The organism is Arthrobacter sp. 18067, assembly GCF_902706295.1.
Taxonomy (GTDB): Bacteria; Actinomycetota; Actinomycetes; order Actinomycetales; family Micrococcaceae; genus Arthrobacter.
In genome coordinates this window covers 57,672-153,575 of sequence record NZ_CACSJJ010000014.1, presented here as the reverse complement: position 1 = coordinate 153,575, position 95,904 = coordinate 57,672, and the positions used below count along the sequence as shown (strand labels likewise).

The window sequence follows — 95,904 nt, the reverse complement described above, 5'->3', positions numbered from 1 at the left end:
ACTCATGGGAAGGTCCGCGGAGCCCGATACGTTGCCTCATGGGAAAAGGTCCGGGAAGTGTGGTTGGCGGACATCCTTGAAGGATGGGTCTGACTATGAGTCAACGCAAGGCTGTCACGGTGGTCAAAGCGAGGGCTTATGCCCGGGGGACGCGTTCTGAGAAGACTCGGATTCTGAGCGAGTTGGTAGAGCTCACTGGATGGAACCGGAATTACGCGCGCAGGGCGTTGCGGCTGGCATTTGAACTATGGCCGGTGCGGGCCCGGTCTGCACCGTTGCCGGTGTATGGTCCGCGGGTTGTTGCGGCGTTGGTTTGTGTATTGGGCGGTGTTGCGTCCCCCGCCGGCAAGCGGCTTGCGTCGATGCTGCCGGTGCTGGTGCCTTTGCTTCGACGGGACGGGGAGCTGGTTTTGACCGATGAGGAGGCTGCGCTGTTGATGCGGATGAGCGCGGCTACCATTGACCGGCGGCTGGCCCCGGAGCGGTCGAGGCTGGTTGTGCGGGGCCGGTCCCATACCAAGCCGGTTCGTTGTTGAAGTCCCCAATACCGGTTAGGACCTGGGCGGACTGGATGATGCGGTGCCCGGGTTCGTGGAGATTGATCTGGTCGTCCACGAAGGCGGGGTCGCGTCAGGGCAGTTTTGTTTCACTCTGACCGTGACCGACATCGCCACCGGGTGGACAGTGAACCGGTCAGTGCCGAAAAAGGCCCAAAAATGGGTTCTGCTGGCACTGGAGCATGCCTTGGACCGGTTTCCGTTCCCGATCCTGGGGATTGATTCGGACAACGCATCGGAGTTCATCAACGAACATCTCTTCGCGTACTGCCGCGCCCACCAGATCACGTCCACCGCTCCTGGCCCGGAAATAAGAACGACGGCGCTTATGTGGAACAGAAGAACTGGACCAGGGTGCGTGACTCGTGGGCTACTACCGTTACGACACCGCCTCGGAACCGGACAAACTCAATGCCATCTGGGAACTCGACGGTCTCTTTACGAACTATTTACTGCCCCCAGCAGAAGCTGATTTCCAAGACCCGCCATGGCGCGAAAGTATGCAAGAAACACGATCCGCGCTCACCCCGCATCAACGGACGATTCGGCGTCCGCAGATCCAGAAACGACCCGTGATCGCCATGAATGCTCAGTTCAAACTCCTCAAAACCCGCAGCGATGTCCCGGCAAATCCTGGCACTCACCAGCGAACTGGAAACTCTCGCCTAGGCCAAAGCGGCGCCACGAGAATACAAAATCAACACCTGGTTCAACAACAGCCCCAGCCGGACCCTTTCACCTGAGGCAACGAATCACTCTTCCAGGACCTATTGACGTGAGGCAAGAGGGGGTGGGGGAGTGGTCAAGGAAGCTGACCACGTCGATTGTGCACAGCGGAGATGTCGCGGGTACGCCATCTCACGGCTGCATGCACGAGGTCGAGCTCGATGCTTGACGAGTTCTCCGCGGCATGGGATTCCTGTTCGCAGCAAGCAATGCCAGTGGTCTCGAGGTTGCGTTTCGGCAGCGGGAATTTCACCCGGATTCGTCGTTTTTGCCGATGCTGCGCACTACTCAGGAGCAGAACTGAGGGGCGGCGACCTACTATCCGGAATGACTGTCCTCTGACTCAGGGAGGGATGCCAGCTGACCATTGCAGGCACGAGTCGTCGCGGCGCTATACGCTTGACAAGGCGCAGAGACAAATGATAAACGGCACCATGGATCGACGTAAACGTGTGAGATTTGATGTAATGTTTCAATGAAGAATACGAGGGTGGAACAATGATAACGGACCAGCTTATAAATGCCGGCAACGATGCCGACTTTGAGATAGTGATCGGCATTGTTGCCCCCATAGGCACAGACTTGGATGGGCTTTTCCCCCACCTTGAGAGCCAGTTACGTCAATTTGGCTACTCGAGCACCATGATTCGCATGAGTGAACTCCTGAAGGATGGCAACTCTGCCGTCGAGAACCTCCGCTTATCCGCGGAAAGCTGTTATGCCGAAACACTTATGGATGCCGGTGATCGATTGCGTGGGCACTATGAGAGTGGCGATGCTCTTGCGGCACTTTCGATTGCCAGAATATCGTCCCTCCGAAGAATTCAAGGCAAGAATTTAGACCAGAGCTCAAGACATGCGTGGATCCTTCGAACGCTTAAGCATGAGGAGGAAGTGAAACTTCTAAGGCATGTTTATGGTGGCCGTTTCGTGTTGGTTGGTGCACACCAGGATGAAGAGTCACGAGCCGAAAAGCTTCGAAACGACCTTTCCGACGAGCTTCCGGGATTGAAGGATATCGGCGCTATCGCCTCCAAGCTATTAGCTCGGGACCAATATGACGGAGAGGATGAATTCGGGCAACAAGTTAGAGTGACCTTTTCTAAAGCCGACTACTTTCTCAACCTCAATGGCAATGTTGAGCGTGAGCTAGAGCGCCTCACGGGACTTCTATTCGGAAAATCTTTTCTTACGCCTACTCGCGACGAACAGGCCATTTTTCATGCCTACGCTACAGCCTTCCGGTCGTCCGATCCAGGACGCCAAGTTGGGGCCACGATTACCACTCCAGAAGGCGATGTTCTTGTCACGGGAACCAACGAGGTTCCCAAGGCCGGCGGTGGCAACTATTGGACTGATGATGCCAACGACCGTAGAGACTTCAAAGTCGGGTTCGATTACAACAAGCGGATGAGCATTCGTGCGGTCAAAGAATTCATAGCATTTCTAGCAGTTAATGATCTTTTGTCGAAGGACATGCTTGAACTGAACCTAGATGCACAGTACAAGAGAATCATGAGCGTCGATAAGACTGGCATGAAGCAACTGCGTCTCACTTCACTCATCGAGTTTGGTAGGGTCGCCCACGCCGAGATGTCGGCAATAACCCAGGCGGCTCGATCAACGATCTCTATACAAGGGGCAACTTTATATACAACCACTTTCCCATGCCATATGTGTATGCGCCTCATAATTGCGAGCGGAATTGCACGAGTTGTATACATCGATCCTTATCCAAAATCTTTGGCGATGGACATGTACCGTGATTCGCTCAGTCAATCCGGCAAGATGGAAGTTACCCCGTTTTGGGGAGCATCGTGGTCTGCGTTTCCGCACCTATTCAGCTCAATCAATCGGGATAGGCGGGACGATGGTTCGTTCGCCCTAGGCCATGGGAAGCGGATTCGAATGCGATTAGCGGGACACGATCCATTGGCGGGGGCACGCGAACGCGAGAGGGACGTAAGCTTGAGCATCGGTACCTCGATACATCTATCGCCCGTTGCTGACCTTGATTGGCTACGGCAAGAAGTGCAGATGGCCAGAGCTGTAGTCGGTAGGTCAATCTACGTCCACCGGAGGTCCCGTTGGAGCGGTTCTCGCCATGCACCCCGGAGACATGCTCGTCCCTGATCTGCGGTTTTCGTGGCCATGGCTCTAACTGTTCGTTCAGTAAGCGCGGACCAGTAACGTGTTCAGAAAGTGGATTTATGTGTCTCAGACGTCCATTGGGTCCGCGCCAGTCCACATCGCTCGAATCGTGCATCAGGGGCAATGGCTATGACAACTGACGTCAGTGGTCTATATTCGAACATATGTTCGAATGCTGAGGAGGCGAACAACTATGGCAAGCAACTCCAATATTGAGTGGACAGAGTCAACCTGGAATCCGGTCACCGGGTGCGACAAGGTAGCAGCCGGGTGTGACAACTGCTATGCCTTGACGCTTTCCAAGCGATTGAAGGCTATGGGGGCTGCGAAATACCAAAATGACGGAAGCCCGGCTACCTCGGGCCCCGGATTCGGCGTCACTTTGCATCGTGCTGCTTTGGATCAACCGCGGAAGTGGAAGACGCCGCGCGTTGTTTTTGTTAACTCAATGAGTGATCTCTTCCATGCTAAGGTGCCTGTTTCGTACGTCCAAGACATCTTTGACGTCATCGCGGATACGCCTCAACACACCTACCAGGCGCTGACCAAACGTGCGCACCGCATGTCTCGCATAGCGGACAAGCTCAATTGGCCGGCAAACCTGTGGATGGGTGTCACCGTGGAGAATCAAGCCGCGGTTGGGAGAATCGACCAGCTTCGTGATACGCCAGCTAAGGTTCGATTCCTCTCCTGCGAGCCGTTGCTGGAATCCCTTCCCGCACTGGATCTCGAAGGCATCCACTGGCTTATTGCGGGAGGGGAATCTGGGCCCGTTCGTAGGCCCATGAACGAGGAATGGGCGCGGAGTCTACGGGATCAGTGCGTTGAGCAAGACGTTGCCTTTTTCTTCAAGCAATGGGGTGGTCGAACGCCAAAAGCCAACGGTCGTGTTCTAGACGGGCGAACGTGGGATGAGATGCCGCCAAGGGGGGATTACGTCATGGCATCTTAGTTAAATTGCACCAAAGTTCCCGGAGGGTAAGTGTTACGAGTTCTTTGATTCGGGCTGCTTATCTGGTTTCTGCGCTGCATTTCGGCCAAGGTCTTTCTCTTAACGTGGCTTTTGCAGTAAGGAGTATAGACTACGACGTACTCTTCAATATCTTCAATCGAGAGGCATTGCCCCCGAAATACAGAGGCGAGTTCGTGCTGTAAGGGGCTAGTGTCCACCTCCGGCTCGAAGAGGACGGTCTGACCGTGGAGCAGATCGGAGAACTTGTAGCCTCCACTCGGATCGACTTTCCACATCGCTTCTTTCATTACCGACAGGCCCTTCACGCTTCTGGTGCAGAAGAAAAGATAGTTTCCTGTCTTTCCCCGTCGATTAACCATTTGGAAGCTTTGCACATACGGGAAGCCGCAAAAATCGGTTAGCTGTCTCTCGTAGAGTTCGCGCAAGAATTCGCCTCTTCGAGGATCTCCCGAAGGGGGAGCGTGTTTAAACTCATCAGTTCCGAAGAGTTGTTCGAAATGTTCATCTACGTTACCTGCCGTAGAGAATCTGAGAACACTATTGAAGTCGAAATAGATGAACAATTCACATTTGTCGAATGCGAGCAGGTCTCTGATCAACGCCATAGGAACATCTTTGTAACCAAAGGGATCAAGGAAGGCAAATGTCGGCGCTAGGTTTTTTCCCCTCAAACTTCCCAGCAGATCCTCGGCCAGAATGCTGAAGTTATTTTGCGACGTCACTACTTTAATGTTATTTGGAAGCTGGAGATCATTCTCTACGTCAGCTACTACGGATTCCAATGATGCAAATCTCTTTGGGTGATGTTCGTTGAATATAAATAGAAATTCACAATGGCTCATATTCATGAGATGAGAATGATTAAGTAGAGTCTCTAGTGCGAGCCGCGGCGAGCCTGGCTCGCCAGTGTTGTATACGCCAGGCCCGGCAAATCCGTCCAGAAATACGATGCGTCCCCTATACCGAGAGAGCACGGGAAACCATGCATTCAGGTACCTGACCAGCAGGTCGTGCTTCGCTTTCGTGTGGGGCTCCAAATCCCACAGAGTAGTGTTGCTAACCAAAATCTGCCACCGCCCCAAACTTGTTTTGATGTATGTAGGAATCCTAGAGCCTATTCCCAAGCTTCCGCGCAATGACAAGCCGTAATGGAGATGAACTTCCTCCCGACAGCCCATCCGGTCCCAAGACTTGGATGCAGGAGAATTCTGGGCAAGGCCTGGAGCGGGACCCGTCGGGTACATGTGCTCCTGGCATTTTGGCGTGACCGTCAGAGCGGCTGAGTGAAAACTAGGACCAGAACTGGGCCATCGAGAGCGTCTGGATGAACATCGTAGATAAAAATGCTGATCGGGCACCGGTCTATCTGCTAACTCGCCGCCGGCGTTCCTTTGCCCGGATGTGACGTGCTAGTCAGTCATTTGCTGGCTTGGTGGGGTGGTGGGTGTGGAGGCGTCCGTTTGACTTGCTTGCCGGACGCGGGTCGACAGAAAGGGCTGTCGACTTTCCTTGGAAGCTATCTGTGCTGCGGTATTCGTAACGCCATCGACCGACATCCCCGCCCGAAAGCGGTGAGGTGGAAGAGATTGCCGATTAGTGACGGGAATGTCAAAAGGGTCGTGTGATGCAGGCCAGTGTCATCCTCACGCCAGCTATGCTGAGGAACGCCGGTGGGACGGCAGGAGCGTGGCGGCGAGGACCATCTCCACTGCTCGCGGAAGGACAAGCGAATGGCTCGGCCGACAGTTCAGGACGTCGCCAAAACGGCGGGTGTATCCGTTGGCACGGTGTCGCGCGTCTTGAACGGGAGCCCGGCTGTCAGCGAGGCGGCCAAGGAGAAGGTCAACGCCGCAATCCGGGAGCTCAGCTACCGTCCTCTTGCTTCAGCAAGAGACCTCCGAAGAGACCGCACAATGCGCGTCCTCGCCTTGGCCAAGAACCTGGACTCGCTGGTGATCAGCGAAGTCTTCCGAGGTGTCGGCGACGCTGCTGCGGACTCGGGCTACGTTAGCCTCATCGCAGCGACCGACGGGGACCTGGATCGTGAACAGCAGCTCGTGGACATGCTGCGGAACGGTTCCGTGGACGGACTCGTGATCTTTTCACCAACCATGCCGGACGACGACGTAAACACCGTTGCCGAGCAAATGAGCGTCGTCCAGGTCTGTGAGATTGTCGATGCCGAGGCGGCATTCGGGGTGTCGATTGATGACCGTCAGGCCGCCTACGACATCACCAAACACCTGATCGACACGGGAGCCAAGAAGCTGGCCATGCTCGCGCACAGGGGTGCCCGCTCAGGCCGGCTGCGCGAGGAAGGCTTCCGCCAGGCACTCGCGGAAGAAGGCTTGAGCGAGCACCAGATCCTGTTCGGTGAAGGCAACTTCGGCTTCCATTCGGGTCGCGCCCTCGCGAAGAAACTCCTCAAAGCAAAACACTTTCCTGACGCTGTCTTCTGCGGGACTGACGTCGTCGCAGCCGGCTGCGTCCGCGAGCTCACCGATGCCGGGCTGAGAGTTCCCCAAGACGTCGCCGTAGCCGGTTTCGACGACTCGGCTCAGGCGGAAATGTGCGTCCCGGAGCTGACCACAGTCCGCCAACCAGCCTACGAAATGGGCCGACTCGCTTTCGCTGAACTACTGGAGCGGATGACCGTCGAGGGCTCACATCGCAAGGGTAGAACCTTCCTCCCGCACGAAATCGTCATACGAGACTCCACCAGATAAAGAGGGTTGACAGCCTTCAGTGGTCCCTGTCACACTACTTTGGAATCGATTCCACGGCCGCGAGGCCGATTCTTTAGAACACATTTGGAATCGATTCCATGGATCACAAGAACCATCGGCAAAGAAGCCACCCTCAGCACGCGGGACAGCCCAAACGCGCACTGAACGTCACCCACTCACAGCCACCAAAGGAGCCACCTGTGGACTTGAACCGACCTGCTCTACCGCTCCAGAACAAAGCCAGAAGCCGCACAGCCCTAGCGGCGACAGCCATAGCAGCAGCCCTCCTCCTCAGTGCGTGCGGCGGGGGAGCAGCACCCCAAGGTGCCGAGCAAGCAGCAGCTGCCGATCCGGCGTCGGGCGCTAATGCCAGCGGTGCCGTGAACATCTGCGGCGTCAAGGACGCGAGCGGCATCTACAAGGGCACGGCAGAGGCGTTCACGAAGGCGAACGGCAAGGTCACGGCCAAGTACACCGAGATCGGTGCCACCACGGATGAAGCCCGCACGCAGATCGTGCAGCGGCTCGAGGGCAAGTCCACCGAGTGCGACCTCTTCGTCACAGACGTCATCTGGACCTCCGAGTTCGCCTCCCAGGGCTGGCTGCTGGACCAGACCAAGCTGGTGGAAGCCAACAAGGACCGGCTCATTCCCTCCACTGTGGAAACCACAAAGTACCAGGACAAGTACTGGGGCTCGCCGTTCTTCACCAACGCCGGTTTGATCTACTACCAGAAGGACAAGGTAGCCAAGCCCGAGACCTGGCAGCAGCTCTACGCAGAAGCCGCCAAAGCTCCCGGCAACGGGTACGTCTACCAGGGCAAACAGTACGAGGGCCTCACGGTGAACTTCCTCGAAATGCTCTACAGCGCAGGCGGCGAAGTGCTCAACGACCAGGGCGACGTCACCATCGACTCCAAGGAAACCCGCGACGTCCTCAACTTCATGAGCGACGGCCTCAAGAACGGCTCAGCCGACCGCGCCGTCCTCACTTACAACGAAGACCCGGCCCGCCTCGCCTACGAGTCCGGCGACTTCGGTTACCAGCGCAACTGGCCGCACGTGTACCGGCTGTTGAACGCGACACAGCTGGCGTCAAGCTTCGCGGTCGCGCCGCTGCCCGCATGGGAAGGCGGCAAGGCCTCCGGCGTGCTCGGCGGCTGGAACCTCGCAATCTCTGCCCACTCCACCAACCAAGCCGGAGCTGTCGCGTTCATCGACTACGCCACCAGCCCGGAGTGGCAGAAGCACGTGGCCATGGACTACTCCCAGGCACCCGTGAACGAAGCTGCCTACTCCGATCCGGCGGTGCTGCAGAAGATGCCGTTCGCCACGGAACTCCTCGCCTCGGTGAAGGGTGCCAAGCCGCGTCCGATCTCCCCGGTGTACCCGCAGATCAGCCAGGCGATCTACAAGAACGTCTACGCCGTCCTCTCCGGCACTGCCTCCACCGAGGAAGCCGTGAAGAAGATGGCTGACGAAATTACCACCGCCAAGGCGAGCTTCTAGTCATGGCCATCAAAACAATCCCGCCAAGCCGCGGCCCAGTAAAAACAAGCGGCCGCGACCGCGCCGAACGCAAGCTCGCGTTCCGCATGACCGCCCCGTCTCTGGTCATCATGGCACTGGTCGCCGCGGTCCCCATCGGCTACGCGATCTGGCTTTCGCTGAACCAGTACAGCGTTCGGACTGCAGGTCTGTCCCGTTTCGTCGGTCTGGAAAACTACGTCACCGCACTAGCCAGCCGAGAGTGGTGGGCAGCTTTCGGCCAGACCTTCCTCTTCGCGGGCCTCTCCGTCAGCCTGGAACTCATCCTCGGCACGGCCATGGCGCTCCTGCTCAACCTCGCGTTCAAGGGCCGCGCCGTCCTGCGCACCGTGGTTCTGTTGCCGTACGCCATCATCACCGTGGTCAGTGCCATCACCTGGCAAACGATGTTCCAGCCCAACATGGGCCTGGTCACCAACGTCCTCTCCACGCTGGGACTGCCGGGCGGCGACGTTGTCTGGCTCGGTGAGCACGGCTACGCGATGGCGGTAATCGTCATGGCCGACGTCTGGAAGACCACCCCGTTCGCAGCACTCATCATCCTGGCCGGCCTGCAGGTCATCTCCGCCGAAACCTACGAGGCCGCGGAACTCGACGGCGCCAGCAAATGGCAGACCTTCGTCAACATCACACTGCCGCTCCTCCGCCCGGCAATCGTCCTCGCCGCGATCTTCCGCACCATGGATGCCCTCCGCGTCTTCGACCTGCCGTTCGTCCTCACCCGCGGCGCCAACGGCACCGAATCCATGTCCATGCTCGCTTACACGCAGCTGCGCGAAAACCGGCTGGTGGGCGAAGGCTCGGCTCTGTCCATCCTGACCTTCCTCACCGTCATGGTGGTCTCGGTCATCTACGTCCGCTTCGCCGGCGGCAACATCCGCGACGTCGCGAAGGAGGAACAATGAGCACACTGATTGCAGAACGCCCGACGGCGGAACTCGCCTCGCGTCCCAAGGCGCCGAAGCGTCGGTTGCGTGGGGAATCGAAACTGCATCCCCTGGTGTGGGTGTTCGTAGTGGCCGTCATGGCTTTCTCGCTCATCCCGTTCTACTGGCTGGTCAACACCTCCCTTAAGAAGGGCGCGAGTCTGTCCCAAGGCGAGCTCTTCCCGAGCCAGCCGACCCTCGAGAACTATCTGGTGGTCTTCCAGAACCCCGAGTTCCTCCTGGCATTGCGCAATTCGGTGATTATCGCCGTCGTAACTACAACGGTGGCGCTGGTCTTCGCGTCCTTTGCCGCCTACGCACTGGCCCGGCTGAAGATGCGCCGCAAGGCGATGATCCTGACGCTGATCCTCTCCGTGACCACGTTTCCGGCCATCGCCATCGCGGCTCCGATGTTCTCCATCTGGCGCGAGATCGGGCTATACGACACCTTGCTCGGCCTCATCATCCCGAAGCTGACGTTCGCATTGCCGCTGGCGATCTACACGCTGACGTCGTTCTTCAAGGAGATTCCGCGTGAGCTGGAGGAATCCGCGTACATGGATGGCGCCACACCGTTTGTCGCCTTCCGCAAGGTCATCCTGCCGCTGGCGGTCCCCGGTCTGGCGACCACGGCGATCCTGGTGTTCATCTCGGTCTGGAACGAATTCCTCCTGGCCGTCACGCTGACCACCTCGCCGGAATCCCGGCCCGTCCCGGTGGCAATTGCGTTCTTCAGCGGAACCAGCGAGTTCGACCAACCCCTCGGCACCATCAGCGCCGCGTCGGTGATCATCACCGTGCCACTCGTGATCCTGGTGCTCGTATGCCAGAAGCGCATCGTTTCCGGCATGACAGCCGGCGCGGTCAAGGGCTAACCCCACTTTCAGCCATCCAAAGTAACCACAGAAAGAACAGGAACAACGTGAGCATTCAGCAGCAGGCCCCGTCCACAACCCTCAAGGTGGGAGTTGTGGGCATCGGTTGGGCCGGCCAGCAGCACCTCAAGGCGTACAGCAATATCGACGGCGTCGAAATTGTCGCCGTCGCGGGCATGGAAGCTGACCTTCTTGCCCAGCTGAAGGAGGAATACAGCATTCCGCACGCCTTCGCCCGCTGGGAAGACATGATCGAACTCGAAGGTCTCGACGCCGTCAGCGTCGCCGTGCCGACGTTCCTGCACGCGCCCATCGCCATTGCTTCGCTCGGGCGGGGACTGCATGTGCTGAGCGAAAAGCCGTTGGCGCGCAACGCCGTCGAAGGTCAACAGATGGTGGACGCCGCCCGCAAGGCCAGCCGCGTCTTGGACGTCGCGTTCAACCACCGCCGTCGCGGCGACATCCAGGCACTCAAGGAAGTGATCGACGCCGGCACCCTGGGTCGCCCGTACTACGCCAAGGCATCCTGGCTCCGCCGCCAAGGCATTCCGATGCTGGGCAGCTGGTTCACCAACCCGGAACTCGCCGGCGGTGGTCCGTTGGCCGACATCGGCGTGCACGTCCTGGACTACTCGCTGCACCTCCTGGGCGAGCCCAAGGTGCTGGCCGTCTCGGCGTCGACCCATTCCGAACTCGGCCCGCGCGGCCTGGGCGGCAACGCCCGCTACACGGCGTCGAACTCCAGCCACAAGTTTGAAGTGGAAGACTTCGCCTCTGCGTTCATCCGGTTGGAAGGCGGGGGGACCCTGATCCTGGAAGCGGGATGGGCCACTTACCGCGACGAGCGGGACCTGATGGACTTTACCGTTTACGGGACTGACGGCGGAGCGGACTTGCGCTCGGTCGGCGCCTCCGAGAACCCGGTAGCGGACGTCCACGTCTTCACGGAGAAGGACGGCGAAAACGCCGACTTCGAGGTAGTGGCCGAACCCGGCCGAGCCCACCAGGCCGTCGTAGACGACTTCGTTGCCGCTGTGCGCGGCGGCGAGACCGTGTGGGGAAGCCACGACGGGTCCCTTGCCCTCAGCCGGGCCCTGGTGCTCGATGCCTGCTACAAATCCGCCCTCGAACAACGTGAAGTGGTGCTCTGAAATGTCTGATGCGAAATTGAAGATTGTTGTCTGGAACGAGGCCGTCCATGAGGCCCGCAACGAGCCCGCAACTATCGGTGAGATGTACCCGGAAGGGATCCACGGCGCCATCGCCGCCGGACTCCGCGGCTTCTACCCGGACTCCGAAATCACGACGGCGACACTCGCCGATCCCGAGCACGGACTTTCTGAAGAGGTGCTGGAGCAGACCGACGTGCTGCTGTGGTGGGGGCATATCGCCCATGGGGAGGTCGCCGATGAGGTGGTGGAGCGCGTACAGCGCCACGTGCTCGGCGGCATGGGCTTGGTGGTGCTGCACTCCGGGCACTTCGCCAAGATCTTCACTCGACTGTTGGGGACCACGTGCTCGCTTAAGTGGCGCAACGAGGGCGAACGCGAGCTCGTGTGGACGGTCAAGCCTTCGCACCCAATCGCGGCAGGCGTTGAGAGCCCGATCGTCATTCCCCAGCAGGAAATGTACGGCGAACTGTTCGACATTCCGGAACCCGATGACCTGATCTTCATCAGCTCGTTCACCGGGGGAGAGGTGTTTCGCTCCGGTGTGACGTTCTCCCGCGGCAAGGGCCGGATCTTCTACTTCAGCCCCGGAGACCAGGAATACCCGGTGTATCACCAGCCGCAGATCCAGAAGGTCATCGCCAACGGGGTCGGTTGGGTTGCTCAGCCGGGTGTCTTCCGGGAGGCTCCCGAGGTCTCCAACCCGGCCCGGGGCTGGTTCGAGGCGTAAGACAATGAACACTCCTCTTCCTAGTGGCCGTCCGCTGGGTGTGGCCGCCATCGGTTACGCCTTCATGGGGAAGGCCCACTCGAACGCGTGGCGGAATGTGGCCAGTTTCTTCGACGTTCCGGCCTTCGAGCAGAAAGTGCTCGTTGGTCGGGACGTCTCCGCTGTGGCCGAAGCTGCAGCCAAGTATGGATGGGCCGAATCGGCTACCGACTGGCGTTCCGTGATCTTGCGGGATGACATCGACATTGTTGATATCTGCGCGCCGGGCTGGATGCATGCGGAGATCGCTCTGGAAGCTCTGGCCGCCGGGAAGCATGTGCTTGTGGAGAAGCCGCTCGCCAACACTCTGGAAGAAGCTGAGCTGATGGCTGACGCGGCTGCCTCGGCACGGGTCCGGGGCGTGCAATCGATGATCGGATTCAACTACCGGCGAGTGCCAGCTCTGGCATTGGCCCGGCAACTGATTGCCGAAGGCCGTCTCGGAACTGTGAGGCACATCCGTGCCGCTTACCTGCAGGACTGGCTCACAGATGCTGAAGCTCCCATGAGCTGGCGGTTGCGCAAGGAAACCGCCGGCTCCGGAGCGCTGGGCGACATCGCCTCCCACGCCATCGACCAGGTCCAGCACCTCACGGGCCAAACTGTCACTGAAGTGACGGGGACCTTGCGGACTTTTGTTGCCGAGCGCCCCGGTGCAGCTGGGCTGGAGAAGGTGACAGTCGACGACGCCGCGTGGGCCACCTTGGGAATGACCGGAAACATCAGCGCCTCGGTGGAGGCGTCGCGGGTGGCCACCGGTCAGAAGAACTCTTTGAAGATAGAGATCTACGGGTCTTTGGGGTCGCTGACTTTTGATCTTGAGAACCTGAATGAACTCGGGTTTCTGGACGCTACGCTTCCGGTGCGGGAGCAGGGCTTCCGACGCATCCTGGTCAATGAGCCCGAGCACCCCTACGCTGCAGCATGGTGGCCGCAGGGTCACGTCATCGGCTGGGAACACACCTTCACGCACCAGGTCCGCGACTTCCTGCTTGCCGTTCGCGACGGAAGCCAGCCGTCGCCGTCGTTCGACGATGGGCTCCAGATCCAGCGGGTGCTGGCCGCCGTCGAAGAGTCGGCGCGGAACAGGAGCACGGTGACGGAGGTTCCAGCCATCACCACCGGAGATGAAGATCTCGAGGTCGTGGGCGCGAAGTAGTTGGCCTCTTTTGCCGTTGAAGTGTGGGGTGCTTCAGACTCCCGCTTTGACCAGTAGTGCATCCAAAGTCATGAAGAACAGCGCGCGGTGATCTGCCGCCGTCGGGTCCGTCAAATACTGAAGAGTTGCTCCGTCGTAGATCATCAGGAAAGCCCGTACGAGCGCCGGAATGCCGATGAGGCACTGGTCGCCGTTGCTTTCCGCTGCGGAGGAGAAAATGTCCCCCAGTTCCACTTCGTAGGCTGGATAGATTTTCGCGGCCAGCGGGCTGACGGGAGCATTCCGAGTTGCCCACAAAATGAGTTCGATCTCAGCAATGAGACTGGCCGGCTCCTCTTCGAGTGCCCGCCAGTACCCTTCGGCTACTTGTTCCACTGCTTTGCGAAGGCCTAAGTGGACAGGGACTTCACCGGAAAAACTGCTGAGATTCTTCAGCCATGCCTCGGCGGCTGCCTCCATGAGCTCGTCCTTACCGCTGAAGCAATAGTTGGCCGTAGCCAAAGGAGCATTGGCTTCTTTGGCGATAGCCCGCATGGTCACCGACTGGACACCCTCACGCCTCATGAGTTCCACAGTTGCCGCTATCAGCTGTTCTTTTCGATCTTTTGCGGAAACCCGCATTGCTCACTCCCCAGTCTCACGATTCGGCCCCGCTGGGACCCGTCTTAAGACTATTGCTTGGAGAGCGCAAAGATTGCACTTCTGTTGTGAACGGTTGACCTGAACGTTCTTTGGACGCGGCGGGCCGCCGCCTGGTAGCCAAGGCGGCGGCCTGCAAGGGCGAGTCTGTTGCGTTCCTATTAGCCACGTGGCTTGACTACATGGCGGTTACGGTTTCGCTGAGATCGTCAGGTGACACGTTGCCCAGTTCCTGGGAGGGGCCGTTCAGGTACCGGTCCATCGAGTCATCCATGGCGTTCAGCCACCGGGTGTGGTGTTTCGTCGCCATTGTGCCGGTGACCACCGAGCGGTGGAGCATATCGCGGTAGCCCAGGATGTCGTCGTGCTTGTGGTGCATCCAGTCCTTGAACAACTGGCAGACAGCAGCCAAGTCGAACGGCGGGTAGTCGGTGGCCTCTATGAGTTCCCGCAGGTAGTCCGTCTGGAAATCCGCTTCTGCATCGTGGTCCGGGAGTGCGGACTGGCGCTGGAGCCACTGCTGGATGTCAGCCTCGCGCTCGGCGAAGGACGGCAGGTTGATCTTCCCGGTCATGACGTCGCGGGCAAACCAGGCCTGAGCATCGAACATATTGAACGTGTAGTACTGGTCCTGGGCGCCCAGGTAGAACAGATTCGTGTTCTGCTGCCAGACCACTCCTTTGTACAGGCCACCTGGATACAGCACGTTCGGCGACTTCAACGACAGCCCGCTGGGCAGGAACGGATACTTGTGTTGGTATCCGGTGCAAAGAACGACGGCGTCAAAGTCGTCGTGCGTGCCATCGCTGAAATATGCGGTGCGGCCGTCGAAGTGAGTGACGAGCGGACGCTCCACCGTGGTCTCTGGCCAGTGGTAGCCCATCGGCGCAGAACGGTAGCTGAGCGTGATGGACGCGGCGCCCATTTTGTGGGCCTGCATGCCGATGTCCTCGGCGGAATAGCTGCTGCCGATCATGAGCAGCTTCTTTCCGTAGAATCGCTCGGCGCCCCGGAAATCGTGGGCGTGCAGAACCTCGCCTGGGAAAGTCTTGATTCCCTTGAATTCGGGGACGGCGGGGACGGAGAAGTGACCCGTGGCAACCACCAACTTGTCGAAAACGTGGGTCTCAGTGAGGTTCGTCTTGAGATCTTCAACCGTCAGCGTGAATTCCTGCGTGGCCTCGTTGTAGCTCGTGTGACGGGCAACGCTATTGAACCTGACGTACTTGCGGACGTCGGACTTTTCTACGCGTCCCTTGATGTAGTCGAAGAGCACCTCACGGGGCGGGAAGGAGGAAATCGGGCGGCCGAAGTGCTCGTCGAAGGAGTAATCCGAGAACTCCAGGCACTCCTTGGGCCCATTGGACCACAGGTGGCGATACATGCTGGAATGCACTGGCTCACCGCGATCGTCCAGACCAATGCGCCAACTGTTGTTCCATTGTCCTCCCCAGTCGTCCCGTTTCTCGAAACACATGATTTCGGGGATGGCGGCGCCTTTTTGACGTGCTGATTCAAAGGCGCGCAGTTGTGCCAGGCCGCTGGGTCCGGCACCTATGATTCCGACTCTCAATGCCATGGTGTTCTCCTGTAGTTGCTCTAGGCTGCGAAATTGCGATCGCCGACGAAGAACCCCAAGGCATATTCAGGGGTCTCGAACTTGACGGTGGTTCCCTTGGGGAAGAACAGCACGTCGCGTTCCTTCGCGTGGGTGGTTTCTCCGGTGGACTGGTCCGTGAGGATGAATTCGCCCTTGACCACGACCTTCATCTCGTCGTAGGTGTACGTGTACACCAGGGGCTCCGATGCTTTGAGCTCAAAGAATCCCGCACACATGACTGAGCCGGCAGGGTTGTGGAGGGAATCACCGATGGCAGCGACGGATCCCGGCTCGTTCATCGAAGGCAGGCCGATATAACCGCCCTCCACTTTATGAATGGATCCGGCCGTGCTGAGCGTTCCTACGAGGGTGGTTTCCATGATTTCTCCTTGTTAGTGGGAATGAATTGTGGAATTACGGTATTTACGGCATGGCGAAAAGCCGAAGATCAATGAGATGCCCTGTAGGGCTCAAGGGAATTGCGGCCAGACCGACATTGCCTCGGTTCCAGAATGATTACGAAAGGCCGGCGCAGCTCCCGTGCCGTGATGTCAGTCACGAGAGCTCACACCAAAAAGGTGACATGAACAAGCGTGCAAGTCAACCGTTCATGTGATTATTTTTTCGATTTCCGATCATGGCTGTAATGCCACAAACAGTTCGTGATGAACCATTGACTTGAACGGTCGTTCGTGTCAAAGTTGGCACCGCCGTGACCTACGTCACCGCATCGCGATCCGGTCTGGATTCGACGAATCATCCCGCAGCAGACGGCGGGCCTAGAAAGGGTGAAATATCCATGTCAACTGCCGCTTCATCTCAGCCTCTGACGTCCGCAACGGTGGAAAAGATCGACCTCTGGCCGGCGACGGCCATGAAGCCCATGAAAGCTGAATGGCAGCGATTGCGCTGCAGGTTCATCAACGCTGATCCCGTCGGGAGCTGGGATGAATTCATCTTGTCTGAATGGGAGTTGACGTCCTGTGGCTGGGAAGACTTCCATCCGCACACTGAAACGAACTTCGTCCTGGAAGGCGAGCTGCACGTCGAAAGCGAAGGCAAGACGGTCATTCTGAAGCCAGGCGACTCGGCGCGCGTGAACCGCGGTCAACTAGGCCGATACTGGGCCCCCGTCTACGCGCGAATGCTCACCGTCTACGGCCCCAACCCTCATGGAGTGGATTCGCACTCCTTCCGCTATTTCGAACTCTGAGTAGGCCGCGGCCCTCGCCGCTCCGTGCCTCAGCTCGCCTCCAAGAATTTTGCGCCAGGCGAACTCCTGCCCTCTTGGGCCTAATCCCGGTAGCTGATTCCCGGGAATCCATCCCGTCTTTGGACTGAGATGTCCCGGGTTTCATCGCTATTCACAGGAGAATTTAATGAGTGAAAACAGTTTGCCCCTTGCGAACGATCTAAAAAGATCGATTGATTGGAAGCAGGGTTTATCCATTTCGCTGGGGGTGCCACTGCTGATACTTCCTTCTTTGGGATACATTCCAATGTACTTATCTGCTGCAGCCATAGTTGTCTGGGGTTTGTCCGTCATTCAAGGCTTCATGCAAAACGCTGCTTACGCCGAAATGGCGACCACTTTTCCCAAGGCTTCAGGGCTTCCCGGTTATGCGCAGCACATATTCCGGACCGAAAACTACAAGGGTAAGTACGACAAGGGCAAGCTGATCGGCGGATTCAGCGCCTGGAGCTACTGGTTCGCCTGGAACCCGGTGCTGGCAATCTTCTCCATCTTGGTTGGAGGTTACCTGCATGGGCTGTTCCCGGTGCTGGCGGCGACGTTCACCTCATATCAGCTCTCGTTGATTTCAGGTCTGGTGATATTCACGGGCCTGTTCGTGGTCAACTGGTTTGGCCTGAAGGACGGCGCAATCTTGGGTTACGTGCTGGCGGCGGTTTCCTTGCTACCACTCGTCATCCTGTCTGTGGCACCTTTTGCCACCGGACACGTTGACTTGGCGAACATCACCAGTAATTGGCTGCCGGCCGACTGGGCTTGGGATATGCACCACATTCTGATCCTCTTTGGCATCTTCGCCATCGCGCAGTGGAGTGCCTGTGGCTGGGAAACGGCCGCGATCTACGGCCCCGAGTACAAGAATCCGGCCAAAGATGTGCCCAAGGCACTGTTTGCCTGCGGCATTATCTGCTTCTTCTCTTACGTTCTGGTCCAGACTGCCGTGATCGGAGTCCTGGGCGTTGACGGTGTAGCGGCCGAACCTATCTCACCTTTGATTCCAGTAGCCCAGGCTGTCTTCGGCAATGCCGGCTCCGTCATCACTATCATCATGCTGATCGCTGCCATGGTCCTGATCATCCAGACGGCTTATCTCGGTTCTTCCCGCGCCATGCATTCAATGTCGGCGGAAGGCAATCTCCCCAAGGTCTTCGGCAAGACGAACCGCCACGGCACCCCGTTCATCGCCTTGCTCGTCACTGCAGCGTTCAACATGGTCCTTATCTCGATGGGATCCATGGCGGCAATTCTTGCGGCGGCTGCTATCGGGTATACCTGCGCCAACGGCATCAGCCTGTTCGCCTATGTCAAAGCCGTAAAGCACCCAAATCTTGCCAGTCTCGAACGGCCCTTCAAAGCACCCAGGGGCTGGAAGCATGTCGCCATGCTTTTCGGCCTCTTCAACCTCCCGCTGTGCTTGGTTGGTGTGGTGTACCTCAACAGCCTGGAGATCGGGTGGACCTCAACATGGTTGGGCTTCATTGTCTTGGCCCTTTACATCCCCATCTGGTTCTACTCCCAGGGCGAATCCAGGCGCTCGAAGCGTCGCCGGGCCAGCACTTATTCTTCAGATCACGATCCCAACAGTGATGCCGCTGACCTGGACAAGCTTCCAACGATGACGTGATCCCACAACTGGTCGCCTGCCGGGCGTGGTAGTGGGACGTGGCCCCGGCCTTCGAGCGGAAGCTCGCGGGGGTCGGGGCCGGCATCCGTAGTTAGCTCGGGTCGCGGTCACTCAAGACCGGATAACACGGCACCACTTCCGGGAGACCCTCCCCAAAAGTCCAACGATCAAAGTGTGGATATCCCCGGTGAATAGTTACCCATGCCCACCCGCCTCCAACCCCGCACCCACAGCCGCGACAAACGCGTCCGTCTCCGCTGACCTACGGCTCTTCAACCACAATGCCGATGTTCGCCACGCCAACGGATCACCAACCAACGGCCGCCAGACAATCCCCGAGGGCAACGGCGTCCACGGCTCCTCGTTGAAGTGCACCCCGCGGCCGGCCATGATCAGCCCGTGGGTGAAGTGCTGGTTCCGCGCATGAACAATCGCTGCAGGCAAGTACCCGGCATCCCGGCACGTGTGCAGGAATGAGTCGTACAACGTAGGGGCCATGTGCCGCGGGAAGATGATCAACGGATTCCCGGCCAGGTCACCCAGCGGCACAGCATCTAATAAAGCCAACGGATGCGAAGCATTCAGAACCACGCCAAGAGCCCGCGAATACAAAGCCCCTGACTCGAAACCCACGCTGCTTAAAGGGTGACGCACCACCGCAACGTCCAGTTCGCCGTCGCGCAGTCGCTCAACCTGCTCCACGGTGGTGAGCTCGTGCAAATTCAGCAGGACATCAGGGGCAAGTGAGCTAAACGAAGACGCCATCGTGGACAGGGCAACAGGATTCGTGTCTGGTGGTACCGCCACCTGCAGGATGCCCGACGCGCCAGGCCGGATCCGCCGCATCGACTCCTGCGCCATGGCCACGTGATCCAGCACCCCACGCGCATGCTCCAGCAGCAAGGCCCCGGCTTCCGACAGCTCCACACCTGTGCGCCGCCGATGAAAAAGCAGCACCCCGAGCTCTTTCTCCAAGTCCTTGATCCGCTGCGACAGCGGCGGCTGGGCCATGTGCAAACGCTGCGCAGCACGGCCGAAATGAAGCTCCTCGGAGAGCACCACGAAGTACTTGAGATGGTGAAGGTCCATCGGCGCACCATATCAGTTTGGTATCAAGCCGAGTAGATATTGATGTTAGACGCGTCACATTCCCCGATGGTCAGATGGGACTCAAGAAGCCCCACCGAACCAAAGGAAACCCCCAATGTCCCAGGATGTCCTCTTCGAACAGACCGGCCCCACGGCCATCATCACCCTCAACCGCCCGGACAAGCTCAACGCCTGGACCGAGGCCATGCGCAGCGAACTCATCGACTACCTGGAAGGCCTCAAAGGCAACGACGAAGTCCGCACCGTCATCCTCACCGGCAGCGGTCGCGCGTTCTGCGCCGGGCAGGACCTGGCCGAGACTGCGTCCATGAACCCCGAGGATCACGAGTCCGCGGAAGCTTGGATCGACGGTTTCGACCGCCTCTACCGCGCCGTCCGCAACCTCGACCAGATCACCATCGCGGCCGTCAACGGCGTCGCCGCCGGCTCCGGGTTCCAGTACTCACTGCTCGCGGACCTCCGCGTCGGCGACTCCAAAGTCCGGATGGGCCAGCCCGAAGTCCTCTCCGGCATCCCCAGCATCACCGGCATCTGGGCCATGTGGAGCATCCTGGGCAAGTCCAAGACCTCCCAGTTCGTCCTCACCGGCGAGCTGGTGGACGCTGCGGAGGCTCAGCGTCTCGGCCTCCTTAACTACTTGGCGGACGACGGCGGCGTGCTGGCTTACGCCAAGGACCTCGCCGCCCGCTTGAGCCTCCTTCCCCCGGGGGCCGTCCGCTTGACCAAGAACCGCCTGCGCAGCCTGGAAGACGACGACCTCAGCGACGCCATGGCAGAGGCCAAGCGCGTGCACCGCGAGGCCTACGGCACCGGCGAGCCGCAGCGCGAAATGGCCCGATTCCTCGCCGGCCGCCGCTAAGCCGCGAAGCACCAGCAGTAGGAGGCAAACCATGACAACCACAGCAACCCAAGACCGCTACACCGAACTGCGGAACAGCCACCGCTGGGAGGTACCGGAGCTCTACAACATGGCCGTCGACGTTGCCGACCGGCACCCAAGGGACAAGCGCGCACTCATCCTGGAGTCCGCCGTCGAGGGCCAACGCGAAGTGAGCTGGGGCGAAATCCAGGACCGTTCCCGTCAGATCGCCGCCACCCTCCAAAAAGCCGGCATCAAGAAGGGCGACCGCGTCGCCGTCCTGCTGCCCCAGCGCTCCGACACCCCGGCTGCGTATCTCGGTGTGCTGCGGACCGGCGCCATCCTGGTCACGATGTCCCTGCTCTGGGCCGCGGAGCCGATCCGGTTCCGGCTGGAGGACAGTGGCGCGTCGGTGATCATCGCTGAGGAGTCTGCGAAGCACCTCTTCGGGGACTACCAAGGCGCCTTCATCGACATCGACAGCCCGGTCATCAAAGAGGCGCCCACGGAGTTCATGGACGTCGAAACCAAGGCCGACGACCCCGCCCTCATCTTCTACACCTCGGGCACTACCGGTCGGGCGAAGGGAATCGTCCACGCCCACCGGACCCTGCTCGGCCACAACGAGTTCGAGTACTGCCACCAGATCGGCGACGGCGACGTCTTCTACGGTGCAGGGGACTGGGCGTGGTCGCTGGCCAAGCTCATGGGCCCGCTCCGCCTCGGCGCAACGCACTTGGTTTTCCGGCCCAGCGGCGGCTTCGACCCCGCAGCCCTGCTGGACAGCATGAGCCGCCACCGCGTCACCAGCGCCCTCGTCAACCCGACGTTCCTGCGGAAGATGCGCGAAGACGTGCCCGACGCCGGTGCTCGCTTCCCGCTGTCCCTGCGGACGGTTTGTTCGTCCAATGAGCCGCTGACGCCGGACCTGATCACGTGGTTCGAAGCGCAGTACGGGCTGACCCTGCTGGACTACTACGGTTCCACCGAGTCCTACCCGCTGCTGGGCAACTACCCCGATGTGCCAGTGAAGCCGGGGTCCATGGGACGTCCACTTCCTGGATGGGAAGTCCGGTTGTTGGACGAGAGCGAACACGAAGTAGCCGCGGGCGAGACCGGCGAGGTCTGCCTCCGCGCACGATCCAACCCCCAATTTCCCTTGGGATACTGGAACATGCCGGAGGCGTCCGCCACCGCATTCGGGGGCGGCTGGTACCACACCAAGGACCAGGCCTACGCGGACGAAGACGGCTATTTCTGGTTCCTGGGGAGGACCGACGATGTCATCAAAACGTCCGGCTACCGCGTTGGACCCTATGAGCTGGAGGCAGTCATTCGCGAGCTCGATCCTGTGCGGGACGTGTCCGTCACCGGCGTACCCGACGAGCTCCGCGGCCAGTCCATCAAGGCCTGGATCGAACTGATGCCCGGTCACGCTGGGGGAGCGGACCTGAGCGAAGCCATCGTGGCGCACGTGAAGGAGAACTTTTCCCGCTTCGCGTACCCGCGATTCATTGAATACGTCTCCGCGTTGCCGAAGTCGGCCACCGGCAAAGTCCAGCGGGCCCAGCTCCGCGAACTTCCACACGTTGTAGCCTCTCCCCGCCTCGAAGGACAACAATCATGAATACGATGACCGAGAAAGTCGCAGAAACTGAGTCTTCCCCCCGGCGCAGCCTGAAGCGCGTCGCCGCGGCAGCCGCCGTCGGAAACTTCGTCGAATGGTTCGACTCCGCGGCTTATGCGGTCATGTCCGTCACCATCGCAAAGCTCTTCTTCCCCGATTATTCGACGACGGCGTCACTTCTGGCCGTGTGGGCGATCTTCGCCGGCGGCTTCATCGCCAGGCCGCTCGGGGCAGCTTTCTTTGGACGGTACGGTGACCGGATTGGGCGCAACAAGATGCTCGGCCTGTGCGTGCTGATTATGAGCGCGGCGACGTTCTGCATCGGTATCCTGCCGACGTTTGCGGTGATCGGCGTGTGGGCTCCGATTCTGTTGTTCGTGTTCCGCGCCGTGCAGGGCTTCACCACCGGCGGTGAGTACACGGGATCTTCGGCGTTCATCGTTGAATACGCACCGGAAGGTAAGCGGGCAACGTACGCCAGCATTATCCCGGCCACTGTCGGGCTGGCTTCGGTGGCAGGTGCGCTGCTGGGTGTGGCGATCACTTCTACGTTGAGCCCTGCTGACTTGCAGGCTTGGGGCTGGCGGATTCCGTTCCTGCTCGCGGCACCACTGGGACTCATTGGCCTGTATATCCGTTCGAGGGTTGATGACACTCCGGTGTTCCGCGGTCTGGAGAAGACCGGCGAAGTGGCAAAGCGGCCTTTGGGCGATGCGATCCGGATGTGTTCGCGCCAGATCTTCACTCTCTTCGGCTACAGCATCACCAACGCCATTGCGTACTACCTGATGAGCAGTTACATGATCGCCTACATGACCTCGAGCCTTGGCTATTCCTCAGCCGAATCCATGATCACGAGTGTGATCACGATGCTGGTGTACACGGCGGTTTGCCCGTTGGCAGCTCGTGCCAGTGACCGGTACGGCCGTAAACGGATGCTGTTGGTGGCCTGTGTTGGCTTCGTGGTCATGACCATTCCGGCGTTCTCCATCATGCCGCTGGGTCTCGGATTCGCGATCCTGGGAACGAGCGTTCTGGGTGCTTTGGTAGCTGTGATCGGAACGTCCAACGTACCGGCTCTGGTGGAGATGTTCCCGTCCTCGGTCCGGGCGTCCGGCTCTGCGATTGGGTACACCCTGGCCTACGTGCTGTTCGGTGGAACCGCTCCGTTCGTGGCCACCGGTCTGGTTGCAGGCTTTGGTTCACCGTTGGCCCCGGCCTTCTACCTGATGGGCATGGCGCTGGTATCCGCGGTTGTTGTGGTCCTGTTCTTCCGGGAGACGAAGGACCTGTCGCTGTCGCGGACCACGGTTCTGTAGGTACCTGGTCTGTAGGTACCTGGGTTCAGAGGCCCCGGCCGCTCAGTCAGTTGACTGGATGGCCGGGGCTTTGGGCTTTAGCCCTCCGGACTAGGCTTCGCCGGGGGTGACTTAGGCGGTCCCTCCTCGCCCAGGATCAACCGACGTCCTCATTCGTCGAGTGCCCCAGCACAACCCGTCCAAAGCTGAGCCCTAAGTCATGCTCTTGGAAGCGCCCGAAGCACCACCTAGGGAACCTCCATGTACCACCTAGGTGCCATGAATTGACCCCTAATTTCGGTCCATTCAGCACCTAGTTCCTCCTTTCCACCCTGTGGCTTCCCAGCACGCCCATAGTGTCCTTCCCAGAACGCGACGCCGGAACATATCTCCGGTGCCGCTCCTGAGGAGGAGCACAACTAATGGGGGTTGGGTCATTGAAGCTGAGTCAGCAACAGAGCATTGCCGCCGCTGTGGATCAGTGGGTCACGGGCATCCCGGGACGGGTCCCGGGCCATGTCGTCTTCGTCGAGAATCCCGAGCACACTGACTACGCAAAGTCCTTGGCTGGCGAGGATTCCGCCATCCTGGTCCTCAACGGTGACCACGGAGACCCGGACATCGTTCCGGTGTCAGGAACCTATGACGTTGCAGGAGAAGAACTCCTTGTGGACGGCACACTCGCCCTGGAGATCCAGGACTACGTAGCCATCCCGTTCGTAAATCTGGTGGGCGTAACGGTCGTCAGAATCGCCACAGCAGATGACTGGCAGGCCTTCTTTGACGATGCCGACGAAGCACTCCGATCAGGCCATTTCGTCAGGCAGCTTACTGAGGTCAATGCGGTGCTGGCTGAGCGCGCGCTGCTGAGTGGTACCCGGCGCGACAACCTGCTGTTGGCGAGACTCCACATCAGGTGGGACGGGTCCGTGATGAGCGGCCCTTATGGAACGAAGATCGGCAGAGTGGGCGACTCCCTGGCCGACCTGCGTGTCAGGGCCATCGCGTTGCGGCCCGAATCTGCCGTAGCAGGGGTCTACTATCCGTGGGATATTCAGGACTCCTTGGCAGCCAAACCATGGATACCGAGGTATTTGGCGGCATTGGAAGCGTGCAAGTTCATTCCGAGGGATGAACGCGGCACCACGAAGATCGTTGGCTTCGGTGTCAGCCTCTATGGATCAGCCCTCCATGACGGACCGCCGTCACCAAACGTTCCCTTCATCCTGACAAAGGGCAGTGAACATACCGTGCTGGACACCAGCACGGGACGTCTGTTCAAAGTGGGGCCGGACGCTGCGGCGATCATCGAAGCCGTCTCCAACCTGAAAGACATCAAAGTCGTCGCCAGGGTAGTGGCCCCCGCCATCAAGGTTTCGGCCGGCGCAGCCGAGGGAGCCGTGAGAGCGGTCGTGACACATTTTGAGCAGCTCGGCATCGACATCCTCGGAGCACGCTGATGACCGTAGTGCCTGTCCTTCCAACCCCCAGGACTCAGCTTCCACTTTGGGTACCGCTCGTCACCCAGCATGACTTCGACGTCGATAGCTACACAGCCGTAAGCGCCCACGGGGTGCACGTGACCTTTGCGGACGGCAAGCGGAGAATCTGCGCGAAAAGCGGACTCTGGAACGCCAACCTCGGCTACGGAAACCAACACATAGCAGAAGCCATCGCCCACGAACTGGAAACGGCCTCCTACCTCCCGCTGTTCCGCTCGTCCCATCGCAGGGCCATCGAAGCAGCAAGTGCCCTTCTCACGCTGCCGGCGCATGACTTCCAGCGAGTGGTCTTCTCGACGTCGGGAGGTGCCGCCAACGACGCGGTCATGAAGCTTGCCAGGCACTTCTTTGCCCTCAACGGGAACCCGGAGCGGAAACTCGTCGTCGGATTGAGGGGCAGCTACCACGGACTCACTTACGGTAGTCAGGCACTCAGCGGCGACGATCTGGGCCAAGCCGTCTATGGCGTGGATCGACGAAATATCCGCCACGTTGCCTTCGATGACCAAGGGCTGGAACTAGCCCAACTCATGCAACGGGAGGGGCATCGGGTTGCAGCGGTGATCATCGAGCCGGTGCTGGGTTCGGGCGCGGACGCAGTCCCGGAGGACTTCATCGCCAGTGTCCAACGACACCGCGCAGACCAGCGCTTCCTGATGATCGCCGACGAGGTTGCCACCGGCTTCGGCCGTGTGGCCGGCTGGTTTGCGTCGGACGCGTGGACTGAAGCTCCGGACGTTATCGTCACCTCCAAAGGCCTGACCAATGGCACCAGCGCGTGTGCCGCCCTTCTGATCGCGCAGCGGGTGACGGAAGCCTTCGATAAACACGAGTCCATCTTTGTTCACGGAGAAACCCAAGCTGGAACTCCGGCAACCTGCGCAGCCATCCTCGGCACCATCGACGAGATGAAGAGGCTGGACCACAACAGGCTGAACAAACAGGTGGCCGCCGGCCTCGACAACCTCGTGGAAGAGCTCCAAGGTGCTCCAGGAATCGGTAATTCAGCAGGTCGGGGCTGCATGCGGGGCGTCCAGCTCAGAACCAGAAACGGCATGCCACTCACCGCAAATGGGGTCCTGGCAGTCGTCAGGCATATCCATGAAGCCGGGGCGATCGTTCAACCAGGGCCCGGCCGGATACAACTCCTCCCCGCGCTCACTTACACCGAGGAGAACTTCGTGGAACTCCACGCGGCGATCCGAATTGGCCTCGCCACCGCCGAACGCGACGGGGTTTTCTCATGATCGCCGACCACATCTGGAGGACTCGCTGCATCATTCTCGACGTGGGAACGGCACCCAGGTATATCGGCGGGCTCACCCGCGGGCGCGCTGGACTGGTGGTGGACGACGCCCTGACAGCACACCGGGACAGGATGTTGGCAGGCGACCTCAAAGGAACGCCGGTTCTGGAGTTGAGGTCCGGGCCGGTCACTGTCGAAACCCTGCGGAAAGTGGGCAGCTTCATCCGGGAAAACGGCCTGCAGACGGTCGCGGGACTCGGCGGCGGTTCGATCCTGGATGCAGTGAAACTGGCCGCACTCTTCACGGCGGACCCAAATCTCGCCGTCTTCGCAGAGCGCCATGCCAAACGCTCCGGCCTCATGGTGTTGCCCCCGGTGGCGAACCTCAAGGAACGTCCGAAGACGATTCTGATGCCGTCCACTGTGGGAACCGGCGCTGAAGTCAGCGCAGTAGCGTGCCTGGACACCGCCGTCGGACGCCGCCTGATCGTCTCGCGGCACCTGACCGGCGATGCAGCGATGCTCGACGCCGGACACCTCGCCACCCTGCCCAGGCACTTGGTTTTCGAGGGGCTGCTGGAGGCGTTCCTGAGGGTTGCCGGCACCATGATTGGCAGCCATCACAGCATCTTCGACGACGACGGACACGCACTGATCCAACGGATGGTGCGGGTTGGCCAACAGGTCTCCCGAAAAGACTCTCCCGAACTACGGCTGACGGCCGCGCGCCTCAGTATGGAAACACATACAGGGTGGGCCCTGATGGGTCGCAACCCCTACGGAGCGAAGCACTGGTACCTCGCAAACGAGCTTGCCTACGTGACCGGAACGCGCAAAATGACGGCAACGGCGTCGGTGATTGGCCCCATTTGGGAGGAAGTCGGGAAGGGCGCAGCGGAGTGGGGAGATTCCAAACGACTCCTACAACTGTGGACCGCTGTGACTGCAGTGGACGCGTCTCTTGACCCCAACCCGGCCCATGGCATCAACGAGCTGATGTGGCGGTGGGGCATCGCCGGGCTGCAAACGCTCAGCGAGGAATCGGTGGTGCGGACCACGGACGCCACCCTTCGGAACTGGGGCGGAGGGCTTCCGATGCTGCGGGGCATCGACGCGATGCAGATTCAGTACGTCCTCAACGCAGCCACGGCAGGACAAACAACCTTGCCATGCCCAACGGGCCAATTACGAGGTGCAAGGGAGAGGAGGTGAGCACATGAACAGCATCACAGCACTCAAGGCCCTGGACCTCAACATCCAGGAGCTGGAAGCCATGGACGTTCCGGACGACTGGGACGAACGAATCAAGGGCATCACGGCAGGACTTGCGTTGGTAGGTATCGCCGTAGCCATCACTTGATCGTCCCGCTCGTCACGCCATAGCAAGCACCGAAGGGAGGTGAAAGCGCATGAAAAATCAGCTCAACATCTCCATCCAGGAGATCGAGTCGATGGATACCCCGGACTTCAACAACTGGTTCATCGGTGTGTCCCAAGGAGTTGCGATCGGCCTGATCGCCGTCAGCATCACCTAAGCCCGGAGCTCAGCCCCACATCCAGAGACGCAAGAAAGGAGGAGCCAATGATCGCAACCTCGAACCTTCAGCTGACCATCGAAGAGCTGGAGAACCTCGACACCCCGGACGATACACCGTGGTACATCCGCGTTGGTGACGTCATCATCATCGCCGGCGTCGTCGTCGGCCTCGCCGCCACCTAAGCCAGTGCACGCGGGTGGTGCCATGTTCCGCCACCACCCGCGTGTAACCCCGTCCTCCATCCAAACTCCGGGAGAACACGAGCTGATGAACACCGCACCAGACAAGACCGCTGACGCCATCCTGCGGGTCCTGGGACATGTCGATCCGCCTGAGGATCTGTACAGTACCTCCGGCTCCCGCCTCTATGACCGGATCACCGCCAACGACCTCACCGAACTTCCCGAAATCCTCGCGGCAGCGCGCAAGACCTCGGGGCCCATCCTGGAACTTGCCGCCGGATCCGGCCGGATCACGCGTCCGCTCCTTGCCCTTGGGCGTCCGCTGACCGCCGTCGATTCTTCACCTGAAATGCTCACGATGCTGAAAGAGAAAGCAAACACGCGGGCCTTCAATCCCCGCGACGTCCACGTTGAATTGGTCGAGTCGGACATGTCCCACTTTGAGGTCGACGGCGGGTACGGTTGCGCGGTTCTCGGTGCCAGTTCCATTACGCTTCTTGATCCAGCAGGCAGGCGCCAACTGTTCCGCAGGGTTCGTGACTGCTTAACGCCGGACGGACGCTTCCTGCTGACGGTCCTGAACGCTGACAGCCACCATGCGTCAGAGAACAGCGACGGCGGCACTACCGTTTCTGCGCTGGGGGACGACTCGTTCCTGATCAGCTCGGAAAGCCGGGACGCCGTCAACGGAGCACGGCACGTGACTATGATCCACGTCAGCTTCAACGTCGAAGGGACCTACCGATCCTTCGCATATGCCAGCGACATCGCTTTTGTGAGCAACAGCCTCATCGAGGAAGAGATCATCGCCGAAGGCCTCACCATCCTTGAACGCCGGCCGGTCCGGATAACGTCGCCAAGCCACGGTTTGAATGACGTGGAGCTGTGGGTGTGCAGCAAATGAGCATCGATCCTGTGCAGACGCTCGATCCTTCCCTGGGGCTGGTGACGGAATCATCCCTCTACGCGCCGAACGAGGTTGGGCTGTGGCGAACAATGGGGTTGTTGGCCAGTGGCGCGCAACCCGGTGCACGGCTCTCGACCGCTGTGGGAGCCTTCGACTTGTCAAGACGGTCGTCCCTGACAAGGGGTGCGGGAGAAGCTGTTGAACGCTTCGCATTGGCTCCAGTGCCGGCGGATTCGCCACACTTGCTTGCCGAAGCTGGCAGTGACCAGCAGCGGATCGACTTTGTCACCGCGGGACTGGGCCGCCCGTCAGCCCTCGCCCATGACTTCCCTTGGTACCGTGCTACTGATCTGGTGACCGGGACGCACACACAGGTGCCAGCACCCTTGGTGGACTACGACCCCGGATGCGGGGAGTGGAACCCATGGGATGCGTTCTTCGATCCCTCACCCAACGGTGCGGCTTCCGGACCCTCCGAGAGCTTCGCCCAGGCCTCTGCCATCGCCGAGGTAATGGAACGGGATGCTTTCCTCGCTGCTTGGCGACAACGGATTCCACTGCACAGTTTCGACGCGGAGAGCATGCCCGTAGCAGTGCGTCAGCAGCCTGAATCCCGGGCCCTCAGCCTGCTCCTCCTCACGGCGCGGGCGGCCGGTGTACAGCCCACGCTTGCCTTCATTCCGACCCCGGGCAGTCCGCTGCTGACTGCCGTGTGCGCCATTGTGGAGGAATCCGGGTCCGCTCGCTTTGGCGCGGTCGGACTCAAAGCTGCCGCAGACCCCGTGGCTGCCTTGCGGGGAACGCTCCAGGAGGGACTGCAAATCCGCGAGCTTTTCCTCTCGCGAAAGCAGACTGCCCGTCCGGACTCAATGGGGACGGATATGGCGGTTACGGATTTGGCGGTGACCGACGATGAATCGCGCGCGGACTTCTGGACCACTCCACCGGCAATCGCTGAGTTGCGCCAGTGGGTTCGATCCTTCGAGCCCTCAACTTTCCCCAGCCTCCAACCGGCACCGGATGCCCATGCCCTGGCGAAATACTTGGCCAAACGCGATATCGGCTCCCATTGGGTGAGCCTCACGCACAGGCTTCCGGTGGCGATTCAAGAGCTTGGCTGGGTGGCTGGCAAGGCAATCTGTCCTGGCGCAATTCCCTTGACCATGGACGAAACCAAGGGGCTGTTCGTGATGCCGGGCTGTTCTTCGATACCGCATCCACTGATATGACCACATCACGAAGACCGAAGTCTGGAGAAGGTCGGATGGCTGTTGAGTGGCCGGTTCAGCTGGCGCCGTCTGCCTCCATCGACGAGCCGTTGCAGGAAGGTGGGCCGTGGATAGTCGCCGTGAATGGTGTGCCGAAGGCGCGGGTCTCTGCCGACGTCGCCGATGTCCTTAGGGCGGTGGACGGCGAGAGGAAGCCAGCCCAAGTCGCCGAACTCCTGGGGCCAATCTGGACCCCTGCCGATGTGGCGGGGATTGTGCGGCAGTTGGCGCACACCGGAATTTTCGACGGCGGCGCGCGGCCGGCCGGGACTCGACGGGTCCAGTTCAGGGCGCCGCTGACAGCGCAATTCACCCTCTTCAATCCGGCTGCATTGCTGCAAGCCGTCCGTCCGGCAGTCGCAGCGATGATGCGGCCTGGTGGAGCCGTCGCCGCCCTTTTGCTCCTTCTCGGTGGGGCGGTGGGTGCGTTCTTCGCTGGGCCCAGCATGTTCCGCGTCCTCGCAACCCCGCTTCCGTTGGAGGCCTATCTCTACGTGGTGGTAGCGATGTTCGCGTCCACACTCCTGCACGAATTGGGGCATGGGATGGCGCTCACCTACTTTGGTGGCACACCGCGGCGCATCGGAATCATGCTGTTCTACCTGTCGCCCGCCTTCTTCTGCGACGTGACCGATGGGTGGCGGCTGAGCTCCCGGAAGCAACGGGTACTCGTGGCGCTCGCCGGGCCTTTGGTGCACGTCGCTTTGGGGAGTGTTGCCATGACGGTTCAGGTGCTTCTTCCAGAGTCACCCGTGAAGGATGCCGCGGTCCTCTACGGTCTCATTTGCTACGCCGTGGCCGTTCTTAACCTGTTCCCGTTCATCAAGTTGGATGGCTACGTCGCCTTGATGTCCGCAGTGGATATACCGCATCTTCGCAGGAAGTCGCTCCGGGCATTGGAGGAGGTGGTCGGCTCCCGCGTTCTCGGTTCACAACGTCCCGTGCAGCGCCAGGGTTTCCTGCCGTGGTTCGGACTCGCGAGCTTCGTCTCGGGAATTGTCTTCATGCTGATCGGCTACCAAAGGCTCGTTCCCATTTTTCTGCAGCTTGGCTATGCAGGTCACCTTATTGTTTTTGCGGTCCTGTGCGTCCTTGCCCTGTTGGCACTGAAGAGCGTCATTCAGTTCTTCCGGATGGCGTCCAAGAACGGAAGCCCTCTCTGGAGGCGGATCCTTGCAGTGCTGCTTGGGGCAGGGGCCGTGGCAGCCCTGACCTGGATCGTCCCCGTAAGGCCGGTGACCGTGGCTGGATACACCTATGCAAACGGTGAGTTGCGGGTCGTGACACCCGTCCAAGACCCGCACCAGTCTTTGCTGCCCGGCGATCAAGTCACTTTGCAGTCGCAGGGAATGATCATTCACGAAAACCTGGGGCAGGCCACTATTGGTGACCGGTCGCCGTCGAATTCCATGGCACCGCTGGACACCATCGCCCCGATTGCGCTGGCGGGCGACACCCTGCCGGTTCTGGCCTACGGTGGCGAACTGGAATCAGGGACGAACCTCTCCTCTGCCGGACGTGCTGAGGTCACCAGTCAACGGCAGACGAGCCTGGGGGAGTGGTTGTGGGATTCGGCGATGAACTCACCACTGTGGCTGGCCCAATCCACTGGCTCCACGAAAGGGCACCCATGACTATTCCCGCGAGCTTCAAATCATTCAGCAAGAAAAGAGGCAAGAGGTTCGCCGTCGAGGGGTTGACGTTCGATGTTCCCCCTGGGCGTGTGGTGGGCCTGATCGGTCCCAACGGGGCAGGAAAAAGTACTGCGCTCGCGGGGCTGACCGGCTTGTTGGCTGCAACGACCGGAAGCGCCACCGTCTTCGGCAGTGACTACCGCTCACTGCGGTGCCCGGCAACCATAGCCGGCGTGAACCTGGACGGCATGGACGTCGAGCCGGGACTGACCGGACGCCGGCACCTGCAGATCTGCCAACTGGCCGCCGGGGCTGCCCCGGAGAACGTGGACCGCGTTCTTGAACAGGTGGATCTCGCGAACGAAGGGAACAAGAAGGTCCGGGACTACTCATTGGGAATGCGGCAACGGTTGGGGATTGCGTCTGCCCTGGTCGGCGACCCCCGGTTGCTTGTCCTCGATGAACCCGCAAATGGGCTGGACCCGGAGGGAGCCAAGTGGCTTCGGCGATTCCTGAGGGACTTCGCAGCTTCCGGTGGGAGTGCTTTGGTTTCCAGTCATCAGCTCATGGAGCTGGAACAGGTAGCGGACGAAGTTGTCATTCTCAAGCAGAGGACACTGTTCCGCGGAACCCTCAAGGAGGCGAAGGCCCTTGGTGGCGGGAGCCTGGAATCTGCGTATTTCAAGATTCTGGCGGGTGCCCGTTGAACGCGAATGCCACTGCTGCCTTGGTGGGTGGGCTCCGTTCAGAACTCATCAGATACTTCAGCGGGTACTCGATTGTGGGCATCCTGGCGTTCAGTGCGTTGGTTCCCTGGTTCGTTGCCAACTTCCTCGGTTGGCCGGACAACGCTGAAGACCTATCGGCGGCAGACAACATCCAGGCGTTTTGGGCGCTCGCCACAAGCATCGCTGCCGTGGCTACGTTTGCCGGGAGCTATCTGGTGACACGCGAGACCTACTACGGGACTCTTCGCCGCAGCGTGGTGATCTCCGGATTGCAACAAATGGTGGCGTCCAAATACCTGGCAGCGCTGGTGGTCGGCCTCGCCACGGCGCTTATGGGAGTAACGATCTGGGGCGGGAGCGTTGCATTCTCGCTGCCACCCGAGGTGCGGGCAGACCTTCTGACTCCCGAGGCATGGAGCGCCATGCCTGGCGTTGTGATGGCATCCGGGATGGGCGCCCTCTGGGGTTGTTCGCTGGGCTGGATCATCCGTCACTACTACGCGACGACGATACTCACCATGCTCCTCCCGCTCGCATTCGAGCTGCCTCTTCTTGCAAACAACTCCGAGGTGGCCCGATGGCTGCCGTCAGGTGCCTTGGCGGGTATCGCTTCCCTGCCGTTCGAGGGATTGCTGGAACCCATGCCGGCGTTCTTTGTGTCCGTTGGGTGGCTGATCGCAGCGGGAGCCGGGGCCGGGTTAGCCATCAAATTAAAGGAGCTGTAGGTGGCTAACGTCGTGCCCGCCCTGATATCCGACCTCCAGCGGCCTTGGCTATGGAAAGGGTCAGTCGTGGGGGCACTTCTGGTGTTGGGAATTCTGGGCCTCCTCATTGCCGCCGCGGTCCTTGACCCCGGGGCACCGACGCAGGGCCTTGACCTGCTTCTCCTGGAACCAGCACTTTCCCTTGTGCTCACGGCTGGGGCGCTGGTGGGTTCTTTCTCCTTCACGTCGGACTACCGGGATGGGTGCCTCAACCGCCGTGTACTGCTTTTCCAACGAGGACCAGCGTTCACTGCACGGGCAGCCGCTACCGCTGTGTCAGCCCTCCTGGGCGGAGCGACCATAGGCTTGGTGTTTGGGATTTCCGGGATATTACTCGACGACGGATGGCAGCCCAGTCTTGCCGCAATACTCGCATTTGCGGGGGCAGACTGCATGGGATCGCTATGGGGCTTCGCCATCGGTTCCCTCATTCGCAACCACCTGGTGAGTCTCTTCGCGGTGCCTCTCAGTTTGATTCTCCCGGAATTCATATCCGGGCCCCTGGGGGAGACCAAACGGTTTGTCTTTCCGGTCTTGGTCACCGAGTGGGCAGGCCAACTGGCAATCCACATACCAGCCCGCATCACTTTTTTCGAAGCCGCGACGTGGCTTGTAATAGTCACAGCGGTTGCCTTCGGGGTGTTCCTGAAGCGGGATCTGGTGTGACAAATCATCAACTCCAATTAAGGAATTCATCATGAAAAGCAGCCCGTTGGTTTGGCTCCTTTTGGCCCTGGTGCTCGCCGCCTATGCAGTGTCCATTTTCATCTCAAATACAGCTCACACCTGGTGGTCCACCGTTTCCGGAATCATCATCGCGGCTGCATCGTTGGTCATGGTGTGGAGATACAGCCGGGAGCTCAAGAACAACCGCCCATCTTGAGCAGTTCGGACGAACTGTGGCGAAAACTCTGGAGCACGCGCGCCTACAAAGGCTTTGTCACCGTCAACCGGGACACGTACTTGGAGGCGGATGGCTCGGTCACTGAATGGGAAGTCATAGCCGGTCCGGACTCGGCCGCAATGCTCGCCTTCACGGAGGGCGGCGCGGACGTGGTTCTTTTTGAACAGTTTCGAGTTGGTCCAGGAAGGACATTGCTGGAACTTCCCGGCGGCTATGTGAACGATGGTGAAACCGCTGAAAATGCAGCTCACCGTGAGTTGGCAGAAGAGACCGGCTACCACTCGGCGTCCGTCTATTACGCAGGATCCGAATGGTGGTCAGCCAACTCTTCCAAGCGAAAACATTTGGTTATTGCAGCAGAAGCCCGCCTCGGAGGCGACCCGTCATGGGACCCCTCCGAAGCGGGCTTCGTGCGTCTCCTTCCGAGTGACGAACTGCTCGATTTCCTGCTCAGTGGCGAACTGACGGACGCCGGGCTCGCGTGTCGTGGCCTGATGAAATTTGCCGTCAGTGACCAAGAAGATGCGGCTCTGGAGAAGCTCCAAGCAACTGTTCGCGGGCTGTTGCCTGGTTACTGAGACGCCTACTTGCCAGGTTTGCCCGGTTTCACCACCATCGCTGAACCGCCGCCTCGACGAACCGGTTCGGCGGCCGCGGTCATCTTGCCGTCCCTGCCGAATTCGATGGCCGTTGCCGCCCCAATCTCTGCAGCCGAGGTGAAGGCGTCACCTGCCGGAACCAGCTTGTGCCCCAATGACGTCAGGGCAGGACCGTACTTATCGATGAAGGCCGGCTCGGAGCTGACAGTTTCACCATTTCGGGGTGCAGCCCTTGGCGCAGCGAGCGCTTCGGAGACTGTCATACCCAAATCGACGCGGTTAAGGATTGTCTGCAGCACGGTAGTGATAATGGTCGAACCACCGGGGGAGCCGAGGGCCAGGAAAGGATTGCCGTCCTTCAAAATGATGGTCGGCGACATAGAGGAACGCGGCCGCTTACCAGGCTGGATCCGGTTGGGGTCTGTCTCGTTGTAAACGGTGCTGAAGTCAGTCAACTCGTTATTCAGCAGGAAGCCACGACCAGGAACAACAATCCCCGAACCGCCGGTCTGCTCGATCGTCAGCGTGTACTCCACCACGTTGCCCCACTTGTCGGCGACCGTCAGGTTCGTCGTGGAGATGTTTTCTGTATCCGTCTCATTGGCGAGTGGCGCCACGGCAGCCGGGCACGCGCCGTCGTACGCTTGTACGTTGCCGGGGTCGACCGGCTTCTCAGCTGCCGCCGTCGGATCGATTTCGCAGGAGCGTTCCTTGGCAAAGACGTCGCTCAGCAGGGTTTTAGTGGGGACATTCACGAAAGCAGGATCGCCAACGTAGGCGCCGCGGTCCGCGAAGGCGAGGGAACTGGCCTCGAAGTAGTGATGCAGGGCGTCGACTGGCTTCATGTCCTTGAGTTCGTAGTTTTCCAGGATGTTCAGGGACTCACCCACCGTGGTGCCGCCGCTGCTGGAAGGCGCCATTCCGTAGACGTCGTAACCGCGGTATTCCACCTTGGTGGCGTCCTGGTCCAGCGCTTTGTATTTGGCCAAGTCCTGCGTGGTCATGAAGCCGACCGGGACGGGAAGTTTGGTTGCCGCAGTTTTCGGCGGGGCCTGGACGGTCTTGGCGATCTCTTCCGCGAGCCGGCCGCCGTAGAAGGCGTCGGTGCCTTCCTTTGCGAGCAGCCGGTACGTCGCCGCGAGGTCGTGGTTCTTGAAGACGCTTCCGACGGCGGGAGCGTCACCACCGGGAAGAAACAGATCCTTCGTGGAGGTAAACGCACCGAAGCGAAGCTTATTGTCCAGTGTCTGTTGACGGAAGGTCTCGTCCACCACGAAGCCGCGGTTGGCCACCTTGATGGCCGGCTTCAGGGCTTCGCCGAGGTCCAGAGTGCCCCAGCGCTCCAGTGCACGTTCCCACGTTGCAGGTGTGCCTGGGACTCCGACGGACACGCCGCTGGTGACGAGTTCAGGCGTGAAGTTGTACGGCTTCTTGGTGGCCGGGTCAATGAATGCGTCAGTTGGCATGCCCGCCGGAGCGGTTTCACGGCCGTCAATGGTGCCGACTTGTTTGGTCTTCGCGTCGTAGAAGACGAAGTATCCGCCGCCCCCGATGCCTGCGCTGTAGGGTTCGGTAACGCCCAAGGTTGCGGCGGCGGCGACGGCTGCGTCGGCGGCATTGCCACCCCTCTTCAATACTTCGATTGCGGCTGCGGAAGCTTCCGGATCCACGGTGCTGACAGCGCCGCCGTAGCCTGTGGCCGTGGCTTTCTTCTCAGTTTCGCGTGAATCTGCGAAGGCCGGACTGGCCATTGCGCCGCTTGTCACGGTTAGTGCCAAGGCTGCCGTGACAGCAGCCAGTTGACGTCTCACATGTGTCATGGTGTCTCCCAGAGTTGGTCCAGACGGTGATGTGGGTGGACGGTCCGGTCACCCTACCCCGGGGTTTTGCACGGGACAACGGTTGAAATTTGAAGGACGGCGGGTCAGAAGGGAATCAGTGAGCGTCCACATGACGGCGGGAGACCTACCGGGGCCGCGTAGGATCGACGCATGGGGACCAAAGGCAGGACCAAGACATTTGCTGTTCTAGCAGGGTTGTTGGTGGCAGCGTTTTCGCTTTTCGCTGCACTATGGGTGAACGGAAATATTCCGTGGCCTGCGGCCATAGCCACTTCGTTTATTCTCGGCATGGCAACGTTTCTAGCAACCATCAAAGGCAATGCCAGAAAACCCAGTTAGCGGACCGTATTGCTGATGCTGGGGGCCAATCGGGTGCCCGGTGAAGAATCGTCCTGCGGCGCACTTAACGTCTGGTTTCCGCGATCCCCGGCTTGCCCGATTAGTAGCTACTGCGCATGTACCGTTGAGCAATGACGATCAACTTTGAGGTGCGTCGTGCCGAGCCTGCAGACGCGCCAAGCATGGCGAGAGTTCACGTGGATACTTGGCGCGAAACCTACCGGGGGTTGATGAGCGATGCGGTGTTGGATGATCCAGCACTCCTGGAATGGCGCGAGAAATTCTGGACCGCAGCGCTGACTGATTCTCGCTATGAAAAGAACAGCGTCGCCGTCGCTTCGCATGAAGAAACCGTGATCGGCATCGCGATGTCAGGCCCCATTCCTGACTCCGCTGAAGAGCCCCAGCAGTTGTACGTCCTTTACGCATATACCGCTTTCCACGGTTCAGGGGTGGGCGAAGCCCTGCTCAATGCCGTCATCGACCCTGCCGCGCCCGCTTCGCTCTGGGTGGCGGACCCTAATCCGCGCGCCCCATCGTTCTATCGGAAGAACGGATTCATCGCCGACGGGGCGGAGAAGATTGAAGACGACGTGAGGGACGTTCGAATGGTCCGCAGCCGCCAAGCCCGCTAACCCGTTGCTTCGGAGCTCCTGCGCGCAGTGATTGCACGCGATCCGACACCAACCAGTCCGATAGCCAGCGCCACCAGTATGGTGGGCAAAGCCCCTCCGTCAGGACCGAGGGTAGCTGCGAGGATCTGCCGGCTCATCAGCAGCATTTCCTGGACGTCGCCGGCCAGCACCCGGGTTCCCAAGACGTACTGCACCGATATGAACAGGGCCGGAATCACCCACAGGAACGCAAGGTTGAGAATCCATGCCGCCACTCGGCGGACGGGCCGGAGCCCACACCAAGCCAAAGCGCAACCGACCAGGACCGCAGGCACCCACCGGGCGATGGTCGGCACAGCAGTGGGTACGTCGATGTACCCCATGATGCCCACAACCCACTCCACGGCCCACGACGTGAGCGGAACCGCCATGAGACCGAAGCCGATGGTGGCCTTGACCGTTGACCTGGAAGCGATCAGCACCAGTGCGACGAGCGCTGCAACCATGGAGCCAATGACGCCGGCCAACAGCCCACCGAAGTAGAGGCCGGACATGCTGCCGGGTGCCAGACCCTCGTGGAGTATCCAGAACGATTGCACGGTGGCGATGAGCTGGACAGTGAAAACCCCTCCGACGGCGCACCAGGTGACGAGTCGACGGCGGTTGGGTGACCATATGCGAATGGAGAGCCCGGCCACTGCGCCGCCCACACTGAGGAGCGCGACGATGGTTGTCAGTTCGTACTGGCTAAGGGGCAGCAAGGCGAGGGGCATCTGGTCCGGCCAGACCTGCGTCGCCCATAGGTTCTGCAAGGGCAGTCTGGCCCCAGTGATCCACCAAGGGACCAGACCAAGAGCTCCGGCAAGGAGGCCAATCAGCCAACCCCGGGCGGCCTCGCGGCCTGGAGTTGGCGGGGTCCGATAGGCCGGTTCGGTTTGTTCCGTTGCTTGTTCACGATGGCTCACGGAAGCTCCTCGGGGTGAGTCAGGAGTTGAGTCGCCCACACTAATAGAGCAGGCCAATCCCCAATACTACACCGAATGGATTAATTGCCTGCGGAAATATCGCTTGTTTGGCGGGGCGGAGCTGCGCGTTCCTCGTCGCCTATGTAGTCAAACAACCAGCCGCAGCGGCCTGTGCCCCAGCTGCACCGTGATTTCCTGCCCCCACGTCGCCGTCAGCCGGTCGTCCTCCATGCCGTCGCCGAACACCACCAGCTGATCGGACGCCACGGTAATCCGCAGGACCTCGCCGGCTTCGAGAACGCCTTCGGTCAACGAGGCGCCGGTGACGGGTGAGGGCCACGCCTCGCGGACGAACCACGCGAGCCGCGGATCGGCGGGTGCTGGCAAGGCGCGCCCGCCGCGTTCCAGTGCGATTGAGGCGCACCATCCGGTGGCGCCGGTGCCGGTGGAAACGATAAGGCCCGACGACGACTGCCGCTCCGACTGCCCGCCGGGCTGGGTGAAACTCGGCGCAGTGATGGAGTACTTCGCCGACTGATGTGAGGCGTGCCCGACGAATACTTCGTTGAGTGCCGAAAGCAGCTGACCGTCGTCGAGGGTTGCTGTCACGGTGGTGAGGTCCTGGCAGCGCAGCCGCGCAACGTCTCCAGTCGCCAGAAGGGCTGCGGCCGCCGCTGGGGTGTGCCGGACCAGGACGCCGGGGTTGGCGCCGGGCTCGGGGTCGATGCCGATCACGGGCTGCCCGTTCAGGTACTTGGCAACATTCGCCACCAGGCCGTCCTGTCCTACGACAGCGATGATGTCCTCGGCCGTGAGCAGGAAGCGGCTCAGGTCCGCGCGTTCCACTTCCGCTGTGCGGCAATCGGACGGCACGGCCGCCCGAATAATTGCGAGGGCGGCGGTGAGGCGATCGTGTCTGTCCTGCACGTCCTGGATGCTGCGGCCGCGGGTGCGGAGGAAGAACTCCGCTTGGCCGCGGGTGGCGTGCCGGTCCAGGAGTTCCTGAAGTTCGGTCCGCCGGTGGACGATGACGATGCGCGGGGTTGCCATGACGGAACCTTACTTGGTGTCTTCAGTTGTGGCGGGTTCCTTGAACAGCCCGGCCAGTGCTCCGCTGAGCAGGTCCGGGGTGATGGTCAGGTTCCCGATGTTCGGCAGGCTGCCGGCAGCATCCTTGAGCGCCAAGGCCAACAGGGTGGCCTGCTCCATGCCACGGTAGACCTCCATGGTGGCGGCCTCGCGGGCCGCGGCGGCTTCACCCACCAAGCGGATCTGGTTCGCCTCGGCGGCTGCGCCGATACCCTTCCGTTCGGCTGAACCCTGTGCCTCGATGAGTCCTGCTGCAGCCTTCTCTTCGGCTGCGCGGCGGGCGTTCGCGCCCTCCTGGGCTACCAGGTTCTCGCGGCGTACAGCCAGTTCGATCTGGCTCGCCATCTCGTTCTCGGAGATAGTGCGTTCACGTTCGACGGCGACCGCCCGCCTTTCGTATACAGCGCGGTCCGCTTCGGCTTGGAGCTGCTCACGGACCGGAGTCTGCAGCGCACGTTCGACGTCTGACTCGGGCCGTACTGCGAGGACCTGCACGCCGAGGATTTCGATGCCTGTGGACTGGAGCCTTGCATCAGCTCGGAGTGCATCCGTGAGAACCAAGCGGAGCTGGCTGACGCCGCGTTCGAGTGCCTCGGCGAGTGTGGTGGTGGCGATCTGGTCGATCGCGTGGCTCTGGCACAGCTGGCCGATGATGGTGGACACTTGCTCGCGTCCGGTTGCCGGTGCCTTGCCCGCGGCCTGGAGGCCAAAATCCAGGCGGGTGGATACAGCGACGGGGTCGATGAAGCGGTAGGTCACATTGGCCTGAACGCTGACGTCCTGGTGGTCGCGGGTGATGGCGTGGAAGAGCGTGGGCAGTTCCTGGTCGTCCACGGGAACCTCGCTCAGTACGGAGTTTGCGGGGCGGAAGAAGAACGCCTGGCCCACTCCTTGGTGCTTCACTGCGCCCTTCTGCAGGTGCACGACGTAGCCAGTGGGGCTGCCGAGGAAGTGGCTGATCCAGGGGTAGCGCTTGATGGTGGCCATGATGATCGCTCTCTTTCGTTTAGTTATCGTCGGTTTGACGATAACTAAACCGTAGACGGAAGTGCGCATTATTGTCAACATGACGATAAGTGCCTACGATTGATGCATGCCTGAATCCCATCCGGCGCCCGAGCGCTTCCCGGTGACCGTCGACGTCGTCGCCTTGACCGTGCGCAGAGGGGAGCTAAATGTCCTTCTCATCACCCGACTTATCGAGCCTTTTCGCGGCAAACTCGCGCTCCCTGGCGGCTTCGTCCTCGCGGGCGAGGAGTTGCTCGAAGCGGCTGCCAGGGAGCTGGCGGAAGAGACCGGCGTCGGACACCTGCCTGGCCACCTTGAGCAGTTGGGAAGTTACGGCCCGAAGGGACGCGACCCCCGCGGCGACGTCCTGACTGTCGCGCATTTGCTGCTCGCGCCGGATTTTCCGGTGTTGGCCGCTGGCAGCGATGCCGAGCACGCTGCGTGGTATCCGGTTGCTGAGGTTCCAGAGTTGGCCTTCGACCACGCGCTAATCCTCGATGACGCCCTGGAGCGGGCCAAGTCGAAGCTCGAATATTCGCCATTGGGCGCAGCCTTCTGTGGCGATGAATTCACCATCGCCCAACTCCGCTCCGTCTACGAGGCTGTGTGGGGGACCCGCTTGGACCCGCGCAATTTCCACCGCAAAGCGACTGGAACTCCCGGCTTCCTCGAGGAAACCGGGACAATGACAACGGGCGACGCCGGCCGCCCGGCTGCGCTGTTCAGGCTCGCCCCCGCTGCACGTATGACGGCGGGCCAACCCACCCGCGCGGTGCTGAACCCACCGCTGATGCGCCCGCGGGAGTAGCCTTGCCGGCTGGCCCAACTGGGTGACAGCAAACGCTCCATTGAGGGCTCAGTGGGCCGTTATCTGTTCCTCAGTTTGCTGGTCACAATGCGCCCACCAATGCCCGGATGCGTGACAGAAAGTGCTCGCGCAATTCAGGGTCAGGGGCAAAGGAGTTGAATACGCCTGCAAGCATCACGGCTGCGTCCAGGTTGAACACGGGCGAGGACGCGCCCCCGTTGTCGATGCTTCCGCCGGCATCGGTGTAGCCCTTCAGGAAGGTTGAGTAGTCGAGGCCGTTTTCCCTGATGGCGGAGTACTCCTCGATGCGGGCAATTTCCAGTTCCGGAGGTGCGAAAAGGGCGTTGCTCCAGTCGAAGAGCGAAAGAGGCTGCCCGTTGTGGACCCTGACATTTTGGCGTCGGAGATCCATATGGGTGAGGCATGGCTCGCCGGCGCTGCTTTCCAGTGTCGCCCGCAGCGCCGTCGAAGAAGGCAGATTTGGGAGCGAATGCTGTTTCCGAAGTTCCGTGTATCGTTCGTTGACGCGCTGAGTGATCCGGCCCGCGAGTGCCTTTCCGTCCTGGGCGACCAGCCTGAAATCAGGACAGGGGGCGCTGTGCATTGCAGCAATGACCGAGCCGAGGGCGGCTGAGTCCAGTTCTGAACCGTCGTCGTCGACGACTTCCAAAATCAGGATTGGGAAACCGTCCTGGATCACCAGATCAGTGGCGGCGGCGCCAGGTATACCGTTGCTCGAAGCCCAGCGCGCCAACGCCATTTCCTGACGTTGAAGTGTCTCGGCCAACACGCCCCGATTATTGGCAGTGTTGAATTCGACAGAACGTGGAATTCGGTAGCCCTCCCGGCGGTTTCCGACAGTGGCTTCGTAGAAGAGGAACTCCGTCCCTGCCCCGGCCAACACAACCGAAGTGGCACCACGGCGGGCCGCAAGCGTAGAGGCGATCTCCGCCGTCGTTCTGTCAGTGGACAGGGTCAAAGCCGCCCTAGCCACGGTTGGAATCGGCCTCTGAAGCACCCAGCTGCATGCGCCTGCGGCTACGTCGCGAGCGGATCAATTCGTCGATGCCGACAACCATCGCGGCCACAGCGAAGCCGATGAGCAATGAATAGATGAATCCCACCGGCCGCATGAGAAGCAGGTACGTTCCGAATCCTGAGATGAAGATCAGAAGAGCCCTGCGGTTCTTGACACCCATTAGTTTGCCCCCAATATCGCGACTCAATGCCATGGTCGGCATGGGGGCGAGCCTACCCCGCGAGTGGGATCATGCAAGTCACGCGATGGCCGGTTCCTTGCTGGCCGTGATCACTCGGTTCAATTGGGTCAGCACGTCGCCGGGCGTGCCATTGGCGTCAACCACAACAAAGTCATCGAACTCGGGGAGCGAACGGTATGCCGCACGGAATGCCTGCAGGTCTGCCAATGATTCCTTGTCCGTTCCACGTGCCATGACGCGATCATGGGCAATCTGCGGATCAACATCGAAATGGACCATGAGGTCCGGCGCGGGAAGCTTCTCCAGCAGCCAGGGAATCAACCGCCCGCGACCCAATCCGCTGGCCTGCCGCAGCGCTAGCTGGCAGTGGAGATGCCGGTCCATCACCACCAGTCCGTCGAAATTCCGGGCACGGGCATGACTTACCAGCACGGTGGCCAGACGGACACCGGTCTCTATGAAATCCGCAACCCTGGGCGGCAGACGCCAGCCAAAATGATCGCTCAGGATCGAGAGCCGTTTGCGGGCAGCATGGTTGCTGAGCAGCAGGGCGCCCTGCCCTTCAGCTCGAGCCGATTCGACCAAGGCGCGGGCCGCCGTCGTTTTTCCTGAACCGTCAATTCCCGTCAGAACAATGAGCATGAGGCCTCCCCTCGTCACTATTACAACGCGGCGACTGCCCGGATTGTGCCGGTATGAGGTGCAGGTCACGTTTCCCGGCGAGGCGAACTCCCCAATAATCTCAACAAATAAGGACCGAAAGTGTCCGCATGAAGGAGAAGACTGGATTCATGACAACTTCGGAGATTCGACCTTTCCGTATCGCTATCCCGCAGTCCGAAATCGACGGTTTGCGTCGTCGCCTGACCGAGGCCCGCTACCCGGATCCGCTTCCGGAGTCCGCCTACAACTGGCCCTCACCGGTAGGCGCAGAATGGTCCCGCGGCGTCCCTGATCTTTGGCTGCGCGAGTTGGTTGATTACTGGCGCGATGGTTTCGACTGGCGGGTCATGGAGGAGCGAATTAACGACATACCGCATTTCATGACCGAAGTAGATGGACAACCCATCCACTTCGCGCATGTCCGCTCAAGCAACCGGGATGCCACACCGTTGATCCTCGTTCACGGTTGGCCCGGCTCGTTCCTCGAGTTCCTCCACCTCATTGGTCCGCTGACGGAACCGCAGAACCACGGCGGTGATGTGAAGGACGCCTTCCACGTAGTGATCCCGTCGATCCCAGGCTTTGCCTTCTCCAGCCCGTTGGCCGATGCGGGCTGGGACGATACACGCATTGCAACAGCCTTCGCCGAAGTCATGGCGAGGCTCGGCTACGAGCAGTTCGGCACGCAGGGTGGTGATGCAGGGGCCGGCATCGGCCCGGAAATCGCCCGGGAGGCTCCGGGCCGGGTGATCGGCGTCCACGTCAACGGCACAACGGGACCTTTGCCGGCCCTCCCGCTCAGTGACGATGAACTAGCCGTATTGACGCCCAGGGAACGGCAGGCGATAGGTGATATCCAGCAGTTCATGTGGCAGCAGTTCGGGTACATTTCCGTCCAGTCCACCCGGCCCGGCCTCATCGGCACCATTCTCAGCGACAGCCCCGTGGCCCAACTGGCTTGGATCATGGATAAGTTCCAAGCGTGGACCTGGCCCATCGAAAAGGATGTTCTGCAGATCCTGGACCGGGATGTTCTCCTGGCCAACGTGTCGCTCTACTGGTTTACCCGGACGGCAGGATCTGCCGCGCTGACTGGCTACGCACAGGGCAGCGGTTGGGGTACTTCCAAAGAGCGCACGGCCGTTCCCACGGCTGTCATCAACTTTGCCCATGACTATGCCATCCGCAGCTACGTAGAGAAGGAGAACACCGTGGTCCGCTGGAATGATGTGGACCGGGGAGGCCACTTTGCGGCCCTCGAAGAACCGGAGCTGCTGACCGAGGATATCCGTGCCTTCTTCCGCGGGTTACGTTGACCGCGGGTTACGTTGGCTCAGTCCACAGGCCGCCACGTGAACCGGGGCTGTTCGCGATTCAGGAACGCGCTGATGCCGATCTCCATGTCCGGACTGTCCGGCATGGCGGCCCATGCTTCGGCCCATTCCTGATCGAGGTCCGACTGATCAGTGTCCGTCGCGTCAACCAGCCGCTTCATCGAATGCATGGAGAACCGCGATCGGCTCCGCAGCGAACTGACAAGCGCTGCGCTTTTTTCCTCAAACGACCCGGAAGGTACGACGTCGGCCACCAGGCCAAGTGCCCGGGCCTCGGTTGCGCTGAACGTCCGTCCAGTGAGCAGGATGTACTTTGCGTTGGCGTGGCCCACCAGCCGGACAAGACGTTCCATGCCGGGCCGCGGGTAGATGATTCCGATCTTGGCCGGAGTTAGTCCAATCACGGCGCGCTCATTGGCGATGATGAAGTCACAGGCTGCAGCAATCTGCCAGCCGCCGCCCATACAGGCGCCGTCCACCAACGCCACCGTCGGCTTGGAAAGGGAGGAAATGGCGGCATCGGCGCGACTGAGGTGGTCGATCGACGATCCGTCCGGCTGCTGGTCCACCAGTACCGAAGCAAGCTCGCTGATGGCTGCCCCCGCGCAGAACGTGTCGCCGGCACCACGCAGCACAATGACGGCAACGTCGGGGTCGGCGTCCAGGCGCGGCATCAATTGCTGGAATTCCAAGCACATGGCCCGGGTCAGGGCGTTGCGTTGGGCGAGGTTGCAGATTTCCACAGTGGCCACGCCGTCAGCGATTGAAACGGAGATGCGGCCCGCCCGGGAAGCCTCGGTGCGGGCAGTGCTGGCTGGGGAGATGACAGTCATCGCTGAGCTCCAATTGTTTCCGAGACCTGGGCAGAAGCTGGCCCGCACACAACGCGACCCTCCCGCTCAAGCCGGGTGACGTCGTCGTGCGTCATTCCGCGTTCCAGCAGAACCTCCGCGGTGTGCTCGCCCAACAGGGGCGGCGGTGAGAGGATTTCGCTGGCCTCGCCGTCCAGGCTGAGTGGCCCGCGAAGGAGGGGGAGGGGGGATCCGTCACGCCGCTGGCGCTGCTGCACGAGCCCCAATGCGGCAACCTGCTCCGACGCCAGGGCCTGCGTGTAGTCGTAGATGGGGCCGCAGGGGATGCCGGCCTGGCTGATCAGCGGAACCCACTCGGTTGCGGGCTTCGAAGAAAGTGCTGTCTCAATAAGCTCCGTCAGCTGATCCCTGTTGGCCGAGCGGTCCGCTCCGGTGACGAAACGGGGATCATCTACGGCCGAGGCAATGCCAAGAAGCCCGCAAAAGGCCCGCCATTGCTTGTCGCTGCCCACAGCGATGTTGATGGATTCCGTGGCCGTAGCGAACATGCCGTAGGGCGAGATGACGGGGTGGTTGTTGCCCTGAGGCGTGGGTGCTTCGCCGAGGCTGAGTGCCTTCTGCCCTTGGAAAGCGGAGAGGTTCAGGGCGGTCTCCAGCAAGGAGGTGGACACGCGGCTGGGTCGTTCGCCGTTCCGGGCTCCCAGGAGCGCTGAAACGATGCCGAACGCACAGATCATCCCGGAGGTGATGTCCACGATTGGCACGCCCACACGGTAGGCCGAGCCCGGCCCGGGGCCCGTCACCGACATCAGCCCGGACATGCCCTGGATGACCTGGTCCAGTCCGGCGTCGTCCTTGAGGGGGCCGGTGTTGCCGAAACCTGTGACGGATCCAAGCACGAGGCCCGGGTTGAGCTCTTCCAGCCGTGAAGCTGTGAACCCCATCTTGTCCAACGTACCGGGCTTGAAGTTCTCCACCAGGACGTCGGCGTCGGCGATCAATCCGGAGAGGATGTCGCGGCCCTCTTCCGAATAGAAGTCCAAGCACACGGACACTTTGTTGCGGTTGACGGAGTCGAAATAGAGGCTGTGACCGTCCTGGAACGGAGGCCATTGGCGGGCTGTATCACCCCCGTTGACGCTTTCAACTTTGATGATCCTGGCGCCCATATCGGCGAGGAGGGCTGTGCAATAGGGGCCTGCGAGGGCTCGGCTGAGGTCGATCACGGTGATTCCGCGGAGTGGTTTGAGCATGGTGGGCACCTTTCGTGCGGTGGAAAACTCGCGCTGCTGGCTTCGGTTCACTAGATGAACCGTTGGTTCATTTTGGGAAGTCGCCTGTAATGTAGGGCACTGGGAGTAGTCGGTCAAGCGGGAGGGTGCATGAGTACGCAGAGCGTTGTCACGGCCATCAGGGTGCTGGAGGCCGTCTCGGACAACCAGCCCGCGGGTCTGTCTGAGCTCAGCCGGGAGGTTGATGTGCCCAAGGCAACGGTGCTCCGAATGCTCAGGACGCTGGCCGAATTGGGCTGGGTGGCGCAGTCCGAAGTCCAGGCCAGCAAATGGGTTTTGACCAACCACGCATTCGCCGTTGCCAGCCGGGGGAGCAGCGGCTCGGTTATCCGCGATGCCGCCATGGGCCCGCTGAATGCACTGCAGCTGGACACCACCGAGACGGTGCACTTGGCCGTGCCGGACCGCGGCTACATGCTCATCATCGAACGGCTCGACACCCCGCACGTCCTGAGGGCCTTCCTCCCGCTGGGATCGAGGCTGCCCATGCATGCTTCCTCTACGGGCATGGCCTACTTGTCGGCTGCTGATGAGGCCTTCGTGAACGAATATCTTGCTGGACCCCTTGAAGCGTTGACGCCACAAACAGTTGTGGATCCCCCGCAGCTTCGCGCGATGATCACGGACACCCGGGCCCGCGGGTACTCCATCAACGAGCAAGGGCTCAGTACGGGCATCACCTCGATCGGCGTCCCGCTACTGGGTCCGGGCGGAGTTGCGGCGGGATCCATCTCCATCTCGGGTCCCTCAAGCCGGATTGTTCCGGCCAAGTACCAGGAATACGGAGAGGCTGCTGCCGGAACTGCCCGTGAGATCAGCCGGGCCCTGGGAGCCTTCTCGACCAAGGGATACTAAGTTTCCTGACCAAAATACTTTGCCGCGACCCAAAGGGTGCTTATCATGAGGCTGTGAACGTGCTCCGCCCGGGCAATGGTTCCGTTTGAGCCTTTTTCCGGGTGGGTACTTAAGCGATATGGAGACGTAATTCTCCGATCGGTGCCCGTTGGCATGGGTGGCGCTCCATTAGTGGAGTACCAGCGGACGCCTTCCTGAATAGACAACAGTTATTGAAGGGATGCGTAGCTCAATGAACACACTCTTAATAATCGCGGGTGTTATCGCGATCATCTTGCTTCTGGTCGGCGGTCTCAACCAGGCGCTCAGCTTCTTGCTTTGGGTAGGAATCATCCTGCTTGTGCTGGCCGTGCTGGGCTGGGTTCTGGGCCGCGGGCGGTCTCGCGTATGACAACTGATCCAAGTGAAGTTGCCGGTTTTGACCAGGTTCGCGACGGAACCACGACCCCGGGACATCCCATTCCACGGGACCCGGCAGTTGCTCAGTCGGGCGGCCAGGTTTCTGTAGGTGATGCTTCGTCGGAAAGTCCGGACGACGCCGTCGATGCTGGACCCAGCGAGTCAGCCAACCCGCCTGGGCCGGCGGAAGAAAAGGACGAAAAGACTGCGGACGGCCGTGGTCTGACAACCGAAACCAGTCCCACGGATTGATCGGGCAAAGTGTGGTCGCGGACGGGAAGCAACCCGGTCCGCGGCCACACTTCTTTGTTTGCTGGAGCTTTTGTCAGTATGCTTACTAATAGCTGGGGGTTGTCGGTTCAGCGATTGGGGTAGTGATGCGCGTTGGTTCAATCATTGGGTTGCTTGTGGTCGCGTGGCTCGTCATTGGAGCCGTGGCGGCTGGTCAGCGGGGTTACTTTGGCACCCCGCCGGCGCAATGCTCGCAGTTCGCGACAATCGCCTTGAATATCGTTGCGGGCCCCTTGAATTACACGGGGCTCGATCCCCAAGGTGGCTGTGAAATTCCACAGCCGTCATGACTTGGGCGCGAGGCTGCACCTTATCTCGTTTATCCAAATATTGCTAAGATTACTGATTAATTTCGTTGAAGCATGGACACGCCGCCAGCTGCACTTATAGGTTCGAAGAGATCCATAAACACGTTCACCGCTGAGGAAAGGACAGGTCGCATGGACAAGCAAAATGCCGCACCGGAAGAGGAAGTAGGAGGCTACGGCACTCCTACGGCCGAGCAGGAAGCAGGCGGAGGACAGGCGCAGCCCCGTGTGGAGGAGGACCTCACCGAAGCCGGTTTGAGCCAGGACAGCTCCGACGGCGAGACGTACTCCACGGGCGCTCCCAACCTCAGCCATCTGGATCCGGAAAACTCAGACAGCGCTGGCGAGCCCGGGGCCGGCCGATTCGGCGGGATAGACGAGCAGTCGCACGCCGAGCAATCCTTGCAGCCCGACGGCAATGACGACTCGCTGCCGGACGGCAGTGGAAACGACCTTCCCCAGGAAGAGTCACCCAACGACGATGACGAAGAAAGTTTCGACGCCGGCTAAGAGCTTTGGCTGGCGCGCTAAGACTGGCGCGCCACTGGTTAAGCAGCCAGCTGGCTGGCGCGCCGCCCCGCAGTACTGCATGAGCACCCGAGACACGATCGAAGGAGCGAAATCATGGCTACGGTCAACAAATCAATCGAAGTAGATGTACCCGTATCTGTCGCCTACAACCAATGGACGCAATTCGAGGCCTTTCCCGAGTTTATGAACGGGGTGGAGGCAGTGGAACAGATCGATGAGACGGCCCTCCACTTCTCCACCAATGTGGGCGGTGTGAAGCGCGAATACAACGCCCAGATCATCGAGCAGGTTCCGGACACGCTGGTGAGTTGGGCAAGCGTTGACGGCCCTCGCAACGGTGGCACCGTCCGTTTCGAACCCCTCCAGCCAACCCGCACACGGGTTGACGTGGAGATCGTCTGGGAGCCGGAAGGCCTGGCGGAGAAGGCCGGATCAGCCCTTGGCGTGGACAGCATGCGGGTAGGTGCCGATCTGGACAAATTCAAGAAATTCATCGAAGCGCAGGGGCATGAATCCGGCGCTTGGCGCGGCACTGTGTCCGGAGGCGACGTTGATGACACCGGAGAGTCCACCCGTCCCCGCTCCGTCGATATCTAGCTTGACTCCATCGACATCTAGCGCAGCGCTTCGTCCTGACTCAAACTGGACATAGCACCACGAGATAGGTCCGACGAGGGCCGGCCACATCACGGGCCGGCCCTCCGCCTTACCCGGAAGGGAGTCCTGACAGCCATGGCAACGTCCAGCAACGTGGAAGCCGAGCGGAAATTCGACGCCGAGGAGTCCACTCCGTTGCCAGCACTGGAGAAGATCAGCGGCATCGGAAAGGTTGGCGACCCCGCAAGTCACAGCCTGGAAGCCATCTATTTTGATACGCGCCACTTGTCCCTCGCTGCCCGCGGAATTACGCTCCGACGCAGGACTGGCGGCCTGGATGCCGGCTGGCACCTCAAATTACCCCTCACCCCCGGGAAACGGACCGAGATCCATGCACCCTTGGGCAGTGCCGAGACTGTCCCTGTGGAAATCATGGACCGCGTGCTCGCCTACACCCGCGGGCATGCGGTGGCGGCTATCGCCACTCTCAGTACCGAGCGAACAAGTTATGCTCTGTATGGCAGCGCTGGCGAACGAGTAGCCGAATTCGTGGACGACCACGTCCGTGCGCACGTTGCGATCGGTGAACCCCGGGAGCTGGCGTGGCGTGAGTGGGAAGTCGAACTGGCCGCCCACGACGGAAACGTGGACGACGCCGTGCTGGAGACCTTGGCCGGAAAGCTCTCAGACGCGGGAGCCAAGCCCAGTGAGCGAACGTCCAAGCTTGCCACTGCGTTGGGTGAATCGTGGCCCGCGGCCAACGCATCCGGCCGGGAAATGCCGGGCGGCAAGAGCGCAGCAGTTGTCCCTGTCCTCGATTACCTCGCAACACAAGTGGCCGAGCTACTCCTTCAGGACGCCCATGTGAGGTTGGGCCGGGACGACTCGGTTCATCAGATGCGGTCAATAATCCGCCGCATCAGGTCCGTGCTGCACACGTACCGCAAGCTTTTCGACGCGGTGGCAGCCGCGAACCTCCAGACGGGCTTGAAATCGTTGGCCAAGACCCTGGGCCGGTCCCGGGACACCGAAGTCCTGCACGAACGCCTCAGGAACGATCTTGATGAACTGCCCGGAAAGCTGGTCCTCGGCCCACTGCACGATGAACTCGATCAGCGCATGGCAGTCAGGGCGGACACGGCTATGTCGGCCGTCAGGAAGCGGTTGAACAGCCCCCGCTATTTCCGGCTGCTGGACGAGTTGGAAGACCTCCTCGACGCCCCGCCGTTGACACGCAAGGCAACTAAGAAGGCCACGAAGACCACGGCGAAGCTCGTCAACAAAGCGGCCAAACGGCTGGGCGAACGCCACGACGCAGCGGTACGTGCCGCCGTCGGGCCCCAACGCGACTCGGCGTTTCACGAAGTCCGCAAAGCCGCCAAGAAGCTGCGCTTTGCTGCCGAGGCCGCGCAGAGTGTTCATGGAAAGAGGGCCGCCCGGTTGGGGGAGGCTGCCCACAAGGTCCAGTCGATCCTGGGCGAGCACCAGGACAGTGTGATGGCCCGTGCTGAACTGCTGAGGCTGGGCACGGCGTCGGATGTTGGCAACAGTGCCTTCACCTTCGGACTGCTGCACGCCATGGAACGCAATGCCGCCGATGCTACGGAGCAGGACTACTTGCAGAACGGCGGAAAGGCGCGGAAGCTGCGGCTCAAGAAGTGACAGGCCCGACGCCGTAACAACCGTGCGTCGGGCCCATCAGTGTGGAGCGGCTACTTCTTGAGGAAGCCCAGCAGGGCGTCGTTGATCTCGGTGCCGTGCGTCCAGAGCAGGCCGTGCGGCGCGCCCTCGATTTCCAAGTACTCGGCGCCGGGCAGCGCATCCTTGAAACGCCGTCCGGTGACATCGATGGGCAGGATGTTGTCAGCCGTGCCGTGGACGATCAAGGCCGGCACATCGATCTTGGGGATGTCGGCCCGGAAGTCCGTGAGCCATGTTGGCTGGGCGGCCACCGACGCGAACGCGCCGGATTTGCTGGCGAGATTCCAGCTGGCGTCCACAGCTTCCTGACTGAGGCGTTCCGTGCCCAGGAAGGTGTCGCTGTTATAGAAGTTCTTGAAGAATTCGGTGAAGAAGGCGTAGCGGTCTGCCTTGACTGCCGAGGCAAGGCCGTCGAACACGTCCTGCGGCACTCCGTCCGGGTTGTCATCGGTCTTCAAGAGGAACGGTTCCAGCGAGCCGAGGAAGACTGCCTTGGCAACGCGGGCCGAGCCGTAGGTGCTGATGTAGCGCGCAACTTCGCCGGTGCCCATGGAGAAGCCCACCAGCACGGCGTCGTTCAGGTCCAGGGTGTCCAGGACGGTCTTCAGGTCGGCCGCGAAGGTGTCGTAGTCGTAGCCCTCCGTGGGCTGGCTCGACTTGCCGAAGCCGCGGCGATCGTAGGTGATGACGCGGTAGCCGGCGTCGAGCAGGGCAGCGGTCTGCTTCTCCCAGGATGATCCGTCCAGCGGGTAGCCGTGGATGAGGACAACTGCCTGGCCGTTCCCGTGGTCCTCGTAGTAAAGCTCGATTTCAGTGCTGTTTTCGTTTCCGACGGTGATGTAAGCCAAGACTCAGGTCCCTTCGATGCGGTTCAACACGAACGTTTCCAGCCTACTGTTCTGCGGCGGCTCGGGCACGGGGTTACAGGTTGGTCATCCGTTCGCCGGCCTCGTTGTACCGGCCACCCTCCACCGTGATCTTCGCTGCGGCAGCTTCGATTTCGTCCAGCTCGGCAGGCGAAAGGCTGACGTCGGCCGCGGCCAGGTTTTCTTCGAGCCGGTGCAGTTTCCTTGTGCCGGGAATAGGCACGATCCACGGCTTCTGCGCCAGCAGCCAGGCCAAGGCGACCTGTCCCGGCGTCGCGCCTTTCCGCTGTGCAATTCCGGCGAGCAGGTCCACTACGGCCTGGTTGTTCTGTATGGCCTCCGGGCTGAACCGGGGGATCGTGCTGCGGATGTCGTTGCCGGATTCAAAGGTGGTGGCGGCGTTGATGGTGCCGGTCAGGAATCCTTTGCCCAGCGGGCTGAAGGGAACAAAACCGATCCCCAGCTCTTCGCACACGTCCAGTACTTCTTCCTCGGGGCGGCGCCACCACAACGAATACTCGCTCTGGACGGCAGCCACGGGAAGGACCGCATGTGCCCGGCGGATGGTCCCCGCAGCGGCCTCGGACATACCAAAGTGCTTGACCTTTCCAGCGTCCACCAAGTCCTTGACTGCTCCCGCCACGTCCTCGATGGGCACGTCCGGGTCAACGCGGTGCTGGTAGTAAAGGTCCAGGGCATCCACCCCGAGCCGGCGAAGGGACCCTTCGACTACTTCCTTGATGACCTCGGGACGGCTGGTGACCTTTCCGCTGGGCTTCCGTTCGGCGGGGTCGATGTCCCAGCCGAACTTGGTGGCGATGACTACCTGGTCCTTGAACGGGGCCAGTGCCTCGCCGACGAGTTCCTCATTGGCATACGGTCCGTAGATCTCGGCGGTATCGAAGAACGTCACTCCGCGCTCCACGCCTGTGCGGATCAACGAGATCATCTCGGCACGGTCCGGCCGCTCACTGTATCCGCCGGTCATGCTCATGCATCCCATGCCAATGGCTGAAACTTCCAGGCCGCCGGTGCCAAGCGTGCGCTTTTCCATGGTTGATCTCCTGTGGTGTCCGGGCTGATTACTATCTCGACGATATGGGTCCGCAGCCAAGAGAGGGAGTCACTGGCAATACCCCTCATCTCCCTCTAGTTGCCCGCAGCAACCAGACGTAAACTGGCCTTCGGTTCACAACGCTTTGGCTCGGAGTCCGCATGCTGTGGAAGGTACTTGTTCGTTTCCTGCGGCCGCATCAGCGGCTGTTGATCGCCGTCGTCGTCTTCCAGCTGGCGCAATCCATCGCGTCGCTGTACCTGCCCACGCTCAACGCCGACATCATCGATCACGGCGTGGCCACCGGGGACACGGACTACATCCTGCGCATGGGCGGCCTCATGCTGTTGATCACCCTCCTGCAGATCGCGTGTGCCGTGGTTGCGGTGTATTTTGGCGCGAAGGCGGCCATGGGGATGGGCAGGGATCTCCGCGACGCGATCTTCAGCAGGGTGGGGGAGTTCTCGGAACAAGAGGTCACCCGGTTTGGGGCGCCGTCGCTGATTACGCGCTCCACCAACGACGTCCAGCAGGTGCAGCAACTGGTGCTCATGTCATGCACACTCATGGTGGCTGCTCCCATGCTGAGCATCGGCGGTGTGATCATGGCCGTGCGGCAGGACGCGCAATTGTCGTGGCTGATCGCGGTCTGCGTGCCGGTGCTTCTGGTTGCCGTGGGGCTGATCGTGACGCGGATGGTGCCGCTGTTCCGCAAGATGCAGGTCCGCATCGACGCCGTGAACCGCGTCCTGCGCGAGCAGCTCACCGGTATCCGCGTGGTGCGTGCCTTCGTCCGGGAGGACATGGAGGCCTCCCGGTTCGCGAAAGCGAACGACGACGTCACGGACGTTGCGCTGCGGGCCGGACGTTTGATGGCGCTCATGTTCCCTGTGGTCATGTTGGTGATGAACGTTTCGAGCGTGGCGGTGATCTGGTTCGGTTCGTTCCGGATCGAGGACGGCTCCATGCAGGTGGGAACCCTCATCGCGTTCCTCAGCTACCTCATGCAAATCCTCATGTCGGTCATGATGGCGACGTTTATGGCCGTAATGATCCCGCGCGCGTCCGTGTCTGCCGACCGCATCGGCGAGGTGCTGGAGACCGAATCAAGTGTCCAGCCGCCGTCGAACCCTGTTACCGGCGGCCTCCGCCGCGGCGAGTTGGAAATGCGCGACGTCGGATTCGCCTACCCGGGTGCCGAACAGCCGGTGTTGAGCGGGGTTGCTTTCACGGCCCACGCGGGCCAGACCACGGCAATCATCGGCAGCACGGGCGCCGGTAAAACCACGTTGGTGAACCTCATGCCACGGCTGTTCGATGCTACGTCCGGGTCCGTTCGAATGGACGGAGTGGACGTTCGTGAGCTGCACCCGGACCTGCTCTGGGGGCACATCGGCCTGGTGCCGCAGCGGCCCTACCTGTTCTCCGGGACAGTCCGCAGCAACCTCCAGTACGGCAAGCCCGACGCCACCGACGACGAGTTGTGGCAGGCACTTTCCGTGGCGCAGGCCCGGGATTTTGTTGAGGAAATGGAGGGCGGTCTGGACGCGGCGATCTCGCAGGGCGGCACCAACGTTTCGGGCGGTCAGCGGCAGAGGCTCGCCATTGCCCGGGCGCTGGTGAAGCAGCCGGAGCTCTACATCTTTGACGACTCCTTCTCCTCCTTGGACACCGCCACCGACGCCAGGCTCCGGCAAGCCCTCAAACGCCATACCAACGGAGCCACGCTGGTCATCGTCGCCCAGCGGGTCTCAAGCATCGCCGATGCGGACCAGATCTTAGTGCTCGACGACGGCAGAATCGTTGGCCGCGGAACGCACGAGGAGTTGTTGGAGACGTCCGGGACGTACAGGGAAATCGTGTCCTCCCAGCTCGCTGCGGAGGAGGCCGCATGAGCGCCGTATCAGCCGGCCCGCGCGGTCCCCAGCGGCCAGCGATGGGGCCAGGCCGCGGCGGACCGTTCGCCGGCATGAACATTCCGGCGGAGAAGGCGTCCAACTTTGGTCCCTCGGCCCGGCGCTTGCTGGGAACGCTTCGTCCGGAGCGGTTCTGGCTGATCCTGGTGCTGGTGTTTGCCGTGGTCAGCGTCGCCCTGTCCGTGATCGGGCCGAGATTGCTCGGCGAAGGCACCAACCTGATCTTCGCCGGCGTCGTCTCCAAACAGTTGCCCGCGGGTGTTTCCAAAGCCGACGTCATCGCAGGGCTGCGCGCCTCCGGTGATGACAGCAAGGCGGACATGCTGGGCGCCATGACCCTGACGCCCGGCGTCGGAATCGACTTTGCTGCGTTGGCCTCGGTGCTGCTCTGGGCGCTGGCGCTTTATGTCCTGGCCTCAGCGTTCGGTTGGATGCAGGCGTACGTGCTCAACGGCGTCGTGCAGAGGACCGTCTACCGCCTCCGCGAGCGGATTGAAGCAAAAATCCACCGGCTGCCCCTGCGCTATTTCGACTCCATCCAGCGCGGTGAGCTGCTGAGCCGGGTGACCAACGATGTAGACAACATCTCCCAAAGCCTCCAGCAATCCATCAGCCAGGTGGTGTCTTCCCTTCTGACCGTGGTGGGTGTGCTGGTGATGATGTTCCTGCTCTCGCCCCTGCTGGCGCTGATCGCATTGGTGACCATTCCGCTGACCCTGGGGACCACCCTGTTCATCGCCAAACGCTCGCAGAAACTGTTCGTGGCGCAGTGGAAGAACACCGGCGAACTCAACGGCCAGATCGAGGAAACCTACACCGGGCACGCGCTGGTGAAGGTGTTCGGACGGCAGAACGAGGTCCAGGAGAAGTTCCGGGCGAAGAACGGCGAGCTGTACCAGGCCAGCTTCGGGGCGCAGTTCGTGAGTGGGCTGATCATGCCGGCCATGACGTTCATCGGGAACCTGGTTTATGTAGGGATCGCCGTGGTGGGTGGCCTGCAGGTGGCCTCCGGCTCCATGCAGCTGGGCGACGTCCAGGCCTTCATCCAGTACTCGCGGCAGTTCACCATGCCGCTGGCCCAACTCGGGTCAATGGCGAACATGCTGCAGTCCGGAGTTGCCTCGGCGGAGCGGGTGTTCGATCTACTGGATGAGGAGGAAGAGTCAGCTGAACCCGCTCCTGTTCCTGGATCCGGTCCATCGCGTGGGCGTCTGGTGTTCGAGAACGTGTCCTTCCGGTATTCGCCGGACAAGCCGTTGATCACGGACCTCAGTTTGATCGCCGAACCGGGGCAGAGCATCGCGATTGTTGGGCCAACGGGCGCGGGAAAGACCACCCTCGTGAACCTAATGATGCGCTTCTACGACTTGGACTCAGGACGGATAACGCTCGACGGCGTGGACATCGCCTCGCTCTCGCGGCAGGAACTGCGCTCGCGGATGGGGATGGTCCTGCAGGACACGTGGCTGTTCGGTGGGACGATCCGCGACAACATTGCCTATGGTCGGCCTTTGGCTTCGGAGGCCGACATCATGGAGGCCGCTCAGGCGACGTATGTGGACCGTTTCGTGAAGTCGCTGCCGGAGGGCTATGACACCTTGCTTGATGACGAGGGCGGCAACGTTTCGGCCGGTGAGAAGCAGTTGCTCACCATTGCGCGTGCCTTCCTGTCCCGGCCGTCGGTATTGATCCTGGACGAGGCCACCAGCTCCGTGGACACCCGGACCGAAGTATTGGTGCAGAAAGCCATGAACGCCCTGCGCTCGGACCGGACCAGCTTTGTGATCGCGCACAGGCTCTCCACCATCCGCGACGCCGACCTCATCCTGGTGATGGAAGCCGGACAGATCGTGGAGCAGGGGACCCACTCGGAACTGCTGGCCGCGGGAGGGGCGTACTCCCGACTCTACGAGGCCCAGTTCGCGGCGCCGGCGGCTGAAGAGGTTTGAGCTCTCCTAAGGACCTGAGGACCATCGCAACAATTCCTGAGCTCATCCACCTCACCCCCGAAGCACGGCTGGTTCTCGATTCCCTGCGCGCTGCCGGAGGTCGTCCGCTGATTGTTGGGGGCTCCGTCCGGGACGCGTTGCTTTCGCGTGCCAGCGGTGCGTTGGTGGATTCGAAGGACATCGACATTGAGGTCTACGGGTTGACCACGGCTCAGGTGTCGGCAGCGTTGCCGGGACACGTCATGGAGGTGGGGCAGCACTTCGGGATTGTTTCCGCGACAGTGGATGACCAGGTCTTCGATGTTTCGCTGCCTCGCCAAGCGTCTGAGACCGAGGCCTTTGCCCGGCGGGACTTCACCATCAATGCCATGGGATGGGATGACTTGAGCGGGAAGGTCGTGGATCCCTTTGGGGGAGAGGCTGACCTGCAGGCTGGAATCCTTCGTCACACCAGCGCTGCGTTTGGCGATGACCCGCTCAGAGTGCTGCGGGCCATGCAGTTCAGCGGTCGGTTCGGATTCGAACTGGTTCCGGAGACGGCAGAGCTGTGCCGCAGCCTGGCGCCGGCATTTGTGGATCTGCCCAAGGCCCGGATCTGGGGTGAGTTCTACAAACTGGCGTCGAAAGGGACGTTCATCTCCAAGGCTTTGGAGACTCTGTTCGCATCCGGCTGGGAGGGCCACTTCCCGGAGTTGGCTGCCGCCCGGGGTGTCCCGCAGGATCCGGAGTGGCACCCGGAAGGGGAAGTACACATCCACCTCGGCTTGGCTGGCGACCAAGCAGCCCGGATCGCCCGGCGCGACAATCTGGGTGCCGACGAAACCGCGGCCCTTGTGCTGGCCGCCATCACCCACGATTTCGGCAAGGCTGTGTCCACCACGATCGATCCGAACGGCAGGATCACGTCCAACGGACACAACGTCACGGGAGTTGCGCCTGCGCGGAGTTTTCTTCGCCGGGTCGGAGCGCCTGGGCGATACGAAGACAAGGTCCTGCCACTCGTCCGGGAGCACATGTGCCATACACCCGAGGGCCGTCAAGGAACCATCAGTGACTCGGCAGTCCGTAGGCTGATGCGACGACTGGACCAAGCGAACGGCGGACCGTCCATGAAGGACTGGGTGCGCCTGGTGGAAGCCGACAAAGAAGGCCGTGGAGCCGGTGCTCGCCAGGGCGTCAATCACCTGCCTACGTGGCTCGCGAAGGCAGAACGGCTGGCCAAGGAGCCAGTGGTGGGCACCACTTTGCTCAAGGGTGCCAGCCTGGCGGCGGCGTATATCCCGCGTGGACGGTTGTGGCAGTTCGTTATTGAGCAGAGCCGGGACGCGCAAGACGATGGTCTTTTCAGCGACGAAGTGGGTGCCGCTGCCTGGCTGCATGCCAACCGGGACGTCGTGGTCGCTGAAGCACTGCGAAGACTGGACAAATTCCAGACCACGGAGAAGGGGAAGAAGGCGATGCGCGAAATGAGGCGCGGGAAACAACGGGGAGTTACGGCAACCGGGAGGGTCTGAGCACGTTCGCTTCACCGGCCTTGCTTGGATCCAGCGGCACTGGGCTGACCAGCACCGCCGGGCCGCGATTCAGAAGGCCTCCGGAAATCACCTGGCAGCGCACGCCCCCGCGTCCCCGCATTGCCTTATGGGCGCCGGGCGCCAGCATTTCGTCCATCCAGGCGCAGGGGTGGGCAGGGCGTCCTGCCTTCAATCGCACCACGTCCCCGCCGGACTCCAGAGCGAATTCATGGCCAAGCAGTGGAGCCAGCTCGGCTCCCCGCACCACAACGTTCCGTCGGGTCAGCAAGGGATCGAACGGCCCAGCTCCGAGTTCCGCGGCGATCGATTCCAGAGCCTCCACGGCAATAACCGTCACAGCCGCATCCATGTGGGCGGCCTTGCCAAAAAACCTGTCGCCAACAATCCCTTTGCCAGCCACCAGCTCCGCCTGCTCCGCGTCTGTGGTTGGGACATCCGCGGCTCCTTCGCGGGCGCGGCCAAAGTAGGCGTGGGCCGGCGACACCAAAAGGTGCAGCACCTCGACGTCGTACCTGTACTCGGTGGTCATCCCCCAACGCTAGCCCTCGGACGCAACCATTGCCCCGAAATGTAAAGGGTGCTTTACTTCAGACATGAGTAAAGTACCCTTTACATCGAGACGTGCGCCGGTCCACCACTATGTCTTGGCCGTCATCCTCGGCGCCATACTCACCATCGCCGTTTCCGTCCTGGTGGGAGTATCAAACCCGGGCGATTTCTGGCTCGCGGCTGGGATCGGAGCCCTCTGCTCCGCCTACCCTGCAATGTCGCTCGGCGCCCGGGTCTTCGTATCGAACAACACCGTCACCCGCGACGCCCGCGGAGAGCAGAGTGTCGAGTTGCAGTGGATGCGCCAAGCCGGGGCCGGAGCCTTCCTGGACGTGTTGGTGGCCACGATCGTTGCTGTCCTGGTGCTGGTCATCGGGCGGTTCACGGTTGATGCGCTTCCGGTCCTTCTCGGCCTCGTTGTGTTGAGTGCCTTGGATGCGGGAGTTCGTTACTTGGTAATTCGCTACCGGGCGTTGAAGTGAAGAACAACCTCGCCGAGCGCCGGACCGGACGCAACTGGACCCAGGCTGACCTGGCGGCTGCGCTCGGTGTTTCCCGGCAGACGGTGATCTCCATAGAGCGGGAGAAGTTTGACCCTTCGCTGCCCTTGGCCTTCCTGATCGCAAGGACCTTCGACTGCGCCATTGAGGAGATCTTCACTGCTGATTGATGCACTGTGGCCCACACCGCAGCGCTTTGGCCGCCGCCCCGATACTGTGGCACCGTGAACTTTGCGGAAGCCCCGGACGGCGCCGAACTCGTCTGGACCGAGGCTGGCGAGGGCGAACCACTGTTGTTGATCGCCGGGCAGGCGACATCCATGGATGGTTGGGGCCCGACGGCGGAACTGCTGTCCCGCTATTACCGCGTCATCCGGTTCGATCACCGGGGGATAGGGCTCAGTGGGAAGGGCGACGCCGAGCGCTACACCACCAGACTGCTTGCCGAAGATGCTGCATCCGTGCTGAAGGCGGCAGATGTGGATTTAGCACACGTGTACGGCCACTCGATGGGCGGGCGCATCGGCCAGTGGTTGGCCATCGACCATCCACAGAGAGTCAACACCCTGATCCTCGCGGCCACGAGCGGAGGGAAGTGGCCTGACGCTGCAACCCGGCCGAACGAAGCAGCCATGGAGGCTTTGGTCAGCGGGGATATGTCCCGGCTGGAGCCCCTCTTCTTTGACGTCGATTGGGTCCGCGCCAATCCGGAGTCCGCACACACTTTCTTCAACTCCAGTGCGTCGGCGTGGGCCAAAGCCCGGCACTTCAAGGCCAGTCGCGAGCACGATGCGTGGAGTGATCTCGGCTCCATTAAGGCCCCCACGCTGATCCTCCACGGCGCCGAGGACGCGCTGACCCCCTTGTCCAACGGGCTCCTGCTCCGCGAGCACATTCGCGGTTCGGTACTCGTGCGCGTGCCCGGAGCGAGTCACGGCTTGCACTTGGACCACCCCGAGACCGTCGAGTGGATCCGGCAGTTCATCGCCAGGAAGGCCCGCTAAAGGCCTGGAACCCTCAACACCTCGAGCGCAGCCATCAAATAGGGCACTGGATCCGGATCTGAACCGGCGGCCCATTGCATCCACGCCTCGAAGGTCGCGGCAAGGTATGCGGCACTCAAGTAGCGTGCCGCCGAATCGGAAAGGCCGTTCTCGATGAGGAAGCCCAAGGCCCTTTCGCGCCGTGGCGCCAAAGATTCGTAACTACGGCTGGTTAGTTCCGGGTGCTCGGCGATCAAGCGGAGGCGCCCGCGGGTTACCGACAGGTCCGGAATCACGGCGACTCCGGCGATCGCTGCTTCACGCAACCCAGCCAGCACGTCGCCGTCGGACTTTCCCTGCCTGTGGAACGAGCCGAAGGCGAGCGTCGACGCCTCGATCACAGGTTCGGTGCCGCCCCAGACGAGATCCGCCTTGCTGGCGAAATAGCGGTAGAGGCTCTTGCGGCCGATGCCGGCAGCACGGGCGATGTCTTCCATGGAGGTGTTCTCATACCCGTGCTCGGCGAACAAGTCCAAGGCGAGTCCGGCCACAGCATCGGGGTCGATGGTGGCTGGACGACCGCTGGCGCGCGGGGGCTTGGCATCTTCCGAAGTCATCCCTCCAGTATTCACTCTTACATAATGACACAGAGTGTCATAAGATGGTTGAACCACCCAGCAATCATCGGAAGGACATCATGGGCAACGACGCTTCATGGCAGGAGGCCACCACCTCGGGCCGCTTTGCCGGCAAGACCATCATCGTCACGGGCGCGGCTTCGGGCATCGGCCAAGCCACTGCCCTGCGCATCGCCAAGGAAGGTGGCAAGGTCATCGCGGCCGATATCAGCAAGGAACGTCTGGACGCCCTGGTGGAGGAGAACAGCGGCCTCGACCTGGTTCCCGTGGCGGGTGATATCTCCACTGAGGAAACCGTAGCCGCTGTCCTGGCTGCCGCAGCCGGACGCGTGGACGCCCTGGCCAACGTTGCCGGCATCATGGACAACTTCGCCCCCATCCATGAGGTGGATGACGAGCTCTGGGAACGTGTGTTCCGCATCAATGTCACCTCCCTCATGCGCCTGACCCGCGCGGTGGTGCCGCTCATGCTGGAAGCCGGAACCGGTTCTGTTGTCAACGTTGCATCCGAGGCAGGCCTGCGTGGTTCTGCTGCCGGTGCCGCCTATACAGCGTCCAAGCACGCCGTGGTTGGCCTCACCAAGAACTCGGCAGTGATGTATGGACCCAAGGGACTGCGCTTCAACGCAGTGGCCCCCGGCCCCACCATCACCAACATTGTGGCCAATTGGGGATCGCAGCTCGCTGCCGAACGGCTTGGCCCCTTGATGCAGGCGACTGTTCCGACTCCTGCCACCGCAGCACAGCTGGCCGCGTCCATCACGTTCTTGCTCAGTGAGGACGGCACAAATGTCAACGGCGCCATTCTGGCGTCCGACGGCGGCTGGTCGGCTCTATAGGGATTGCCCGCCAAGGTGCCGGACCAGCGCGTCCACTATGGGCAGTTGTCCTTTGACGAGTTTGGTCCGGGCCTCGGTCTCTTCAAACCAGCGGGCGTCGTCGATCTCCGGGAAATCCTGGATGACACCTGACCCTTTGGGCCATTCCATGGGGAAGGTGTTACTGAGGATCTGCTCTGGCTGAAAGTCCTGGGCTTCGGCGGTGAATGCAGTGATCAGCTTTCCGGAAGGCTGCCGGAAAACCCCTAATAATTCGTAGTTGGCAGCCGGTGGTGGGGACCCTATTTCCTCTGTGAATTCGCGTTTCGCGGCAACCAAAGGCTCCTCATCCTCAGGAAACTCACCCTTTGGAATGGACCATGCATGCTGGTCTTTCCTCGCCCAGAAGGGGCCACCCATGTGGGCGATCCATAGCTGCAATTCACCGTGGCCCCCGGTCCTGTGGAGGAGGATACCTGCGCTGCGGATGGCCATATGTCTTCCTGAACGACGTGCTGCCTGCGATAAGGACGGATCTGTCAAGAGTACTGCGGGGATACGCCACCGTTATCCAATTGGTGTTGAAACACTCATCTTGCATGCCTATTTCGCTTCCTGCAGCGTCCTGCCTAATTGATAATCGAGGAGTTGCACGTTCCTCGGGGGTGGAACGTGACTGCGGTCTTCGGCAATTTGCCGGAGGCGTTCTGGGCGCATCAGCAGGAGGACACAGCTATGGCATTGTCAGTGAGGCTCCTTCCACATGGGGGAAGAAAAGTAATGGGTTTGGCCGTCGTTATGGCGGTAGGTTTATCGATGTTCACGGGGATTGGTTCCGCGCAAGCCGCGGATACCACTCCCATGGCCGAAGATCCCGGGCCTGTGGGCAGCTTTGCTTGGAAAGGGTTCAATTGGCAGAAGCGATTTTGGGGTGGGGCGCCCATGTACAACGCGAGTTGGGATGCCAACAACGTGAGCAATCCGGACGCCAACGGCTACGTCAAACTCTCCATCACCAACCCCACCGGATCCGCTCCGAAGGGCGCAGAGTTCCAGTCGACCCGTGAAGGGTTCGGCTACGGCACGTACAGCACCACGGTGGAGAAGGATGTCAGTGCGCTCCAAAAAGAAGTTGTGTGGGGTTGCTTGTTCACCTACGACCCTGCGGCGGAGCCGGGGTACACGGAGATCGACCTTTGTGAAGCATCAGCTTGGGGTGGAGGGGCCGCCTACGGTGAAGACTGGCCGGTAACCCAGGGTCACGGGTACTGGTTCGATGCCACAAAACCTCCGGGCCAGGGCAACAACACCGTCACGTTTGATGTCACGAACGCCCCGATTCTCACCCACAGGATGGTCTGGGAGCCGGGCAAGCTGACCTTCGAGACGTTCGCCGGCGAGGGCTACAGTGGGACCCTTCTGAAGAGGACCGTCCTGACGGGATCCACGGTTCCGCTTCCCGCCAACGAACAGATCCACTTCAACCTTTGGGTAACTGGCGGCGGTGGTGGGGATGCGGCACACGTTGCCTCTGAGACCGTCACTATTCGCGATTTCTCCTTTGTTCCGGGCATTCCGCTGACAGCTCCGACTCCTACGGTGTCCGGTACAACCGCCGTAGGCTCAACGCTGACGGCAGCCCCGGGAACCTGGACAACAGGAACTGCCTTGAACTACCAGTGGTACAGGAACGGGGCGGCGATCTCCGGAGCTACCGGCTCCACCCGCGTTCTGGCGGCTGCCGACCAAGGCACCAAACTGACAGTGCGGGTCACAGGTACCAAGTCCGGCTACGCAACAACCACTAAGGAATCGGCCCAAACGGCCACAGTGGTAGCGGGCACCCTGGTGGCACCCGTACCGACCATCACCGGAACGTTGACAGTTGGCTCCACGCTGACCGCCAACCCTGGCACCTGGACCTCCGGAACCACCTTGGCCTACCAGTGGTACAGGTCCGGTGTGGCCATCTCCGGGGCGACGGCTAAAACCTACGTGCTGGTGAGCGCTGATCAGGCGGACACCATGAGCGTTCGGGTCACAGGCACTAAGGCGGGCTACACCACAGTGGCCAAGACCTCCGCAAGCACCGCACCAGTGACATAGACGCGGATACAACAAACCCGCAGTTGTGTCGCGCTGGGGGGAAAAGCGACACAACTGCGGGCATGTTGGGCTTGTTAGTTCTTCTGTGCCCGGACCGGCACAATCCTCTTGATGGCGAGTCCCAGGGCCAGCATGGCGAAGGCCGCCAGTGCGAACCAGAAGAGGTCTCCGGCTCCGGTCGCTGCGAGTGTTCCTGAGCCCATTCCGGCCGCGGTGACACCGGTGAGGGGAGCTACTGGGTTGTTGTACATGACTGCTACCAAACTTTCTTGCGGTTGAGTGCTGCATCCAGGTAGGCCTTGGCGTGGACAGCCTGGAGGAAGATATCGATGACGGTTTCGTACATGGTTGCGGCCAGCAGCATGTGCCTCCAGCCGCGGAAACGCACGGTGACCACTCGTTCCAGGACGAAGATGCCGGTGACAGCGATCCAGAACGGGTGAAGGTTCAGGCCCATTCCGGTGGTCAGGGCGAAGATGATGGAGCCGAAGTAGGCCAGGGTCACAATGACGCCGATCATGGACAGGAACTGGCGGCCCCAATACGGCCTGGTGATCTTGGTCCACCCGTACTGCACGCAGTTCTCCACGGCGCCGCGCTTCCACCGGAGCCGTTGGGCCCACAGTTCGCGCCAGGTGGGCATGACCTCGGTGACCAGGGTGCAGTTGGACGGGGAGGCAATGCGGTATCCGAGGGTCAAGAGGGCGAAGGAGAGCTCGTTGTCTTCGGTCAGGACTGAAGTGTCGTAGACGCCGCCTTTGCCGTTGCCGGCAGGAAGTGTGCCCTCCAGCCGGGCTGCGACCACGTCGCGGAGTGTCTTGACGCGGAACAGGGCTGCTGTTCCGGTTACCACCAGGCACTTGCCGTGGAGTCGCTTGACGTCCCTGGCATAGCGGGCGTATTCGTTGCGCTGCAGGTGCCCGACGAAACCTCCGCCAGGTCCACCGCTGAACACTCCGCCCACGGCGCCGAGCAGTTCGTCGGTCAGAAGGTTCGTCGTTGCATTCTCGATGAAGTCCAGGGCGAGCTGCGAGTCGGCATCCTGAACCAGGACCAGGTCCTCGGGGTCAGCGTCGGGAAGAAGCTCGCTGAGCGCGAAGTTCAGGGCACCGGCCTTCTTATCCTTGTTCCCCACGGTGCGGATGACTTCAGCGCCTTGGGCCAGTGCCAGAGTTTCGGTGTCGTCGGTGCAGTTATCCGCCACGACGATGATGCGGTCCGGACGGCGGGTCTGGTTGTTCAACGAGGTAAGGGTTTCCGTGATGCCGGCCGATTCATTGTGGGCCGGAACCAGGACGGTGACCACTCCGCCGGCTGCACGGTGGGATCCGCGCGGCGCAGCAGCGGTGTCCGGAGCAGCTGTGTCGGCGGCCGTGATTTCCGTGAGCATTGTGATCCCTCCGTTCGTGCGTTGAAGTGTTGACTCACTTAGAGTTCCAATGCGAACGCAAGATCTGGGGAGGGAAACCGTCAAGGAAGTCTCAAGGTTTGCTCAGGACTTCCTTGATGGCGTCACGAACGGGGGTTTAGGACCACTTGAGCGGTTTGAGCGCCTCCGGGGGACGCGCCTTAAACGCAAGAGGACGACGCCGGTAAGTACCGGCGTCGTCCTCTTGTGTTTGCGGTGAACTGCTTAGCGGCTCAGGCTCACGGTGAAGGTTTTGGGACCGCTGAGGGTGACTGCGATTCCGCAGTTTTCTGCAGCTGCCCGGTGTGAGAGGGACTGGATGGCGGCATCGATGGTGTGGTCGATGGCCGACTTGTCCCAGATTTTCAGCGTAATGGAGTCAGTATGTGTCGTCATTGTCAGTACTTTCACTCAGGCCGTTAACAGCCCCAAGCCTCTTCGCCCGGGGCCGCATCCTCGTCGGTGAGGATTGCTGATTCAGCTTGTATGGGAAACGAATTCCCTCATTCATGGTTCATGGTGCCCACCACGGTTGACAAGCGAATCCGGCCAAGTGTGACCGATTACACGTTGCTGGTTACTCTGTGTAACCCGTACTGACACTGAGCTCCCGCCAATGGTCTACCTCGGCCCGCTGGGCTTCCTCAACTGCATCGAAGGCCTTCGCGGCGTCTTCCCCCAGGAGCAGGAACGCGGGCGTTTCGTCGGCTTCGACGGCGGTAATGATCGCAGCCGCAGCCTTGTCCGGGTCGCCTTGCTGCGTGCCGTGGACGGTGTCGTGTTCCTTGCGGCGCTTGCCTGCAGTGTCGGCGTAGTCGGCGATTGCCTCGGCTGACTGCGTGAGGGACCGCCCCGCGAAGTCGGTCCTGAAGCCACCCGGTTCCACCACGGTGACGGAGATGCCAAGCGGCTTCAATTCCTTCTGCAGGGAGCCGGACAGGCCCTCAAGGGCGGCCTTGGAAGCCGAGTAATAGCCGGAGCCGGGAGGAGAAATGCGGGCACCAATCGAGGAGATGTTCACGATTGCGCCGGATCGCCGGGAACGCATCCCCGGAAGGACAGCCTTGATCATGGCGACGGGACCGAAGACGTTGGTGTCGAACAGGCTGCGGACGTCACCGTCGTCGCCCTCTTCGACAGCCGCGCGGTACCCATAGCCGGCGTTGTTGACCAGGACGTCGACCGCTCCGAAGCGTTCCACGCCCTGCTGTATGGCGGAATCAACCTGCGACTGCTGGGTGACGTCGAGCGCCACAGCGAGTGCCGTCGTGGGGAATTGCGATGCGAGGTCTTGCAGCGTCGAGGTGTCGCGGGCAGTGATGACGGCGTTGTCGCCGCGAGCGAGGACAGCCTGCGCCAGTGCGCGGCCAAGTCCGGTGGAGCAGCCTGTGATGAGCCAGGTAGTCATGATGTTCCTTTTCCTAGGGGACCATTCCATTGGAACGCTACTCCTTGGGTCCGCGGGAGTGCCGGGTCTTCCGGGTACTCCCAGTGCCTCCCTGTTCTGCGGGCAGCGACCTACGCTTGGAAGCATGGACAACCGCAGCGAGATCCGCGAATTCCTGGCCACGCGCAGGGCCCGGATCAGCCCCGACCAAGCAGGACTGCCGGCATACGGCGGCAATCGTCGCGTCCCGGGGCTGCGCCGTGAAGAGGTGGCGCTGTTGAGCGGCATGAGCATCGATTACTACATCCGGCTGGAGCGCGGGAATTTGAGCGGTGTGTCAGAGGGCGTACTGGAGTCGTTGGCGCGCGCGCTGCAACTGGACGACGCCGAGCATGCCCACCTGTTCGACCTCGCCCGGGCTGCCGGCCCGGCAGCGAAGCAGCGACGCAAGCCCGCTGAAGAACAGGTCCGGCCTACCGTGCAACGGATTTTGGACGCTATGACCGACGTGCCAGCGTATGTGCGCAACGGTCGCAGGGACATCCTGGCTGCCAACAAACTCGGGTACGCGTTGTACTCCGAGCTCTACGCTGACCCCGTCCGGCCGGTGAACGTGGCCCGCTTTGTGTTCCTTAGTCCACGCGCCCGTGATTTCTTTCTCGACTGGGAGACAGCGGCGAACGACCTCGTGGCGGTCTTGCGTACGGAAGCGGGCCGGAACCCTTATGACCGGGCCCTGACCGATCTGGTGGGCGAGCTGTCCATGCGCAGCGAAGAGTTCCGAACCCGCTGGGCCGCCCACAATGTCCGGTACCACCGCACCGGCCTCAAGCGCATCCATCATCCGGTGGTAGGCGATCTCGAGTTGTCCTTCGAAGCGATGGAGTTGCCGGCCGATCCCGGGTTGTCGCTGATCGTTTACAGCACAGAGCCCGGTTCAGCGGCGGAGGAGTCGTTGAAACTGCTCGCGAGCTGGGCAGCCAGCGAAGGTTCTCCAACGTCAGCGCCTCAGGCCGCCGACGGCAAGTCCAGCGTGTAAACCACCAACTGCACCTTCGGCGCAGGCCTTTCGTTCTCGCGTTCCGGCCGCCGAATGTACCCCAGCCGACGGTAGAGGCGCTGGGAGGTTTCATTGTCGACGGCGGTGTCCAGGACAACGCGCCCGGCACCTGTGGCGGCGGCTATGCGGGCGGATTCGTCCAGGAGTTTTTGGCCGAGGCCCGTGCGGCGGGCCTCCGGGAGCACGGCCAGCAACCTGAGCTCCACTTCGCCTTCTTGGGCTTGCCGGCTCAAGCGGGAGCCGTAGGGCAGGAGGCTGGCAGTGCCCACCAGCCGTCCCGTGTCCACGTCCTCGGCCACCAGCAGCACTCCCTCGTGCGCCCGGGCAGCAGCGTCCAGCAAGAGGCCGAGCCGCTCCTCGTCGGGTTGATGCGCGCCGGGAAGATGATGCCCGAAACCCTCGTACGTCAGCCGCCCCACGGCGTCGTACTCCTCGGGGCGTGCCTGGCGAATCACGTGGGTGCCGGTGGCGGCTGTCTGGGTGATGGTCATGGTTGTCCTTTCGGCTGCGGATCGAGTCCGAGGTGTGATTTCAGCGTGGTTCCCGAATACTCGGTGCGTGCAAGGCCGCGCTCTTGGAGTAAGGGAATGACGCCGGTGGCGAAGCGCTCCAGATCCTGGGGAAGAAGGGAGAACATGAGGTTGAAGCCGTCGGCGGCGCCCTCTGCATGCCAGCGCGCCAGCGAGTCGGCCACGTGCTGTGGGGTCCCGATGAAGTCGTGGTTCCGCTTGTCACCGGTCAGGATCGAGTACAGGTCCTTGAGCGTCACCTCATCTTCCCGGCCGTGGATCTGTTCACCAGCGGAGCGGAAATCAGTCCGCGGCTGGGCGATGGTGGGAATGCCGGACTGGGCTACGGTGGCATCTGCTCCGAGCCCGGTGAAGTCGACTGTGCCTTCGCCGGTAGGGCCGGCGAAGTACTCCTTCAGGAAGTTCAGGACCTGCTGATCGGTGATGAGGCTGTCCAGCTCTCGGATGCGTTCCAGGGCTTCCTCCCGGGTATCCGCAACAACGGGCGAGATGGCCTGGTAGACGTACAGTTCGTCGGGATTCCTTCCGAACGCCTCTGCCTGGGCCCGGACGGACCCGCGGTAGCTCCGGGCCTGCGGAATATCCGGATGGCTCGCGAAGAGAGCATTGGCAAACCTTGCGCCCAGCTGCTGGCCAGGGACGGAAGTACCTGCCTGCGCCAGTAAAGGAGAGTGCTGCGGGGAGGGGCCTATGTTGAGCGGACCGGCGACCTTGAAGAATTCGCCGTGGTAGTCCAGTCGGCTGAGTCCACGGCGGTCAAAGAAACGCCCGGAATCCTTGTTGTAGATGAACGCGTCCTCGTCCCAGGAATTCCACAGGCCTTGGGTGACTTCGACGAACTCTTCGGCACGGCGGTAGCGGAGGCTGTGGTCGAAGTGCTCGTCGGCGCTGAAGTTGCCGGCCGTGCTGTTGGTCAGGTCCCGGGTGGTGACGATGTTCCAGCCGACGCGGCCGCCGCTGATGTGGTCCGCGGTAAGTGCCGCGCGGGCAAAGTTGAAGGGCTCGTCGTAGGACGTGGAGGACGTGGCGATGAGGCCGATCCTGCTGGTGACTGCGCCAAGGGCAGTGACCAGGCCGATGGGGTCAAAGCGATTGAGGATCCCCGGATTGGACGTCTCATCGATGGCGAGTGAGTCGCCCAGGAAGATCGCATCAAATTTGGCATCCTCCGCTGTTTTGGCGAGCTGTACCTGATGTGCGAAGTCGATGCTGGCTTGGGGGAACGCTGTTTCGTGGCGCCATGAAGCCAGATGGATGCCGGTGCCCACCAGGTAGGCGAAGAAATGGATCTGCTGGCGTTCACGGATAAGTGTCTGGTTCATGGGCCTGTTCCTGAATGTGTGAGGGGTGCCCGCTTGGGACGGGCACCCCTCACACAGCTACTTGGTCTTCTTGATTGCTGCTTCTTCGGCGGTGAGGACTTCCTGCAGTTTGGACGCAGTCCAGTCCGCCTTGAACTGAAGGTTTCCGTCGTTCAGTTTGGTCACCGAGGCTTCCACCTCAGGGGAGTGGTACGCGTCCACGATCTTCTTCCATGTGGGATCGTCCTTGCGGTCTGCCTTCACCACAAAGCCATTGATGTAGGGGGCCAAGGACTCGGAGTTAAGGTCTTCCTTGAAAATGATCTTCTCGTCACCCAGGCCGCCTTTCTGGGCTTGGGTGTTGTTGACGACGGCGGCGTCCGTGGTTCCCTTGAGCGCATTGACCGTCTGGTTGCTGTCTACCGGGACCACCTTGATCTTGCTTGAGGTGATTTCGGCCGGGGTGGAGAGCGAGTTGCCGCCGTCCTTGAGCTGCAGCAGGCCGGCGGTCTGCAGGTTCAGCAGTGCGCGGGCCTGGTTGGTGGGGTTGTTGGGAATGGCAACCTCGGCGTCGGCGGGAAGCTCTTCCACGGACTTGAACTTCTCCGAGTAGAGCGCCAGCGGGTAAACCGCGGTGGCGCCCACCGGAACCAGCGTGCCGTTGCTGTTCACGTTGAACTGCGAGAGGTACTTCAGGTGCTGGAACAGGTTGATGTCCACCTGACCCTGCTGGGTTGCCGTGTTGATCTGCGCACCATCAGTGAAGTTCTTGACCTCAAGATCGATGCCTTGGTCCTTCAGCTTGTTCTTCAGGATGGTCCAGTGCTCCTCAGCACCGTCATCAACACCGATCACAACCTTGGTGTTCGCGGCGGTTGCCGAACCGCTTGAAGCACCTCCGCATGCCGAGAGCGATAGGGCGGCGATCAGGCCGACGGCGGCAACTAACAGGCGGTTCTTCATGATGCTTCTCCGTACAAAAGTAATGATGCGAATGAAAGGTACGGGGTGTCCCCCCGCCTCACGCTAGGCAAGGTCACCGGTGGGAATCGAACGCTTTCGCAACACTCCGACTCGCATCGTCAAGGAAAGAAACCGCAGGTCACCGGGGGTCATTGGGTTCGATGTGAGGGCTGGGGCGCTGTTGGAATGGGCATCCAATCAACCCCAAAAGGAGGCTCCGGTGAGCGCGATCGTTTCGCTGCGCGGCGTCAGCAAAGTGTTTCCGGTCCAAGGTGGCCGCCGGGCCCAAGGAAGCAAACGCGCAGGCAACAGTCCCGCAGAGCCGGTACGCGCCGTAGACCACGTCACCCTGGACATTGAAGAGGGGACCGTCGTCGGCATTGTTGGCTACTCGGGTGCCGGTAAGTCCACGCTGGTGCGACTTCTCAACGGCCTGGAACGTCCCACCGAGGGCCAGGTTTGGGTCAAGGGCCAGGACATCTCGTCGCTCCCTGAAGGCCAGTTGCGCAAAGTCCGCGCGGGCATCGGCATGATCTTCCAACAGTTCAACCTCTTGAAGTCCCGCACCGTCTACGGGAACGTCGCGTATCCGTTGAAGGTGGCGGGGTGGACCAAAGAGAGGATCAAGCCCCGTGTGGACGAGCTGCTGGACTTCGTGGGGATCGCGGACAAGGCAGCCTCGTACCCGCGGCGACTCTCCGGCGGACAGCAGCAACGCGTGGGCATCGCCCGCGCCTTGGCCAACGCCCCGGACATCCTTCTCGCCGATGAAGCCACCAGCGCCCTGGACCCCGAGACCACCCGGGACGTCCTCCGCCTGCTTCGCCGGATCAACAAGGAACTCGGCACCACGGTTGTGGTCATCACCCACGAAATGCACGTAGTCCGCGAAATCTGCGACACCGTGGTGATGATGGAATCCGGCTGCGTGGTCGAAGCTGGACCAACCTACTCCGTGTTCGCCGACCCCCAAAGCAGGTCCACCCAACGCTTCGTGTCCACAGCTGTCCACGGAACCCCTGAACCGGACACCGTGAGCCGACTGGCCGCGGCCCATCCGGGCAAGCTCGTGTCCATCGGCATCTCCGAGGCAGCGCCCACACCGCTGGTTTCGGCAACATTCGAGCGCCACGGTGTTGGGTCCAGCGTGGTGTTCGGCGGCGTCACCGAGATCCAGAACAAGATCCTGGGCACACTCACCTACGAACTCACGGGCAGCGACGCCGCCATTGACGCCGCGCTCGCCGACTTACGCGAGGTCACCGCCGTCGAACGTCAAACGGCCGCCGTCGAGCGACAGACGGCACCCGCCGAGAGTGCCGTTCCGCACCTTCCAGCCCCCGTCCCCGCGAACGCCGGAGAATAGCCATGACCGACTGGACAACCCTCCTGCCCGTCCTGGGCGAATCCTTCCAACAGACCATCTACATGGTGGTCATTACGGTGCTGCTCAGCGGTATTGCCGGGCTGGCGCTGGGCGTCACCCTGTACGCCACCAGGCCGGGCAACCTGTTTGCCAACAAGGCAGTGTTTTCGTTCCTGAACTTCCTGGTCAACATCATCCGGCCCATCCCGTTCATCATTTTCATCACCGCCATCGCACCGCTGACCTTGATCATCATGGGCACCACTATTGGTACCACTGCGGCGATCCTGCCCATGGCGCTGATGGCCGGCGTCGTGATTGGCCGCGTGGTGGAGCAGAACCTTGTGGCGTCCGATCCCGGTGTGGTTGAGGCGGCCCGGGCCATGGGCGACAGCCGGCTGCACATCCTGTGGTCCGTGGTGATTCCGGAGTCCTTGGCGCCGCTGATCCTGGGCTACACCTTCATGATCATCGCGATCGTGGACATGTCCGCCATGGCCGGGTACATCGGCGGCGGTGGGCTGGGCAATTTCGCCATCATGTACGGCTACCAGCAGTTCAACTGGGAGGTCACGCTTGTGACTGTCCTGATCATCATCGTCATGGTGCAGGCCGCGCAGTTGCTGGGCAACTTCCTGGCCCAGCGCATCCTTCGCCGCTAACTCGTTTCCAGGGAGACCCTTCAATGCCTATCGAATTCCTCGGGATGGGTGCCGGCAACGACTCCACCGAGACATCACCCGCCACAACGTCCTTCTTCGACCCCGCCTATGCTGCCAGGATTGCGCGGATCCACGAGGACAACAACTGGGATCACGTCCTGTTCGCGTACAACTCCACCACGCAGGACCCCTCCGTCCACGCGGCGTGGGTCGCTGCAAACACTGAGCGGATCCAGTTGCGCCTGGCGCACCGTCCCAACGTCTCGCACCCCACGTTCGCAGCACGGTCCTTCCTGACGTTGGACCACATCGCTCAAGGCCGGCTGACCGTGCACTTCATCACCGGCGGGAGCCAGGCTGACCAAGCCCGTGAGGGTGATTTCCTGGCCAAGGATGCGCGGTATGGGCGGACGCAGGAATACATGCAGATCGTGCGGCGGGCGTGGGCTGGTGATTCCTTCGATTGGGACAGCGAGCACTACCGGTTTGAAAACTTTGCCTCTGGTTTGGGGCCCTTTGCCGGCAGGCGTCCGGGCATCTCCTTTGGCGGCTCCTCCGAGGCGGCATGGGAGGTGGGCGCTGCAGAAGCTGACATCTACGCACTTTTCGGCGAACCCCTTGCCGATGCCGCTTCGCAGCAGGAGCAGGTCCTTTCGCGGGCTGCCGCGCTGGGGCGCACTGATCCTTTGCGTTGGCAGATCGCGTTCCGGCCTATCGTCGCGGCAACCGATGAACTGGCGTGGGAGAAAGCGCACGCCATCCTTGGAAAGTTTGAGGCGCGTCGGTCGGCCGGCGACGTGATCGATCATGTCCGGCACTACGACCAGAAGCCCGAGGCCGCCGGCACCCAAAGGCTCCTTGCCGCCGCGGAACGCGGCGACCTGCACGACAGGGCACTCTGGACGGCCCTCGCCAAAGCTGCGGGTGGCGGAGGAGGAAGCGCGACGGCGTTGGTGGGCTCCTACGACACCGTCACCCAGGCGATCCTGGACTACCACGACCTCGGATTCGAGATCTTCGGCCTCCGTGGCTATGACTTCGTCCCGGACGCCCTTGAGTTTGGCCAGCACGTCATTCCGCAGTTGAAGCAGGAAGTGGCGCACCGGGAGCAAGGGAGAAGTGCAGAGGAGCTGCGGGCCTGCCATGCCGCAGCCCGGGCACGCGTCCTGGGTGTGCCTTACTCACTCACTTTGAATGTCAATTGCCCCTAAATTAACCATTTTTGGTTGTTTATTGGCCCGGCTCGAGCCAAAGCAGGTCAGGAAGGTACGCATGAACGGCCACGGGATTCACGCAAAACGCTCCGCACTCTGGCTTTGCCTGGGCGCCGGATTCATCACGCTGTTGGACCAGACGATGTTCGTGCTGGCCGTTCCCGCTATGTCCGCTTCCCTGCATGCCGACTCCGGGTCCGTGCAATGGATCCTGGCGAGCTACTCATTGGCGTTTGGCGTCGCCTTGGTTCCCGCGGGCAGGCTCGGGGACATCGTCGGCAGGAGAACCCTTTTCATCGCGGGCATTGCCGTCTTCGGGGCATCGAGCCTGGTGGGTGGCCTGGCCACGGACCCGTCGATGGTCATCATCGCCAGGCTCCTCCAAGGGCTGGGCGCCGGCACCCTCAACCCGCAGGTCCTGGGACTACTTCAAGACATTTTCACAGGACCGGACCGGGCCAAAGCACTCGGCTCCTACGCCGCCGCCGGCGGTTCAGCGGCCGTGTGCGGCCCGCTGATTGGCGGACTCGTCCTGTCGCTGGGCGACCCATCCACCGGCTGGCGGATCCTGTTCCTCGCCAACGTTCCCTTGGTACTGATCCTGGTGCCACTTGCCTTCCGACTCCTCCCACGGCCCGACGCGGGAATGAGCCCCGTCAAGGGAACGGCCAAACCCTCCGTGGACTTCCTGGGTGCCCTCCTGCTGGGCGCCGTGGTGGTGGCTTCACTCATTCCCACGATCTACGGAGCCGGCACCGTCGCGGTGACTTCCCTGGCGATAGGCGCCGGCATGCTGATGGCTTTCGCAGGCTGGGAAATCCTCTACCACCGGCGTGGCCGCACTCCTCTTCTGAGCGCCGCTCTCGCCAAATCCAGGGGTTATGCCTTGGGCACAGTGGTGGCGCTTTGCCAGTTTGGCGTCGGCGCCGGAATGGCCGCCGTGACGGCGTTCTACTTCCTGGCCGGGACCGGTATGGCTCCCTTGGCTGCCGCCGCCATCCTTGCGCCGCAAGCAGCGGGAATGCTGTTGGCGTCCAGCTTCAGTTGGCGGTTCGTGGCGCGGTTCGGTCGTGGCGGCATAGTCTTCGCTCTGCTCGGCAGCTTGGCCTGCCTGATAGCCAAGGACTCTTTCGTACAGGGATTCGACGCCGGGACAGCGGCACTGGCCGTAGCCGCCGTCGGGCTCCTTCAAGGGGTTGCCACCGGCTTGGTGGTTGCCCCGAACCAGACACTCACACTCGCGCATGCGCCAACAGGGGCAGCCGGAGTGGCCGCCGGTTTCTACCAACTCAGCCAGCGCTTTGCAGCGGCACTGTGCTCGGCCGCGGCGGCAGGCATGTTCCTGCAGGCACACGGAGCGGCCACGGGGGAAGCTTCCAAGCAGGCCTTCCACCAAGGCATCGTGATGTGCTGCCTCCTGCTGGTCGTCGCCCTGATCGCCGGCGGAGTCGACTGGCTCCGGGAGATGCGGCACCTGCGAAACGCAACTGCCGCCGTCGTGCGTCCCGGAAAGGTAGGCCGTTCCAAGAAGGAAAGCCTGTCCAGGAAGGAAAGCGCGACGGCGGCAGCGGCTCGGCGTCCGGAGGTCACCGAATCGGTGGACGCCTAAGCTGCGGGAGCCGGCGGGTTGGTGGGCCCGGTGGTGGGGACGCCGGCGTCGCGGAGTGCGGGGAAGCCGCCGTCCACGTGGACCGCATTGGCGTAGCCGAGGACCTTGAGCTTCTGGGCGACGGGACGTGAGCCGTTGACGGAGCCGCAGAAGACCACGATCTTCTGGTCCGTCCCGGTGACCTGGGCCAGTCGGTGGGCGGATTCCGGGCTGAAGTCTTCCTCTACGTGTTCGCGGCTCACGATCACTGCGCCGGGTACAGCCCCCGTGCTGGCGCGGCCACCTTCACTGCGGACATCGATCAGGAGGGTGCCTTCCTCGATGAGCGTTGCTGCTTCCGCGGCGGTGATCAGTTGGGTGTCTTCCTGGGCTGTTTCTTTGTGGGTTGTGGTTTCGATGGACATGCTGCTCCTTGTGTAGGTGATGGGTGAAATCGAGTGGCGTTAGAGGCCCCAGGCCTCGGCGAGTAACTGGTAAGAGTTCTCGCGGTCGGCGGGGTCATGGGCAATGGTGGTGATGAGTAGTTCCTGGGCTCCGGTGGCCCGTTGCAGTGTGCGGAGACCTTCGCGGACCTGGTGGGGATCACCGACGAACCGGGTGTCCACGCGGTCTTTGACCAGAGCCGCGGCTTCGGCATCCAGGGACACTTCCAGGGCATCTTCCGGTGACGGGTAGGGGATGGCCCCCTGGCCGCTGCGGATTCCGTGGACCCAGTGCTCGTAGCCGCGGGACAGACGTTGGGCTTGCTGCTCATTCGGGGCCACCAGAGCATCCGCTGAGACGATCACGTACGGTTCCTGGAGGGTAGCGGAGGGCTTGAAATGGGCCCGATACTCAGCGATGGAGTCCAACACGCCCGCCGGGGCCACGTGGTAGTTAGCGCCGAAGGGGAGTCCCAGCTTTCCGGCCAACCGTGCACTGGGACCGGCCGTCGAGCCGTGGATCCAGAACTGCGGCTCCTGTCCCAATGCCGGTGTAGCTGTGACTTCCTCGCCATGCCTGGTGCGGTACTCGCCGGTGAAAAAGCCAATGATGTCCTGGATGTCGTTCTCGAAGTTGTCGGTATCTCCCGGGAAACGGCCCAACAGCTCACCTTGCAGACGGAACTTCCTCGGCAGGACAGCTCCGAAAATGGGCCGCGGGGCGGGGACCAGGAGGCCGTCGACGACCCGGTCGGCAGGCTCGGTGTCGGCTGTGTCGGCGGGTGGTACGACGCCAGGTGCCGGTTCGCTGGGCGACTTCGGCGGGCCGGATCGGCCAAAGCCCAGATCCAGCCTGTTGGGGAAAATAGCTGCCAGTGTTCCGATGCTTTCAGCGATCTGCAGCGGCCGGTAATTGCCGAGAAGGGTGGCTGCGGTTCCCACCCGGATGGATGTGGTGGCGGACGCTACCAGCCCGGCAAGGATGTGCGGGGCAGCCCCGGCGACGCCAGTGTTGAGGTGGTGCTCAGCCAGCCAATACCGCGAGTACCCGGCTGCCTCGGCAACACCGGCGAGTGTAAGCGTGCTGCGCAATGCCTCGCCCGGTGTTTGCCCGGCAGACACCGGGCTAAGGTCGAGAACGGACAACGGTGTGATGGGAGGCGTCGGCATGGCTCGACACTACGGACGCCTCCGGTCTGGCCAAAGCCGAACCGTCACCCCGCTCAACCCGGCTAAATCCAGCGAAATCCGGCGAAATGGACCGTCATAAGGACCCGCCGATAGCTCGGGGAGCCTCCTGTGCGTCACGGACGCCAAGTCACCCTTAAGTACATTTTCGAACATTTAACACAGAAGTCTCACAGTCATTTCCTGTCAAACCCTTGACCGGGTAGTTGAGTCGCTGGTAAACCTTGTTGGCGGAAAGCGTTTTCTCGCTTAACCATCACCACTCGCCTGCAGAAGCGAGGGGTCTTGGTGGCGTGTGTGAAACGTTCCAATCCAAGGGTTGGCAGAGCAACTGCCGCCCAGCATCAAAGGAGATGTTCTTTGACTCACCCCTCGAAATGTTCCTACCGCAACTCCCGCGCTCGTGCGTGGAAGGCAGTTCCCCTCGCAGCATCTGCTTCCCTCGCTGCAGCCGCCATCGCGCTGACGGGTGTCCCGCTCGCGCAAGCAGCCCCTGTCCAGGTCCCGCAGGCAGCGCAAGCCAACCTTCCCGGCGTCGTGCCTGCCGCGAAAAAGCCGGCGTCGCTCAAGCGCCAGGTGGAAAACCTGGACCGCGCGCCGGTGGCCGTCCTGACCGATCAAGGCGTCACAGTGAGCTGGCGGATGCTCGGTTTGGACAAGGACAGCATCGGCTTCCAGGTCCTGCGTGACGGCGTCAACATCACCCCGGAGCCCCTCCGCAACGCCACCATGTTCGTGGACGCCGACGGCACCGCGGAGTCGAGCTATGTCATCAAGACTGTTGGCAACGGACAGGGGCAGGACAAGCTGACCGAAGCCGTGAAGCCGCTGACCCAGAACTATCTGGCCATCAAGCTGGACAAGCCTGCCGATGGTGTCACGCCGGACGGCAAGGCCTACTCCTACTCCGCCAACGACGCCACGGTGGCGGACCTCGACGGCGACGGCAAGTACGAGGTCATCCAGACCTGGTCGCCGTCCAACGCCAAGGACAACTCCCAGTCCGGCTACACGGGCAACGTCTACGTGGACGCCTACAAACTGGACGGCACCAAGCTGTGGCGCATCGACCTGGGCCGAAACATCCGCGCCGGCGCGCACTATACCCAGGTCCTGGCCTACGACTTCGACGGCGACGGCAAGGCCGAAGTGTCCCTCAAGACCGCTGATGGCACCCGGGACGCGGCAGGTACCGTCATCGGAAACGCCGACGCCGACTTCCGCAACACGGCGGGTTATGTCCTATCCGGCCCTGAATTCCTTACCGTCTTCAAGGGCGAAACCGGAACCATCATGGATACCGTCGCGTATGAGCCCGAGCGCGGAACAGTCGCCAGTTGGGGCGATAGCTACGGGAACCGCGTGGATCGCTTCCTGGCCGGAGTGGCCTACCTGGATGGCGAACACCCCTCCATGATGTTCAGTCGCGGTTACTACACCCGCACTGTCCTGGTCACGTACGACCTGGTCAATGGCAAGCTCGTGAAGCGCTGGAGCTTCGATTCCAACCTCGCCGGCGATGAGTACAAGGGGCAGGGCAACCACAACCTCTCGGTGGCCGACGTCGACCAGGATGGCAAGGACGAGTTCGTCTTCGGCTCCATGACCATCGATGACAACGGCCAGCCGCTGTACAACACCAAGCTCGGCCACGGCGATGCCATACACACCGGAGACCTCGACCCGTCACGGCCCGGACTGGAAACGTTCGCCGTCCACGAAAGCATGAGCCAGAGCGGTAATCGCGGCGCAACGTTCCGTGATGCCGCCACTGGCGAGGTGCTGTGGAGCATCCCGGCCATCAAGGACACCGGCCGAGGCGCGGCAGGCGATATTGATCCGCGGTACGCGGGAGCTGAAGGGTGGGCCATCGGCGGTTCTGCGGCGTGGGATTCACCCGTTGGCCAGCTCATGTCCGCCAACGGTGAGTTGATTGCGGAAAAGATCCCAGCTGCCAACTTCCTGGCCTGGTGGGATGGCGACCTGCTCCGCGAAATCGTGGACCACGACTACGACGCCACGGTGTCCCGCGGCGTACCCACCATCTCCAAGTGGAATTGGGAAACGGAAACCAGCGACCGACTCTTGACCGCTGACGGCGCCCGCAGCAACAACACCACCAAGGGCAACCCTTCCATTCAGGCCGACATCCTGGGTGACTGGCGCGAAGAAATCGCCTGGCCGTCCACCGACAGCACGGAGCTCCGGATCTACACCACCACGGCTCCCACCGAGGTGCGGCTTCGGACGCTGATGCACGACACCGTGTACCGGACAGCCGTTGCCCGGGAGAATGTTGCCTACAACCAGCCGCCGCACCCGAGCTTCTTCATTGGTGAGGGCATGCAGGCTCCGGCGATTCCCGCCGTCGTATATACCGGCACCAAGAAGTAGCGCACAGAAGCAACGCGGGGTCACTTACGGCCCATTCGGGCGCCTTTTATGGGCCGTAAGTGACCCCGCGTTGCTCTTCCGTTACCGCTGTCCCGGCATGCCACCCATTGGCGGGATGAAACCCTCTCCGCGGTCTTCGCTCTCCTTCCGCTCAGCTGCACTGAGAGTGTCGCTGTCAGCGGTTTCGTCGGAGTCGCCGCCGAGGTCCACCAGGCCGTTGGTCTGGTCGAACACATGTGTGGCGGGATCAACGATCGGCGTCTCCGGGGCGGCGGCTGGAGTTGCAGCGGTTGCGGGCGGGGATGCCGTCCCGGGTGCCTGCTTTTCGATGTACTCCTTGAACTTCTTCAAGTCGGACTCAGCCTGCCTTTCAACAACGTGCAATTTGTCCCCCAGGAATTCCAGGACGCCGTGCGGTTCGTACTCAAGGGACAGGTGAATGGATGTCTGGCTTGGGCCCGCTTCCTTGAAATCAACCCATCCCGCATTCTTGGCGCCCTCCACAGCGGCCCATGCCACTGCGCGGTCCATATCCTGCTGAACGATTTTGGCTTCCCAGCGGCGATGAATGCCCGCTATTTCGGCCACCCATTCCAGGCGGTCGTCGCTAAGCCGTGTCACGCGTTCCACCCCGCCCATGAAGTGCGGAAATTCCTCAAACTGTGTCCACTGCCAGTAAGCCGTACTGATCGGAACGTTGACCATGATTGTCTTGTTTACTTTCGTGGTCATGGTGTCCTCCTCCTTGACTCGATATTGATCAGCATACTTACATTATCGAGCTTTTTGGAGGGTTAATACAGGCCTTGAAGGGTAGGAGTCAGTCGATGACCCGGCCATTCTGAACGAGGTACTCCAGATGCTCGGAGATGTCGGCCAGCACAGCAATGTCTGCCACCGGATCGGCGTCGAGCACCAGCAGGTCGGCGTCAGCGCCAGGTGCGATCACGCCGATTTCCCCTTCGCGCTCAAGCAGTTCTGCCGCCGTCGTGGTTGCCGAGCGGATGGCGTCAATCGCGGGCTGAACCTTACCCAACAGCCTGAATTGTTCGTTCTGGTGGCGGTGCATGCCACCCAGGAGGTCCGAGCCGAAGGCCATTTTTACACCGGCGTCGTGGGCGCGGGCAATCGCTTCGAGCCCGCTGGTGAGGACGGAATCCACTTTGGCCCACATTTCCTCCGTGAGCCCGAATTCCTTGCCCTCTTCCTTCAGCGCCCAGTACGTGACCAGCGTGGGGACCAGGAATGCGTCCATTTCGAGGAACAGGTTGAGGCTTTTGTCGTCCAGGAGGTTGCCGTGTTCGATCGACCGGACGCCGGCCTCCAAGGCACGGTTGATGGCCTTGGCGGTGTAGGCGTGGGCGGCGACGTAGCGGTTTGCGGCCTGGGCTTCTTCCACCGCGGCTCGCATCTCTTCCATGGAGTACTGCGTGGAGTCGATGCGGTCTGTGGGGGAGGAGACGCCGCCGGATGCCATGATCTTGATGTGGTGGGCGCCCTTGCGGATTTCGTCGCGGGCCGCGGCGCGGACAGCGTCAACGCCGTCGGCTACGCGGCCGATGCCGCAGCATCCACGACCATTGGGATCGTGGTCTTCGCCCGGCAACCGCATGTCTCCGTGACCGCCGGTCTGGCTCAGGGCGTGGCCGCAGAAATGTAGCTTCGGTCCCTCCAACAGGCCTTCCTCCTGTGCCATGGCCAGCCCGAAGTCGGCGCCGGACAGGTCGCGGACTGTGGTGAAGCCGCGGCGCAGCATGGCGCCCATGATGCGGGCGGTCTGAGCATAGACATAGGACGGCGGCGTATACGTCAGTGAACGGAAGTCCGCACTGGACGCAACCACGTGGACGTGGGCATCGATCAGGCCGGGGATCACGAACTTGCCGGTGCCATCGATGACCCGGGCACCGGACGGTGCCTCGGCCTTTGGTTGGACGCTGCTGATCTTCCCATCAACGCTGACGACGTCGGCAGTTGAGTAGGTGCCGGCCGCAACGTCCAGAACACTTGCGTTGCGGATGACCAGGGGAGTGGTTTCTGGGGCGGTGCTCATTTAAACGGTGTCCTTCGCAGGTGCTTCGGGGACTTCTGGGATTTCTGTGGGATGGGCTTCAAAGGCCTGAACGAGCTGGGCGAGGTTGGAGCTGACAACGTCGACGGCGGTTTCCACACTCTGCTGCGTGTACTTGCCTTCTGCGTCCAAGAGCGCGAGGACGCCCACTACATTGCCTTGCTGGTCGAGGACCGGAACGTTAATGACGGCTCCACAGCCAAGTTGCTGGATGAGTCCGGAGTCCGAGAACACGTTCCGGAGTGCCTCCAGATCGGCGGCCAGGAACGGCTTCTTGTCCTCGATGACCGTCCCCAGCCAGCCGGGGGAGATTTCCACTGTCTTCTCACCGCCCACCGGGTACTCGGCCGGATGGCTCGTGTAGAGCCGCTTGAGGCTGGAGCGTTGCGGAATCCACTGCAGCGCGGTGAACAGAATGACTCCCGGTTCCTGCTGCAATGCCTCAAGCGTCTGTTGGAACACTGCGTCTGTATTCATCATTTTCACTTGCTTCCTGCCGCTGCCGGATCATGTTCGGCGCGGGCATTGATGTTCTCCAACGACTTGCCCGCTGTGGAGGCACCGAAGATCACCACGCCCAGGACGCCGATGGTCAGCACCACGGTAGTCATGGTGAACACGCCACCGAAGCCGAGGGAGGCGGCGAAGATGCCGATGATGGACGGTGCAAGGATGCTGCCGATGCGACCCACGGCGCTGGCCAGGCCAACACCGGTGGCACGCATCCATGTGGGGAAGAGTTCCGGGGTGTAGGCGTAGACGCCGGCGTAGGTGCCGTTGAGGAAGAAGGACAACGTTGCGGCGGCCAGCAGGATCATGCCGGAATCGTTGGACTGGCTCAGCCAGAAAGCGCTGATCGCCGATCCCGCCAAGTAAAGGGCGATGGTGTTCTTGCGGTCAATCCGGTCACACAACCAGGCGGCGGAGAAGTAGCCGGGGATCTGTGCCAGGTAAATGAGGATGGAGAACTCGAAGCTCTTGGTGATGGTGATGCCGCGGCCTACAAGGAGCGTAGGAATCCAGGAGAAGAAGCCGTAGTAGGAGAACGTGATCACGAACCAGATCAGCCAGATCACGGCGGTCCGGCGACGCATGGCCTTGGACCACATGAACTTCAGGGCGTTCCAGATGCTGATCTTTTGTTCGTGCTTGGTGATTTCTTCTTCCGCGGCCGCCAATGGCTCCAGGGGCTTCCCGGTGGCTTTCACTACACTCTGCTCAAACCGATCCACCACTTCGGTTGCCTCTGCGATGCGGCCCCGGCTGATGAGGAAGCGCGGTGACTCAGGCAGGCTGCGGCGCCACCACAGGAGGAGAAGGATGGGGACTGCGGTGATGACCTGCGCCCAGCGCCAGCCATCCTCGCCCATCGGAACCACGAAGCGGCCGATCAGTGCGGCAGCTACGAAGCCAAAGGAGAAGAAGCCGGCCAGGGTGCCAATGAACCAGCCCCGGCGCTTCGGCGGAATGAACTCGGACAGGAACGGTGCGATGATCACGCTTTCAGCGCCTGCGCCCAATCCTGCAAAGATCCGTGCAATCAGGAAGATTTCGAAGTTGGGAGCCATGGCAGCAATTACCGACATGAGGCAGTAGAAGGCCAGAGCCCACAGCATGACCTTCTTGCGGCCAAAGCGATCGCCCATCCAACCGGCAAGGATCGCGCCGAAGAAGAAGCCGAACGGGGCTGCCGAACCTACCAGGCCGAGGCTGGCGGTGCTGAGGCCCCACAATTCCTGGATACGGGGGAGGAGGAAGGCCACCACGGCACCGTCCATGCCGTCGAAGGAGTAGCCGAGGCCTCCTATGAGGAGAAGCTTGTAGTGTGGTCGACTGAGAGCCAGACGATCAAGGCGTGCTGTGAGTGACATGGTGATTCCTGCCAAAGTGGGCCAAGTTGTACATTTTTAGGAATATGCACGGATCTGTGCAGAAGTGATGTATCGAAGGTACGGCCAAAGTGTGAGGTAGGTCAATAGGTGGAAGAAGATTTCGACTCGTCAACGTTGACCGAGTGGCTGGATAGTCGTGTCCAGGGACGGAAGCTCGCGGCACGCCAAATGCAAGTGATTGGCATCCTCCGATCCCAGCCCCGCCTTGCCTCCTACGGCTCGGTCAGCGACATCGCCGCAGTGGCCGCCTCGAACGCCTCGACCGTGACCAGAACCGCGCAAACACTGGGATTCAAGGGGTGGGCAGACTTCCAATTTGAGCTGCGTTCGCGGTTTCTTGCGTCGCTGAGCGCAGTGGAGGTTGCGGCCGAACACAACGGCCACATCAGTAGTCCTGCACAGGCGGCGGTGTCCACCGACCGGGCGAACCTGGCGCATTTCGAGCGCACATTGGACGCCCACACTCTTCATAATATTGCGGAGGCGATCGCGGGCGCACGGCAAACTTACATCGTTGCCGCGGGTAGTTACGCGATCCCCGGCAAAGCTCTGGAGCACAACGCGATCATCGCCGGTTACAACGTCCGGCTCCTCGACGCCGACGTCGCCGCCCTCACCAATGCCATTGCACGGCTTGGTGCAGAGGATCTGGTCATCGCCATCAGCTTGTGGCGGGTCTACGACAGCACCATGCGGGCCGTCGAGATCGCCCACAATCTGGGCACACCCATAGTTTCGATCACCGACAGCGCGGGCTCGCCTGTGGCCGTGCACGCAGACCACAGGATCGTGGTCCCCACCGAAGGTGCCGGCTTCTTCCCGTCCCTGACGGGTGCGGTGTCCGCGGTCCAGGCGATCGCCGTCGAGCTGGCGTCTTTGGATCGCGAGCGCTCCAACCAGAACATCGCCGCCTCGGAGCGGACCTGGGACCAGATGCGGATCATGCATCCGCGCTCCAGCTCCTAGAGCCGGTGGCTTCCTGACCCTCTTTGGGCACAGCTGGACCTAAAAACAACCCCTTTGGGTTACTTTCCGGCCTCGATGGCGCCAAAGAAGGTCAGGAAGCAGAGGAAACTACGACGCCGGGACCTCCTGCGGTGCATCGGCCGCCGTCGGCAGGTGGTGGCCGATCAGGGCCAGGTTTTGGATGACGGCCAGGCCGAACTGGGCGGTGTCGTTGGTGGAGACTGTTGGGGCTTCATCGACCGGCTGAAGCACGTATGGCGGCAGGATCTTCTTGAGCGTGAAAGCCTCGGCGTGGTTCAGGTTCTCCCCACCTTCGGCAAAGCTTTCCCATGCCAACTCCGCCAGTTCCGGCGAGCCCAGCCGGGCCGCGGCGTAAGCCGTGAGCCTGCTATGCGCCTGGGTGAGGTAGATGCCGGCCAAAGGTTGCCCGACCTCTGCGATCTGCTCCTCCGGGGTGGCCAGGAACAGCCGGCAATACTGCATCCAGGCTTCTTCGAAGTCCTCGTCCGGCACCAGGCTGATCAGTTCGCTGCAGATTTCCACCAAACCGAACACGGCACTCAGGTGCGAGACGCTGATGACTTCCCTGCCGGCGTCGAACCTTCCTGCATCCAGGTCATACAGCGCTTCGCCTGTCAGGAAGCCATACTTCAATGCGCCGATGTCTGCCATGGTGCCCAGCAGACGGTCGCGTGAGCGCGGGTTGCCCGTACGCTCCCAATCAGTGAGCCACGTGGCGGCCAGCGAACCCCAGTCGGTGCCGAGCCCGACGCCCAAGGCGCCGCGGTCCGGGCGGTAAGTATCGGCGTCGGGCCTGACCTTGCGGACCGGGTCCAGCCCCAGGAAGTTCTGGTCGCTGTCCACCAACTCGGTAAGGAGATCGCCCGTGCGTTCATCCGCCGTGAGGTAGTAGTAGAACCGCCGGTAGGCCGGGGTGCTGATGCGCAATTGTTTGGCGCTGCAACCCCAGTGCTGGACGTTGTGCCGTGAACCCAAACCGCGCCAGGGGCCCAGATGGTAGACGTCCACTTCGCCGGTGTGGCGGGTCATGGCCTCGGCGTAGCGGAACACATCCGCGCGGCCGGTGCGCAGGTACATGTACCAGAGCCAGAGGTCCGGCGAGAGCTCGGAGTTGTCCCACGCGTAGCCGCCTACGTCGTAACGCCAGACATGCCGGTCGGTGTCATAGGTGTGCATGACGTCGCCATAGTTCCAGAACCCATACCAGCGGCGCTGTTCGGTCTGGCCTTGGTAGAAGTCGAACAGGAAATCCAGCTTGTCTTCCAGTTCTGCCCGGGCGGGGGTGCTGCGGTCCACCGGCGCCCAGTTGCCGAAGACGCCGGCGGCGTGCAGGTACGCGGGCGAGGGTTGCAGCAGCGGGGGAGTGGACGCGGCCTTGGCATCGGCGGCGAGGGTTTCCGTGCTGGGCGTGGCCTCATAGGCGAACAGCGTGAGCTCATGCGTGCGCGCGATGCCTGTGGGGTTGCCGAAGCCGGGCTCGTAGTCCTCGTACGTGATTTCGAGGCCCTCAAGCTGGTCCTCGAACGTGTCCTGACCCAGGCCGTCGTGATAGAAGCGGAGGTCCATCGGTTGGGCTTCGGGAGAGTAGAGCCACGCCGTCATCGTGGCTTCCGCGGTGGCTGCCCCGCGGATGTCCAGCTGCCCCGGGTGGGACTGCCAGAAGTCACGGATGCCAATGCCCAGGCCTCCTCCCAGGTCGCTCACGGAGCAGAAACCTGACGATCGTGTACCGCCTGAAATGCCAACCCAGCCGTGGCCGGGGGCGGTTCGCTTGCGCAGTTCAAAGCCGTCCGACGTCAGCTGGGTGAGGGTGTAATCGTTCCAACCCGGGATGAGGTGGAGGCGCTCGGAGACCAGTGGACTCCATTCGCTGAGCGGCGGCGTGGGCAGGCCGGCGATCTGTGCCACGCGGACTTCCTCGCCCGGATCCCGCCGTAGTCCGGTCAGCCCACGGACGGCCTCCACCAGGAAACCGCCGTCCGCGCCCGCGATCCGGACATGCCGATCATGCAACTCGCTGGCGAGGGGGACCGTGAACTGAACGCCAAGTCCGGCCAGGAAATCCTGTTCAGCGTCGCCGTCCCAGATGAACGAGTGCATCATCCGGACGCTGCCGGCACCTGCGTAGAAGTAGAAGCGGACGGTGAACGGGAGCCATTCTTTGGTGCCGTCATCGGCTTGGTGCCGGCCATCGACGCGGACCACTGCACGGACCGGACCCCGCTGCTCCACGGTGACGCTGGTGGTGTGGCCGGTGAATCCTTCACGCTCAGAGGTACCTGCACCGTCGATCAGGTCCTTTTGGAGCAAGCTCACCAGCCGGGCTTCCTTCGCCACCACGGAACCGTCGCGGCTCAGCCTGCTGAACAGACTTCGCCCGGTGCGCGCCAGCACCATCTCCAGTTTGCCCGTCGAGACGGTGACCGACGCTTCCGTCTCGGTGACCGTTACTTCCGGTGAGTGTTCGACGACGACTGCCGGACCGCCGTCGTGCGTGTCGGTTGAGGGGGCCACGCTGTAAGAGGCCGCGGGCTGATCAGTTGCACCGATGGCAATGCCTGCCCACTTGAGGGAGCCATCGGGCCAAGTGGCCAGCGGCCAGGTTTGGGCATTCACGGGGCCGCCGCCGGAGTCGAGGACCCTGAGTGCGGCTGCGTCCGGAACTATGCCGCGTTGGAACGGCATTCCCCACGTCGTGCCGCCGCTGAGTCCGGCGGGCGGTTCGCCATCGATCCACGTGATCGGGGCGTGCTGAGTCATGATCGAGTCCACCTAAGGAGTTGGGAAAACGCTTTCTTGAGACGTTTCAATAACTTACCCGTGGTGGTGCGGGGCCGCAAGGGGTGGTCAAGCCCTGGTCCATTGACACCTGTCCAGCCCGGGCGTATCGTACAACCAAATGGTTGTAGATCAGCTCACCCCGATACCCGAACGAGACGTCGAGCTCGACCGCCTGTTCCAGGCATTGTCCGACGCCACCCGCAGGGACATCGTGGCCCGGGTGACGGCGGGAGAGTACTCGGTCTCCGGGCTGGCTGGGCTCTACGCCATGAGTTTCGCGGCCGTGCAGAAGCATGTTGCGGTCTTGGAACGGGCCTCCCTGGTGACCAAGGAGAAGCGTGGGAGGGAGCAGATTGTGCGGGGGAATCACGATGGACTGCAAAAAGCCCGGCATCTGTTGGACCAATTCGAAATGATCTGGCGGCAACGGGCCAGCCGGATCGCGGACATACTCGCTGAAGATGACGAAAGGGATCTGCCATGACTGTTGTCAGCGTAAGCAAGGATGTTGAAGCCCTCAGCTTCACCATCGTGGCCGAATTCGACGCGGACGTGAAGCGCGTCTGGAGGATCTGGGAGGACCCGCGGCAGCTCGAACGCTGGTGGGGGCCGCCAACGTGGCCCGCGACTTTTGAAACCCACGAGTTCACTGCCGGGGGCAAGGCTGCCTACTACATGACCGGCCCGGACGGCACCAAGGCCCGCGGTTGGTGGAAGTTCACCACCATCAACGCCCCGGACCACCTGGAGTTTGACGACGGCTTCGCTGACGAGAAGGGCGAGCCCGTCGACGACCTCGGCATCACGCACGCCGTAGTGAAGCTCGAGCCCGTGGATAGCCGCACGCGAATGACCATCACCTCCAGCTTCGAGTCCGAGGAACAGATGCAGAAGATGGCCGAGATGGGCATGGAAGAAGGAATGCGCGAGGCGATCGAGCAGATCGATGCCGTTCTTGCGGAACCGGCCAACGTCTGACGACTGAACCGAAAGCAAAAAGAAGCCGACGACGGCGGGTGCCTCCCGCCGTCGTCGGCGTATGGTTTAAGTCCCGGCTGCCTCTCGAAACGGACCAAGTGTCATGGCGCGATTGATCATCATGGGCCCTCCGGGTTCCGGTAAAGGCACGCAGGCGGAACACCTTGCGAGGCATTTTGGGATCCCCGCCATTTCCACGGGCGACCTTTTCCGCGCCCATGTCCGGGACAAAACGGATCTCGGCCTGGAAGCCGGCGAGTTCATGGACCGGGGTGAGTTCGTGCCGGACCACGTCACCACGGACATGCTCAAGCAGCGCATGGAAGAAGCCGATGCTGCCGAGGGGTTTCTGTTGGACGGCTACCCGCGAACGGTGATTCAGATCGGAGCCCTGGACGAGATGCTGGCGGTTCGGGGACAGCCCTTGGAAGTTGTCCTGGCGCTCACGGCCTCGGACAGCGAGCTGCTGGCCCGGATACTCCGCCGTGCTCACGAGCAAGGCCGCAGCGATGACACCGAAGCCGTGATCCAGCGTCGGTTGGAGTTGTACCGGGACGAAACCCAGCCAGTTCTGACGGCTTATTCGAAGCGCGGGATTCTGTTGACCGTGGATGGATCCGGCGAGCGGGAAACCATTACGCAGGCCGCAATTACCGCCGTCGAAGGGGTGCTGGCGGCTTAGCCGGTCGCAGGGTTGTGTTCCGCGGCCAACGTGCGGGGTTGGGAACCGAAGCGTCGCATGCGTGCTGACCCGGGTTGCATCCGAGCCCTTCAGGAAGTCGATGGACGCTCCGTTTTAACGAGGACGACGGCTATTAACGAGGACGACGGCGGGAGTTATGCTCCCGCCGTCGTGCGCCGTTCGGCTTGCTGCATCGCATTGTTGGCGCGGCGCTCAGCCTTCATGCTTGGAATGCTCGCCCAGACGGTGCCATGTGCGGTTGTGGTAGACCAGGGCGTCGCCGGGTTCGCCCGCTTGGATGTCACGCATCACGCGGGACTCCAGGGCGTGAACGGCGATGATTGTGGAGGTCCCCACCTCCATGCGATTGATGACGGCGCAGCGCACCCAGGCGCGGACATCGTCATACACCGCTTCGCCGGTTGCAAGGGCCGACCAGCGGTGGGTCTGGTCAAAGCGATCGGCGCCGGGGGTCGCTCCAAGCTTCGCCAAGTCGACGTCGTGCGCGTCCAACAGGTGCACGACGACGGTTTCGGCGCGTGAAAGCACCTCGGACGCAGAGGACAGTGCCGAGACCGAGAAAATCAGCAACGGAGGTTCCGCACTCACTGACACCACCGACGATACCGTCAGTGCCACCGGTCCTTCGCCGGCATCCGCCGTGATGACTGCGACACCTCCCGGGTGGCCACGGAACAGTGCTTTGAATTCGTCGGCCGAGAGGGAGGACGGGAAGCTTTGCTTCGGAGCCCCGAGCCAAGTGTCTGGGGGATAGGCGTGAAACATGGTTATGACACCGTGGGGGCGGAACGGGCGAGTTCCTCGCGAACGATGTTCGTCCCTGCGCTGAGAGCACTCAGCTTGGCCAGGGCGACGTCCCGGGGGAACGGTGCCATGCCGCAGTTGGAGCTGGGGATGAGCTTGTCCGCATCGACGAACTGCAGGGCCTTGCGGAGGGTGTTGGCGACGTCCTCCGGGGTCTCGATGGTCTCGCTTGCGACGTCGATTGCACCGAGCATGACTTTCTTGCCGCGGAGGAGCTCGATGAGGTCCATGGGCACATGGGAGTTCTGGGATTCCAGCGAGATGATGTCGATGCTGGAGCTCTGAAGCAGCGGGAATGTTTCCTCGTACTGCCGCCACTGTGAGCCGAGCGTCGCCTTCCAGTCATTATTCGCCTTGATCCCGTAGCCGTAGCAGATATGCACGGCGGTCTCCGCACGCAGCCCTTCTGCCGCTCTCTCAAGCGCAGCCACGCCCCAGTCCTTGACCTCATCGAGGAAGACATTGAACGCGGGCTCGTCGAACTGGATGATGTCCACGCCGGCCGCCTCCAGTTCTTTCGCCTCCTGGTTCAGGATCGCAGCGAACTCCCAGGCCAGCTTCTCGCGGCTCTTGTAGTGGTCATCGAAGAGCGTGTCCACCATGGTCATGGGACCGGGAAGAGTCCATTTGATCGGCCGGTCTGTGGTTGCGCGGAGGAACTTCGCGTCGTCGACGAATACCGGCCGCTCGCGGCGCACCGGCCCGACGACGGTCGGCACGCTCGCGTCGTAGCGATCGCGGATGCGCACGGTCTTGCGCTGTTCAAAGTCGACCCCGCTGAGGTGCTCGATGAAGGTGGTGACGAAGTGCTGGCGGGTTTGCTCGCCGTCGCTGACGATGTCGATGCCGCGTCGGCTCTGCTCGTGGATGGCAATGCGCAGCGCATCCTGCTTGCCCTCGAGCAACGTATCTCCCTCCAGCTTCCACGGGGACCACAGAGTCTCCGGCTGTGCGAGCCACGATGGTTTGGGCAGGCTTCCGACAACGGTGGTGGGCAAAAGTGTGTTCATGATTGACGATTCTCCGTGGGTCAGTTGACGAGAGCGGGGTATTTGGCGGTCCACTGGTCCAATAGATCCTTGTGGGGCGTGATGAAGTGTTCCTCCGTGTACTTCGCCTGAGTGACCGCGAGCTGACTACGCTCGACGCGGTCGTAATCGATCTGGGTCCGCGAGTAATCCTGCTCTCCCAGGCTCGGCTGGTAGACGACGGCGGCGGCGGAGTTCGCGTTGTAGACCTCCGGGCGGTAGATCTTCTGGAACGTCTCCATGGTGCTGATCGTGCCGATGAGTTGCAGGTTGGAGTAGTCGTTGAGCAGGTCGCCGCGGAAATAGAAGGCGAGCGGCGCTACGCTGCCGCGTGGCATGAAGTAGCGAACCTGCAGCCCCATCTTTGCAAAGTAGGCGTCCGTCAGTGAGAACTCGTCCTGCTGGTACTCGACGCCCAGGACGGGGTGATGGTTCTCTGTTCGCCGGTACGTCTTGGTCGTGGAGACGCTGATGCACACCACTGGCGGCTGTGGGAAGCGTTCCTGGCATGCTGGGGAATCGAGGAATTGCTGGAACAGTTTGCCGTGCAGATCGCCGAAGTCCTCGGGAACGGTGGGCTTGCCTGCCTCCGCTGCTGCCGCTGGCAGTACCACGCTGAAGTCGAAGTCACGGACGTAGGAGGAGAAGTTGTTCCCCACGATCCCTTGGTGGCGGACCCCGTTCAACTGGTCCACGATCTGGATGTCGAGAACCTCGAACAGGGGGAACTTCTGATCCGTACCTTCCGCAGTGAACTCTATCTGCACGGAAACGATCTCAAGCTCGAGCGTGTAACGGTCCCTGTCCGGGTTGTCCCAGCTTGCCAGATCGTTGAAGCGGCGCCGAATCATGGTCAAAGCGTTGCGCAGGTTCTCCTGGCGGTGCTCGCCCCGTGCCAGGTTGGCGAAATTCGTGGTGATCCGCGAGCCTTCCGAGGGGGAGTAGTCCTCGTCGAAGGGGGTCGTGGTGATGCTGAAGGTGAAGTCGTCTGCCATGTGCTGCCATTCCGTTGATGGGCCGGAGACGGCCTTTCCGAAGGGGATGTATCCATGGTGCAGCCTAGGGAGGGGTATCAGGTAACTAGTGGTTGCTATGCATTGATATAGAATTTTCCTATGGCCCAGATTTCGAGCGGATTGACCCTGCAGCAACTCCGCTACTTCATAGAAGTTGCAGCGGAGGGGTCGATCTCCGCGGCCGCCGATCTTCTCTACGTTGCGCAGCCGACTATGTCCGCATCGATGAAGGACCTTGAGGCCCGGGTGGGCCGTGCGCTCCTGGTTCGCTCCGCCCGCGGGGCCACCCTCACCGCCGACGGGGTAGAGTTCCTCGGCTACGCGCGGCAAGTCGTCGAGCAGTTCGCTCTCCTCGAGCAGCGCTACCTTGGCAGGCCACCGACGCGACGTCTGCTCGGGGTGTCAACGCAGCACTACTCGTTCGCGGTGGACGCCTTCGTCCGGATGGTCAAGGCCACTGATGTGGCCGAATACGAGTTCTCCCTGCGTGAGTCCCGCACCTGGGACATCATCGAGGATGTCCGGACGCTCCGCAGCGAGATAGGCATCCTCTACCGGAACGATTTCAACCGGAAGGTCATCGACAAGCTGCTCCGGGAATCCGGTCTCGCGTTCACTCCGCTTTTCCTCGCCGATCCGCACATTTTCATTTCACGGAACAACCCGCTCGCCACAAAAGAGCGTGCGACCCTCGATGATCTCGCCGGCTTGCCGCGACTGACCTTCGATCAAGGTGCGAACAACTCTTTTTACTTCGCCGAGGAGATTCTCTCCACCATGTCCAGTAAGCAGGAGATCCGGGTCTCAGACCGTGCCACGATCTTCAACCTCATGATCGGGCTCCACGGCTACACGATCTCGACGGGCATCATCAGCGGGCAGCTCGACCCGGAGATCGTCGCCATCCCGCTCGACGTTGACGAACGCATCGAGATCGGCTGGATCGGCCACGCAGCGATCCCCCTTACCGACCAAGCGCAGCACTACCTCAGGGAATTGCGGGCCGTCGTCGCTGAGTTCGGCGTAGCGCTGCTCGACTGACTGCAGGTGAGCGGGCGGGCCAAAACCCCTTCAGTGATGGACGCTTAGCCCGTCGCAACCGGAAGGTCCGCGCCCAAGGTGCGAAGGTAGGCCGCGAAACCCTCCGGCGCGCGGGCGTGGGTCCGCCCGGAGGTCACCACCCGGGTAGTGTCCGTCGCGGTGACCACGAATCTGTGGCGGCGGAGCTGTTCAACAAGGACCCGGTCTTCGTGGGCCCGCAGTTTCGGGAACCCGCCCACCGCGAGATACGCCGATGCCCTGATGCCCAGGTTGGCTCCATAGATGTGGGGGTGGTCCTCGCGGAACGGGTGTAGTTCCAGCCAGCGCCTCAGTACTGCCGGATCCACGTCGTCGGGGTCTGGTTCAACCGAGCCGAGGATGGCGTCGGCTCCCGCGTTGGCCAGCTCCACTTGCCGCACGAGCCAGTGTTCCGGGACCGCGGAGTCGGCATCGGTGGTCGCCAACCAGGTAGTCGCTGGTCCGTCTCCGGGCATGCAATCCAAGGCGGTGAGGATGCCGGCGTCGCGGCTGGCACCGGTACTCCGCAGTCTCACGTCCATGGCGCCGAAACGGGGGTCGGCGGAAACGTACGCTGCCGTAATGTCAGCGGAGCGGTCCGTGCAGCAGTCCAGGACGACGACGATGGAAACGCTGGTTCCCGGTCGCTCCCGTTGCAAGGCGTCCGCTGCTGTCTTGAGCGCTGCGAGGGCCTTGCCGATATGCCGGTCCTCGTTATGGGCGGGCATCACCACAATGACGCTGGTGATGGTTTGAGGGTCCGTCATGGCGAGGTGTCCGGTGCTGTGAAGACTTCCAGCATGAAGTCCTTCTCCTGATAGAGCCCGTGGGTTGGCCAGCCGAGGTGGGTGCGGGCCATGGCATGGACCGATTCCGCGTCGAGTTGCCATCCGGAGATCGGGTGCCTCCAGTGGCACAGAACAAGGGTCCCGCCCAGCCTGGTGGAGGCCTGGATCCGGGCCAGGAGTTCGGTGAGTTCTTCCGGTGACAAGTAGTAGCCGGTCTCGGACAGGACCACCAGATCAAACGAGCCCTCCGGCCACTCCTGGGGCATGATCAGGTGTTTGACCTCCGCGGAAGGGTGCCCGGCGAGCCTCTTCGCGGCTTGGGCCAGTGCCGCGGAGCTCGCATCCACGCCAAGGAACGTCCCGCAGCGCCGGGCGAGTTCTTCGCTGAGGGTGCCGATGGAACACCCGATCTCCAGCCCGGATTCGTAGCTTTCACGGGGCAAGGCAGCCAGGGTCAGTGCCCGTTTGCGGCGCTCATACCAGCTGGTGGTGTAGCTCCAAGGGTCCTCTTCGCGGCGGTGGACCTCGTCGAAGATCCGCTCGGCGTCCACGGCGCTGTTGTTGCCGGAATGGGAGGGGTGCCAGGCGAACGTTTCCCACGGCCGCTCGAAGTGCTCCAGGAACGTCCCGGAAAGCAGCGTCTCATCGCCCGGTTGCCCTGACAGCGGTTCCGTTTGCGAGGCGTGGGCGCGCATCGCGGCGGACTTGGCTTGTTGTTCTTCCTGGCTCAGGGGCACGCGTACCCAACTACTCCAGGTGGTGTCCCCAGTTCCTGCCCACAACCAGTACCAAATGGGGTATTCCAGAAGTCCGTAGCCGTCTTGTGTGGCGAGGTCCGCGGCGACCTTGCCGAGGGTGTCGTGGTCCGTGTGTCCGTCTGACCGGTAGGGGGCCACGATCACAACTTCCTCCGCCGTTCGCCCCGCGATGCTCTCGCGAATGGCCGCAGCAATACGGTCAGCATGGGCAGCCAACTGTCCGTCGGGGAGTTCCAGGAACCGCAACGTCGCGCTGGGCGCCAGCCCTGACACCGCCGTGGTGAATTCAGCGAGCCTGACAGCGGCAAGCCGTTCCGGCGTCGTGGTTTGCGAGTCCGGATGCGATGCCTCGCCTGCGGTGCAGAGGACTAGTTCGATCGCGGCCCCGGCCGCGTGCAGTCTGGCCAGAAAGCCGCCGGCGCCGAGCGTTTCATCGTCCGGATGCGCGGCCAACACCACGAAGGTCAGGGCCGCGAGTTCGGATGTGTCCAGCGGCAGTTCGGGGAGGGCAGCTACCCCCGACGCTGCCCATTCCTGTTCCGGCGTTCCGGCGTCAGTGTGGGAGAAAGTCACCACTGGCGTTCCCCCTTCAGCGTCAGCGCGCCAAGTTGAGCGTCGTCCCGCATGGCGTGGTGCTGCCGGATGTACAGCGAGAGATCGGCCATGCGCTTTCCGTAGGCTTCGTTGAACGCCAGCGGCGCGGGGCCGAGGTTTTGCGTCACCACTGTTTGGACACGCTCGACGGCGGCGGCCACCGTTCCGCGGATGCGCAGGGCTTCGCTCCAGGCGCTGGGGCCGTTGGTTTCTGTGGTGTCAGCGCCGCGGCTGTCCAGTTCGCCGGCGTCGATTCTCTCTGCCGCTTGGGCCAGGTACCCGGTCACGGATGTGATGATCCGGTCCACCTCGCCCAGGGAGGCGAGGGCGATTTGGTCCGGTTCCCTGCCGTTGTCCGCGCCCTTCGCCAGCGCGGTCTTGAAATCCCGGGCAAGGGCAACTGCTCCGCCAAGCCAGCACGCCGCAACGCCCATGCCGCCCCAGGCGAAGCCGGGTCGTGTGAAGTACCACCCCTCGCCGCCGACCGGGGTTGCGAGGACT

The 95,904-nt window shown here is 61.8% G+C and carries 96 protein-coding genes (1 of these 96 cut by a window edge); 57 read left to right on the top strand and 39 right to left on the bottom strand.

From position 1 onward, the window contains the following. The first annotated feature begins 95 nt into the window (after positions 1-95). The 3 genes from GVL04_RS15080 to GVL04_RS15070 all read left to right on the top strand — a co-directional run bounded on the left by GVL04_RS15080 (position 96) and on the right by GVL04_RS15070 (position 4,386). Entirely contained in the window at positions 96-536 is a 441-nt protein-coding gene (locus tag GVL04_RS15080) for a transposase (RefSeq protein WP_159705996.1), read from the top strand. A 1,245-nt stretch (positions 537-1,781) separates the two neighbouring features. Continuing rightward, the gene (locus tag GVL04_RS15075; protein ID WP_159705994.1) at positions 1,782-3,416 is read left to right on the top strand and encodes an anti-phage dCTP deaminase; all 1,635 of its coding nucleotides are present in this window, start codon (positions 1,782-1,784) and stop codon (positions 3,414-3,416) included. Positions 3,417-3,627: 211 nt separating this feature from the next. Next, the gene (locus GVL04_RS15070; RefSeq protein WP_159705992.1) at positions 3,628-4,386 is read left to right on the top strand and encodes a DUF5131 family protein; all 759 of its coding nucleotides are present in this window, start codon (positions 3,628-3,630) and stop codon (positions 4,384-4,386) included. On the opposite strand, the gene GVL04_RS15065 is transcribed toward GVL04_RS15070, so the two are convergent. Further along, positions 4,383-5,471 (bottom strand): three-Cys-motif partner protein TcmP, encoded by a 1,089-nt coding sequence (locus GVL04_RS15065; protein ID WP_235036306.1) that lies wholly within the window; start codon positions 5,469-5,471, stop codon positions 4,383-4,385. The genes GVL04_RS15070 and GVL04_RS15065 overlap by 4 nt on opposite strands. Before the next feature lie 666 nt (positions 5,472-6,137). Between GVL04_RS15065 and GVL04_RS15060 the strand changes: the two genes are divergently transcribed. The 7 genes from GVL04_RS15060 to GVL04_RS15030 all read left to right on the top strand — a co-directional run bounded on the left by GVL04_RS15060 (position 6,138) and on the right by GVL04_RS15030 (position 13,578). Then, the gene (locus GVL04_RS15060; protein WP_159705990.1) at positions 6,138-7,133 is read left to right on the top strand and encodes a LacI family DNA-binding transcriptional regulator; all 996 of its coding nucleotides are present in this window, start codon (positions 6,138-6,140) and stop codon (positions 7,131-7,133) included. A 200-nt stretch (positions 7,134-7,333) separates the two neighbouring features. After that, entirely contained in the window at positions 7,334-8,641 is a 1,308-nt protein-coding gene (locus GVL04_RS15055) for an ABC transporter substrate-binding protein (RefSeq protein WP_159705988.1), read from the top strand. A gap of 2 nt (positions 8,642-8,643) precedes the next feature. Next, entirely contained in the window at positions 8,644-9,585 is a 942-nt protein-coding gene (locus tag GVL04_RS15050; protein WP_159705986.1) for a carbohydrate ABC transporter permease, read from the top strand. Continuing rightward, complete coding sequence (locus tag GVL04_RS15045) at positions 9,582-10,481, top strand: carbohydrate ABC transporter permease (RefSeq protein WP_159705984.1); 900 nt, start codon at positions 9,582-9,584, stop codon at positions 10,479-10,481. The genes GVL04_RS15050 and GVL04_RS15045 overlap by 4 nt, the downstream gene beginning before the upstream one ends. 47 nt (positions 10,482-10,528) lie before the next feature. Further along, positions 10,529-11,632 carry a Gfo/Idh/MocA family protein gene (locus GVL04_RS15040; protein WP_159705982.1) on the top strand — a complete coding sequence of 368 codons (1,104 nt, stop codon included), beginning with the start codon at positions 10,529-10,531 and terminating at the stop codon, positions 11,630-11,632. Position 11,633: 1 nt separating this feature from the next. Next, positions 11,634-12,380, top strand: a complete 747-nt coding sequence (locus tag GVL04_RS15035) for a ThuA domain-containing protein (RefSeq protein WP_159705980.1) — start codon at positions 11,634-11,636, stop codon at positions 12,378-12,380. Positions 12,381-12,384: 4 nt separating this feature from the next. Next, positions 12,385-13,578: a Gfo/Idh/MocA family protein gene (locus tag GVL04_RS15030; RefSeq protein WP_159705978.1), complete on the top strand. Its 1,194-nt coding sequence runs from the start codon at positions 12,385-12,387 to the stop codon at positions 13,576-13,578. Positions 13,579-13,611: 33 nt separating this feature from the next. Here the strand turns inward: GVL04_RS15030 and GVL04_RS15025 are convergent, their stop codons facing one another. From GVL04_RS15025 to GVL04_RS15015, 3 genes are all read right to left on the bottom strand, one after another. Then, positions 13,612-14,199, bottom strand: a complete 588-nt coding sequence (locus GVL04_RS15025) for a TetR/AcrR family transcriptional regulator (protein WP_159705976.1) — start codon at positions 14,197-14,199, stop codon at positions 13,612-13,614. Between the two features lie 196 nt (positions 14,200-14,395). After that, positions 14,396-15,796, bottom strand: a complete 1,401-nt coding sequence (locus GVL04_RS15020; protein WP_159705974.1) for an NAD(P)-binding domain-containing protein — start codon at positions 15,794-15,796, stop codon at positions 14,396-14,398. A gap of 20 nt (positions 15,797-15,816) precedes the next feature. After that, positions 15,817-16,197, bottom strand: coding sequence for a cupin domain-containing protein (locus GVL04_RS15015; protein WP_200846858.1), 381 nt, complete (start codon positions 16,195-16,197; stop codon positions 15,817-15,819). Positions 16,198-16,616: 419 nt separating this feature from the next. Here GVL04_RS15015 and GVL04_RS15010 point away from each other — a divergent pair, with 419 nt between their 5' ends. Beyond that, on the top strand, positions 16,617-17,030 hold the full coding sequence (locus GVL04_RS15010) for a cupin domain-containing protein (protein WP_235036305.1): 414 nt from the start codon (positions 16,617-16,619) through the stop codon (positions 17,028-17,030). Between the two features lie 166 nt (positions 17,031-17,196). Next, positions 17,197-18,693 carry an APC family permease gene (locus tag GVL04_RS15005; protein ID WP_159705972.1) on the top strand — a complete coding sequence of 499 codons (1,497 nt, stop codon included), beginning with the start codon at positions 17,197-17,199 and terminating at the stop codon, positions 18,691-18,693. A 195-nt stretch (positions 18,694-18,888) separates the two neighbouring features. Here the strand turns inward: GVL04_RS15005 and GVL04_RS15000 are convergent, their stop codons facing one another. Further along, complete coding sequence (locus GVL04_RS15000) at positions 18,889-19,782, bottom strand: LysR substrate-binding domain-containing protein (protein ID WP_159705970.1); 894 nt, start codon at positions 19,780-19,782, stop codon at positions 18,889-18,891. 115 nt (positions 19,783-19,897) lie between these two features. On the opposite strand from GVL04_RS15000, the gene GVL04_RS14995 reads away from it, so the two are divergent. The 17 genes from GVL04_RS14995 (at position 19,898) to GVL04_RS14920 (ending at position 34,838) form a co-directional block, all read left to right on the top strand. Further along, the gene (locus tag GVL04_RS14995; RefSeq protein WP_159705968.1) at positions 19,898-20,662 is read left to right on the top strand and encodes an enoyl-CoA hydratase/isomerase family protein; all 765 of its coding nucleotides are present in this window, start codon (positions 19,898-19,900) and stop codon (positions 20,660-20,662) included. Positions 20,663-20,693: 31 nt separating this feature from the next. Then, a complete protein-coding gene (locus tag GVL04_RS14990) occupies positions 20,694-22,289 on the top strand; it encodes an acyl-CoA synthetase (RefSeq protein WP_159705966.1) in 1,596 nt (531 codons plus the stop codon). Next, entirely contained in the window at positions 22,286-23,608 is a 1,323-nt protein-coding gene (locus GVL04_RS14985; RefSeq protein ID WP_159705964.1) for an MFS transporter, read from the top strand. The genes GVL04_RS14990 and GVL04_RS14985 overlap by 4 nt, the downstream gene beginning before the upstream one ends. Positions 23,609-24,009: 401 nt before the next feature. Continuing rightward, positions 24,010-25,047 carry a daptide biosynthesis RiPP recognition protein gene (gene mpaB, locus GVL04_RS14980; protein ID WP_235036304.1) on the top strand — a complete coding sequence of 346 codons (1,038 nt, stop codon included), beginning with the start codon at positions 24,010-24,012 and terminating at the stop codon, positions 25,045-25,047. Continuing rightward, on the top strand, positions 25,047-26,336 hold the full coding sequence (gene mpaD / locus GVL04_RS14975; RefSeq protein ID WP_159705962.1) for a daptide-type RiPP biosynthesis aminotransferase: 1,290 nt from the start codon (positions 25,047-25,049) through the stop codon (positions 26,334-26,336). Before mpaB ends, mpaD begins: the two co-directional genes overlap by 1 nt. Further along, positions 26,333-27,547, top strand: a complete 1,215-nt coding sequence (gene mpaC, locus GVL04_RS14970) for a daptide-type RiPP biosynthesis dehydogenase (protein ID WP_159705960.1) — start codon at positions 26,333-26,335, stop codon at positions 27,545-27,547. The genes mpaD and mpaC overlap by 4 nt, the downstream gene beginning before the upstream one ends. 4 nt (positions 27,548-27,551) lie before the next feature. Then, the gene (locus GVL04_RS14965; RefSeq protein ID WP_159705958.1) at positions 27,552-27,695 is read left to right on the top strand and encodes a daptide-type RiPP; all 144 of its coding nucleotides are present in this window, start codon (positions 27,552-27,554) and stop codon (positions 27,693-27,695) included. Between the two features lie 49 nt (positions 27,696-27,744). Then, positions 27,745-27,870, top strand: a complete 126-nt coding sequence (locus tag GVL04_RS24840; RefSeq protein WP_268825384.1) for a daptide-type RiPP — start codon at positions 27,745-27,747, stop codon at positions 27,868-27,870. A 47-nt stretch (positions 27,871-27,917) separates the two neighbouring features. After that, positions 27,918-28,055 (top strand): daptide-type RiPP, encoded by a 138-nt coding sequence (locus tag GVL04_RS14960; protein WP_159705956.1) that lies wholly within the window; start codon positions 27,918-27,920, stop codon positions 28,053-28,055. An 85-nt stretch (positions 28,056-28,140) separates the two neighbouring features. Then, on the top strand, positions 28,141-28,959 hold the full coding sequence (gene mpaM, locus GVL04_RS14955) for a daptide-type RiPP biosynthesis methyltransferase (protein WP_159705954.1): 819 nt from the start codon (positions 28,141-28,143) through the stop codon (positions 28,957-28,959). Further along, on the top strand, positions 28,956-30,191 hold the full coding sequence (locus GVL04_RS14950; protein ID WP_159705952.1) for a YcaO-like family protein: 1,236 nt from the start codon (positions 28,956-28,958) through the stop codon (positions 30,189-30,191). Before mpaM ends, GVL04_RS14950 begins: the two co-directional genes overlap by 4 nt. A gap of 35 nt (positions 30,192-30,226) precedes the next feature. Continuing rightward, positions 30,227-31,864, top strand: a complete 1,638-nt coding sequence (gene mpaP / locus GVL04_RS14945; RefSeq protein ID WP_159705950.1) for a daptide biosynthesis intramembrane metalloprotease — start codon at positions 30,227-30,229, stop codon at positions 31,862-31,864. Then, the gene (locus GVL04_RS14940) at positions 31,861-32,571 is read left to right on the top strand and encodes an ABC transporter ATP-binding protein (protein WP_159705948.1); all 711 of its coding nucleotides are present in this window, start codon (positions 31,861-31,863) and stop codon (positions 32,569-32,571) included. The genes mpaP and GVL04_RS14940 overlap by 4 nt, the downstream gene beginning before the upstream one ends. Then, entirely contained in the window at positions 32,568-33,317 is a 750-nt protein-coding gene (locus GVL04_RS14935) for a hypothetical protein (RefSeq protein WP_235036303.1), read from the top strand. Before GVL04_RS14940 ends, GVL04_RS14935 begins: the two co-directional genes overlap by 4 nt. Further along, entirely contained in the window at positions 33,318-34,022 is a 705-nt protein-coding gene (locus tag GVL04_RS14930; protein ID WP_159705946.1) for a hypothetical protein, read from the top strand. Between the two features lie 31 nt (positions 34,023-34,053). Beyond that, positions 34,054-34,239: a hypothetical protein gene (locus tag GVL04_RS14925; RefSeq protein WP_159705944.1), complete on the top strand. Its 186-nt coding sequence runs from the start codon at positions 34,054-34,056 to the stop codon at positions 34,237-34,239. Then, positions 34,236-34,838 carry an NUDIX hydrolase gene (locus GVL04_RS14920; RefSeq protein ID WP_159705942.1) on the top strand — a complete coding sequence of 201 codons (603 nt, stop codon included), beginning with the start codon at positions 34,236-34,238 and terminating at the stop codon, positions 34,836-34,838. Before GVL04_RS14925 ends, GVL04_RS14920 begins: the two co-directional genes overlap by 4 nt. 5 nt (positions 34,839-34,843) lie before the next feature. Here the strand turns inward: GVL04_RS14920 and ggt are convergent, their stop codons facing one another. Then, positions 34,844-36,679: a gamma-glutamyltransferase gene (ggt, locus tag GVL04_RS14915; protein ID WP_159705940.1), complete on the bottom strand. Its 1,836-nt coding sequence runs from the start codon at positions 36,677-36,679 to the stop codon at positions 34,844-34,846. A 171-nt stretch (positions 36,680-36,850) separates the two neighbouring features. Between ggt and GVL04_RS14910 the strand changes: the two genes are divergently transcribed. Continuing rightward, complete coding sequence (locus GVL04_RS14910; RefSeq protein ID WP_159705938.1) at positions 36,851-37,039, top strand: hypothetical protein; 189 nt, start codon at positions 36,851-36,853, stop codon at positions 37,037-37,039. A gap of 131 nt (positions 37,040-37,170) precedes the next feature. Further along, positions 37,171-37,674, top strand: a complete 504-nt coding sequence (locus tag GVL04_RS14905) for a GNAT family N-acetyltransferase (protein WP_200846857.1) — start codon at positions 37,171-37,173, stop codon at positions 37,672-37,674. Here GVL04_RS14905 and GVL04_RS14900 read toward each other — a convergent pair. The 3 genes from GVL04_RS14900 to GVL04_RS14890 all read right to left on the bottom strand — a co-directional run bounded on the left by GVL04_RS14900 (position 37,671) and on the right by GVL04_RS14890 (position 40,694). After that, complete coding sequence (locus GVL04_RS14900; RefSeq protein ID WP_200846856.1) at positions 37,671-38,618, bottom strand: hypothetical protein; 948 nt, start codon at positions 38,616-38,618, stop codon at positions 37,671-37,673. The two genes, GVL04_RS14905 and GVL04_RS14900, sit on opposite strands and share 4 nt — an antisense overlap. 147 nt (positions 38,619-38,765) lie before the next feature. After that, complete coding sequence (locus GVL04_RS14895; protein ID WP_159705936.1) at positions 38,766-39,668, bottom strand: hypothetical protein; 903 nt, start codon at positions 39,666-39,668, stop codon at positions 38,766-38,768. Between the two features lie 9 nt (positions 39,669-39,677). Further along, positions 39,678-40,694 carry an SPFH domain-containing protein gene (locus GVL04_RS14890; protein ID WP_159705934.1) on the bottom strand — a complete coding sequence of 339 codons (1,017 nt, stop codon included), beginning with the start codon at positions 40,692-40,694 and terminating at the stop codon, positions 39,678-39,680. Between the two features lie 106 nt (positions 40,695-40,800). On the opposite strand from GVL04_RS14890, the gene GVL04_RS14885 reads away from it, so the two are divergent. Then, positions 40,801-41,523 (top strand): NUDIX domain-containing protein, encoded by a 723-nt coding sequence (locus GVL04_RS14885; protein ID WP_159705932.1) that lies wholly within the window; start codon positions 40,801-40,803, stop codon positions 41,521-41,523. Positions 41,524-41,605: 82 nt separating this feature from the next. Here GVL04_RS14885 and GVL04_RS14880 read toward each other — a convergent pair whose 3' ends face one another. From GVL04_RS14880 to GVL04_RS14870, 3 genes are read right to left on the bottom strand one after another with little or no spacing between them, the layout of a single operon-like run. After that, positions 41,606-42,502: a phosphotransferase family protein gene (locus tag GVL04_RS14880; RefSeq protein WP_159705930.1), complete on the bottom strand. Its 897-nt coding sequence runs from the start codon at positions 42,500-42,502 to the stop codon at positions 41,606-41,608. A 7-nt stretch (positions 42,503-42,509) separates the two neighbouring features. Further along, the gene (locus GVL04_RS14875) at positions 42,510-42,764 is read right to left on the bottom strand and encodes a hypothetical protein (RefSeq protein WP_159705928.1); all 255 of its coding nucleotides are present in this window, start codon (positions 42,762-42,764) and stop codon (positions 42,510-42,512) included. Between the two features lie 36 nt (positions 42,765-42,800). Then, on the bottom strand, positions 42,801-43,385 hold the full coding sequence (locus GVL04_RS14870; protein ID WP_159705926.1) for a dTMP kinase: 585 nt from the start codon (positions 43,383-43,385) through the stop codon (positions 42,801-42,803). A gap of 149 nt (positions 43,386-43,534) precedes the next feature. Here GVL04_RS14870 and GVL04_RS14865 point away from each other — a divergent pair, with 149 nt between their 5' ends. Next, the gene (locus GVL04_RS14865) at positions 43,535-44,722 is read left to right on the top strand and encodes an epoxide hydrolase family protein (RefSeq protein ID WP_159705924.1); all 1,188 of its coding nucleotides are present in this window, start codon (positions 43,535-43,537) and stop codon (positions 44,720-44,722) included. Positions 44,723-44,739: 17 nt separating this feature from the next. On the opposite strand, the gene GVL04_RS14860 is transcribed toward GVL04_RS14865, so the two are convergent. Both GVL04_RS14860 and GVL04_RS14855 read right to left on the bottom strand, forming a co-directional pair. Next, the gene (locus GVL04_RS14860; protein ID WP_159705922.1) at positions 44,740-45,573 is read right to left on the bottom strand and encodes an enoyl-CoA hydratase/isomerase family protein; all 834 of its coding nucleotides are present in this window, start codon (positions 45,571-45,573) and stop codon (positions 44,740-44,742) included. Further along, positions 45,570-46,805, bottom strand: a complete 1,236-nt coding sequence (locus tag GVL04_RS14855) for a CaiB/BaiF CoA-transferase family protein (protein ID WP_159705920.1) — start codon at positions 46,803-46,805, stop codon at positions 45,570-45,572. Before GVL04_RS14855 ends, GVL04_RS14860 begins: the two co-directional genes overlap by 4 nt. Positions 46,806-46,934: 129 nt before the next feature. Here GVL04_RS14855 and GVL04_RS14850 point away from each other — a divergent pair, with 129 nt between their 5' ends. The 5 genes from GVL04_RS14850 to GVL04_RS14825 all read left to right on the top strand — a co-directional run bounded on the left by GVL04_RS14850 (position 46,935) and on the right by GVL04_RS14825 (position 51,487). Continuing rightward, positions 46,935-47,699 carry an IclR family transcriptional regulator gene (locus GVL04_RS14850; protein WP_159705919.1) on the top strand — a complete coding sequence of 255 codons (765 nt, stop codon included), beginning with the start codon at positions 46,935-46,937 and terminating at the stop codon, positions 47,697-47,699. A 387-nt stretch (positions 47,700-48,086) separates the two neighbouring features. Continuing rightward, positions 48,087-48,350, top strand: a complete 264-nt coding sequence (locus tag GVL04_RS14845; protein WP_159705917.1) for a hypothetical protein — start codon at positions 48,087-48,089, stop codon at positions 48,348-48,350. 401 nt (positions 48,351-48,751) lie between these two features. Continuing rightward, entirely contained in the window at positions 48,752-49,207 is a 456-nt protein-coding gene (locus GVL04_RS14835; protein WP_159705913.1) for a hypothetical protein, read from the top strand. Between the two features lie 114 nt (positions 49,208-49,321). Beyond that, the gene (locus GVL04_RS14830) at positions 49,322-49,825 is read left to right on the top strand and encodes an SRPBCC family protein (protein ID WP_159705911.1); all 504 of its coding nucleotides are present in this window, start codon (positions 49,322-49,324) and stop codon (positions 49,823-49,825) included. 135 nt (positions 49,826-49,960) lie between these two features. Then, positions 49,961-51,487, top strand: a complete 1,527-nt coding sequence (locus tag GVL04_RS14825; protein WP_159705909.1) for a CYTH and CHAD domain-containing protein — start codon at positions 49,961-49,963, stop codon at positions 51,485-51,487. Between the two features lie 50 nt (positions 51,488-51,537). Here GVL04_RS14825 and GVL04_RS14820 read toward each other — a convergent pair whose 3' ends face one another. Both GVL04_RS14820 and GVL04_RS14815 read right to left on the bottom strand, forming a co-directional pair. Beyond that, a complete protein-coding gene (locus GVL04_RS14820) occupies positions 51,538-52,374 on the bottom strand; it encodes an alpha/beta fold hydrolase (protein WP_159705907.1) in 837 nt (278 codons plus the stop codon). Positions 52,375-52,447: 73 nt separating this feature from the next. After that, positions 52,448-53,446 (bottom strand): aldo/keto reductase, encoded by a 999-nt coding sequence (locus GVL04_RS14815; RefSeq protein WP_159705905.1) that lies wholly within the window; start codon positions 53,444-53,446, stop codon positions 52,448-52,450. Between the two features lie 161 nt (positions 53,447-53,607). On the opposite strand from GVL04_RS14815, the gene GVL04_RS14810 reads away from it, so the two are divergent. The 3 genes from GVL04_RS14810 to GVL04_RS14800 are packed head-to-tail and all read left to right on the top strand — an operon-like array spanning position 53,608 to position 58,825. Next, positions 53,608-55,341, top strand: a complete 1,734-nt coding sequence (locus GVL04_RS14810) for an ABC transporter ATP-binding protein (protein ID WP_159705903.1) — start codon at positions 53,608-53,610, stop codon at positions 55,339-55,341. Further along, on the top strand, positions 55,338-57,311 hold the full coding sequence (locus tag GVL04_RS14805; RefSeq protein ID WP_159705901.1) for an ABC transporter ATP-binding protein: 1,974 nt from the start codon (positions 55,338-55,340) through the stop codon (positions 57,309-57,311). The genes GVL04_RS14810 and GVL04_RS14805 overlap by 4 nt, the downstream gene beginning before the upstream one ends. Next, on the top strand, positions 57,308-58,825 hold the full coding sequence (locus tag GVL04_RS14800) for a CCA tRNA nucleotidyltransferase (protein ID WP_159705899.1): 1,518 nt from the start codon (positions 57,308-57,310) through the stop codon (positions 58,823-58,825). The genes GVL04_RS14805 and GVL04_RS14800 overlap by 4 nt, the downstream gene beginning before the upstream one ends. On the opposite strand, the gene GVL04_RS14795 is transcribed toward GVL04_RS14800, so the two are convergent. Beyond that, complete coding sequence (locus GVL04_RS14795; RefSeq protein ID WP_159705897.1) at positions 58,803-59,375, bottom strand: MOSC domain-containing protein; 573 nt, start codon at positions 59,373-59,375, stop codon at positions 58,803-58,805. The genes GVL04_RS14800 and GVL04_RS14795 overlap by 23 nt on opposite strands. A 64-nt stretch (positions 59,376-59,439) precedes the next feature. On the opposite strand from GVL04_RS14795, the gene GVL04_RS14790 reads away from it, so the two are divergent. The 3 genes from GVL04_RS14790 to GVL04_RS14780 are packed head-to-tail and all read left to right on the top strand — an operon-like array spanning position 59,440 to position 60,899. Continuing rightward, complete coding sequence (locus GVL04_RS14790) at positions 59,440-59,877, top strand: hypothetical protein (RefSeq protein ID WP_159705895.1); 438 nt, start codon at positions 59,440-59,442, stop codon at positions 59,875-59,877. Continuing rightward, a complete protein-coding gene (locus GVL04_RS14785) occupies positions 59,874-60,065 on the top strand; it encodes a helix-turn-helix transcriptional regulator (protein ID WP_159705893.1) in 192 nt (63 codons plus the stop codon). The genes GVL04_RS14790 and GVL04_RS14785 overlap by 4 nt, the downstream gene beginning before the upstream one ends. A gap of 54 nt (positions 60,066-60,119) precedes the next feature. Beyond that, positions 60,120-60,899: an alpha/beta fold hydrolase gene (locus tag GVL04_RS14780; protein WP_159705891.1), complete on the top strand. Its 780-nt coding sequence runs from the start codon at positions 60,120-60,122 to the stop codon at positions 60,897-60,899. Here GVL04_RS14780 and GVL04_RS14775 read toward each other — a convergent pair. Beyond that, the gene (locus GVL04_RS14775) at positions 60,896-61,495 is read right to left on the bottom strand and encodes a TetR family transcriptional regulator (protein ID WP_159705889.1); all 600 of its coding nucleotides are present in this window, start codon (positions 61,493-61,495) and stop codon (positions 60,896-60,898) included. The two genes, GVL04_RS14780 and GVL04_RS14775, sit on opposite strands and share 4 nt — an antisense overlap. Positions 61,496-61,575: 80 nt before the next feature. Here GVL04_RS14775 and GVL04_RS14770 point away from each other — a divergent pair, with 80 nt between their 5' ends. Next, positions 61,576-62,355 carry an SDR family NAD(P)-dependent oxidoreductase gene (locus GVL04_RS14770; RefSeq protein ID WP_159706008.1) on the top strand — a complete coding sequence of 260 codons (780 nt, stop codon included), beginning with the start codon at positions 61,576-61,578 and terminating at the stop codon, positions 62,353-62,355. Here GVL04_RS14770 and GVL04_RS14765 read toward each other — a convergent pair. Continuing rightward, the gene (locus GVL04_RS14765; protein WP_159705887.1) at positions 62,350-62,829 is read right to left on the bottom strand and encodes an NUDIX domain-containing protein; all 480 of its coding nucleotides are present in this window, start codon (positions 62,827-62,829) and stop codon (positions 62,350-62,352) included. The two genes, GVL04_RS14770 and GVL04_RS14765, sit on opposite strands and share 6 nt — an antisense overlap. A gap of 447 nt (positions 62,830-63,276) precedes the next feature. Here GVL04_RS14765 and GVL04_RS14760 point away from each other — a divergent pair, with 447 nt between their 5' ends. Next, a complete protein-coding gene (locus GVL04_RS14760) occupies positions 63,277-64,440 on the top strand; it encodes a hypothetical protein (RefSeq protein ID WP_235036302.1) in 1,164 nt (387 codons plus the stop codon). 74 nt (positions 64,441-64,514) lie between these two features. Here the strand turns inward: GVL04_RS14760 and GVL04_RS24540 are convergent, their stop codons facing one another. The 4 genes from GVL04_RS24540 to GVL04_RS14745 form a co-directional block, all read right to left on the bottom strand. Continuing rightward, a complete protein-coding gene (locus GVL04_RS24540; RefSeq protein WP_200846855.1) occupies positions 64,515-64,691 on the bottom strand; it encodes a hypothetical protein in 177 nt (58 codons plus the stop codon). 5 nt (positions 64,692-64,696) lie between these two features. Next, entirely contained in the window at positions 64,697-65,830 is a 1,134-nt protein-coding gene (locus GVL04_RS14755; protein WP_159705883.1) for a glycosyltransferase family 2 protein, read from the bottom strand. A 243-nt stretch (positions 65,831-66,073) separates the two neighbouring features. Continuing rightward, positions 66,074-66,244, bottom strand: a complete 171-nt coding sequence (locus GVL04_RS14750) for a hypothetical protein (RefSeq protein ID WP_018778796.1) — start codon at positions 66,242-66,244, stop codon at positions 66,074-66,076. 181 nt (positions 66,245-66,425) lie between these two features. After that, positions 66,426-67,256: an oxidoreductase gene (locus tag GVL04_RS14745; protein WP_159705881.1), complete on the bottom strand. Its 831-nt coding sequence runs from the start codon at positions 67,254-67,256 to the stop codon at positions 66,426-66,428. 124 nt (positions 67,257-67,380) lie between these two features. On the opposite strand from GVL04_RS14745, the gene GVL04_RS14740 reads away from it, so the two are divergent. Then, positions 67,381-68,274 (top strand): helix-turn-helix transcriptional regulator, encoded by an 894-nt coding sequence (locus tag GVL04_RS14740; RefSeq protein ID WP_159705879.1) that lies wholly within the window; start codon positions 67,381-67,383, stop codon positions 68,272-68,274. Here the strand turns inward: GVL04_RS14740 and GVL04_RS14735 are convergent. From GVL04_RS14735 to GVL04_RS14725, 3 genes are read right to left on the bottom strand one after another with little or no spacing between them, the layout of a single operon-like run. Then, positions 68,244-68,786 (bottom strand): GNAT family N-acetyltransferase, encoded by a 543-nt coding sequence (locus GVL04_RS14735; protein WP_159705877.1) that lies wholly within the window; start codon positions 68,784-68,786, stop codon positions 68,244-68,246. The genes GVL04_RS14740 and GVL04_RS14735 overlap by 31 nt on opposite strands. Next, a complete protein-coding gene (locus tag GVL04_RS14730) occupies positions 68,783-70,147 on the bottom strand; it encodes an LLM class flavin-dependent oxidoreductase (RefSeq protein ID WP_159705875.1) in 1,365 nt (454 codons plus the stop codon). Before GVL04_RS14730 ends, GVL04_RS14735 begins: the two co-directional genes overlap by 4 nt. 57 nt (positions 70,148-70,204) lie before the next feature. Continuing rightward, on the bottom strand, positions 70,205-71,089 hold the full coding sequence (locus tag GVL04_RS14725) for a MetQ/NlpA family ABC transporter substrate-binding protein (protein ID WP_159705873.1): 885 nt from the start codon (positions 71,087-71,089) through the stop codon (positions 70,205-70,207). 220 nt (positions 71,090-71,309) lie between these two features. Here GVL04_RS14725 and GVL04_RS14720 point away from each other — a divergent pair, with 220 nt between their 5' ends. From GVL04_RS14720 to GVL04_RS14705, 4 genes are all read left to right on the top strand, one after another. Then, entirely contained in the window at positions 71,310-72,455 is a 1,146-nt protein-coding gene (locus GVL04_RS14720) for a methionine ABC transporter ATP-binding protein (protein WP_159705871.1), read from the top strand. A gap of 2 nt (positions 72,456-72,457) precedes the next feature. Next, a complete protein-coding gene (locus GVL04_RS14715) occupies positions 72,458-73,117 on the top strand; it encodes a methionine ABC transporter permease (RefSeq protein WP_011776065.1) in 660 nt (219 codons plus the stop codon). 23 nt (positions 73,118-73,140) lie between these two features. Continuing rightward, on the top strand, positions 73,141-74,328 hold the full coding sequence (locus tag GVL04_RS14710; protein ID WP_159705869.1) for an LLM class flavin-dependent oxidoreductase: 1,188 nt from the start codon (positions 73,141-73,143) through the stop codon (positions 74,326-74,328). Positions 74,329-74,389: 61 nt separating this feature from the next. Next, positions 74,390-75,940: an MFS transporter gene (locus GVL04_RS14705; RefSeq protein ID WP_159705867.1), complete on the top strand. Its 1,551-nt coding sequence runs from the start codon at positions 74,390-74,392 to the stop codon at positions 75,938-75,940. Here GVL04_RS14705 and GVL04_RS14700 read toward each other — a convergent pair. Both GVL04_RS14700 and GVL04_RS14695 read right to left on the bottom strand, forming a co-directional pair. After that, positions 75,937-76,344: a rhodanese-like domain-containing protein gene (locus GVL04_RS14700; protein WP_159705865.1), complete on the bottom strand. Its 408-nt coding sequence runs from the start codon at positions 76,342-76,344 to the stop codon at positions 75,937-75,939. The genes GVL04_RS14705 and GVL04_RS14700 overlap by 4 nt on opposite strands. Positions 76,345-76,383: 39 nt before the next feature. Beyond that, the gene (locus tag GVL04_RS14695) at positions 76,384-77,532 is read right to left on the bottom strand and encodes an LLM class flavin-dependent oxidoreductase (protein ID WP_159705863.1); all 1,149 of its coding nucleotides are present in this window, start codon (positions 77,530-77,532) and stop codon (positions 76,384-76,386) included. A gap of 378 nt (positions 77,533-77,910) precedes the next feature. On the opposite strand from GVL04_RS14695, the gene GVL04_RS14690 reads away from it, so the two are divergent. Then, entirely contained in the window at positions 77,911-79,944 is a 2,034-nt protein-coding gene (locus GVL04_RS14690) for a rhamnogalacturonan lyase (protein WP_159705861.1), read from the top strand. A gap of 81 nt (positions 79,945-80,025) precedes the next feature. Here the strand turns inward: GVL04_RS14690 and GVL04_RS14685 are convergent, their stop codons facing one another. From GVL04_RS14685 to GVL04_RS14670, 4 genes are all read right to left on the bottom strand, one after another. Continuing rightward, the gene (locus GVL04_RS14685) at positions 80,026-80,676 is read right to left on the bottom strand and encodes an SRPBCC family protein (protein ID WP_159705859.1); all 651 of its coding nucleotides are present in this window, start codon (positions 80,674-80,676) and stop codon (positions 80,026-80,028) included. 88 nt (positions 80,677-80,764) lie between these two features. Further along, a complete protein-coding gene (locus tag GVL04_RS14680; RefSeq protein WP_159705857.1) occupies positions 80,765-81,997 on the bottom strand; it encodes an amidohydrolase family protein in 1,233 nt (410 codons plus the stop codon). Beyond that, entirely contained in the window at positions 81,998-82,495 is a 498-nt protein-coding gene (locus tag GVL04_RS14675) for a GAF domain-containing protein (protein ID WP_235036301.1), read from the bottom strand. Between the two features lie 2 nt (positions 82,496-82,497). Then, positions 82,498-83,886: an MFS transporter gene (locus GVL04_RS14670; protein ID WP_159705855.1), complete on the bottom strand. Its 1,389-nt coding sequence runs from the start codon at positions 83,884-83,886 to the stop codon at positions 82,498-82,500. Between the two features lie 108 nt (positions 83,887-83,994). Here GVL04_RS14670 and GVL04_RS14665 point away from each other — a divergent pair, with 108 nt between their 5' ends. Beyond that, positions 83,995-84,873: a MurR/RpiR family transcriptional regulator gene (locus GVL04_RS14665; protein ID WP_159705853.1), complete on the top strand. Its 879-nt coding sequence runs from the start codon at positions 83,995-83,997 to the stop codon at positions 84,871-84,873. A 108-nt stretch (positions 84,874-84,981) separates the two neighbouring features. Here the strand turns inward: GVL04_RS14665 and GVL04_RS14660 are convergent, their stop codons facing one another. Beyond that, positions 84,982-87,654: a Tat pathway signal sequence domain protein gene (locus GVL04_RS14660; protein WP_159705851.1), complete on the bottom strand. Its 2,673-nt coding sequence runs from the start codon at positions 87,652-87,654 to the stop codon at positions 84,982-84,984. A gap of 139 nt (positions 87,655-87,793) precedes the next feature. Between GVL04_RS14660 and GVL04_RS14655 the strand changes: the two genes are divergently transcribed. From GVL04_RS14655 to GVL04_RS14645, 3 genes are all read left to right on the top strand, one after another. Further along, positions 87,794-88,159: a metalloregulator ArsR/SmtB family transcription factor gene (locus GVL04_RS14655; protein ID WP_159705849.1), complete on the top strand. Its 366-nt coding sequence runs from the start codon at positions 87,794-87,796 to the stop codon at positions 88,157-88,159. Continuing rightward, complete coding sequence (locus GVL04_RS14650; RefSeq protein ID WP_159705847.1) at positions 88,156-88,653, top strand: SRPBCC domain-containing protein; 498 nt, start codon at positions 88,156-88,158, stop codon at positions 88,651-88,653. The genes GVL04_RS14655 and GVL04_RS14650 overlap by 4 nt, the downstream gene beginning before the upstream one ends. Positions 88,654-88,756: 103 nt before the next feature. Next, positions 88,757-89,335 (top strand): adenylate kinase, encoded by a 579-nt coding sequence (locus GVL04_RS14645; RefSeq protein ID WP_159705845.1) that lies wholly within the window; start codon positions 88,757-88,759, stop codon positions 89,333-89,335. Positions 89,336-89,548: 213 nt separating this feature from the next. On the opposite strand, the gene GVL04_RS14640 is transcribed toward GVL04_RS14645, so the two are convergent. The 3 genes from GVL04_RS14640 to GVL04_RS14630 are packed head-to-tail and all read right to left on the bottom strand — an operon-like array spanning position 89,549 to position 92,183. After that, positions 89,549-90,121, bottom strand: a complete 573-nt coding sequence (locus tag GVL04_RS14640; protein ID WP_159705843.1) for a flavin reductase family protein — start codon at positions 90,119-90,121, stop codon at positions 89,549-89,551. 2 nt (positions 90,122-90,123) lie between these two features. Then, the gene (locus GVL04_RS14635) at positions 90,124-91,170 is read right to left on the bottom strand and encodes a methionine synthase (protein WP_159705841.1); all 1,047 of its coding nucleotides are present in this window, start codon (positions 91,168-91,170) and stop codon (positions 90,124-90,126) included. A gap of 20 nt (positions 91,171-91,190) precedes the next feature. Beyond that, on the bottom strand, positions 91,191-92,183 hold the full coding sequence (locus GVL04_RS14630; RefSeq protein WP_159705839.1) for a DUF1852 domain-containing protein: 993 nt from the start codon (positions 92,181-92,183) through the stop codon (positions 91,191-91,193). Between the two features lie 120 nt (positions 92,184-92,303). Here GVL04_RS14630 and GVL04_RS14625 point away from each other — a divergent pair, with 120 nt between their 5' ends. Further along, entirely contained in the window at positions 92,304-93,245 is a 942-nt protein-coding gene (locus GVL04_RS14625; RefSeq protein WP_159705837.1) for a LysR family transcriptional regulator, read from the top strand. Positions 93,246-93,289: 44 nt separating this feature from the next. On the opposite strand, the gene GVL04_RS14620 is transcribed toward GVL04_RS14625, so the two are convergent. The 3 genes in view from GVL04_RS14620 to GVL04_RS14610 are tightly spaced (each overlapping or abutting the next) and all read right to left on the bottom strand, a layout consistent with a single transcriptional unit that may run on beyond the window. Further along, on the bottom strand, positions 93,290-94,030 hold the full coding sequence (locus tag GVL04_RS14620) for a glycosyltransferase family 2 protein (RefSeq protein ID WP_159705835.1): 741 nt from the start codon (positions 94,028-94,030) through the stop codon (positions 93,290-93,292). Next, positions 94,027-95,385 carry a bifunctional PIG-L family deacetylase/class I SAM-dependent methyltransferase gene (locus GVL04_RS14615; protein ID WP_159705833.1) on the bottom strand — a complete coding sequence of 453 codons (1,359 nt, stop codon included), beginning with the start codon at positions 95,383-95,385 and terminating at the stop codon, positions 94,027-94,029. The genes GVL04_RS14620 and GVL04_RS14615 overlap by 4 nt, the downstream gene beginning before the upstream one ends. Next, positions 95,379-95,904 carry the end of an acyl-CoA dehydrogenase family protein gene (locus GVL04_RS14610; RefSeq protein ID WP_159705831.1) on the bottom strand. 563 nt of this gene lie beyond the right edge of the window, so only the last 526 of its 1,089 coding nucleotides appear in the window; the start codon falls outside the window, past its right edge; its stop codon occupies positions 95,379-95,381. Before GVL04_RS14610 ends, GVL04_RS14615 begins: the two co-directional genes overlap by 7 nt.

Bases quoted from the DNA above. Each gene is read 5' to 3' on its own strand.
- GVL04_RS15080 (WP_159705996.1), top strand. From the start codon at position 96: ATGAGTCAACGCAAGGCTGTCACGGTGGTCAAAGCGAGGGCTTATGCC.
- GVL04_RS15075 (WP_159705994.1), top strand. From the start codon at position 1,782: ATGATAACGGACCAGCTTATAAATGCCGGCAACGATGCCGACTTTGAG.
- GVL04_RS15070 (WP_159705992.1), top strand. From the start codon at position 3,628: ATGGCAAGCAACTCCAATATTGAGTGGACAGAGTCAACCTGGAATCCG.
- GVL04_RS15060 (WP_159705990.1), top strand. From the start codon at position 6,138: ATGGCTCGGCCGACAGTTCAGGACGTCGCCAAAACGGCGGGTGTATCC.
- GVL04_RS15050 (WP_159705986.1), top strand. From the start codon at position 8,644: ATGGCCATCAAAACAATCCCGCCAAGCCGCGGCCCAGTAAAAACAAGC.
- GVL04_RS15045 (WP_159705984.1), top strand. From the start codon at position 9,582: ATGAGCACACTGATTGCAGAACGCCCGACGGCGGAACTCGCCTCGCGT.
- GVL04_RS15035 (WP_159705980.1), top strand. From the start codon at position 11,634: ATGTCTGATGCGAAATTGAAGATTGTTGTCTGGAACGAGGCCGTCCAT.
- GVL04_RS15030 (WP_159705978.1), top strand. From the start codon at position 12,385: ATGAACACTCCTCTTCCTAGTGGCCGTCCGCTGGGTGTGGCCGCCATC.
- GVL04_RS15025 (WP_159705976.1), bottom strand. From the start codon at position 14,199: ATGCGGGTTTCCGCAAAAGATCGAAAAGAACAGCTGATAGCGGCAACT.
- GVL04_RS15020 (WP_159705974.1), bottom strand. From the start codon at position 15,796: ATGGCATTGAGAGTCGGAATCATAGGTGCCGGACCCAGCGGCCTGGCA.
- GVL04_RS15015 (WP_200846858.1), bottom strand. From the start codon at position 16,197: ATGGAAACCACCCTCGTAGGAACGCTCAGCACGGCCGGATCCATTCAT.
- GVL04_RS15010 (WP_235036305.1), top strand. From the start codon at position 16,617: ATGTCAACTGCCGCTTCATCTCAGCCTCTGACGTCCGCAACGGTGGAA.
- GVL04_RS15005 (WP_159705972.1), top strand. From the start codon at position 17,197: ATGAGTGAAAACAGTTTGCCCCTTGCGAACGATCTAAAAAGATCGATT.
- GVL04_RS15000 (WP_159705970.1), bottom strand. From the start codon at position 19,782: ATGGACCTTCACCATCTCAAGTACTTCGTGGTGCTCTCCGAGGAGCTT.
- GVL04_RS14995 (WP_159705968.1), top strand. From the start codon at position 19,898: ATGTCCCAGGATGTCCTCTTCGAACAGACCGGCCCCACGGCCATCATC.
- GVL04_RS14990 (WP_159705966.1), top strand. From the start codon at position 20,694: ATGACAACCACAGCAACCCAAGACCGCTACACCGAACTGCGGAACAGC.
- GVL04_RS14985 (WP_159705964.1), top strand. From the start codon at position 22,286: ATGAATACGATGACCGAGAAAGTCGCAGAAACTGAGTCTTCCCCCCGG.
- mpaB (WP_235036304.1), top strand. From the start codon at position 24,010: ATGGGGGTTGGGTCATTGAAGCTGAGTCAGCAACAGAGCATTGCCGCC.
- mpaD (WP_159705962.1), top strand. From the start codon at position 25,047: ATGACCGTAGTGCCTGTCCTTCCAACCCCCAGGACTCAGCTTCCACTT.
- mpaC (WP_159705960.1), top strand. From the start codon at position 26,333: ATGATCGCCGACCACATCTGGAGGACTCGCTGCATCATTCTCGACGTG.
- GVL04_RS14965 (WP_159705958.1), top strand. From the start codon at position 27,552: ATGAACAGCATCACAGCACTCAAGGCCCTGGACCTCAACATCCAGGAG.
- GVL04_RS24840 (WP_268825384.1), top strand. From the start codon at position 27,745: ATGAAAAATCAGCTCAACATCTCCATCCAGGAGATCGAGTCGATGGAT.
- GVL04_RS14960 (WP_159705956.1), top strand. From the start codon at position 27,918: ATGATCGCAACCTCGAACCTTCAGCTGACCATCGAAGAGCTGGAGAAC.
- mpaM (WP_159705954.1), top strand. From the start codon at position 28,141: ATGAACACCGCACCAGACAAGACCGCTGACGCCATCCTGCGGGTCCTG.
- GVL04_RS14950 (WP_159705952.1), top strand. From the start codon at position 28,956: ATGAGCATCGATCCTGTGCAGACGCTCGATCCTTCCCTGGGGCTGGTG.
- mpaP (WP_159705950.1), top strand. From the start codon at position 30,227: ATGGCTGTTGAGTGGCCGGTTCAGCTGGCGCCGTCTGCCTCCATCGAC.
- GVL04_RS14940 (WP_159705948.1), top strand. From the start codon at position 31,861: ATGACTATTCCCGCGAGCTTCAAATCATTCAGCAAGAAAAGAGGCAAG.
- GVL04_RS14925 (WP_159705944.1), top strand. From the start codon at position 34,054: ATGAAAAGCAGCCCGTTGGTTTGGCTCCTTTTGGCCCTGGTGCTCGCC.
- ggt (WP_159705940.1), bottom strand. From the start codon at position 36,679: ATGACACATGTGAGACGTCAACTGGCTGCTGTCACGGCAGCCTTGGCA.
- GVL04_RS14910 (WP_159705938.1), top strand. From the start codon at position 36,851: ATGGGGACCAAAGGCAGGACCAAGACATTTGCTGTTCTAGCAGGGTTG.
- GVL04_RS14905 (WP_200846857.1), top strand. From the start codon at position 37,171: ATGACGATCAACTTTGAGGTGCGTCGTGCCGAGCCTGCAGACGCGCCA.
- GVL04_RS14895 (WP_159705936.1), bottom strand. From the start codon at position 39,668: ATGGCAACCCCGCGCATCGTCATCGTCCACCGGCGGACCGAACTTCAG.
- GVL04_RS14890 (WP_159705934.1), bottom strand. From the start codon at position 40,694: ATGGCCACCATCAAGCGCTACCCCTGGATCAGCCACTTCCTCGGCAGC.
- GVL04_RS14885 (WP_159705932.1), top strand. From the start codon at position 40,801: ATGCCTGAATCCCATCCGGCGCCCGAGCGCTTCCCGGTGACCGTCGAC.
- GVL04_RS14875 (WP_159705928.1), bottom strand. From the start codon at position 42,764: ATGCCGACCATGGCATTGAGTCGCGATATTGGGGGCAAACTAATGGGT.
- GVL04_RS14870 (WP_159705926.1), bottom strand. From the start codon at position 43,385: ATGCTCATTGTTCTGACGGGAATTGACGGTTCAGGAAAAACGACGGCG.
- GVL04_RS14865 (WP_159705924.1), top strand. From the start codon at position 43,535: ATGACAACTTCGGAGATTCGACCTTTCCGTATCGCTATCCCGCAGTCC.
- GVL04_RS14860 (WP_159705922.1), bottom strand. From the start codon at position 45,573: ATGACTGTCATCTCCCCAGCCAGCACTGCCCGCACCGAGGCTTCCCGG.
- GVL04_RS14855 (WP_159705920.1), bottom strand. From the start codon at position 46,805: ATGCTCAAACCACTCCGCGGAATCACCGTGATCGACCTCAGCCGAGCC.
- GVL04_RS14850 (WP_159705919.1), top strand. From the start codon at position 46,935: ATGAGTACGCAGAGCGTTGTCACGGCCATCAGGGTGCTGGAGGCCGTC.
- GVL04_RS14845 (WP_159705917.1), top strand. From the start codon at position 48,087: ATGACAACTGATCCAAGTGAAGTTGCCGGTTTTGACCAGGTTCGCGAC.
- GVL04_RS14835 (WP_159705913.1), top strand. From the start codon at position 48,752: ATGGACACGCCGCCAGCTGCACTTATAGGTTCGAAGAGATCCATAAAC.
- GVL04_RS14830 (WP_159705911.1), top strand. From the start codon at position 49,322: ATGGCTACGGTCAACAAATCAATCGAAGTAGATGTACCCGTATCTGTC.
- GVL04_RS14825 (WP_159705909.1), top strand. From the start codon at position 49,961: ATGGCAACGTCCAGCAACGTGGAAGCCGAGCGGAAATTCGACGCCGAG.
- GVL04_RS14815 (WP_159705905.1), bottom strand. From the start codon at position 53,446: ATGGAAAAGCGCACGCTTGGCACCGGCGGCCTGGAAGTTTCAGCCATT.
- GVL04_RS14810 (WP_159705903.1), top strand. From the start codon at position 53,608: ATGCTGTGGAAGGTACTTGTTCGTTTCCTGCGGCCGCATCAGCGGCTG.
- GVL04_RS14805 (WP_159705901.1), top strand. From the start codon at position 55,338: ATGAGCGCCGTATCAGCCGGCCCGCGCGGTCCCCAGCGGCCAGCGATG.
- GVL04_RS14795 (WP_159705897.1), bottom strand. From the start codon at position 59,375: ATGACCACCGAGTACAGGTACGACGTCGAGGTGCTGCACCTTTTGGTG.
- GVL04_RS14790 (WP_159705895.1), top strand. From the start codon at position 59,440: ATGAGTAAAGTACCCTTTACATCGAGACGTGCGCCGGTCCACCACTAT.
- GVL04_RS14775 (WP_159705889.1), bottom strand. From the start codon at position 61,495: ATGACTTCGGAAGATGCCAAGCCCCCGCGCGCCAGCGGTCGTCCAGCC.
- GVL04_RS14770 (WP_159706008.1), top strand. From the start codon at position 61,576: ATGGGCAACGACGCTTCATGGCAGGAGGCCACCACCTCGGGCCGCTTT.
- GVL04_RS14765 (WP_159705887.1), bottom strand. From the start codon at position 62,829: ATGGCCATCCGCAGCGCAGGTATCCTCCTCCACAGGACCGGGGGCCAC.
- GVL04_RS14760 (WP_235036302.1), top strand. From the start codon at position 63,277: ATGTACAACGCGAGTTGGGATGCCAACAACGTGAGCAATCCGGACGCC.
- GVL04_RS24540 (WP_200846855.1), bottom strand. From the start codon at position 64,691: ATGTACAACAACCCAGTAGCTCCCCTCACCGGTGTCACCGCGGCCGGA.
- GVL04_RS14755 (WP_159705883.1), bottom strand. From the start codon at position 65,830: ATGCTCACGGAAATCACGGCCGCCGACACAGCTGCTCCGGACACCGCT.
- GVL04_RS14750 (WP_018778796.1), bottom strand. From the start codon at position 66,244: ATGACGACACATACTGACTCCATTACGCTGAAAATCTGGGACAAGTCG.
- GVL04_RS14745 (WP_159705881.1), bottom strand. From the start codon at position 67,256: ATGACTACCTGGCTCATCACAGGCTGCTCCACCGGACTTGGCCGCGCA.
- GVL04_RS14740 (WP_159705879.1), top strand. From the start codon at position 67,381: ATGGACAACCGCAGCGAGATCCGCGAATTCCTGGCCACGCGCAGGGCC.
- GVL04_RS14735 (WP_159705877.1), bottom strand. From the start codon at position 68,786: ATGACCATCACCCAGACAGCCGCCACCGGCACCCACGTGATTCGCCAG.
- GVL04_RS14730 (WP_159705875.1), bottom strand. From the start codon at position 70,147: ATGAACCAGACACTTATCCGTGAACGCCAGCAGATCCATTTCTTCGCC.
- GVL04_RS14725 (WP_159705873.1), bottom strand. From the start codon at position 71,089: ATGAAGAACCGCCTGTTAGTTGCCGCCGTCGGCCTGATCGCCGCCCTA.
- GVL04_RS14715 (WP_011776065.1), top strand. From the start codon at position 72,458: ATGACCGACTGGACAACCCTCCTGCCCGTCCTGGGCGAATCCTTCCAA.
- GVL04_RS14710 (WP_159705869.1), top strand. From the start codon at position 73,141: ATGCCTATCGAATTCCTCGGGATGGGTGCCGGCAACGACTCCACCGAG.
- GVL04_RS14705 (WP_159705867.1), top strand. From the start codon at position 74,390: ATGAACGGCCACGGGATTCACGCAAAACGCTCCGCACTCTGGCTTTGC.
- GVL04_RS14700 (WP_159705865.1), bottom strand. From the start codon at position 76,344: ATGTCCATCGAAACCACAACCCACAAAGAAACAGCCCAGGAAGACACC.
- GVL04_RS14695 (WP_159705863.1), bottom strand. From the start codon at position 77,532: ATGCCGACGCCTCCCATCACACCGTTGTCCGTTCTCGACCTTAGCCCG.
- GVL04_RS14685 (WP_159705859.1), bottom strand. From the start codon at position 80,676: ATGACCACGAAAGTAAACAAGACAATCATGGTCAACGTTCCGATCAGT.
- GVL04_RS14680 (WP_159705857.1), bottom strand. From the start codon at position 81,997: ATGAGCACCGCCCCAGAAACCACTCCCCTGGTCATCCGCAACGCAAGT.
- GVL04_RS14675 (WP_235036301.1), bottom strand. From the start codon at position 82,495: ATGATGAATACAGACGCAGTGTTCCAACAGACGCTTGAGGCATTGCAG.
- GVL04_RS14670 (WP_159705855.1), bottom strand. From the start codon at position 83,886: ATGTCACTCACAGCACGCCTTGATCGTCTGGCTCTCAGTCGACCACAC.
- GVL04_RS14660 (WP_159705851.1), bottom strand. From the start codon at position 87,654: ATGACTCAGCACGCCCCGATCACGTGGATCGATGGCGAACCGCCCGCC.
- GVL04_RS14655 (WP_159705849.1), top strand. From the start codon at position 87,794: ATGGTTGTAGATCAGCTCACCCCGATACCCGAACGAGACGTCGAGCTC.
- GVL04_RS14650 (WP_159705847.1), top strand. From the start codon at position 88,156: ATGACTGTTGTCAGCGTAAGCAAGGATGTTGAAGCCCTCAGCTTCACC.
- GVL04_RS14645 (WP_159705845.1), top strand. From the start codon at position 88,757: ATGGCGCGATTGATCATCATGGGCCCTCCGGGTTCCGGTAAAGGCACG.
- GVL04_RS14640 (WP_159705843.1), bottom strand. From the start codon at position 90,121: ATGTTTCACGCCTATCCCCCAGACACTTGGCTCGGGGCTCCGAAGCAA.
- GVL04_RS14635 (WP_159705841.1), bottom strand. From the start codon at position 91,170: ATGAACACACTTTTGCCCACCACCGTTGTCGGAAGCCTGCCCAAACCA.
- GVL04_RS14630 (WP_159705839.1), bottom strand. From the start codon at position 92,183: ATGGCAGACGACTTCACCTTCAGCATCACCACGACCCCCTTCGACGAG.
- GVL04_RS14625 (WP_159705837.1), top strand. From the start codon at position 92,304: ATGGCCCAGATTTCGAGCGGATTGACCCTGCAGCAACTCCGCTACTTC.
- GVL04_RS14620 (WP_159705835.1), bottom strand. From the start codon at position 94,030: ATGACGGACCCTCAAACCATCACCAGCGTCATTGTGGTGATGCCCGCC.